This is a genomic window from Streptomyces sp. NPDC001549, assembly GCF_042894025.1.
GTDB lineage: Bacteria > Actinomycetota > Actinomycetes > Streptomycetales > Streptomycetaceae > Streptomyces > Streptomyces kutzneri.
The window spans coordinates 56,868-168,819 of the sequence record NZ_JBIAVJ010000011.1; the positions used below are offsets into that span (position 1 = coordinate 56,868).

General features: G+C 72.8%; 102 protein-coding genes, 1 tRNA gene and 3 pseudogenes (2 of these 106 only partly in view). 53 read left to right on the forward strand and 53 right to left on the reverse strand.

Annotated features, from left to right (window positions below; translation table 11 throughout):
• The 6 genes from ACFY04_RS19565 to ACFY04_RS19590 form a co-directional block, all read left to right on the forward strand.
• Positions 1 to 521, forward strand: the 3' end of a protein-coding gene (locus ACFY04_RS19565) for a DUF5954 family protein (protein ID WP_389118235.1). 568 nt of this gene lie to the left of the window's left edge; the window shows 521 of its 1,089 coding nt (coding positions 569-1,089); its start codon lies beyond the left edge, outside the window; the stop codon is at positions 519 to 521.
• Positions 522 to 661: 140 nt separating this feature from the next.
• The gene (locus tag ACFY04_RS19570; protein WP_389118236.1) at positions 662 to 1,093 is read left to right on the forward strand and encodes a VOC family protein; all 432 of its coding nucleotides are present in this window, start codon (positions 662 to 664) and stop codon (positions 1,091 to 1,093) included.
• A 152-nt stretch (positions 1,094 to 1,245) separates the two neighbouring features.
• The gene (locus ACFY04_RS19575) at positions 1,246 to 2,622 is read left to right on the forward strand and encodes an LCP family protein (protein ID WP_389118238.1); all 1,377 of its coding nucleotides are present in this window, start codon (positions 1,246 to 1,248) and stop codon (positions 2,620 to 2,622) included.
• 157 nt (positions 2,623 to 2,779) lie between these two features.
• Positions 2,780 to 4,867 carry a SpoIIE family protein phosphatase gene (locus tag ACFY04_RS19580; protein ID WP_389118240.1) on the forward strand — a complete coding sequence of 696 codons (2,088 nt, stop codon included), beginning with the start codon at positions 2,780 to 2,782 and terminating at the stop codon, positions 4,865 to 4,867.
• 116 nt (positions 4,868 to 4,983) lie between these two features.
• A complete protein-coding gene (locus ACFY04_RS19585) occupies positions 4,984 to 6,342 on the forward strand; it encodes a cytochrome P450 (RefSeq protein WP_389118501.1) in 1,359 nt (452 codons plus the stop codon).
• Positions 6,343 to 6,460: 118 nt separating this feature from the next.
• On the forward strand, positions 6,461 to 7,192 hold the full coding sequence (locus ACFY04_RS19590) for a hypothetical protein (protein WP_389118241.1): 732 nt from the start codon (positions 6,461 to 6,463) through the stop codon (positions 7,190 to 7,192).
• Between the two features lie 208 nt (positions 7,193 to 7,400).
• On the opposite strand, the gene ACFY04_RS19595 is transcribed toward ACFY04_RS19590, so the two are convergent.
• From ACFY04_RS19595 to ACFY04_RS19605, 3 genes are all read right to left on the reverse strand, one after another.
• Positions 7,401 to 8,768, reverse strand: coding sequence for a pyridoxal phosphate-dependent decarboxylase family protein (locus tag ACFY04_RS19595; RefSeq protein WP_389118242.1), 1,368 nt, complete (start codon positions 8,766 to 8,768; stop codon positions 7,401 to 7,403).
• A 75-nt stretch (positions 8,769 to 8,843) separates the two neighbouring features.
• On the reverse strand, positions 8,844 to 9,194 hold the full coding sequence (locus tag ACFY04_RS19600) for a hypothetical protein (protein WP_389118243.1): 351 nt from the start codon (positions 9,192 to 9,194) through the stop codon (positions 8,844 to 8,846).
• A gap of 179 nt (positions 9,195 to 9,373) precedes the next feature.
• On the reverse strand, positions 9,374 to 10,030 hold the full coding sequence (locus ACFY04_RS19605; protein ID WP_389118245.1) for a DUF4232 domain-containing protein: 657 nt from the start codon (positions 10,028 to 10,030) through the stop codon (positions 9,374 to 9,376).
• Between the two features lie 163 nt (positions 10,031 to 10,193).
• On the opposite strand from ACFY04_RS19605, the gene ACFY04_RS19610 reads away from it, so the two are divergent.
• Positions 10,194 to 11,039, forward strand: coding sequence for a hypothetical protein (locus tag ACFY04_RS19610; RefSeq protein ID WP_389118246.1), 846 nt, complete (start codon positions 10,194 to 10,196; stop codon positions 11,037 to 11,039).
• A 52-nt stretch (positions 11,040 to 11,091) separates the two neighbouring features.
• Here ACFY04_RS19610 and ACFY04_RS19615 read toward each other — a convergent pair whose 3' ends face one another.
• The 3 genes from ACFY04_RS19615 to ACFY04_RS19625 form a co-directional block, all read right to left on the reverse strand.
• A complete protein-coding gene (locus tag ACFY04_RS19615; RefSeq protein WP_389118247.1) occupies positions 11,092 to 11,331 on the reverse strand; it encodes a hypothetical protein in 240 nt (79 codons plus the stop codon).
• A 138-nt stretch (positions 11,332 to 11,469) separates the two neighbouring features.
• Positions 11,470 to 11,970: a hypothetical protein gene (locus tag ACFY04_RS19620; RefSeq protein WP_389118248.1), complete on the reverse strand. Its 501-nt coding sequence runs from the start codon at positions 11,968 to 11,970 to the stop codon at positions 11,470 to 11,472.
• 66 nt (positions 11,971 to 12,036) lie between these two features.
• A complete protein-coding gene (locus ACFY04_RS19625) occupies positions 12,037 to 13,038 on the reverse strand; it encodes an RNA ligase family protein (RefSeq protein ID WP_389118249.1) in 1,002 nt (333 codons plus the stop codon).
• Between the two features lie 126 nt (positions 13,039 to 13,164).
• Here ACFY04_RS19625 and ACFY04_RS19630 point away from each other — a divergent pair, with 126 nt between their 5' ends.
• Entirely contained in the window at positions 13,165 to 13,497 is a 333-nt protein-coding gene (locus ACFY04_RS19630; RefSeq protein ID WP_389118251.1) for an antibiotic biosynthesis monooxygenase family protein, read from the forward strand.
• Positions 13,498 to 13,546: 49 nt separating this feature from the next.
• Positions 13,547 to 14,434, forward strand: coding sequence for a S41 family peptidase (locus tag ACFY04_RS19635; protein WP_389118252.1), 888 nt, complete (start codon positions 13,547 to 13,549; stop codon positions 14,432 to 14,434).
• Between the two features lie 25 nt (positions 14,435 to 14,459).
• On the opposite strand, the gene ACFY04_RS19640 is transcribed toward ACFY04_RS19635, so the two are convergent.
• The 3 genes from ACFY04_RS19640 to ACFY04_RS19650 all read right to left on the reverse strand — a co-directional run bounded on the left by ACFY04_RS19640 (position 14,460) and on the right by ACFY04_RS19650 (position 19,646).
• Entirely contained in the window at positions 14,460 to 17,147 is a 2,688-nt protein-coding gene (locus ACFY04_RS19640; RefSeq protein ID WP_389118254.1) for a SpoIIE family protein phosphatase, read from the reverse strand.
• A gap of 122 nt (positions 17,148 to 17,269) precedes the next feature.
• Entirely contained in the window at positions 17,270 to 19,078 is a 1,809-nt protein-coding gene (locus ACFY04_RS19645; RefSeq protein WP_389118255.1) for a VanW family protein, read from the reverse strand.
• 226 nt (positions 19,079 to 19,304) lie between these two features.
• Positions 19,305 to 19,646 carry a hypothetical protein gene (locus ACFY04_RS19650; RefSeq protein ID WP_389118257.1) on the reverse strand — a complete coding sequence of 114 codons (342 nt, stop codon included), beginning with the start codon at positions 19,644 to 19,646 and terminating at the stop codon, positions 19,305 to 19,307.
• Between the two features lie 393 nt (positions 19,647 to 20,039).
• Here ACFY04_RS19650 and ACFY04_RS19655 point away from each other — a divergent pair, with 393 nt between their 5' ends.
• Entirely contained in the window at positions 20,040 to 21,926 is a 1,887-nt protein-coding gene (locus ACFY04_RS19655) for a protein kinase (RefSeq protein ID WP_389118258.1), read from the forward strand.
• On the opposite strand, the gene ACFY04_RS19660 is transcribed toward ACFY04_RS19655, so the two are convergent.
• A complete protein-coding gene (locus ACFY04_RS19660; protein ID WP_389118260.1) occupies positions 21,923 to 22,054 on the reverse strand; it encodes a hypothetical protein in 132 nt (43 codons plus the stop codon). The two genes, ACFY04_RS19655 and ACFY04_RS19660, sit on opposite strands and share 4 nt — an antisense overlap.
• Before the next feature lie 98 nt (positions 22,055 to 22,152).
• On the opposite strand from ACFY04_RS19660, the gene ACFY04_RS19665 reads away from it, so the two are divergent.
• Positions 22,153 to 22,698, forward strand: coding sequence for a hypothetical protein (locus ACFY04_RS19665; RefSeq protein ID WP_389118261.1), 546 nt, complete (start codon positions 22,153 to 22,155; stop codon positions 22,696 to 22,698).
• Between the two features lie 117 nt (positions 22,699 to 22,815).
• A complete protein-coding gene (locus ACFY04_RS19670; protein ID WP_389118263.1) occupies positions 22,816 to 23,199 on the forward strand; it encodes a VOC family protein in 384 nt (127 codons plus the stop codon).
• Between the two features lie 36 nt (positions 23,200 to 23,235).
• Here ACFY04_RS19670 and ACFY04_RS19675 read toward each other — a convergent pair whose 3' ends face one another.
• Positions 23,236 to 23,421, reverse strand: coding sequence for a hypothetical protein (locus ACFY04_RS19675; protein ID WP_389118264.1), 186 nt, complete (start codon positions 23,419 to 23,421; stop codon positions 23,236 to 23,238).
• Positions 23,422 to 23,564: 143 nt separating this feature from the next.
• Here ACFY04_RS19675 and ACFY04_RS19680 point away from each other — a divergent pair, with 143 nt between their 5' ends.
• On the forward strand, positions 23,565 to 24,752 hold the full coding sequence (locus ACFY04_RS19680) for a sensor histidine kinase (protein WP_389118265.1): 1,188 nt from the start codon (positions 23,565 to 23,567) through the stop codon (positions 24,750 to 24,752).
• Here the strand turns inward: ACFY04_RS19680 and ACFY04_RS19685 are convergent.
• The 3 genes from ACFY04_RS19685 to ACFY04_RS19695 form a co-directional block, all read right to left on the reverse strand.
• Positions 24,749 to 26,161, reverse strand: a complete 1,413-nt coding sequence (locus tag ACFY04_RS19685) for a M1 family metallopeptidase (RefSeq protein WP_389118266.1) — start codon at positions 26,159 to 26,161, stop codon at positions 24,749 to 24,751. The two genes, ACFY04_RS19680 and ACFY04_RS19685, sit on opposite strands and share 4 nt — an antisense overlap.
• A gap of 103 nt (positions 26,162 to 26,264) precedes the next feature.
• Complete coding sequence (locus ACFY04_RS19690) at positions 26,265 to 30,176, reverse strand: Pls/PosA family non-ribosomal peptide synthetase (RefSeq protein ID WP_389118267.1); 3,912 nt, start codon at positions 30,174 to 30,176, stop codon at positions 26,265 to 26,267.
• A gap of 459 nt (positions 30,177 to 30,635) precedes the next feature.
• On the reverse strand, positions 30,636 to 31,046 hold the full coding sequence (locus ACFY04_RS19695; protein ID WP_327739721.1) for a Fur family transcriptional regulator: 411 nt from the start codon (positions 31,044 to 31,046) through the stop codon (positions 30,636 to 30,638).
• A 394-nt stretch (positions 31,047 to 31,440) separates the two neighbouring features.
• Here ACFY04_RS19695 and katG point away from each other — a divergent pair, with 394 nt between their 5' ends.
• Entirely contained in the window at positions 31,441 to 33,672 is a 2,232-nt protein-coding gene (gene katG / locus ACFY04_RS19700) for a catalase/peroxidase HPI (RefSeq protein WP_389118268.1), read from the forward strand.
• A 78-nt stretch (positions 33,673 to 33,750) separates the two neighbouring features.
• Here the strand turns inward: katG and ACFY04_RS19705 are convergent, their stop codons facing one another.
• The 3 genes from ACFY04_RS19705 to ACFY04_RS19715 all read right to left on the reverse strand — a co-directional run bounded on the left by ACFY04_RS19705 (position 33,751) and on the right by ACFY04_RS19715 (position 35,762).
• Positions 33,751 to 34,713, reverse strand: coding sequence for an alpha/beta fold hydrolase (locus ACFY04_RS19705; protein WP_389118270.1), 963 nt, complete (start codon positions 34,711 to 34,713; stop codon positions 33,751 to 33,753).
• Positions 34,714 to 34,820: 107 nt separating this feature from the next.
• A complete protein-coding gene (locus ACFY04_RS19710; RefSeq protein ID WP_389118272.1) occupies positions 34,821 to 35,210 on the reverse strand; it encodes a hypothetical protein in 390 nt (129 codons plus the stop codon).
• A 126-nt stretch (positions 35,211 to 35,336) separates the two neighbouring features.
• The gene (locus ACFY04_RS19715; RefSeq protein WP_389118273.1) at positions 35,337 to 35,762 is read right to left on the reverse strand and encodes a YjbQ family protein; all 426 of its coding nucleotides are present in this window, start codon (positions 35,760 to 35,762) and stop codon (positions 35,337 to 35,339) included.
• Positions 35,763 to 35,942: 180 nt separating this feature from the next.
• Between ACFY04_RS19715 and ACFY04_RS19720 the strand changes: the two genes are divergently transcribed.
• Positions 35,943 to 36,857: a hypothetical protein gene (locus ACFY04_RS19720; protein ID WP_389118274.1), complete on the forward strand. Its 915-nt coding sequence runs from the start codon at positions 35,943 to 35,945 to the stop codon at positions 36,855 to 36,857.
• 21 nt (positions 36,858 to 36,878) lie between these two features.
• Here the strand turns inward: ACFY04_RS19720 and ACFY04_RS19725 are convergent, their stop codons facing one another.
• The 5 genes from ACFY04_RS19725 to ACFY04_RS19745 are packed head-to-tail and all read right to left on the reverse strand — an operon-like array spanning position 36,879 to position 41,358.
• Positions 36,879 to 37,589 carry an ABC transporter ATP-binding protein gene (locus ACFY04_RS19725; protein WP_389118276.1) on the reverse strand — a complete coding sequence of 237 codons (711 nt, stop codon included), beginning with the start codon at positions 37,587 to 37,589 and terminating at the stop codon, positions 36,879 to 36,881.
• Positions 37,586 to 38,347 carry an ABC transporter ATP-binding protein gene (locus tag ACFY04_RS19730; RefSeq protein WP_389118277.1) on the reverse strand — a complete coding sequence of 254 codons (762 nt, stop codon included), beginning with the start codon at positions 38,345 to 38,347 and terminating at the stop codon, positions 37,586 to 37,588. Before ACFY04_RS19730 ends, ACFY04_RS19725 begins: the two co-directional genes overlap by 4 nt.
• A complete protein-coding gene (locus ACFY04_RS19735) occupies positions 38,344 to 39,306 on the reverse strand; it encodes a branched-chain amino acid ABC transporter permease (RefSeq protein ID WP_389118279.1) in 963 nt (320 codons plus the stop codon). The genes ACFY04_RS19730 and ACFY04_RS19735 overlap by 4 nt, the downstream gene beginning before the upstream one ends.
• Positions 39,303 to 40,181 carry a branched-chain amino acid ABC transporter permease gene (locus ACFY04_RS19740; protein ID WP_314247133.1) on the reverse strand — a complete coding sequence of 293 codons (879 nt, stop codon included), beginning with the start codon at positions 40,179 to 40,181 and terminating at the stop codon, positions 39,303 to 39,305. The genes ACFY04_RS19735 and ACFY04_RS19740 overlap by 4 nt, the downstream gene beginning before the upstream one ends.
• Before the next feature lies 1 nt (position 40,182).
• Positions 40,183 to 41,358 (reverse strand): ABC transporter substrate-binding protein, encoded by a 1,176-nt coding sequence (locus tag ACFY04_RS19745; RefSeq protein ID WP_389118281.1) that lies wholly within the window; start codon positions 41,356 to 41,358, stop codon positions 40,183 to 40,185.
• A gap of 229 nt (positions 41,359 to 41,587) precedes the next feature.
• On the opposite strand from ACFY04_RS19745, the pseudogene ACFY04_RS19750 reads away from it, so the two are divergent.
• Positions 41,588 to 42,670, forward strand: a pseudogene (locus ACFY04_RS19750) (carboxylesterase family protein); the annotation flags it as partial.
• A 28-nt stretch (positions 42,671 to 42,698) separates the two neighbouring features.
• Positions 42,699 to 43,217, forward strand: a complete 519-nt coding sequence (locus ACFY04_RS19755; protein ID WP_389118282.1) for a carboxylesterase family protein — start codon at positions 42,699 to 42,701, stop codon at positions 43,215 to 43,217.
• Positions 43,218 to 43,257: 40 nt separating this feature from the next.
• Here the strand turns inward: ACFY04_RS19755 and ACFY04_RS19760 are convergent, their stop codons facing one another.
• Both ACFY04_RS19760 and ACFY04_RS19765 read right to left on the reverse strand, forming a co-directional pair.
• Positions 43,258 to 44,085, reverse strand: coding sequence for a PaaX family transcriptional regulator C-terminal domain-containing protein (locus ACFY04_RS19760; RefSeq protein ID WP_389118283.1), 828 nt, complete (start codon positions 44,083 to 44,085; stop codon positions 43,258 to 43,260).
• Between the two features lie 84 nt (positions 44,086 to 44,169).
• Complete coding sequence (locus ACFY04_RS19765) at positions 44,170 to 45,513, reverse strand: phytase (protein WP_389118285.1); 1,344 nt, start codon at positions 45,511 to 45,513, stop codon at positions 44,170 to 44,172.
• A 338-nt stretch (positions 45,514 to 45,851) separates the two neighbouring features.
• On the opposite strand from ACFY04_RS19765, the gene ACFY04_RS19770 reads away from it, so the two are divergent.
• The 3 genes from ACFY04_RS19770 to ACFY04_RS19780 all read left to right on the forward strand — a co-directional run bounded on the left by ACFY04_RS19770 (position 45,852) and on the right by ACFY04_RS19780 (position 49,525).
• The gene (locus ACFY04_RS19770; protein WP_389118503.1) at positions 45,852 to 47,228 is read left to right on the forward strand and encodes an MFS transporter; all 1,377 of its coding nucleotides are present in this window, start codon (positions 45,852 to 45,854) and stop codon (positions 47,226 to 47,228) included.
• Between the two features lie 147 nt (positions 47,229 to 47,375).
• Positions 47,376 to 48,089 (forward strand): response regulator transcription factor, encoded by a 714-nt coding sequence (locus ACFY04_RS19775; protein ID WP_389118287.1) that lies wholly within the window; start codon positions 47,376 to 47,378, stop codon positions 48,087 to 48,089.
• Complete coding sequence (locus ACFY04_RS19780) at positions 48,086 to 49,525, forward strand: ATP-binding protein (protein WP_389118289.1); 1,440 nt, start codon at positions 48,086 to 48,088, stop codon at positions 49,523 to 49,525. The genes ACFY04_RS19775 and ACFY04_RS19780 overlap by 4 nt, the downstream gene beginning before the upstream one ends.
• A 4-nt stretch (positions 49,526 to 49,529) precedes the next feature.
• On the opposite strand, the gene ACFY04_RS19785 is transcribed toward ACFY04_RS19780, so the two are convergent.
• Positions 49,530 to 50,531 carry a TAXI family TRAP transporter solute-binding subunit gene (locus tag ACFY04_RS19785; protein WP_389118290.1) on the reverse strand — a complete coding sequence of 334 codons (1,002 nt, stop codon included), beginning with the start codon at positions 50,529 to 50,531 and terminating at the stop codon, positions 49,530 to 49,532.
• A 110-nt stretch (positions 50,532 to 50,641) separates the two neighbouring features.
• On the opposite strand from ACFY04_RS19785, the gene ACFY04_RS19790 reads away from it, so the two are divergent.
• From ACFY04_RS19790 to ACFY04_RS19835, 10 genes are all read left to right on the forward strand, one after another.
• Positions 50,642 to 51,019: a hypothetical protein gene (locus ACFY04_RS19790; RefSeq protein ID WP_389118292.1), complete on the forward strand. Its 378-nt coding sequence runs from the start codon at positions 50,642 to 50,644 to the stop codon at positions 51,017 to 51,019.
• A complete protein-coding gene (locus tag ACFY04_RS19795) occupies positions 50,968 to 51,630 on the forward strand; it encodes a class I SAM-dependent methyltransferase (protein ID WP_389118294.1) in 663 nt (220 codons plus the stop codon). The genes ACFY04_RS19790 and ACFY04_RS19795 overlap by 52 nt, the downstream gene beginning before the upstream one ends.
• A gap of 227 nt (positions 51,631 to 51,857) precedes the next feature.
• Positions 51,858 to 52,592, forward strand: coding sequence for a hypothetical protein (locus tag ACFY04_RS19800; protein WP_389118295.1), 735 nt, complete (start codon positions 51,858 to 51,860; stop codon positions 52,590 to 52,592).
• A 51-nt stretch (positions 52,593 to 52,643) separates the two neighbouring features.
• On the forward strand, positions 52,644 to 53,516 hold the full coding sequence (locus ACFY04_RS19805) for a PhzF family phenazine biosynthesis protein (RefSeq protein WP_389118297.1): 873 nt from the start codon (positions 52,644 to 52,646) through the stop codon (positions 53,514 to 53,516).
• A 97-nt stretch (positions 53,517 to 53,613) separates the two neighbouring features.
• A complete protein-coding gene (locus ACFY04_RS19810; protein ID WP_389118298.1) occupies positions 53,614 to 54,882 on the forward strand; it encodes a serine hydrolase domain-containing protein in 1,269 nt (422 codons plus the stop codon).
• 113 nt (positions 54,883 to 54,995) lie between these two features.
• Positions 54,996 to 55,958: an endonuclease/exonuclease/phosphatase family protein gene (locus ACFY04_RS19815; protein WP_389118504.1), complete on the forward strand. Its 963-nt coding sequence runs from the start codon at positions 54,996 to 54,998 to the stop codon at positions 55,956 to 55,958.
• A 350-nt stretch (positions 55,959 to 56,308) separates the two neighbouring features.
• The gene (locus ACFY04_RS19820; RefSeq protein ID WP_389118300.1) at positions 56,309 to 57,049 is read left to right on the forward strand and encodes a tRNA-dependent cyclodipeptide synthase; all 741 of its coding nucleotides are present in this window, start codon (positions 56,309 to 56,311) and stop codon (positions 57,047 to 57,049) included.
• Complete coding sequence (locus ACFY04_RS19825) at positions 57,039 to 58,223, forward strand: cytochrome P450 (protein ID WP_389118302.1); 1,185 nt, start codon at positions 57,039 to 57,041, stop codon at positions 58,221 to 58,223. Before ACFY04_RS19820 ends, ACFY04_RS19825 begins: the two co-directional genes overlap by 11 nt.
• 234 nt (positions 58,224 to 58,457) lie before the next feature.
• On the forward strand, positions 58,458 to 58,769 hold the full coding sequence (locus ACFY04_RS19830) for a hypothetical protein (protein WP_389118304.1): 312 nt from the start codon (positions 58,458 to 58,460) through the stop codon (positions 58,767 to 58,769).
• A gap of 174 nt (positions 58,770 to 58,943) precedes the next feature.
• The gene (locus ACFY04_RS19835) at positions 58,944 to 59,480 is read left to right on the forward strand and encodes a hypothetical protein (RefSeq protein WP_389118505.1); all 537 of its coding nucleotides are present in this window, start codon (positions 58,944 to 58,946) and stop codon (positions 59,478 to 59,480) included.
• Positions 59,481 to 59,564: 84 nt separating this feature from the next.
• On the opposite strand, the gene ACFY04_RS19840 is transcribed toward ACFY04_RS19835, so the two are convergent.
• Positions 59,565 to 60,473 carry an aminoglycoside phosphotransferase family protein gene (locus ACFY04_RS19840; RefSeq protein ID WP_389118305.1) on the reverse strand — a complete coding sequence of 303 codons (909 nt, stop codon included), beginning with the start codon at positions 60,471 to 60,473 and terminating at the stop codon, positions 59,565 to 59,567.
• Between the two features lie 142 nt (positions 60,474 to 60,615).
• On the opposite strand from ACFY04_RS19840, the gene ACFY04_RS19845 reads away from it, so the two are divergent.
• Genes ACFY04_RS19845 through ACFY04_RS19855 form a run of 3 tightly spaced genes read left to right on the forward strand, consistent with a single transcriptional unit; the run spans position 60,616 to position 65,836 of the window.
• Positions 60,616 to 63,840, forward strand: a complete 3,225-nt coding sequence (locus tag ACFY04_RS19845) for an amidohydrolase family protein (RefSeq protein ID WP_389118307.1) — start codon at positions 60,616 to 60,618, stop codon at positions 63,838 to 63,840.
• A gap of 48 nt (positions 63,841 to 63,888) precedes the next feature.
• Positions 63,889 to 64,833 (forward strand): hypothetical protein, encoded by a 945-nt coding sequence (locus ACFY04_RS19850; RefSeq protein WP_389118308.1) that lies wholly within the window; start codon positions 63,889 to 63,891, stop codon positions 64,831 to 64,833.
• Positions 64,834 to 64,885: 52 nt separating this feature from the next.
• Entirely contained in the window at positions 64,886 to 65,836 is a 951-nt protein-coding gene (locus ACFY04_RS19855; protein ID WP_389118310.1) for a nucleotidyl transferase AbiEii/AbiGii toxin family protein, read from the forward strand.
• Between the two features lie 193 nt (positions 65,837 to 66,029).
• On the opposite strand, the gene ACFY04_RS19860 is transcribed toward ACFY04_RS19855, so the two are convergent.
• From ACFY04_RS19860 to ACFY04_RS19875, 4 genes are all read right to left on the reverse strand, one after another.
• Positions 66,030 to 66,434: a DUF4440 domain-containing protein gene (locus ACFY04_RS19860; RefSeq protein WP_389118311.1), complete on the reverse strand. Its 405-nt coding sequence runs from the start codon at positions 66,432 to 66,434 to the stop codon at positions 66,030 to 66,032.
• Between the two features lie 51 nt (positions 66,435 to 66,485).
• On the reverse strand, positions 66,486 to 67,277 hold the full coding sequence (locus ACFY04_RS19865; RefSeq protein WP_389118313.1) for a class I SAM-dependent methyltransferase: 792 nt from the start codon (positions 67,275 to 67,277) through the stop codon (positions 66,486 to 66,488).
• 191 nt (positions 67,278 to 67,468) lie between these two features.
• Entirely contained in the window at positions 67,469 to 67,993 is a 525-nt protein-coding gene (locus tag ACFY04_RS19870; protein ID WP_389118314.1) for a GNAT family N-acetyltransferase, read from the reverse strand.
• 68 nt (positions 67,994 to 68,061) lie between these two features.
• A complete protein-coding gene (locus tag ACFY04_RS19875; protein WP_389118316.1) occupies positions 68,062 to 70,161 on the reverse strand; it encodes a SpoIIE family protein phosphatase in 2,100 nt (699 codons plus the stop codon).
• 262 nt (positions 70,162 to 70,423) lie between these two features.
• Between ACFY04_RS19875 and ACFY04_RS19880 the strand changes: the two are divergent.
• Positions 70,424 to 71,008: pseudogene (locus ACFY04_RS19880) on the forward strand (phosphatase PAP2 family protein); the annotation flags it as partial.
• A 96-nt stretch (positions 71,009 to 71,104) separates the two neighbouring features.
• Here the strand turns inward: ACFY04_RS19880 and ACFY04_RS19885 are convergent.
• The 3 genes from ACFY04_RS19885 to ACFY04_RS19895 form a co-directional block, all read right to left on the reverse strand.
• Positions 71,105 to 71,803 (reverse strand): response regulator, encoded by a 699-nt coding sequence (locus ACFY04_RS19885; RefSeq protein ID WP_389118317.1) that lies wholly within the window; start codon positions 71,801 to 71,803, stop codon positions 71,105 to 71,107.
• Positions 71,800 to 73,374, reverse strand: a complete 1,575-nt coding sequence (locus ACFY04_RS19890) for a sensor histidine kinase (protein ID WP_389118319.1) — start codon at positions 73,372 to 73,374, stop codon at positions 71,800 to 71,802. The genes ACFY04_RS19885 and ACFY04_RS19890 overlap by 4 nt, the downstream gene beginning before the upstream one ends.
• A gap of 89 nt (positions 73,375 to 73,463) precedes the next feature.
• Complete coding sequence (locus ACFY04_RS19895) at positions 73,464 to 74,192, reverse strand: DUF2625 domain-containing protein (protein ID WP_389118321.1); 729 nt, start codon at positions 74,190 to 74,192, stop codon at positions 73,464 to 73,466.
• 136 nt (positions 74,193 to 74,328) lie between these two features.
• On the opposite strand from ACFY04_RS19895, the gene ACFY04_RS19900 reads away from it, so the two are divergent.
• Positions 74,329 to 74,949, forward strand: coding sequence for an L-threonylcarbamoyladenylate synthase (locus ACFY04_RS19900; protein ID WP_389118323.1), 621 nt, complete (start codon positions 74,329 to 74,331; stop codon positions 74,947 to 74,949).
• Positions 74,950 to 74,982: 33 nt separating this feature from the next.
• Here the strand turns inward: ACFY04_RS19900 and ACFY04_RS19905 are convergent, their stop codons facing one another.
• From ACFY04_RS19905 to ACFY04_RS19920, 4 genes are all read right to left on the reverse strand, one after another.
• Positions 74,983 to 77,136: a bifunctional serine/threonine-protein kinase/ABC transporter substrate-binding protein gene (locus ACFY04_RS19905; RefSeq protein WP_389118325.1), complete on the reverse strand. Its 2,154-nt coding sequence runs from the start codon at positions 77,134 to 77,136 to the stop codon at positions 74,983 to 74,985.
• Positions 77,137 to 77,142: 6 nt separating this feature from the next.
• Positions 77,143 to 79,305: a bifunctional serine/threonine-protein kinase/ABC transporter substrate-binding protein gene (locus ACFY04_RS19910; protein WP_389118327.1), complete on the reverse strand. Its 2,163-nt coding sequence runs from the start codon at positions 79,303 to 79,305 to the stop codon at positions 77,143 to 77,145.
• Positions 79,305 to 80,201, reverse strand: a complete 897-nt coding sequence (locus ACFY04_RS19915) for a hypothetical protein (RefSeq protein WP_389118329.1) — start codon at positions 80,199 to 80,201, stop codon at positions 79,305 to 79,307. The genes ACFY04_RS19910 and ACFY04_RS19915 overlap by 1 nt, the downstream gene beginning before the upstream one ends.
• A gap of 73 nt (positions 80,202 to 80,274) precedes the next feature.
• Positions 80,275 to 80,424 carry a hypothetical protein gene (locus ACFY04_RS19920; RefSeq protein ID WP_389118331.1) on the reverse strand — a complete coding sequence of 50 codons (150 nt, stop codon included), beginning with the start codon at positions 80,422 to 80,424 and terminating at the stop codon, positions 80,275 to 80,277.
• A gap of 104 nt (positions 80,425 to 80,528) precedes the next feature.
• Here ACFY04_RS19920 and ACFY04_RS19925 point away from each other — a divergent pair, with 104 nt between their 5' ends.
• Positions 80,529 to 81,209 carry a beta-glucanase gene (locus ACFY04_RS19925; protein ID WP_389118507.1) on the forward strand — a complete coding sequence of 227 codons (681 nt, stop codon included), beginning with the start codon at positions 80,529 to 80,531 and terminating at the stop codon, positions 81,207 to 81,209.
• On the opposite strand, the gene ACFY04_RS19930 is transcribed toward ACFY04_RS19925, so the two are convergent.
• The 4 genes from ACFY04_RS19930 to ACFY04_RS19945 form a co-directional block, all read right to left on the reverse strand.
• Positions 81,189 to 81,899 carry a ribonuclease H gene (locus tag ACFY04_RS19930; RefSeq protein ID WP_389118333.1) on the reverse strand — a complete coding sequence of 237 codons (711 nt, stop codon included), beginning with the start codon at positions 81,897 to 81,899 and terminating at the stop codon, positions 81,189 to 81,191. The genes ACFY04_RS19925 and ACFY04_RS19930 overlap by 21 nt on opposite strands.
• A 39-nt stretch (positions 81,900 to 81,938) precedes the next feature.
• Positions 81,939 to 83,528 (reverse strand): sensor histidine kinase, encoded by a 1,590-nt coding sequence (locus ACFY04_RS19935; protein ID WP_389118335.1) that lies wholly within the window; start codon positions 83,526 to 83,528, stop codon positions 81,939 to 81,941.
• 92 nt (positions 83,529 to 83,620) lie between these two features.
• Positions 83,621 to 84,463, reverse strand: a complete 843-nt coding sequence (locus tag ACFY04_RS19940; protein WP_389118337.1) for an ABC transporter permease — start codon at positions 84,461 to 84,463, stop codon at positions 83,621 to 83,623.
• A gap of 5 nt (positions 84,464 to 84,468) precedes the next feature.
• The gene (locus tag ACFY04_RS19945; protein WP_389118339.1) at positions 84,469 to 85,413 is read right to left on the reverse strand and encodes an ABC transporter ATP-binding protein; all 945 of its coding nucleotides are present in this window, start codon (positions 85,411 to 85,413) and stop codon (positions 84,469 to 84,471) included.
• A gap of 150 nt (positions 85,414 to 85,563) precedes the next feature.
• Between ACFY04_RS19945 and ACFY04_RS19950 the strand changes: the two genes are divergently transcribed.
• Positions 85,564 to 86,283: a response regulator gene (locus ACFY04_RS19950; RefSeq protein WP_389118341.1), complete on the forward strand. Its 720-nt coding sequence runs from the start codon at positions 85,564 to 85,566 to the stop codon at positions 86,281 to 86,283.
• Between the two features lie 31 nt (positions 86,284 to 86,314).
• Here ACFY04_RS19950 and ACFY04_RS19955 read toward each other — a convergent pair whose 3' ends face one another.
• Positions 86,315 to 86,707 carry a MerR family transcriptional regulator gene (locus ACFY04_RS19955; RefSeq protein ID WP_389118343.1) on the reverse strand — a complete coding sequence of 131 codons (393 nt, stop codon included), beginning with the start codon at positions 86,705 to 86,707 and terminating at the stop codon, positions 86,315 to 86,317.
• A gap of 50 nt (positions 86,708 to 86,757) precedes the next feature.
• Here ACFY04_RS19955 and ACFY04_RS19960 point away from each other — a divergent pair, with 50 nt between their 5' ends.
• Complete coding sequence (locus ACFY04_RS19960) at positions 86,758 to 88,050, forward strand: MFS transporter (protein ID WP_389118345.1); 1,293 nt, start codon at positions 86,758 to 86,760, stop codon at positions 88,048 to 88,050.
• On the opposite strand, the gene ACFY04_RS19965 is transcribed toward ACFY04_RS19960, so the two are convergent.
• Positions 88,028 to 89,155, reverse strand: a complete 1,128-nt coding sequence (locus ACFY04_RS19965) for a serine hydrolase domain-containing protein (protein ID WP_389118347.1) — start codon at positions 89,153 to 89,155, stop codon at positions 88,028 to 88,030. The genes ACFY04_RS19960 and ACFY04_RS19965 overlap by 23 nt on opposite strands.
• A 170-nt stretch (positions 89,156 to 89,325) precedes the next feature.
• Positions 89,326 to 89,529, reverse strand: coding sequence for a cold-shock protein (locus ACFY04_RS19970; protein ID WP_030384970.1), 204 nt, complete (start codon positions 89,527 to 89,529; stop codon positions 89,326 to 89,328).
• Between the two features lie 288 nt (positions 89,530 to 89,817).
• Between ACFY04_RS19970 and ACFY04_RS19975 the strand changes: the two genes are divergently transcribed.
• The 5 genes from ACFY04_RS19975 to ACFY04_RS19995 all read left to right on the forward strand — a co-directional run bounded on the left by ACFY04_RS19975 (position 89,818) and on the right by ACFY04_RS19995 (position 93,898).
• Positions 89,818 to 89,891 (forward strand) — tRNA-Met (locus tag ACFY04_RS19975).
• A 330-nt stretch (positions 89,892 to 90,221) separates the two neighbouring features.
• Positions 90,222 to 90,719 carry a SigE family RNA polymerase sigma factor gene (locus tag ACFY04_RS19980; protein WP_389118349.1) on the forward strand — a complete coding sequence of 166 codons (498 nt, stop codon included), beginning with the start codon at positions 90,222 to 90,224 and terminating at the stop codon, positions 90,717 to 90,719.
• Entirely contained in the window at positions 90,712 to 91,155 is a 444-nt protein-coding gene (locus tag ACFY04_RS19985; protein WP_389118351.1) for a hypothetical protein, read from the forward strand. The genes ACFY04_RS19980 and ACFY04_RS19985 overlap by 8 nt, the downstream gene beginning before the upstream one ends.
• Positions 91,156 to 91,290: 135 nt before the next feature.
• On the forward strand, positions 91,291 to 92,529 hold the full coding sequence (locus ACFY04_RS19990) for a mannosyltransferase family protein (RefSeq protein ID WP_389118353.1): 1,239 nt from the start codon (positions 91,291 to 91,293) through the stop codon (positions 92,527 to 92,529).
• A gap of 139 nt (positions 92,530 to 92,668) precedes the next feature.
• On the forward strand, positions 92,669 to 93,898 hold the full coding sequence (locus tag ACFY04_RS19995; RefSeq protein ID WP_389118355.1) for a serine hydrolase domain-containing protein: 1,230 nt from the start codon (positions 92,669 to 92,671) through the stop codon (positions 93,896 to 93,898).
• 58 nt (positions 93,899 to 93,956) lie between these two features.
• Here ACFY04_RS19995 and ACFY04_RS20000 read toward each other — a convergent pair whose 3' ends face one another.
• Positions 93,957 to 94,424, reverse strand: a complete 468-nt coding sequence (locus ACFY04_RS20000; RefSeq protein WP_389118357.1) for a barstar family protein — start codon at positions 94,422 to 94,424, stop codon at positions 93,957 to 93,959.
• Positions 94,425 to 94,651: 227 nt separating this feature from the next.
• Here ACFY04_RS20000 and ACFY04_RS20005 point away from each other — a divergent pair.
• Positions 94,652 to 95,314, forward strand: a pseudogene (locus tag ACFY04_RS20005) (transposase); the annotation flags it as partial.
• A gap of 86 nt (positions 95,315 to 95,400) precedes the next feature.
• Here the strand turns inward: ACFY04_RS20005 and ACFY04_RS20010 are convergent.
• Positions 95,401 to 95,928, reverse strand: a complete 528-nt coding sequence (locus ACFY04_RS20010) for a hypothetical protein (protein WP_389118359.1) — start codon at positions 95,926 to 95,928, stop codon at positions 95,401 to 95,403.
• Between the two features lie 239 nt (positions 95,929 to 96,167).
• Here ACFY04_RS20010 and ACFY04_RS20015 point away from each other — a divergent pair, with 239 nt between their 5' ends.
• From ACFY04_RS20015 to ACFY04_RS20030, 4 genes are all read left to right on the forward strand, one after another.
• Positions 96,168 to 96,887, forward strand: a complete 720-nt coding sequence (locus tag ACFY04_RS20015; protein WP_389118361.1) for a hypothetical protein — start codon at positions 96,168 to 96,170, stop codon at positions 96,885 to 96,887.
• A gap of 277 nt (positions 96,888 to 97,164) precedes the next feature.
• Positions 97,165 to 97,620 (forward strand): hypothetical protein, encoded by a 456-nt coding sequence (locus ACFY04_RS20020; RefSeq protein WP_389118362.1) that lies wholly within the window; start codon positions 97,165 to 97,167, stop codon positions 97,618 to 97,620.
• Between the two features lie 418 nt (positions 97,621 to 98,038).
• Entirely contained in the window at positions 98,039 to 98,269 is a 231-nt protein-coding gene (locus ACFY04_RS20025; protein ID WP_389118364.1) for an antitoxin MazE7, read from the forward strand.
• Positions 98,270 to 98,379: 110 nt separating this feature from the next.
• Positions 98,380 to 99,210, forward strand: coding sequence for a class I SAM-dependent methyltransferase (locus ACFY04_RS20030; RefSeq protein WP_389118365.1), 831 nt, complete (start codon positions 98,380 to 98,382; stop codon positions 99,208 to 99,210).
• Between the two features lie 84 nt (positions 99,211 to 99,294).
• Here ACFY04_RS20030 and ACFY04_RS20035 read toward each other — a convergent pair whose 3' ends face one another.
• Complete coding sequence (locus ACFY04_RS20035; protein ID WP_389118367.1) at positions 99,295 to 100,254, reverse strand: LysR family transcriptional regulator; 960 nt, start codon at positions 100,252 to 100,254, stop codon at positions 99,295 to 99,297.
• A gap of 177 nt (positions 100,255 to 100,431) precedes the next feature.
• Here ACFY04_RS20035 and ACFY04_RS20040 point away from each other — a divergent pair, with 177 nt between their 5' ends.
• Positions 100,432 to 103,905 (forward strand): M28 family peptidase, encoded by a 3,474-nt coding sequence (locus ACFY04_RS20040; RefSeq protein WP_389118509.1) that lies wholly within the window; start codon positions 100,432 to 100,434, stop codon positions 103,903 to 103,905.
• A 78-nt stretch (positions 103,906 to 103,983) separates the two neighbouring features.
• Here ACFY04_RS20040 and ACFY04_RS20045 read toward each other — a convergent pair whose 3' ends face one another.
• The 3 genes from ACFY04_RS20045 to ACFY04_RS20055 form a co-directional block, all read right to left on the reverse strand.
• Positions 103,984 to 104,466, reverse strand: coding sequence for a hypothetical protein (locus ACFY04_RS20045; RefSeq protein WP_389118369.1), 483 nt, complete (start codon positions 104,464 to 104,466; stop codon positions 103,984 to 103,986).
• A 79-nt stretch (positions 104,467 to 104,545) separates the two neighbouring features.
• The gene (locus ACFY04_RS20050; RefSeq protein WP_389118371.1) at positions 104,546 to 106,087 is read right to left on the reverse strand and encodes an aldehyde dehydrogenase family protein; all 1,542 of its coding nucleotides are present in this window, start codon (positions 106,085 to 106,087) and stop codon (positions 104,546 to 104,548) included.
• Between the two features lie 206 nt (positions 106,088 to 106,293).
• The gene (locus ACFY04_RS20055) at positions 106,294 to 106,572 is read right to left on the reverse strand and encodes a hypothetical protein (protein ID WP_389118373.1); all 279 of its coding nucleotides are present in this window, start codon (positions 106,570 to 106,572) and stop codon (positions 106,294 to 106,296) included.
• Positions 106,573 to 106,671: 99 nt separating this feature from the next.
• On the opposite strand from ACFY04_RS20055, the gene ACFY04_RS20060 reads away from it, so the two are divergent.
• Positions 106,672 to 107,061 carry a PleD family two-component system response regulator gene (locus ACFY04_RS20060; RefSeq protein WP_389118375.1) on the forward strand — a complete coding sequence of 130 codons (390 nt, stop codon included), beginning with the start codon at positions 106,672 to 106,674 and terminating at the stop codon, positions 107,059 to 107,061.
• 303 nt (positions 107,062 to 107,364) lie between these two features.
• On the forward strand, positions 107,365 to 108,015 hold the full coding sequence (locus tag ACFY04_RS20065) for a DUF4360 domain-containing protein (RefSeq protein WP_373045202.1): 651 nt from the start codon (positions 107,365 to 107,367) through the stop codon (positions 108,013 to 108,015).
• On the opposite strand, the gene cynR is transcribed toward ACFY04_RS20065, so the two are convergent.
• Positions 107,982 to 108,950 carry a transcriptional regulator CynR gene (cynR, locus tag ACFY04_RS20070; protein WP_389118377.1) on the reverse strand — a complete coding sequence of 323 codons (969 nt, stop codon included), beginning with the start codon at positions 108,948 to 108,950 and terminating at the stop codon, positions 107,982 to 107,984. The genes ACFY04_RS20065 and cynR overlap by 34 nt on opposite strands.
• A 124-nt stretch (positions 108,951 to 109,074) precedes the next feature.
• Between cynR and ACFY04_RS20075 the strand changes: the two genes are divergently transcribed.
• Positions 109,075 to 109,689: a carbonic anhydrase gene (locus tag ACFY04_RS20075; RefSeq protein WP_389118379.1), complete on the forward strand. Its 615-nt coding sequence runs from the start codon at positions 109,075 to 109,077 to the stop codon at positions 109,687 to 109,689.
• A 65-nt stretch (positions 109,690 to 109,754) separates the two neighbouring features.
• Positions 109,755 to 110,225: a cyanase gene (cynS, locus tag ACFY04_RS20080; RefSeq protein WP_389118381.1), complete on the forward strand. Its 471-nt coding sequence runs from the start codon at positions 109,755 to 109,757 to the stop codon at positions 110,223 to 110,225.
• Positions 110,226 to 110,232: 7 nt separating this feature from the next.
• Here the strand turns inward: cynS and ACFY04_RS20085 are convergent, their stop codons facing one another.
• Together ACFY04_RS20085 and ACFY04_RS20090 are read right to left on the reverse strand one after the other, a co-directional pair.
• Positions 110,233 to 111,531 (reverse strand): tryptophan 2,3-dioxygenase family protein, encoded by a 1,299-nt coding sequence (locus tag ACFY04_RS20085; protein WP_389118383.1) that lies wholly within the window; start codon positions 111,529 to 111,531, stop codon positions 110,233 to 110,235.
• Between the two features lie 323 nt (positions 111,532 to 111,854).
• On the reverse strand, positions 111,855 to 111,952 hold the 3' portion of the coding sequence (locus tag ACFY04_RS20090; RefSeq protein ID WP_389118385.1) for a rodlin. It continues 313 nt past the right edge of the window; the window shows 98 of its 411 coding nt (coding positions 314-411); the start codon falls outside the window, past its right edge; it ends in the stop codon at positions 111,855 to 111,857.

Here is a 111,952-nt window from a genome sequence, read left to right on the forward strand (position 1 = left end):
ACACGGGCGAGCGGTTCCCCGAGGAGGTGCGCGCCGACTCGCGGCGGGCCCTGGACACCCACCCGGACGTTCTGCTGATGCCGCCGACCTTCAGCGTCGTGGAGCGGACCACGGACGGCTGGCGGCCGGTCAGCGGCCCGCACGCGACTCCGCACGCCGCCCGCAAGTCGCTGGACTTCGCGCTGACGTGGATGTGGCCGCGGATGCGCGGTCACATCCCCCACGACGCCGACCCGCGTACGGACGCCCGTACGTGTACGGCCGCGGGCGGCGGGGAGTCCGCGGACCTGCGGGCCGCGAAGCTGGCGGCGTACGCAGGCGCCGCCGACACGCTCCGGGCCGGACGCGTCGACCGGCTCGAATTCCAGGGCGCCGTGTACCAGATCGTCCGTACCCGCCGGCTGCTGCGCTGGGGGCCCGACGGGCCGGAGGGCCCGCGGCCGTCCGACGTCAACAGCCAGGAGCCCGCACGGATCCACCTCTCGCTCGACGAGGACGGCCGCGTCCTGCCCGACGACTGACCCGCGGCACACGTCCGCCCCGCCCTTCCCGCAGAAGTCGGCGCCCGCCGGGCGTTTCGACGTGCGCCACCGGACCTCATGGGGAACGGTGGACCCGCCCGCCCCGCTGTACGACCCGCCGATGCCCCGAGGGAGACACCATGAACTGGACGCTCGAAGTCGTCCCCGTCCCTGTCACCGACATGGATCGCGCGAAGAGTTTCTACGCCGACCAGGTCGGCTTCGGCGTCGACCTCGACGACGAGGTCGCCCCGGGGGTGCGCATCATCCAGATGACCCCGCCCGGTTCCCGGTGCTCCATCGCCATGCTCCAGGGGATGCCCGGGGCGCCCGGCGGCCGGACCATGGCGCCCGGCACCCTGCACGGTCTTCAGCTGTGCGTCACGGACATCGAAGCCGCCCGCGAGGAGCTGGTGGCCCGGGGCGTGGACGTCTCGCCCGTGCGGAACCTCGGCGCATCGGGCTGGGAGGAGGGCAAGGGCGGCGTCTGGAACTCCTTCATGACCTTCGACGACCCCGACGGGAACAGCTGGGTGGTCCAGGAAGCCCCCTCGGAGCTGTCCGAGCGCTGACCGGGCTGGCGCCGGCTTCGCCGCGACGGCGGGCAGATGTACCAAGCCCGCCCCCTGCGGGGAGGAATCCCGGCGCGTCCAGCCCGGCCGCTCGCCCGTAGGACCAGTACATTCCCGATTTCAGCCGGTCCGTTCTATTTCGGGGATGTGCCTTGCGTCGTATCGCTGTCGCCCTGACCCTGCTGACCGCCCTCTCCTGCGGTTCGTTCGCGGGTTCCCAGGCCGTCTCGGCCGCGAGTGAATCGGCGGGCGGTGGCGGTGGCGGCGGCCGGGGCACCAACATCCTGGTCTTCGGCATCGACAGCCGCGCCGGGCTCTCCGCGGCCGAGAAGCGGCGCCTGCACGTGGGCGGCAAGGGGTGCAACTGCACCGACGTGATGATGCTCGTCCACCTGTCCCGGAACCGGCGGCGCGCGAGCATCGTCTCCATCCCGCGCGACTCCTACGTCGAGTACGCGGGCGCCACCGCCACCGCCCCGGCCCGCAGCGGGAAGATCAACGGTGCGTACGCGCTCGGCGGCGGCCCGCTCACCGTGGCCACCGTCGAGAAGGCCACCGGTCTCCACATCGACCACTACCTGGAGACCGGTTTCACGGGCTTCGAGCAGACGGTGGACAACCTCGGCGGCGCCACCGTGTGCACGGACAGGCCGCTCAAGGACGAGAACTCCGGACTCGACATCGGCGCCGGCCGCCACCTCGCCGACGGGAACCGAGCACTGCGCTACGTCCGGGCCCGGCACGTCGACCTCCGGCCCGGCGACCTCGGCCGGGTCCGCCGCCAGCAGCGCGTGGTCAACGACCTGCTGGCCCGGCTCACCGCGGAGGGCGCCCTGGCCGGCCCCATCAGCACGGCGCGGACCGTGCGCACCCTGCTGAAGACCGTACGCACCGACGAAGGGACGGGCCTGGACGACCTGGTGCGCATCGGCTGGGCGCTCGGTCGCCTCCGGGCGGACCGGACGGAGTTCGCGACCGTCCCCATCCGGCTCTTCGACCACCGCGTACCCGGAGTGGGTTCCACCCTGGTGTGGGACGAGGCCCGCTCCGCCGCACTCTGGGCCGCGCTCGGCGCGGACCGCCCGATCACGGGCGACACCCGGATCCAGCCCGTCGCGGAGAACCCGGCCCCGGCCGACCCCGCCCGGATCGCCGTCCGCGTGGACGACGCCGAGGTCGCCGCCGCCCTGCGCGGCAACGGGTTCGTCGTCACCGACACCTCGGCGAACGCACCGGCGGTACGCCCGTCCGGACCCCCGCTCATCCGGTACGCCACCGGCCAGGAGGACAACGCGGCGACCGTGGCGGCCGCCCTGCCCGGCTCCCGCCTGCAGGCGGACCCGGATCTCGACGCGGTCGTCGAAGTCACCGTCGGCGCACGGCCCGTCCAGGTCAAGAGCGTCACCTACGACCGCAACGTCGCCGACGGCGCCCCCGTGACCGCCGACCGCCTCCGCTGCGCCGAAGCACATGCGGCGGCCGGGGCCGCGCGGCCGGGGAGCGCCGTGGAGCCATCCGGGCGACGATGAGAGATGTGGACCACGCGCAGTCGCAGGTTGCACCAGGTGAGTGGCCGCAGGAGCGGACCGTGGCGCGGCCGCGGCGCCGGGTCGGCGGTGGCGCACGCCGCCCCGGTGGGGCCGCCGCAGCGCGAGGCCGGGGCCGCCCCGGAGGAGCGGGTGCAGGATGCATGAGGAGATGCCGCTCGACGACCTGATCAGCAGCGCCGCCCAGGATGCCGGAGGATGGCTGGGCACCCTGCCGGTCGCGCTCGTGGCCACCAGCAACGAGGGAATGATCGTGCGCTGGAACCACGGCGCCCAGCAGCTCCTCGGCTACGCCCCGCCCGAGGTACTGGGGCGGCACATCTCCGATCTCCTCCACCCGGGAGCCGATCGCAGCCTGGGCCGGTCCTTGTGGGAGACGGCCGCCACCGGGCGCGGGGTCATGGGTACGGTCACCGCCTGGCACCGCAAGGGTCACCCGCTGGAGCTGGAGATCTGGGCCTGCCCGGTCCCGGACCGCCATCACGGAGCCTCGGCCGTGCTGGTCTTCGCCGCGGACGCCCACGCGGCCCGCCGTATCCGCGGGTCCTCGGCCGTCTGGGACGGGCTGTTCGCCCGCTCGCCGGTCGGGATCGGGGTCCTCGACACGCAGCTGCGGTTCCTCCAGGTCAACCCGGCCCTCGAAGCGATGAACGGCCTCGCGGAGTCCGCCCATGTGGGGCGGCGGCTGGCCGAGTTGCTGCCCGAGGTGAACGCCGCCGAGATGGAGGAGGCGATGCGCGAGGTCCTGGACACGGGAGAGCCGGTCCTCGACCGGCGCCGTACCGGCCGGACCCCCGCCGACCCGGACCACGACCACGTGTGGTCGTGCTCGTACGTGCGCGTCGAGGATCCCGGCGGCCGGCCGATCGGCGTGATCGCCTCGCTCCTCGACATCACCCTGCAGCAGCGTGACCACACCGAGGTCGAGGCGGGCCGCCGCCGCCTCGCCCTGCTCAGCGAGGCGAGTTCCCGTATCGGCGCCAGCCTCGACCTGGAGCGCACGGCGCAGGAGCTCGCCGACCTCGCCGTCCCGCACCTCGCGAGCGCCGTCACGGTCGATGTCCTGGATTCCCTCGCCCGCGGTGTCGAGCCCGGCACGGGGCTGGCCGGGGGCGTCGCCCTGCGCCGTCTGGGCAAGGCGCCGCTGACCGGTTCCGCCGTCACGCAGACCCTGGCGCCCCTGGGCCGGACCCTCATCTTCCCCGCGACCGCCCCCTACACCCAGGCACTCGCGGCCCGTCAGCCGTTCCTGATCGCCCAGCTCGACGACCGGACCGTCGCCTCCGCGGCCCGGCACTCCACCAAGCCTGCCCAACTCCTGGAGCTGGGCGTGCACTCGTTCATGATGACCCCGCTCATCGCCCGCGACATGGTCCTCGGCGTCGCCACCTTCTACCGCACCGGTCACACCGGCCCCTTCGGGTCCGACGACGTCACCCTCGCCGGTGAGCTGTCGGCCCGCGCCGCCATCAGCATCGACAACGCGCGCCTCTACCACCACGAGCACGAGACCGCGGTCGTCCTCCAGCGCAGCATGCTCCCCCAGCACGTCACCCCGCCGGCCGGTATCGAGATCGCCCACCGCTACCTGCCGGCCAGCGACGTCAACGAGGTGGGCGGTGACTGGTACGACGTCCTGCCCCTCAGCGGAGGCCGGGCCGCGCTCCTCATCGGCGACGTCATGGGCCATGGCATCGCGGCCGCCGCCGTGATGGGACGGCTCTCCGCGACCGTCCGCGCCCTCGGCCGTCTCGACATGCCTCCCACAGCCCTGCTGCACCAGCTCGAAGCCACCCTCGCCGACCTGTCCGACCCGATGCTCGCGACCTTCCTCTACGTGGTCTGCGACCCCACCACGGGCCATTGCACGGTCACGCGCGCCGGACATCCGCCGCCGGCCGTGGTCCAGCCCGACGGCACCGTCTACCTCGTCAAGACCCCGCCGGGCGTCCCGCTGGGAGTCGGCGGCATCTCCTTCACCACCACCGACATCGCCCTTGCGCCCGGCAGCACCCTGGTCCTCTACACCGACGGCCTCATCGAGGCGCGCAGCCGTGACATCGACGAACGCCTGGCCGAGCTCACCGGTCTGCTCGCCGCGCCCGAGCAGTCGCTCGACCACCTCTGCGACTCCCTCATCGCCCACCTGGTGCCCGCCTCCGCCGACGACGACATCGCCCTCCTCGCGGCCCGCATCGGCGTGCCCGCCCACCCACCACCCGTGTGAATCGGGCCATCGGCCCTCCGCCACTGTCACCGCACGCGCCTCTCCCCGTACAGTCCGTGATGCCGACGTACCCTCGGGCACCGTCCCGACAGCCGGACAGGAGAAGAGCCGTGGCCATCGACTCCAGGGGCGGGCCGCCCGCCGCGCAGCGGTCCGGGACGGGGCGACCGCTCCCCGAGGCAGACGCCGGCCGTGTGGAGCGGTGGCGCGCCCACCAGGGCGAACTGGTCGACCTGTTGGCGCAGGTACGGGAACGGCTCGGCGGTGTCGCCGCGTTCCGTCTGGGGCCGCGGCCCACCGTCCTGGTCACCGGGCCCGAGGCCGTGCAGCACGTGCTCGCCCTGCACCCCGACCTGTACGTCAAGCGCTCCCACCGTGCCCGCCTGCTCATCGGCGACGGGGTGCTCGCGGCGACCGGCGAGGCCTGGAAGCGCCAACGGAAGCTGCTGCAGGCGCAGTTCACCGGGAAGGGGATGCGCCGCTACGAGGAGCGGATCGCCGGGGCGGCCCGGGCCACGGCCGGACGGTGGGCCGGCCACGCGCGCACCGGGCGGACCTTCGACCTCGGCGAGGAAATGCGCCGCTTCGCCCTGGACACCATCTGGCGGGCGCTCACCGGGCACCCGCTCGACGACACGACGGCGCACGAACTGACCGCCGTGGCCACCGTGGTGGCCGCGCTGCCGAGCCTGCCCGCCGACCAGATGGACGCCCGGGACGCCGTCGCCGGCGACCTGGCCAGGATCGACGAGGTCGCCCGGCGGGCGGTGGCCGCGGCCCGGGACGGCGCCCCGGGACCCGACGGTCCGGGGCTGCTCCAGGTGCTGGTCGACGCCTCGGCGGAGCGCCCCGAATACACCGACCGGCTGGTGCGGGACGAGCTCGTGACCCTGCTGGTGGCCGGGCACGAGACCACCGCGACCACGCTGACCTGGCTGTACCTGCTCCTCGACCGCCACCCCGCGGCCCGTGGGCAGGCCCTCGCGGCCGGTCGCGAGGGCTCGGCGGAGCGGCGCGAGGCCATCCAGGCACTGGTCAGCGAGACGCTCCGGCTCTACCCCTCCGCGTGGATCCTGCCCCGGCACGCCGCCGAGGACGACGTCCTGGCGGGCTACCGCGTCGAGGCGGGCACGGATGTGCTGGTCTGTCCCTACCTCACCCACCGGGATCCGGGACTGTGGCCGGAGCCGGAGCACTTCGACCCCCGGCGCTTCACCGTTCCCGGCGGCCGTCCCACCCGGCCCGGCGCCTACCTGCCGTTCGGCATCGGCCCCCGTGCCTGCCTGGGCCAGCAGTTCGCCCTGCGGGAGTCGGTCGCCCTCCTCGAACTCCTGCTGCCCGCCCACGTCCCGGACTTCCAGTCCGTCCCCACCGGGGCGGCGTACAGCATCACCGTCCGCCCCGACGGCCCGACGCCCGTCACCCTCACCGGCGGCGGGACCGAACGGCGTGTCACCCAAGATCCGCGCGGATAGGGTGGGGGCGGCTCCTGCCTTTTCCGGCAGGGCAGTTGGACGTACTGGGAAGCGGGGGCCGCTGGCCGTCGTCGATGCCGAGGACGGCACGGTACGTGCGTACTGCGCGGGCGGCCGCGTGCTGCACTCCCCCGCGACGACGCTCGACGAACTCCTGGAATGGACGCTGACCCGGGCGGGGCTCGGCGCGCCGCGGCTGAACCGCCACGGCAGGGATGCCGAACCGCTGCTCGCCCTCACCCCGGCCGCCGCCGAACGGTTCGGCCTCCCGCGGAGTCCGGGCGGCGGCTCCCGGTGGTCCCTTCCGGACGGTCACGAGGTCCTCGTACGGCTCCGGCGGGCGGGCTGGCAGCCGACCCGGCTCGGATTCGGTCCCTGGGCCCGGCTGTACCGCCCCGCCACGGGCGGCCGACGGCAGTGCGTCCAGCTGTGCGTACTGCCCTGGGGCGCGCTCGACCCCCGCCACTGGGGCGCGACCGCGCAGCTCCCGCCCGCCGAAGCCGCCCGCGTGCTCGGCACCTACGCCGAGCGCGTCATCACCCCCCACGGCTCTCCGGGAGCCACGGGGCTGTCGCTGATGACCGCGCTGCGCCCGCCGACGCGTGCGGTGAGGGACAAGCGGACCGGGGCCTGGGTGTCCGCCCCCAATCCCGCGGCGCTCACTGATGCGGTGGACTGCGCGCCGTGCGAGGCCCCGGACGGGCACCCCGTGCTCGCGGGCCTCCACCCGCCTTCCCACCGGCGCACTCCGGACCAGGTGCTGATGGAGGAGCCGCACTCCTGGTCGCGGTCGCCGAGCGACGCCGAACGCCGCGCGTCCCACGTGGTCGGCATCAGGGTGAACCTCTGACGGCCCATCGCTGCTGGACCTCCTCCCCCGCACACCGGAGGGCGAACCGCTCCTCGGGGGCTTCCGGCTGGGTGTCTCGCCGGGGATGGTCACGTACGCGGGTGCACGCACCACGAAGTGGTACGAGGGCATGCGCGCGGAGCACGGCCCGGACTTCAACGTCGCACACGACATCGCGACCGGCGGCGGCGAGGAGCTTGACTTGTCCTCATGTGCCGTCGGAGGCGCGGCGGATCGCGTCGAGGGTGCGTGAGACGTCCTCGTCGGTCGTCGACCAGTTGCTCACCGAGATGCGCATGACGCGGCGGCCGTGCCAGGTGGAGCCGCTGATCCAGGCCTCGCCCTCGTCGAGGAGGCGGGCCAGTACCCGGTCGGTGCGTTCGTCGTCGCCGAACTCGGCGCAGACCTGGGTGAAGACCACGTCGTTGAGGACGGTCGCGCCGTCGATGGCGGCGATACCGGTGGCGAAGGCGCGGGCGTGCCGGCACAGCCGGTCGACGAGGTCGGCCACCCCCTGGCGGCCGAGGGATCTGAGGACGGCCCATACGGTGAAGGCGCGTCCGCGGCGGGAGAGTTCGGGGACCTTGTCGACGGGGTCGCCGTGTTCGTGCTGGATGAGGTAGTCGCCGCGCTGGCCCATCGCCGACCGGAGGGCGGAGGGGTCGCGGACGATGGCGAGGCCGCAGTCGTAGGGGACGTTCAGGGTCTTGTGGGCGTCCGTGGCCCAGGAGTCCGCCTGCGCGCAGCCGTCGGTGAGGTGGGCGTGGGCCGGGGAGACGGCCGCCCACAGGCCGAAGGCGCCGTCCACGTGCACCCATGCGTCGGCCTCGCGCGCGGCACGGACCGCCTCCGCGAAGGGGTCGAAGGCGCCGGAGTGGATGTCGCCGGCCTGGAGGACCACGAGGGTGGGGCCGGGACCGCGGGCCGCGAGGGTGCGGCGCAGGGCCCCGGGGTCGATGCGTCCTTGCTCGTCCGCGTCGACGAGCTCGGGCCGGCCGAGGCCGAGGTAGCGCAGGGCCAGGTCGATGGCCATGTGGCGGTCCCGGCCCGCGACCACGCGTACGGGCGGCCCGCCGGCGAGTCCGTCGTGGGCCACGTTCCAGCCGGTGCGCCGCAGCACCGCGTCGCGTCCGGCGGCGAGGCAGGTGAAGTTCGCCATGGTGGCGCCGGTGGTGAAGCCGACGGCGCTGTCGGGCGGGAGGCCGAGCAGGTCGAGCAGCCAGGCGCCGGCGATCTCCTCCGCCGCCGTGTACGCGGGCGAGACCGCGCGCATCACGCAGTTCTGGTCCCAGGCGCTGACCAGCCAGTCCGCCGCGAGCGCGGCCGGCTCGGTGCCGCCGACCACGAACCCGTAGAAGCGGCCGCTGGGGAAGGCGGTGAGCCCCGGCTCGCAGGCCGTGGCGAGCAGGTCGACGACATCTGCGGGCGTGCTCGGCGCGTCGGGCAGCTCGGCGCCGAGCGCGCGCACGATCTCGTCGACCGTGGCGCGGGCGGGAACCGGGCGGTCGGACAGGCTGGCCAGCCAGCGGACGGCATGACCGTGCGCCTGTCGGAGCGCCGCCTCGCGCTCGTCCATACCTCGGACTATGGGGCAGGCCCCGCCTGCCCGCAAGCGGCGGGCCGACGGGCAGGTGGGCAGGAGGGCGCGGGGTCAGTGGATGACGCTGAAGCTGCGCCAGGGCAGGCTCACGGGGGCCGTGACGTTCGAGAGGGTGGTGGCCACGTAGATCCCGTCGGCCTTGTCGGTCTGCTGGCAGTCCGGCGTCCGGTACAGGACGATGTCGACGAGGGTGTTGTTCTCGACGTGCGTGGCCCCCTTCGGGATGCCGATCTTGTGGCAGCCGACGACCAGCGTGTTGGAGTAGCTCAGCTCGACCGGCGAGTCGTGTCCGCGGAAGGTCAGCATGCCGACGGTGCTCCGGCCCAGGCCCGAGCAGGCGCTGGCCGTCAGCAGCAGTGCTGCGACGCCCACGATGGTGCTGATACGTCGGCTGTGGGACATGGGCTCGGTCCTCGTCTGTGCGGTGGTGACGGTCCTTGTCCACAGCCTGACCCGGCGGGGCGCGACCGGCCTCCGCTGCTCGGCCGACCGGATGAACGCGAACGTGCCGGGACCGTCACCCCGGACCCGGGAGCCGGCCAAGAGCCCGCCAGCCCCGTCACCAACCTGTCCGGACAGCACTAGAGGCTCAGGGCGTCCTCCGCGTTGTTCATCCAGGCGGTCACGGAGTTCTTGTCGGGCGAGACGTACAGGCCGGGGGTCGACGCCTTCAGCGGTGTCTGCTTCAGGTCGGACTCGGTGTTCATGGTCAGCGCGATCGAGTTGACGGTCTTGCCCTTGCCGTCGTTGGCGCCGCCCATGAGCCCGGCGTAGGCCGACTGGCCCGGTTCCAGCCGGAGCGCGTCCTCGATGCCGGGGGCCGCGCCCCGCTCCGTGGCCTGGCCGTCCAGGTCGCCGAAGGTGACGATCGGGTGCCCGAGCGCCCTGCACGCCTTGGTGCCCTTGTTGGTGATCTTCAGCAGGTAGCTGCTGGTCGTGGGCTCGGCCAGGGTCGCGGTGAAGGTCACGTCGAACGTGCTGCACGGGAACACGTCGAAGTCGGGGTCGGTCGAGCCCGGCTTCGGGGGCTTCGACGGGGTCGCGGTCGTCTTCGGCGCCGCGGACTTCGACGGAGTCGCGCTCGGTCCGGCGGTCCCGCCCCCGCTGGGGCTCGCGGTCGGGCTCGCGCTCGGCGTCCCGGACCCGCCCGCCGCCCCGTCCTCGGTGGGTCCACAGGCCGTCAGGGCCAGTGCGGATACGGCGGCGAGGGCGATGGCGGCCTTGCGTACGGTGCTCATGATGGTGGTCCCCCCTGGGGAATGCGCGGAACGCGCCGGGCTGGGCCGTGCTGGGAGCACCAGCGTCCCGCAGAAGCTTCACAGCTTGGTGACGGTGTGTCGTCGGATCGACCACGGTTGCGGAGGGCGGGTCCGGTCCGCGCAGCCCCTAGCATCGGGCTCCATGGGGATATCGGAGAACGGCCGGGCCGGCACGTGGCGGGTCACGGTGCGGGGGCGCAAGGCCGGTCTGCCGCCGGGCGGTCCGTCCCGTCCCGAGGGCCGGCCGCTCGCCCGGCGGCAGGATCTGCGGATCCACGGGACCGCCGGGAAGATCAGCTGCGTCGACGACTCGGGCCGTACCCGCTGGACGGCGCTCTGTTCCGGCATCCCCAACGCCGCCCACATCTCGGGCGGGCGGGTCCTGGTCACGACGGACTCCCTCGCGTACACGCCGTGGGGCAACCGCGGCCCGGCCCTGCTGCTCGACCTGGCGGACGGCAGCCGGATCGCCGAACTGCGCGGCGCGCGCGGCGCGGCCCTGGGCGGCGGCCGGTTCGTACTCGGCCTGGAGGGCTACGACGCCTTCGACACCTGGGCGTACGACCGTGACGGCACCCTGTACGACTCCTGGCGCAGCTACGGCCACTACGTCGTCGGAACCGGCATCCGCGTCGTCGAGACCGACCGCAACATCCCCACCAGCAGCCGGGTGGTCCGGCTGCTGCCCGGTGGCACCGTCGAACGCGGACCGTCGCTCACCGACCCCCAGGCCCCGGAGCCGCTGGTCCTCCCGGACGGCACCCTCCTGGTGCTCGACGCCGGAGTGCTGCGCGCCGTCGGCCGCCGGCTGGAGGACACGGTCCTCGCCGAGCTGCAGGCCATCGACCCCGGGGAGGCGTGGCGTCACCACGGCGCGCTCCACCGCACCGGGGACGAAGTCACCGTGACCATCACCGAACAACAACCCGACCGGCCCGGCAAGCACACCTACCGGACCTGGACGCTCACCCTCCACCAGGGCGGATGAGCGCGCGCGGACCCTGGCACCGCGGGGCAGACCGGGCGGGCCGGGCAGGCCGTCAGTTCGCCACGACGGTCAGGACGGCCGAGACGACGGTGACCGCGGACGCGGCCACCATCCAGTTCCGGGCCCGGCCCGACAGCACCGGGATCCCGTCGTCATCGGCTTCGTCGTCGGCATCGGCGTCCTCCGATTCCTCTCCCGGCCCCCGCAGGCGCGGACACGACCGGCAGGCCGGATCGTGGACCAGCGTGTCGAGCCAGACGACACCGTCGAGCGGCGCCCGAGCGAACAGCATCCCGTCAGATTCCATAACCGGACAACGCCATGATCCGCATCAGGCCACTGCCGGCGGCCGGACCGAGGCCCAACCGTTGCCGACCAGCCGATCACACAATGAGGTGAACGCACCGGACGGCCGCGGTGCGTGCCGCGGTCAGCGGCCGCGGCGGTTGTCGTAGATGGTGAGGCAGAGCGCCTTCATCGCGGTCTCCGCCCTTCCCGGGTCCGCGCCGTGGTCGATGGCTTCGAGGGCGGCGGCCGCCGAGGTCCGTACCGGGTACGGCAGGCCCTCGTAGGCGGAGATGCGGTAGGCCATCGTGCGGCGGGCCTGCCGCTCGGCCTCGCTCACCCCGTCGGGGGTGAGCGGAAAGACGGCGGCCTGGTAGGTCGCGATGCAGACGAGTGCGGCGTCGGCGAGGCCCTCGGCGTAGCCGTCGGCCGGGACGGCCTCGTGGTCGGGCTCGAAGAGGGCGAGGACCTGCCGGCGGGAGAAGAACGATCCCAGCCCGGCGCCGAGACCGGCCACGGCCGCGAAGACCACGGCCATCAGCCGCCCGGACAGGAGCAGACCGAGGCAGGCTCCGGCGACCGCACCGCACGTCACCAGGACGAAGGTGATCATCAAGTGGATGCGCGCGCCGGTCGGGGACTTCATGGCAGCAGTATGCACAGTGCCGTTGGCGCCGGAGGAATCCGGCGGGCCGCCCCCGCGCCGGTGGTGTCAGGCGCGGCGGTCGGCGGCGTCGAAGCGGGCCAGGGTCAGGGCTCCGGCGTGCAGGCATTCCTCCAGTGCGCGGTACGTCGTCCCGTCCAGGCCGCCCAGCGCCTGCGCCACCTCCTCGGTGGCGTCGCGGGCGATCTCGGTGGCCAGGTCTGCCGGCGGGGTACGGGGTCCGAGCTTGCTGACGGCCGACGCGGCCCTGGCCGGGGTGAGCAGGCAGGTGCCGTGGGCGAGCAGCCAGCCGGGGACTCCTGCCGCGCCTTCGGCCGGCGCCTGGTAGGGGCGCGAGCCGTCGAACCGCTCGTCCTCGGCGAAGGCGGGCTGCTTGAACTTGGCCATGGGGCGGCCGGGTTCGCGGGATCCGTCGGCGGGTTTGACGACGAGGCCCTCGGCGAGGTTGTCGGGCAGCGCGGGCAGGCCCAGCAGTCCGGGCAGCCGGGTGGGGAAGACCGCCGGCAGTTCCTGGAGGCGCCCGAGCGGGCCTTCGGCGAGCAGCGGGACGCAGATCAGCCCGGCCCCGGCGGCCGCCGCGCGCAGCGTCCGGTCCCCGACCCAGCGCGGGCCGTCGTCGTCGGTGACTGTGGCGTCGAAGGGGAGCCAGAGGAGTTCGGGCGCGTACCAGACGCCGGTCTGGACGGGCTCCGCCCCCGGCGTGGCGGGTACGTCGGGGTGGGGGTAGCGGCCGCCGGCGAGTTCGCCGTAGACGGTGACGACCGCGGAGGCCGGGGCTCCGCTGTCCTCGCGCAGGCTCTGCGCGCAGCGGGTCGCGGCGACCGCCAGCGCGGGCCAGATCCGGCCGACGCCGAAGAAGTCGTCCAGCCCGCCGTCCGCGAGCAGTTCGCGCCGCTTGGCGGGGTGCGCGCCCGACGCGTCGCACACGACGGCGAAGTTGGCGCCGTGGATCTTCTCGTGGGCGACCCAGTTCCGCCCGCGGGCCTCTCCCAGCCGGGTGTTGGCGGGGATCTTCGGATAGGGGGTCCAGGGGCGGGGTTCGGGGTGCACCGGACGATGGTAGCGGGGGCGTCCGCGAAGATCCCGGGTTTGTTCTCCGCCTGCCCGGCGGGCTCCACGGGACAGCCCTTAGGGTGGCCATGAAGATCCACATCCTGATTCGGGAGGAAACCAGTCGTGTTCGCCGTGATCTACCGGTGGCGGCTCCGGCCGGGCATGGAGCAGCAGTTCACCGACGGCTGGCACCGGGTGACGGCCGCCATCCACGCGCGGTGCGGCAGCTACGGGTCCCGGCTGCACCGGGCGGACGACGGTACGTGGGTGGCGTATGCCCGCTGGCCCGACGAGGCGACGCGGGAACGCTGTTCGGCGGCCGACCCGCAGGGGGTCGCGTTGATGGTGGAGGCGATCGCGGAGCGGCTGCCGGAGATCCGGATGCAGATCGTCGACGACATGCTCGCGGAACCCGCCGGTGGCGTGGGCCCGGCGCCCGAACCGCGCGCCGACTGAGGCGAAAGCCTTTGGTCGCCGGGGTGTTGGCGCTCTAGCATGACGCCTCATGCCTATGAACGAAGAGATCGTCGAACGTGCCCTGGACCGGATCGGTGCGGGTTATGTGTTCCCTGACAAGGCCGTTGTCATCGAGGCCGCGATACGGGGCCGTCTCGCGGCGGGCGCGTACGAGGGCCTGGACGGGCCGGCGCTCTGCGAGGCGGTGACGGCAGACCTCCAGGAGGTCTGCCCGGACAAGCACCTGCGTCTGCTGTGGACGGACGAGCCGCAGTCGCTGGACCCGGTGGACGAGGACGGCGGGGAGGCCGCGTTCCTGGCGCTGCTCCGGGCGGAGAACCAGGGGATCCAGCGCGTCGAGCGGCTGGAGGGGAACATCGGGCTCATCGAGATCCGGTGGATCGCGAGCGCCACCGAGGGCGCGAGCGCGATCGGCGCGGCCATGCAGCTGGTCGCGCACAGCTCCGCCCTCGTGCTGGACCTGCGCGGCTGCCGCGGCGGGGCCCCGGAAGGTGCCGCGATGTGGTGCAGCTACTTCTTCCCCGACGACCAGGTGCACCTGAACGACATCTACGACCGGACCTCGGACACGACCCGCCAGTACTGGACGGTCGGGCATCTTCCGGCTCCGCGTTATCCGGACCGGCCGGTCCACGTCCTCACGAGCGAGTTCACCTTCTCCGGCGGCGAGGACGTGGCGTACACCCTGCAGGCGCGGGGGCGGGCCGTTCTGGTCGGTGCCACGACCCGGGGCGGCGCCCATCCGACGGCCCGGCACGCGGTCGCCGAGCACGTGCTCGTGACGGTGCCGACCGCGCGGACGATCAACACCGTCACGGGCGGCAACTGGGAGGGCGTGGGAGTCGTTCCCGACGTCCGGGTTCCGGCGGAGCAGGCGCTCGAGACGGCACTGAAGGCCCTTCGGCCGGCCGTCTGACCCGGGCCGTCCCCGGCGGGGCCCGTCAGATCGGGTCCACGTCCAGGAAGGCCGCAAGGGCGGCCTCGGTGCCGCCCGCGGCGCCGGGCAGGGCCAGCTCCGCCCAGATGACCTTGCCCTCGGGCGTGTACCGGGTGCCCCAGTGCTCGCTGAGCTGCGCGACCAGGAACAGGCCGCGTCCGCCCTCGTCCGTGGTGGCGGCGTAGCGCAGGTGGGGGGCGGTACTGCTGCCGTCCCACACCTCGCAGGTCAGGTTGTGGTCGTGCAGCAGGCGCACCCGTACGGGCCCGCTGCCGTGCCGCAGGGCGTTGGTGATCAGCTCGCTGAGGATCAGTTCCGTGGCGAAGCCGAGGTCCGTCAGGCCCCACTCGTCGAGCTTCTTCGCGGCGGCGTTGCGCATGGCGCCCACCGCGCTCGGCTGGAACGGCACCTCCCACTGGGCGACCCGGTCCGGGCCGAGCGTCCGGGTCCGTGCGATGAGCAGGGCCACGTCGTCGGTGGGCCGGGGCGGCAGCAGCATGTCGAGCACGGCCCGGCAGCTCTCGTGCGGGTCCCGGTCGGGGTGGCTGAGGGCCGCCCGCAGCAGTTCCAGCCCCTCGCTGATGTCCCTGGTCCGCTCCTCGATCAGCCCGTCCGTGTAGAGGACGAGCTGGCTGCCTTCCGCGAGGTCCAGCTCCGCCGTCTCGAAGGGCATGCCGCCCAGCCCCAGCGGGGGTCCGGCCGGCAGCTCCACGATCTCCGTCGTGCCGTCGGGGGCGACCACCAGGGGTGGCAGGTGGCCGGCCCGCGCCATCGTGCAGCGCTGGGACACGGGGTCGTAGACGGCGTACAGGCAGGTCGCGCCCAGTACGCCGCCGTTCACGTCGTCGCCCTCCCCGTCGTGGTCGATGCGCTGTACGAGGTCGTCCAGGCGGGCCAGGATCTCGTCGGGCGGCAGGTCGAGGGAGGAGAAGTTGTGCACGGCCGTACGCAGCCGCCCCATGGTGGCGGCTGCGTGCAGGCCGTGCCCGACGACGTCTCCGACGACCAGCGCGACGCGGCAGCCCGCCAGCGGGATCACGTCGAACCAGTCCCCGCCGACCCCGGACTGCGCGGGCAGGTAGAAGTGCGCCACGTCCATGGCGCTCTGCTCGGGCAGGGCGCGCGGCAGCAGGCTGCGCTGGAGGGTCACGGCGAGGGCGTGTTCCCGGGTGTAGCGGCGGGCGTTGTCCATGCTGACGGCCGCGCGGGCGACGAGTTCCTCGGCCAGGGACAGCTCGTCCTCGTCGAAGGGCTCCTGCTTCTCCGACCGCCAGAAGTTGACCACGCCGAGTACGACGCCCCGGGCCATGAGCGGGGCCGCGATGAGCGAGTGGATGCCGTAGTCCACGATGGCCTCGGCGCGCGGCGGGTCCTGGGCCTGCCAGCCCGGCGCGTCGGCCAGGTGGGGCACCAGCTCGGCCCGGCCGGTGCCGTAACCGCGCGCCTGGGGGGTGGAGGGCAGGAAGTCGATCAGCCGGCCGACGGGGTAGAGGGGATGGTCGGTGCGGATGCCGCTGACCGCGGTGCGCCGCATGTCGGAGCCCGCGCGGGGCTCCTCGCCGTCGATGACCTGGTCCGCCAGGTCGACGGTGACGAAGTCCGCGAAGCGGGGGACGGCCACGGCGGCGAGCTCTTCGGCCGTCCGCACCACGTCGAGGCTGGTCCCGATGTCGCCGCCCGCGTCGTACAGCAGTTTGAGGCGCCTGCGGGCCGTCTCCGCCCGGCTGGTCAGGACCTGCATCTCGGTGGAGTCGCGGATGGTGATGGCGGCGCCTTCCGGCCGGCCGCGGGGGTGGGTGGGCCGCTGGTTGACGACGAGCAGCCGGTCCCCGCTCTCCAGGACCTCGTCGGTGGTCTCGCGGCCGGAGAGCAGCAGGTCCGCCATCCGGCGGTCCAGGCCCGGTACGTCGGCGATGTGCCGCCCGTCGGCGTCCTCCGGGAGCCCGAGCAGGCGTTTGGCCTCGTCGTTCGCCAGCAGCAGCCGGCCTTCGCCGTCGGTGATCAGCACCCCTTCGCGGACGGCGTGGAGCACCGCGTCGTGGTGCTCGTACATGCGGGTCATCTCCTGCGTGCCGAGCCCGTGGGTCTGGCGGCGCAGGCGTCTGCTGATGAGCGCGGTCCCCACGGTGGCCAGGGCCAGGCCGGTGGCGATGGCCAGGAGGATGACCGGGAGCTGGCGGTCGACGACGCCGGTGACGTTCTTGACCGTGAGGCCTGCCGAGACCAGCCCGACGACCTTGCCGTCGGGCGCGGTGACCGGCACCACCGCCTGGATCTCCTTGCCGAGCGGGCCGTCGACGCTCTCGGTGTGGACCTGGCCGTTCAGCGAGGGCTCGATGGTGCCGACGAATCGTTTCCCGATGCGGTCCGGCTGGGGGTGGCTGTACCGGATGCCCTTGGTGTCCATCACCACGATGAAGTCCACCCCGGCGGCCTTGCGCGTGGTCTCGGCGAGGGGTTGGAGCGTCGCGGACGGGTCGGTCGTCTTCAGGGTGTCCTGGAGGCCCAGGGAGTGGGCGAAGGTCTGGGCCACGGACACCGACCGGTTGCGTGCCTCGCGTTCGGTGTCGTGCTTCGACTGGAGGACCAGGGCCAGCAGGGCCCCGGCCGCGAGCAACACCACGATCGCCACCTGGAGGACGAATACCTGTCCGGCGACGCTCTTCTTCCGGTTGCCTAGAGGTGACCGCACCGACGTGCCCGGCACGGGTGGCGAGGAATGGTCACGAACCCAGTTGTAGCACTTCCGGGCGTCCGCGGCCCCCGACATGCACGTTAAGCGCCCGGATTGTCACACCTGGTCCCCCGGTGACGTCAGTCGGCGTGGCGCTCGGCCACCGTCCGGGCGCCGTCCGCGGGGGCGGCGGACGGGGTCTGCGAGGGCCCCGGCGCCTCGGGGGTGGCGCCCGGGGTGGCGCCCGGGGTGGCCCCCGGAGAGGCCTCCGGCGCGCCCTCCGGGGTGCAGGTGACCTCGTCGCGCGGCGTGTAGTGCGTCTTGAAGTCCTCGTGCTTGACTTCCTTGCCGCCCTGGACGAAGGTCCGGCCGACGGTGACGTCGAAGCCTTCCAGGGGCGTCTGGACCTCGCAGGTCTCGCCGCTGCCGGTCCGCTTCCCGGGCGGCGTGATGTTGGTGCGCGGGCCCTTGGTCGCGCGTATCTCGTCGTACTTCTTCGTCCCGAGGAAGGAGATCGTCAGCGACGTGTCGGTGGACCGGGCCTGGATGTACAGCGGGTGGCCCGAGTCGTTGATCCAGCGCAGGTCGAGGGTGCCCCAGGCGACGGTGGCCTCCCGGCCCTCGGGGTAGCGCTCGATGTAGAAGGAGTGCGCGCCGTGCTCGACGGGCTTGACGCCCGCGAAGAACGCGGCGTTGTACATGGTGGTGGCGACCGCCGAGACGCCGCCGCCGGGCGATTTCACGTACTGGCCGTCGTTGATCATGATCCCGTCGACGAAGCCGTTCCCGGGGGTGCGCTCACCGACCGTGCGGTTGAAGCTCCACTCCTGCCCCGGCATGACGACGGAGCCGTTGATGAGCTCCACGGCGCGGCCGATGTTGGTGGTGCGGTACGGGGCGGCCGGGAATTCCACGGTGAAGGAGGAGACCTTCTCCTTGATGCCGAGCCGCCGCGCCTCGTCGGCGGAGAGGTCCGGCTGGACCGCGACGGTGGCCACCTCGCCGCTGCGGGCCGCACCCGAGCGGGTCAGCAGCGGCAGCACGGCCCGGCCGAGCGCCTCCTGGGTGACCTGTCGTCCCGCACGGCCCCGGTCGGCGATCACCACGCGGCCGTCGGCGGCGAGGCCGGGCACGGCGTTGCGCGGCGTACGGGTCACCTCGTCGATCGTGGGCGCGACGGCGGGGTCCGCGAGCAGGCTCTTGGAGTCGAGTGCGGGCACGAGGCGGCCCTGTCCGTCGGCCCGCATCTTCAGGTGCTCGCCGAGGACGGCGGGGGTTATGAACATGCGCCGGCCGGCGACGGTGAGCGTGACGGGCCCGGACATCGCGGGCTGGGCGAACTGCCGCATGGCCCGTCCGGTCTCCTCGGCGCCGACGCGCGGCTCGGTGCGCGTGACCGGCAGGACGACGGGGCCGGTGGCCGGCCGCAGGTAGGCGTCGCGGAGGGTGCCGAGGGCCTTGTCCTCGGCGAGGGAGACACCGGGGAGCGGGGCGACGGCCTTCGCCGTGCCCTGCTCGAACGCGATCGCCCCGTCGCGCACGTGCTGCTCGGTGGTCACACCGAGGCGGTCCACGGCGGCGCGGGCGGTCTGCTCGTTCATGCTGATCACGGGCGCCACGTCGTGGCTGCCGGAGGCGAAGAGGCTGCCGACGACGGCGCCCGGACCGGCTCCGCTCCGGGCGGCGCGGTCGACGGTCGCGTCGGTGTCGAGGGAGAGCCCCAGCGCGGCGGGATCGGCCCTCTCCACCCGGTCGCCGATCTTCACCGTGATCGGCGCCGCGGCGGCGGGCCCGAGCTCGCGGGTCAGCGCCTGGCGCGCCTCGGCCCGGCTCATGCCGCCGAGGTCCACCCCCAGGACCCTGGTGCCCTGGTCGATGTCGCCTCCGACCGCGAGGGCGGTTCCGTAGAGGCCGCCCAGTCCGAGGACAACGGCTCCTCCCACTGCCACCGGCAGAGAGATCCGTCGGTTGACCGTCCAGCTGCGCACGCGTCCCATATCTCTCCCGTGGCGCCGACCGGTCCCTCAGGCGGCGCGGGCCGCAATGGCAGCCATATACGACAATTACGGGAAATAATGATCCCTGCTGGGCTCTCGATTTGGGGATGAATGTAATCGTTGTCACGATTCTCGCCCCGGCGGAGGCTCCTGCGGAGCGGAGGCTCTCGGGCCTCCGTCACGGGTGCCCGTCCGTAGCGTCCGCGGCGTCCCTGCCGTCCGGTCCGGCGACGACGAAGACGTCGGACAGCGGGGCCGTGTCGGCGCCGGCGCTGATCAGCAGGTCGTACGTGCCTGCGGGCAGCACGCCGATGTCGACCCGCTGCCGCCGCCGCGCGACCGTGAGGTCGCGGGCGGCCACCGCCCGGCCGGTGGTCCGGGCGGTCACCGAGAGTCGCGCCGGCACCTCGGGCAGTTCGCGCTCGCTCAGCGCGCTGATGGCGCCGACCTCGCAGACCACGGGTTCGTCGGCGAGGCAGAGGCCGTCGCCGAGGTGGCTGCACCAGGAGTGTCTCCCCAACTGGATTATCCCACTGTTGCCGGGGGCGGCCAGTGGGGCCGGCGGGCGGCCGGAGCCGGGTCGGCAGGGCGATCGCGCGGGCCGGTTCGGGGCCGGGACCGGGCTGTCACAGCACGTCCGCAGCAGAGGGGTGGCCTGCGCCGTCCGCTTACGGTCAGGGCCCGCGGCACTCGGCCGGGCACCGGCCGCGGCGATGCAGGCGGATCGTCCCGGCAAGGGCCCCGGCCGCCGCGTCGCGCTCGGGCCGAGATCGGCCGGCTGACCGCCGAGGAGCGAAGGCGGGGTTCCCGGGGGCGAAATCAGGATCAACTCGGCTTTCAGAAGCCCGCGTTGCCGTCTCGGGATCATCAGGGTTAGATTCCTGGAAACTTCTCCAATTCGAGCGGGGCTGACGTGTTAGAGCTGACGGGCAGCGGGGCCGAGCCTCTGGAGGCGGGGGATCCGCGCCGTATCGGGTCGATCCCGCTGGCGGGCCGGCTCGGGGCCGGCGGCATGGGGCGCGTCTACCTCGGCATCCGCGAGGGCCGGTACGTGGCCGTCAAGCAGCTGCTGTCCTCCGTCGTCGGGGAGGACCAGGACTTCCTGCGCCGTTTCGGGCACGAGCTGGACAACCTCGCCCGGCTGCCCGCGGACGCCACCGCGCCGCTGCTCGACAGCGACCGCACCGCCACTCCCCCGTGGTTCGCCACCGCGTACATCCCCGGGCTCACCCTGCGGGAGGCCATCGCGCTGCACGGCGGCCCGCTGCCCGCGCGGGCGCTGTGGCTGCTGCTGCGGGAAGCCGCGGCGGGGCTCGCGGCGGTGCACGCACTGGACATGGTGCACCGGGACCTCAAACCGTCCAACGTCATGCTGACCCTCGACGGTCTCACCCTCATCGACTTCGGCGTGGCCCGGGCCGCCGAGCAGAGCCAGCTGACCCGGACCGGCATGGTCGTGGGTACGCCCGCCTACATGGCGCCCGAACAGGCTTCGGGCCGACGGCGGTTGAGCGGCGCCACCGATGTGTTCGCGCTGGGCTCCGTACTCGCGTACGCGGCGTGCGGTCAGCCGCCGTTCGGCGACGATTCGGGGCACGGGGTGCTGTACCGCATCGTCCACGAAGAGCCCGACCTGGAGCCGCTGCGGGAACTGGAGCCGGACCTCGCCGACCTCGTCGCGGCCTGCCTCGACAAGGACCCCGAGGGACGTCCCACCGCCGCCGAACTCCTCGAACGGGCCTCCGGGCACGGCCCGTTCACCGCCCCGCTGTGGCCGGAGGCCGTCACCGGGCGCCTGACCGAGCGGGCCGCCTTCGCCGCGAACGTGCAGGAGGCCGACGTACCGACCATCCCGCTCACCGGTGAGCAGCCGGAACCGGAGCCCGAACCGCAGCCTGAGCCGGAGAAGGCCCCGGTTCCGGTCCCGGCGGCGCCCGCCGCTCCCCCGGTCACGGCCCGTCCGGAACGGGCCGCGCGCCGCCGCACCCGCGTCCTCCTCGCCGTCGTGCCCGTCGTCGTGGTCGCGGGCGGCACGACGCTCGCCATCCAGCACCTGCCGTACGCCTCCGCGCCGCAGGCCGGGGCCGGGAACTCCCCCTCCGCCCCGGTCACGGCGCCGGCCGACCCGGCGGCATCGGCGGCCGCACCGGGTACAGCGGGTCCGGCGGGCGGCAGCCCGTCGGGTACGGCGTCACCCGCGCAGCCGCCCGCACAGGACCCGGGACAGGCCGCGGCCGCCGGGGGCGCGGGCGGAACCGGCCCCGGCACCGGGCCCGGCACCGGCACCCTCCCCGGCGGCGGCGCACAGCCCGGCTCGGGCTCGGGCAGCGCCGGGAACTCCGGCAACCCCACGAACGCGGGCGGCTCCGGCAGTACACGTCCCTCCGGCGGCGGAACGTCCACGGCGGCCACGACCCCGGCGCCCCCGGCACCTCCCGCGTCCGGCACCTACCGCTTCCGCAACGGCAACAACAGCAAGTGCATCACGCAGGTCTTCGGGGCTTCGGACTACGGCGACTGCGCGGACGCGAGCGCCCGGTGGACCGTCCAGAGCAGGCCGGACGGCAGCTTCAAGCTCGTCAACCAGCAGGGCGGCGGCTGCCTGTACGCCAACATGCTCGGCCAGGCCGTCTTCGTCGGCAACTGCTCCCAGGACACCGCCAGGCTGTGGCGTACGGGGTCGGGCGGCAGCCTCCGCAACGACTTCAGCGGGGGCTGTCTCGACCTGGGCATGAGCAGCGGCCTGGTGACGAAGACGTGCGGCGGGGAGGCGTCGCAGCGCTGGACGAAACAGAGCTAGTGCTGTGCGGCGAGGCAGACAGCGGCAGTCCTCTCGTAGCGGGTCGCCAGGCCGCGCCACTGCTTGAGGCGGTTGGTGCACCGCTCGACCGTGCAGGCGCCCTTCAACGAGCCGTACTTCTCCGGCAAGTGCACCCATTGCGAGCCGGTCTGAGCTGCGCATCAGTCAACGGCACAACGAGACCGACGATCGGGTGGTCCGAAAGAAGCGGGCCTAGCATCCCCTCATGAACACAGTGATCTTGACCGTCAGTCTGGCCTTCGCCGGCTACCTGGCGACGTACCTCAATGGGCTGAGGCTCGCGCAGCGACAGGCCCGGCTCGCCCGAGTGAACCAGCAGCTGAGCGACTTCTACGGCCCACTCTTCGCACTCATGGAGGCTAACAGCCGTACCTACGAGGCGTTCTGCGAGAGATACGTCCGCCCTGACGGGGTCCACCCCTTCGACCACGACATACCCCCCACCGAGGAGGAGATCGCCGAGTGGCGCACCTGGGCCACGACCGTCTTCCTGCCCAACATCCAGAAGATGCGCGACGTGGTCGTCACCAAGGCCGACCTCCTCATCGAGGAGGAGGTGCCGCCGGTCCTGCTCGACCTGTGCGCCCACGTATCCGGCTACGAGATCACCGCAGCGCGCTGGGCGTGTGGCGAGTTCGGCGCATACAAGTCCGTCATCCAGTTCCCGGGACCGGAGCTGAAGGAGTACACCACGATGCGCTTCGCGCGACTCAAGAAGGAGCAAGCTGCCCTTCTCGGCCGACGCCGGTGAAGCCCTCACGAGGACTGGCCGGGCGTACCTGCCCGACCAGCGATCGAATGATCCGGAAGAGACGGCCCAGGGCTATATCGGTGGCGGACGGCGCGGTGCTCGGGCAGGCTGGGGCGCATGGTTTCGGTGGTGCAGAATGTGGCGATCGACTGTTCGGACGCGTATGAACTGGCTCGGTTCTGGGGTGAAGTGACCGGTAGTCCGCTGCATCCGGACGCCGAACGCGGCGACCGGGAGATCCCGGTGATGCTTCCGGGGGGCCCGCTCCTGTACTTCAACCAGGTGCCGGAACCGAAGACGATCAAGAATCGGATCCACCTGTGCCTGCGTCCGACGACCTCGCGCGAGGAGGAGGTCGAGCGGCTGCTGCATCTCGGAGCCGCCCTGGTCGCTGATCGCCGGCAGCCCGACGGTACGGGCTGGGCGGTCCTCGCCGATCCTGAAGGCAATGAATTCTGCGTCCTGCGCGGCGAGTCCGATCACGCCGCGATGCCTTCCTGAGGCTCCGGCGCCCGGACCGAGAGCGTCCGGGCAGTGTCATCGTTCGTCCCTGCCCAGCCATTCTGCGAGGGTGTCGTGCAGGCGCTCGACCTGGGCTCGGTCGAGGACCACGGTCGCCTGACCGGGCCGGCCACCTGGATCGGTCCCGGCGGACTGGGCGACCGACACGCGCAGGTACTCCCCCGGCAAGCCCTCCGCCGCCACCGGGGCGTCAGCGGCCATGTCCTGATTCCGGGCGCCGGGATGACAGTGATTCGGTATTGCGGCAGCTCTCGGTTCGCAACCGTCGCAGGCTGCGTCAATCCCAGCCACCGGCCTCGTGGGTGCCGAGGGACCGGGCAGGCGGATGATCTAATCTGCGCGCTATGTGGTCTCCTTTCCTCCGCTTCCTCGCCGTTCCCGGCAGGGCGGCGGTCCTGCTGCGGTCTCTCGCAGCCTGTGTGCTCGCGGCCGCGGCCTGGGTGGACGTACGGGCCGGGACGTTCGCCGGACCGGCGTCGCAGGTCCGGCTCGCGCTGTCGGCCGCCGTCGTGGGCGCCGGCCTCGTCGCCCTGCCCCTGCTCAAGGAGGCACGGTCGTACGCGTACGCCGGGGGCGCCGCCGCCACCGCCTCGCTGCTCTGCTCCGTGGCCGTGCTGCTGAGCCACCCCGCCGTCGGCGCCTCGTCCGCGTACGGGGCCTACGGGGCGTTCGAGCCGGTCGCCCTCCTGCTGGTACTGGCCTTCGTCGCCCGGCGGGGGCCGGCGGCCTCCACCGCGCCGATCGCCCTGCTGCTGGCGGCGGCCGTCGTCCTGCGCCCCCTGTCCGTCGGCGTGCAGGAGGGCAGCCTGGCCGTCGCGTTCGGCCTCACCCTGGTCACCGTCCTGGTGGCGGGGGCGAGTGTGACCGCGCGGATGGTGGAGGCGGACCGGCGCCAGCGCGCCCACCGCGTCCGGCTCGAGCAGCGGATCGAGCTGGCGAGGGATCTGCACGCCCACCTCGCCCACCACGTGACCGGCATCGTGGTGCAGGCACAGGGCGCCCGGGCGGTCGCCGCCAGACGGCCCGACATGGTCCTGCCGGCTCTGCAGCGCATCGAGGAGACCGGAGCGGAGGCGCTCGCTTCCATGCGGCAGATGGTCGCCGGGCTCAGGGCCGGCGAGAGCGACGCACCGCCGGCCGCGCCCGCCGGCATGGACGACCTGCGGGCCCTGGTGCGGGGATTCGCCCTGAACGGGGTACCGGCGTACCTCACCGAGGAAGGCCCGACGGACACCGTGCCGCCCGAGGTGGCCGCCACCCTGCACCGGGTGACGATGGAGTCCCTCACCAACATCCGCACGCACGCCCGCCACTGCCGCCACGTCAGCGTCCATGTGCTCGTCCGTCCCCACGAGGCCGCCGTGCGGATAACCAACGACGGGACGGCCCGCCCGACCTCCCGCCCGGGCTACGGGCTGAAGGTCCTGCGCGAACGCGTCACCCTGGCCGGCGGCACCTTCCGGGCCGAGGCCACCGCCGAGGGCGACTGGCAGGTGCGGGCCCGGATGCCGCTCACCACCGACAGGAGTTAGGCCGAGGCCTTGCCCCGGCCGCCCTTGGGCCCGCGCCCGCCGTTCGTCGGCGGGTATCCGGGCCTCGCCGGTATCGGGGGCCGGGCCGGGGCGGGCAGTGGCGGGAGGGCCGGATCGTGCAGCCAGGCGGTGAACAGGTCGTCCAGCGGCTCGGCCGCGTAGCGGGCCACGTGGTGGGTGAGGGCCACGGTGGACACCACCCCGTGGCGGTGCACCGTGGCCCAGTCGCGCAGCATGCGGAAGAAGGCGCTGTCGCCCAGCGCGCAGCGGATCGCGTGCAGGGTGAGGCCGCCGCGCTGGTACAGGCGGTCGTCGAACATCAGCTTGCGGCCGGGGTCGGCCAGTCGCAGGTCCCGTGGCTGCGAGGCCAGCAGCCGGTGTGCGGCGATCGCCAGCTCGTGCGCGGTGCGGCCGCCGGAGCGTTCCGACCAGAGCCATTCGGCGTACTTCGCGAAGCCCTCGTTCAGCCAGATGTGCCGCCAGTCGGCGATGGTCACGCTGTTGCCGAACCACTGGTGCGCGAGTTCGTGGGCGATGAGGCGTTCCGAGCCGCGGACGCCGTCCACGTGGTTGGCGCCGAAGGTGGACAGGCCCTGTGCCTCCACGGGGACGTCCAGTTCCTCGTCGGCGACGACCACCACGTACTCGCCGAAGGGGTAGGGCCCGAAGAGTTCCTCGAACAAGGCCATCATGGCGGGCTGCCGGGCGAAGTCGCGGGAGAAGCGCGGCAGCAGGTGCGCCGGCACATGCGCGCTCTGCGGTACGCCCCCGAGGCCGGGGTCGCCGAGGAGCACCGTCTGGTACATGCCGATGGACAGGCTGACCAGGTAGCTGGAGGTCGGCGCCGACTGCTCGTAGACCCAGGTGGTCGTGCTGGCCTTCGTCGTGCGCGTGAGCAGCCGGCCACCGGCCACGACCGTGTACGGGGACGGCGTGTTGACCGAGATGTGGTACGAGGCCTTGTCGGCGGGCCGGTCGTTGCACGGGTACCAGGAGGGCGCGCCGACGGGCTGGCTGGCCACCAGCGCGCCGTCGGTCAGTTCCTCCCAGCCGAGGCCGCCCCAAGGGCTGCGCACCGGCTTGGGGTTGCCCGCCCAGTGCACCTCCACGGTGAAGGCGGATCCGGCGGGCAGGGGCTTGGCCGGGCGGATGCGGAGTTTGCCGCCGCGGTGGGTGTAGTGCGGCACCCGGCCGTTCACCAGGACGCGGCCTATTCTGAATTCGGCCAGGTTCAGATGGAACTCGGTGAGCGGCGCCCGCCCGGCGATCGCGCTCAGCCGGGCCGTGCCGGCGAGCCGGTTGGGACCGGGACGGTACTCCAGAGCGAGTTCGTACCGGTGCACTCGGTAACGGGAGTCGCCGTTGGCCGGGAAGTACGGGTCCGATGGCTCTGTTCTCTGGCCGCTCACTGCCGCTTCCGCTCCCTGCGCTGTGCTCGTACGACGTGCTGGTGTGCCGGTGTACCGGGGTGCCGGTGCCGCCCTGCTGCCTGCCGCGGCGCGGACGGCCCGGTCAGGACCGCCACGCCTCGATCGGATTGCCCAGCCAGCGGGTGTCGGCGGGGACGGATTCCCCGGCCATCACGAGGGATGCGGGGCCCAGTGTGCTGCGGGCCCCTACCGTGCTCCCGGGCAGGACGATTCCGCCCGGGCCCAGGGTGGCGCCCTCGCGGAGCACCACAGTATCCGTCCTCAAGATCCGGTCGTGGAAGAGGTGTGTCTGCAACACACAGCCGCGGTTCACGCTGACCCCGTCGCCGAGCACGACCAGGTCCGTCTCGGGCAGCCAGTAGCTCTCGCACCACACGCCCCGGCCGATCCGGCCGCCGAGCGCGCGCAGCCACAGGGCCAGCACCGGCGTGCCGGGCACCGATCCGGCCAGCCACGGCACGGCCAGTACCTCCACGAAGGTGTCGGCCAGCTCGTTGCGCCACACGAAGCCGCTCCACAGCGGGTGCTCCCCCGTCCGGTGCCGGCCCACCAGCAGCCATTTGGCGGTCACCGCGACCGCGCAGGCGGCCGCTCCGGCGGTGAGCAGGACCGCTCCGGAGAGCAGCGCGGCTCCCCAGATCCCCGGACCGCTCCGGGTGATCAGCGCGCAGAGCGCCGCCGCGGTCAGCACGGCCAGGGCGGCCGAGCAGAACACCGGGACGAGTCGGCACAACTCCACCAGGCCGCGCGCCCACAGGAGCCGCGCGGGCGGCTCGTACGTCCGGCTCTGGTCGGCGTCCGCGGTGGACCGGGGCAGCCGGACGGGCGGGAGCCCCAGGTAGGAGCTGCCCTTCTTGGCCTTCTTCGGGGTGGCGGACAGGACGCCGACCAGCCCGTCGTCCGGCACGCTGCGGCCCGGGGCGGTCATGCCGGAGTTCCCGAGGAAGGCGCGGCGGCCGATCTCGGAGTGTCCGATGCGCATCCAGCCGCCGCCGAGCTCGTAGGGGGCGGTCAGGGTGTCGTCGGCGAGGAAGGCGCCCTCGCCGACGGTGGTGAGGCTGGGCAGGGCGAGCACGGTGGACACCTCGGCACCCCGGCCGATCTTCATGCCGAGCAGCCGCAGCCACACCGGGGTGATCAGCCCGGCGTACAGCGGGAAGAGCGTCTCGCGGGACAGGTCCATCAGCTGGGTGACCGTCCAGGCCTGCCAGCCGACCCTGCTGTGCGTCGGGTGGGTTCCGGTCCGCAGGCCGAGGCTGAGCAGGCGTACGGAGACCAGCAGCAGGGCCGCGTAGGCGAACCCGAAGGCGAGCGCCCCGGGCACCACGGCGAGCAGTGCTCCGCGCAGTGCTTCGGTGAGCCCGGCGTCGGCGGGCACGAAGCGGCCGGCCACGAGCAGGGCGGGCAGGGCGGCGAGCACCGGCAGGGCGGTGAGGCCGAAGCCGGCCGCCCCGTAGGCGGCCCGCCAGGGGAGTCCGCGCGGCGGGCGTTCCTTGGGCCAGTTGTGCTTGGCCTTGCCGAGCTTTCCGGCGGGTGCGCCGGCCCAGCGCTGGCCGGTCGGGATCTGTCCGACGACGGCGGAGCCGGGGGCCACCTCGGCGCGCTTTCCGACCCGCGCGCCGGGGAAGAGGATGCTCCGGGTGCCGACCACCGCGCCCGCGCCGACCTTGATCGCGCCGATCTCCAGGTGGTCCCCGTCCAGCCAGTGGCCGCAGAGGTCCACCTCGGACTCCACGGCGCAGCCGCGGCCGAGTTTGAGCATGCCCGTGACCGGGGGCAGGGAGTGCAGGTCCACCTCGGGGCCGATCTTGGCGCCGAGGGCCCGGCCGTAGCGTTCCAGCCAGGAACCGGTGAGGGACGTGGCGCCGGCGCATTCGGCCAGCCGCTCGGCCGTCCACAGCCGCAGGTGCACGCTGCCGCCGCGCGGGTGGCGTCCGGCCTGCACGCCGCGCAGCAGGAGGCGGGCGCCGCCGGCCGCGATCGCGAGGCGGCCCGGCGGGCTGTACAGCAGCAGCGCGCCGGCGGCGACGAGCCACCAGGAGGCGGTCGGGGCCCACGGGAAGGTCCCGAAGCCGTGCAGGACGTTGCCCAGGGCCAGCAGGGCGACCGTCCAGCGCAGGCCCACCAGGGTGAACAGCGGGAGCAGCAGGAGCGACTGCGCCACCTGGGAGCGCAGCGGGACCGGTGCGACGGTGCGGGCCGCTCCGTCGCCCTGGGCGGACTTCTCCAGGTGCCGGGCCAGCTTGCGCAGGGTGGGCTGCTGATAGATGTCGAGGACGGCCGCGCTCGGGTAGCGGGTGCGCAGCCGGGTGGTGAGCTGGGCGGCGGCGAGGCTGCTGCCGCCGATCGCGAAGAAGTCGTCGGCGGCGCCGGTGACGGTCACACCGAGGGTCTCGCTCCACTGTTCGGCGAGCCAGGCCTCGGTCCCGTAGAGCTGCTCGGTGGGGCCGGAGGTCTCCAGGTCGGGCAGCGGCCAGGGCAGCGCGTCGCGGTCGACCTTGCCGGAGGTGCGGGTGGGCAGCTCGGCGACGGGTGCGAGCAGCGGTACGAGGGCGGCGGGCAGCTCGGCGCGCAGCCGGGTGACCGCTGCCGCGTGGTCCCAGCCGTCCTGGGTGACGAGGTAGCCGACGAGCAGCTGGTTGCCGCTGCGCGCGGTGCGGACGGCGGCGGCCGCGCCCGCGACGCCGGGCAGGGCCTGGAGCGCGGCATCCACCTCGCCGAGCTCGATCCGGCGGCCGCCGAGCTTGATCTGCTCGTCGGCGCGGCCGAGGAAGACCAGGCCTTCCGGTTCGGCGCGTACGAGGTCGCCGCTGCGGTAGGCGCGCTGCCAGCCGAGGGATTCGAGCGGGGCGTACTTCTCGGTGTCCTTGCCGGGGTCGAGGTAGCGGGCGAGGCCGACGCCGCCGATCACGAGCTGGCCGCTGCCGCCCATGGGTACGGGTTCACCCGACTCGTCGACGACGGCCAGTTCCCAGCCGTTCAGCGGGAGGCCGATACGGATCGGCTCCTCGCCGGTCAGGAGGGCTGCGCAGGCGACGACGGTGGCCTCGGTGGGGCCGTAGGTGTTCCAGACCTCGCGGCCTTCGGTGACCAGGCGCTGGGTGAGCTCGGGCGGGCAGGCCTCGCCGCCGAAGATCAGCAGCCGGACCTCGTTGAGCGCCTCGGGCTCCCACAGCGCGGCCAGGGTCGGCACGGTGGAGACCACGGTGATCTCCTGGTCCACGAGCCAGGGGCCGAGGTCGGCGCCGCTGCGCACCTGGGAGCGGGGTACGGGCACGAGGCAGGCGCCGTAGCGCCAGGCCAGCCACATCTCCTCGCAGGAGGCGTCGAAGGCGACGGACAGTCCGGCCATGACGCGGTCGCCGGGGCCGATCGGTTCTTCGGCGAGGAACAGGGCGGCCTCGGCGTCGACGAAGGCGGCGGCGCTGCGGTGGCTGACGGCGACGCCCTTGGGCTTGCCGGTGGAGCCGGAGGTGAAGATGATCCACGCGTCGTGCTCGGGGCCGGGGCGGGAGGCGGCGGCGCGGGGGCCGGGCTCCGCGGGCCGGCCGGAATGGACGCGCTGTCCGCCGCCGAGCACCGCCCGGACTCCGGCCTCGCCGAAGACCAGGTCGGCGCGCTCGTCCGGGTCCTCGGCGTCGACGGGTACGTAGGCGGCGCCTGCGGCGAGGACGGCGAGGACGGCCACGTACAGCTCGTTGGTCCCCGACGGTACGCGGACGCCGACCCGGTCGCCGAGTCCCACTCCGGCGGCCGCGAGGGCCCGGCGCCGGCGCTCGACCTCGACGGCGAGCGCCCGGTAGGTCAATCGGGTGGTTCCGTCGTCGAGGGCGAGCTCGTCGGGGTACGCCCGTACGGTGGCCTCGAAGACGTCGACGAGGGTGCGGGTGGGGGCGGCGGGCCCGGCGGTGAAGCGGGCGGACTTGCCGTACTCCTCCAGCGTCTCCCCGTCGTCGAGCAGAGTGAGTTCACCGCGCTCAGGTGTGACTGCCATCGGCCCTCGCGTCTCGTTCCCGGCATCATCCGGGTCGCCGGCGGAGCCCGGGTCTGCCCAGGTTGTTCCGGCCCAGCGCCAAACAACCCACCAGTCTAGTGCGGTATCAAGGATTTTCTTGTTGAAGCCTTGCGCGTGGCCGGTATGAGACGGTATTGCGGCCGCGGAATGCGGGGTGCTCGCGCTTTCCGGGGCTGCGCGCACAGCAGTCGAGGACTCGAATATCGTCGGCCGATATGACCGATCGTGTTGCGCCCATGCAGCGCTTTCCCGTACCCCAGGACTACGGCATGGGCGGATCGTGGTGGTGGGTCCACGCCAGCTCGGTGCGCGAGGTGCGTGAGACGTTCGCGGGACCGGACGCCCTACCTGATGGAGGTCGGGGCCGACGGTCGCAGGCTGCGCCAGGTCGAGTTGACCCCGGACGGCCCCGGCGTGCGCGGCGGGGGCGCCTGCGTGCTACGCGCAGTCCGGGCACAGGCCGCGGTAGGTGACCTCGACCCCGGAGACCGTGAAGCCGAAGCGCTCGTCCGCCGGGAGACCGGCCAGGGGGTCGTCCGTCGGGTGGACGTCGCGGATGAGGCCGCAGGCGGAGCAGACCAGGTGCTGGTGCGGGTGGTGCGCGTTGGGGTCGTAGCGCTTCGCCCGGCCGTCGGTGGTGACCTCCACGACCTCGCCGAGGGCGACCAGCTCGCCCAGGGCGTTGTAGACCGTTGCCCGGGAGATCTCCGGCAGCCGCCGGGCCGCGCGCGCGTGCACCTCGTCCGCCGTGAGGTGCACGTGGTCGCCGTCGAGAACCTCCGCGACCACGCGCCGCTGGGACGTCATCCGCCAGCCACGCCCGCGCAAACGCTCCAGCAGGTCACTCATATCGGCCCACCTATTCAGGTTCGACGGGGTGCCCCGAAGTTTATCGGCGGACATCCGGGATCCGATCGAATGTGGACCTGGTGTCCTTCTTGACTTGGATTCTGTCCATCGTAGGATCGGTTTCGTAGATGGCCAAGAGACAGGAAGACTCCAGAGCGGCAGGTGACAAAGACGTGACGGATCACCGCCGAGGAGCTGCCCGGTGCCGACACGTGTGCACCGGCCGCCGGCGTCCCACTGCGCGCAACCGTCCGGGACGGTGACCCCTCGGCGTCGAGGCGATCGACGGGCGCCGAGCCCATTCATCTTGGGGCCCTGCGCCCCGGCTGTTCCATCGCATTCAGTCGCATTCAGTTCCTGAACACCGTGATCCGCCTGGTACGGAAGGATTCCCATGTCTGAGAACCATGATGCAATCGTCACAGATACCAAGTCGGAGGGTGGGGACGGCTGTCCGGTAGCCCACGGGCGGGCCCCGCACCCGACCCAGGGCGGCGGAAACCGCCAGTGGTGGCCAGAACGGCTCAACCTGAAGATCCTCGCCAAGAACCCTGCCGTCGCGAACCCGCTCGGCGAGGAGTTCGACTACGCCGCGGCGTTCAAGACCCTCGATCTCCCCGCCGTCAAGCGGGACATCGCGGACGTGCTGACCACCTCCCAGGACTGGTGGCCCGCCGACTTCGGCCACTACGGCCCGTTCATGATCCGTATGGCCTGGCACAGCGCCGGCACCTACCGGATCAGCGACGGCCGCGGCGGCGCCGGGGCCGGCCAGCAGCGTTTCGCCCCCCTCAACAGCTGGCCGGACAACGGCAACCTCGACAAGGCCCGCCGTCTGCTGTGGCCGGTCAAGCAGAAGTACGGCCAGAGCCTCTCGTGGGCCGACCTCATGATCCTCACCGGCAACGTGGCCCTGGAGTCGATGGGCTTCGAGACCTTCGGGTTCGGCGGCGGCCGCCCGGACGTCTGGGAGCCCGACGAGGACGTCTACTGGGGCCCCGAGACCACCTGGCTCGACGACGAGCGCTACACCGGCGACCGCGAGCTGGAGAACCCCCTCGGCGCGGTCCAGATGGGCCTCATCTACGTCAATCCGGAGGGCCCGAACGGCAACCCCGACCCGATCGCCGCGGCGCGCGACATCCGTGAGACCTTCCGCCGGATGGCGATGAACGACGAGGAGACGGTGGCCCTGATCGCGGGCGGCCACACCTTCGGCAAGACCCACGGCGCGGGCCCGGCGGAGAGCGTCGGCGCCGACCCCGAGGCCGCCCCGATGGAGGCGCAGGGGCTGGGCTGGAGCAATTCTTTCGGTACCGGCAAGGGCGGCGACGCGATCACCAGCGGCCTTGAGGGCATCTGGACCAACACCCCGATCACCTGGGACAACACCTTCTTCGAGATCCTTTTCGGCTATGAGTGGGAGCTGTTCAAGAGCCCGGCCGGGGCGTACCAGTGGCGGCCGAAGGACGGCGCCGGGGCGGGCACCGTGCCCGATGCCCACGATCTGTCCAGGACCCACGCCCCGACGATGCTGACGACCGACCTGTCGCTGCGGGTCGACCCGGCCTACGAGCAGATCTCGCGGCGCTTCCTCGCGAACCCCGCCGAGTTCGCCGACGCGTTCGCGCGCGCGTGGTTCAAGCTGACCCACCGCGACATGGGCCCGGTCGTGCGCTACCTCGGCCCGGAGGTCCCGGCCGAGACGCTGCTGTGGCAGGACCCGCTCCCCGCGGTGACGCACGAGCTCGTCGACGCCGCCGATGTCGCCGTGCTCAAGCGGCAGGTCCTCGCCTCGGACCTGTCGGTGTCCCAGCTCGTCTCCGTCGCGTGGGCCTCGGCCTCGTCCTTCCGCGGCAGCGACAAGCGCGGCGGCGCCAACGGCGGCCGGATCCGCCTCCAGCCGCAGAGCGGGTGGGAGGTCAACGACCCGGACCAGCTGGCCGGGGTGCTGCGTACCCTGACCGGGATCCAGGAGTCCTTCAACTCCGCCCAGAGCGGCGGCAAGCGGATCTCGCTCGCGGACCTGATCGTGCTGGCCGGCGCGGCCGCCGTCGAACAGGCCGCCCAGGACGGCGGGTTCGCCGTGCAGGTCCCCTTCACCCCGGGCCGCGCGGACGCGACGCAGGAGCAGACGGACGTGGAGTCGTTCGCCGCGCTGGAGCCGGCCGCCGACGGGTTCCGCAACTACCTCGGGAAGGGCAACCGGCTGCCGGCCGAGTACCTGCTGCTCGACCGGGCGAACCTGCTGACCCTCAGCGCCCCCGAGATGACGGTCCTGGTCGGCGGTCTGCGCGTGCTCGGCGCGAACCACCAGCAGGCGCCGCACGGTGTCTTCACCACGACCCCCGGGTCCCTCACCAACGACTTCTTCGTCAACCTGCTCGACCTGGGCACCACGTGGTCGGCGACGTCCGAGGACGCGAACGCCTTCGAGGGCCGCGACTCCGCCACGGGCCGGGTCAAGTGGACCGGCACCCGCGCCGACCTCGTCTTCGGGTCGAACTCGGAGCTGCGCGCCCTCGCGGAGGTCTACGCGAGCGACGACGCGAAGGCGAAGTTCGTGAAGGACTTCGTCGCGGCGTGGACCAAGGTGATGAACCTCGACCGGTTCGATCTCGCCTGATCGTGACGTCCGGGCCGGCCCCGCCGGCCGGTCCGGACGCCCGGCGCCCGTTGGCCGGTGACCGGTGCCGGTGCCGGACTACGGCTCCGCGTGGACGCGGCCCACGACGAGCCGGACGGCGCTGATCGTCAGGTCGGGATCGTGCACCTGGACGTAGTGGTCGCTCCCGGTGGCCAGGAACTGCGGGGTCTGGGACCCCAGCTCCACCAGCTTCTGCTGGACCTGGGGCCAGGCCCGCTCAAGGGTGTCCAGGAGTTCCTTCGGGGCCCCGGGCGGGGCGGCGAACGGTTCCGTCTTGCTGAGGACGGCCATGGGCACCGCGGGCAGGGGGTGCGCGGCGGTGACGGAATCGATCGCGCCGTCGATGTCCACCCGCTCGAATGCGGGTTGCGCGTCGAGGGGCGTGCCGGGGCGGTCGAGCAGCTTGCGGTACGCGGCCCACCGCGCGCCGAAGAGGGCGCGGATGTCCGTACCGAAGGCGTCGACGAAGACCAGGCCTGCCGTCCTCCCGGGATGCCGCTGGGCGTACAACCGGATGATCATTCCGCCGAATGAGTGGCCGACCAGCACGTAGGGGCCCGGCAGGCGTGCGGATGTCAGCAGCCTGTCCAGATCGTCGGCCATCGCGGTGAGGGAGCGGATGCCGTCGACCCGTGTGCTGCGGGTGGTGAGCGCCAACGGGTCGGCGTACCGGACGGTGCCGGGCCGGTCGTAGACGCAGACCCGGGTGAACTCCGCGACGCCGGGAAACACCGCCGGGGATTTCGGCACGGGCGGCCGGGTGTCGGTGAAGGTCCACGTGTCGGAGGAGTCGTGCAGCCCGGACTCCAGCAGGACGACGGGGCCGCCGCTGCCCTTGCAGCTCAGATAGATCTTCCGGCCGCCCCCCACCTCGACCTGGCCGGAGAAGTCGCCGGCGGCCGGTACGGAGGAGACCGCGGGAGGTGAGCCGCGCAGCGCCGAGGGGCCGCCGCACCCCGCAACGGCGGCCAGTACCGCCGCGGCCACCACGGCGGGCAGGAGCGGAATTCGGTGTCGCATCGGCTCTCCGGGTCCCTCGTCGGCGCCCCTCCCCCGATCATCCGGTACGAGGGGCCGCGCACCCGGCATTGCCGAACGGGGAGTCGCGGCCCCTCGATTCCGGGCTGCTACGCGCCGCCGCCCGAGGCCACCAGGACCATCTCCCGCTCCACGGCGACGAGTTCCTCCTTCCGGTCCATGAGCACCAGCTGCTCCCGGTAGCGGTCCAGCGCCTTGATGAGCAGGAGATCCCTGGCCGGCTCCATGGCGTACATGCGGCGCGCGGCGGCGACGGCCTCGGCCCGCAGGGCCAGGGCGGTCTCGGGCAGATGCGCGAAGTCCTGGCGGCTGTATTCGTACAACGCCTCGGCAAGCAGCGGCAGATACGCCGGCGGACTCACCTGGACGAGCACGCGGTAGGCGGCGACCTCCTGCCGGGCCGGCAGGGTCTGTGATCCCAGGAGGGCAACTCGGGCTCGGAGTACCGCGTCGTGACTGGCGTGCGCTGAGTAAGTCATGACGGTGATTCTGAAAGCCGCACAGGGGTCCGAACAAGGGCAATTCACTGTGCCCTTGGTCCTACGAAAACGGCCTCTGACCTGTCATGATTGATACGTGTTCACCCCTGTGACCCGCAGGGCGGGTCAGCAGCCGAAGAAGGACAGGCGGACCTGACGCCGGGGGTTGTCCCGGTTGGTGTCCACGAGGGTGACGGACTGCCAGGTTCCGAGCTCCAGCAATCCGTCGATCACGGGCAGCGTCGCGTGGGGCGGGACGATCGCGGGCAGCACGTGGTCCCGGCCGTGGCCGGTGGAACCGTGCCGGTGCCGCCAGCGGTCATCGGCCGGCAGCAGGAAAGCCAGGGCCTTCAGGAGGTCGTCGTCGCTGCCCGCTCCCGTCTCGATGACGGCGAGTCCGGCGGTCGCGTGCGGCGTGAAGATGTTGAGCAGTCCGCTCCGGCCCCGCGCCACCTCCCCGAGGAACGACGCGCAGGCGTCGGTCAGGTCATGGACGGTCTCCCGGTCGCCGGTCGTCACGTCGATGGTGCGTGAGGAAAAGATGTCGGCCATGACTTCATCCTTGCGCCCGGCCATCCCGCCGGCCCGCAACCTCGGCCGGTGTCGGCCTACCCGGCCGGGCTTACGATGATCACAGGGGGCTCGATCCGTCCCCGCTCACGCTCCGGGGGGATCCGTGACCGAGATGACCGACCGGCCCGTACGCCGTTTACCGCTCGTCCAGGACGAGGGATGACGGAGGGGGAGATCAGGGCCTTGGCGCAGGAGCTCGTCGCGCTCGACGTGGCGGCCGGGGCGCGGTGGGCGGTGGGTACGGCGCTGGGGGCCGTATGTGCGGTCGGCCGGAGCCGGCCGCTGCCGCAGGACGGCGCGGAGCGGGCGGCGCGTGCCGAGCTGTACCAGGTCGCGGCGTGGATCGCCTTCGACGCCGAACGGCACGGCGTCTCGCGGCGGCTCCACCTGCGGGCCCTGGAGCTGGCCCGGAGCGGCCGGGCGGAACGACCGGACGCCGCCGTGGAGCCGCTGATCCTCGCGGTGCTGGCGATGCAGGAGGAGCACCTGGGGCGGCCCGGGAGCTCCTTGCGGATCGCCTCGTCCGTGCTGGCCCGCGAGGGGCTTCCCGGCCGGGTCGCGGCGATCTTCCACGTACGGGCGGCGCGCGCGCTGGCCCGCATGGGGAACGGGCCGCGGGCCCGACGGTCCCTGGGGACCGCCGCCGAGCTGCTCGCCGACCGGCCCACGGACCGGGATCCGGCCTGGGCCTGGTGGTTCGACCGGCACGAGCTGGACGGCCACCACGGCCTGGCGCGGGCCGCGCTCGGGGACCTGGACGCGGCGGCCGCCCTCCTCCACGACGCGGCGCACGCCGGCGGTGACGGCGGCCCCGCCTACCGGGTGCTGTTCGCCGCGGAACTCGCCCGGGTGCAGGCCCGGGCGGGTGACTGGCGCGAGGCCGACACGGCCATGGCCACCCTGATGGACGGGGTGCCCGCCGTCGGGTCCGTGCGCGCGCTGCGGGTCATGGGCCGGGCCGCCCGGCTCGTCGAGGACGGCCGTCGCGTCCCGCGCCGTACCCGCGACACGGCCCGCCACCTCGCCCTGGCCCTGCGCGCCACCGCCACCGCCACCGCCACCGGCGCCGGATGAGCAGGTCATCGGATGAGCAGGTCAGTCGACACCCAGCAGACGTCGGCGGTCGTCGGGACTCGATGCGAACTCGGCGCAGGCTGCCCGGTGGGCGATGCTCCCCTTCTGCATGACGGCGACGTGCTCGGCGACGGAGAGGGCGAGCCCCAGGTTCTGTTCGACCAGGACGACCGTCATGCCCTCGGCGCTCACCTCCCGGATCACCTCCCCCACCTGGGAGACGATCGCGGGCGCCAGGCCGTCGGACGGTTCGTCGAGGAGCAGCAGGCGCGGGTTGCCCAGCAGGGCCCGGGCGATCGCGAGCATCTGCTGTTCGCCTCCGGAGAGTTCGTCGCCCCGGTGTCCGAGCCGCTCCCCCAGTCGCGGCAGCAGGTCGAGGATCCGCGCCCGGGTCCACGGCCCGCGCGCGGGACGGCGCCGTGCGGCGATCGCGAGGTGCTCCGCCACGGTCAGCGGGGCGAACACCCGGCGTCCCTGGGGTACGACGCCCACTCCGGCCCGGGCGATGACGTCGACGCGGGCCCCGGCGATCTCCCGGCCGTCGAGGGTGACGCTGCCTTCGCAGGGCCGGACGAATCCCATGACGGTCGAGATGAGGGTGGTCTTCCCGACCCCGTTGCGCCCGAGCACGGCGACGATCCCGCCCTCCTCGGCTTCGAGGTCGACGCCGCTGAGGACCACGCCCCCGGCGTAGCCGGAGCGCAGGCCGCGTACGCGGAGGAACGGCTTCACGAGGCGGCCTCCGTGGTGCCCAGGTAGGCCCGCTGGACCTCGGCGGAGGCCCGCACGTGATCCGGTGTGCCGGTGGTGAGGTGTCGGCCGAGGTGCATGACGGTGACGGTGTCGGCGAGCTCGAAGACCATGTCGAGGTCGTGTTCGATGAGCAGGACGGTCACCTCTTCGGGCAGCGCGGCGATCAGGTCGGTGAGCCGCTCGGTCTCCGCCGGCGACATGCCGGCGGCCGGTTCGTCCAGGAGCAGCAGCCGGGGTTCGGTGGCCAGGGCGACGGCGACCTCCAGTTGCCGCCGTTCGCCGTGCGAGAGGGCGCCCACCGCGAGGTCGTGCCGGTCGGGCAGGCCCACGCGGTCCAGCAGCGTGCGCGCGCGGGCGAGCTCCGTGGCCCTGGCACTCACCTTCCGCCATCCGCCGAGCCCTTTCCCGGTGCGGAGCAGGGCGGCGAGGAGGACGTTCTCCAGCACGGTCTCCCGCATGAAGAGGCTGGAATGCTGGAAGGTCGCGGCCGTGCCGAGTCCGACCCGGCGGTGGACGGGCAGCCGGGTCACGTCCCGCCCGTCCAGGAGGATGGTTCCGGTGCCGGCCGCCAGGGTTCCGGAGATGAGGCCGAACAGGGTTGATTTTCCGGCCCCGTTGGGTCCGATGATCGCGTGCCGCGCACCGGGGCGGACGGTGAGGGACACCTCGTCGACGGCGGTGAAGGACCCGAAGTGCTTGGACACCCCGCGCAGTTCCAGTAGGTCGAGATCGCTCACGCCGTCCTCTTCCGGCTCGGCTGGTGCGGGAGCCGTACGCCGGCCAGTCCGCGGGGCAGTGTGTACACGGCGGTGACGAAGAGCAGGCCGAGCAGCAAGGGGCCGCGTCCGGCGACGGCTTCGAGGTTGCCGAGGTAGTCGCGGGTCAGCCAGATGAGCGCGGCCGCGGCGCAGGCTCCCCACGTCGAGCCCGTGCCGCCGATGACGACGGCCAGCAGCGCGAGGGCGGCGATCTCGAAGCCGGCGTCGCCGGGCGAGACGAACCGCTGTACCGAGACCCACAGCGAACCGGCGGCCCCGGCCAGCGCCGCGGCGCCGCAGTAGACGGTGAGGGCGTACCGCCGGGTGGGGTAGCCGATCGCCTTCATGCGGGGCTCGTTGTCGCGGATCCCGCGCAGGGCGAGGGCGAAGGGGGTCGCGCCCAGGCGGGTGACGGCCGCGAGCAGGAGCAGGAAGACGGCCAGCACGTAGAAGTAGACCAGCCCGTCGAGCTCCAGCGCGGGGGTGCCCGGCAGTGGCACCACGGGCGGTACACCGGATATCCCGTCGGTGCCGCCCGTCACCGGCTTCCAGTTGACGGCGGCGCTGTAGACGATCTCGCCGATGGCCAGCGTCAGCATGAGGAACACCACGCCGCGGGCCCGGACGGCGAGCCACCCGGTGGGCACGGCCACCAGCGCGGAGACGGCCGCCGCGATCAGGAGTTGGAGCGGGCCGATGTCCGTGAGGTTCTTCGCGACGACGGCCGCGGTGTAGGCGCCGACGCCGAAGTACGCGGACTGGCCGAGGGTCGGCAGCCCGGTCAGCCCGGTGAGCAGGTTCACGCTCAGTGCGAGCAGCGCGAACACCAGGATCCGCGACAGGGTGGCGACGGCGTACGGGCCGAGCAGGAAGGGGGCCAGGGTGAGGCCGAGGAGTACGGCGGTGCCGATCGCCCGGGACGTCATGGGCGTGCTCATGTGCGTACCGCCGAGGGGACCAGGCCGTGCGGGCGGACCACGAGCACCGCCAGCATGGTGCCGAAGAGGAGGAAGGGCGCGTACTGCGGGAGGAGTGCCACCCCGAGCGTCTGGACCTGGCCGATGAGCAGTGCCCCGGCGAGGGCGCCGCGTACGGATCCGAGGCCGCCGACGACCACGACGACGAGCGAGAGGACGAGCACGCTCTCGTCGACGCCCGGCCCGGGGCCCAGGATCGGCGCGCCGAGGACGCCGCCGACCGCTGCCAGGGCGGCGCCGAGCGCGAAGACCCCGTAGAGCACCTTGCGGATGTCGACGCCCTGGGCGCGGACCATGTCCCGGTCGGCGACGGTGGCCCGGACGAGGGCTCCGAGCGAGCTGCGCTCGAAGACCAGGTGGACGAGGACGGCGAGGCAGGCCGCGACGGCGATGAACACCAGCCGGTACACCGGATAGGTGTGGCCGAGCAGGTCCACCGTCCCGCGCAGCGGTGCCGGCGGGTCCGTGGGCAGCACCTCCCCGCCGAAGGCCGCCGCGAGGAGGTCGGCGACGATGAAGGTGATGCCCAGGGTGAGCACGGCCTGGTCCAGGTGGCCGCGCCGGGCCAGCGGCTGGGTGAGCAGGGTCAGTGCCGCTCCCCCGAGGGCGCCCACGAGCGCGCCGGCCGTGAGGGCGAGGAGCAGGCCCGGAAGGGTTCCGTCGGAGAGTGCGTAGGCGGTGTAGGCCCCGCCGAGGTAGAGCGTGCCGTGCGCCAGGTTGAGGACGTCCATCATGCCGAAGACCAGGGAGAGGCCGACCGCGATGGTGAACAGCAGCAGTCCGAAGGCGATCCCGTCGACGACGCTGACGAGGTTGCCGTCCAGCCATCCGGCCATGTCAGCCGCCCAGCCGGCCGAGGTCGCCGGCGACGGTGTTGGCGCCCAGCTTCACCTCGCGCAGGTACCAGGGCTGGATCGGCGTGCCGCCGCTGTTGAACCGCCAGGTGCCCCGCGGGCTGTCGATGTCCCCCACCGTGGAGATGGCGGCGTTGACCGTCTCCGGGGTCACGGTTCCACCGGCTGCCGCGATCGCCTTGTCGAGCACCTGCGCCGCGTCCCATGAGGCCATCGCGTAGGTGGTCGGGTCCGTGCCGTGGGCGGCCCGGTAGGCCGGTGCGAACTGCCGGTTGGCGGCGTTGTCCAGGTCGGCGCTGTAGTTGAGGGCCGTGAGGATGCCGTCGGCCGCGTCCCCCTGTCCCTTGAGCACGCCGCCCTCGGTGAGGAAGCCCGGTGCGTAGAGCGGGATCTTTCCGGACAGTCCGAAGTCGCGGTACTGCTTCACGAAGTCGACGGCCGCGCCGCCGGCGTAGAAGCAGAAGACCGCCTTCGCCCCGGAGTTCTCGATCTGGGAGAGGTAGGGCTGGAAGTTCTTGGTCCCCGGGAACGGCGTGTACACCTCCTCCCCCGCGATCTTGCCGCCGGCGGGCAGGAAGGTGGACTTGAAGCCCTCGATCTCGTCCTTGCCGGCCTGGTAGCCCGCGGCGACGAGGAAGACCGGGCCCCCGGCCCGCTCGGCGACGTGTTTGCCGAGCGCCTTGCCCGGCTCGTCGTTGACGTACGAGGTGCGCCAGATGTATTTGGTGCCGGTCAGGGTCGTGGGCGAGGCGTTCGAGCCGACGAGCGGGATCCGGCTGGTCTCGAACAGGTCCTTGACCCCGTTGACGGTGGCCGAGCTCACCACTCCGCTGACCGCCAGGACCCGGTCCTGCTTGACGAGCTTCTCCGCCGCCGCCTTGCCCGAGTCGGCCGTCTCCCCCTCGTCCGCGATCACGATCTGCACCTCGCGGCCGCCGAGCCTGCCGCCGTGCTGTCGGACGTAGAGCTCGAAGCCCTGCTTCATGTCGTCGCCGAGTGCCTTGTAGGTCCCGGACTGCGGGACGAGGAGCCCGATCTTCACGGGCCCGCTCTGCTTCTTGTCGTCACCCGTGCCCAGGCTCGCACCGCCGCATCCCGTGGCCAGCAAGAGGCCTGTGGTGACGGTGATCAGAACCAGGGGGCGAAACCGACCTGCCATGGAGACTCCGTACGTTGTCAACCGGTCTTCGCGGACCGGATGGTGCTCCTGAGGTGACACGTGTCTATCGCGTAATTGCGACGCTCGTCAAGACTTCGCAAGATAACTGCCGGAGAGTGGCCGCGCCCCTTGACCCACGCCTCGCGTATGCCGTAGCACTAGCCATCGTCAATTTCACGCCATATCGCTTGGGTGGGCGAATCCACGATCCGTCAGGGAGTGAAGCACCATGACCGACGATCCATCACGGCGCAGAATCCTCCGGAACACCGGGGTGCTGACCGGCGCCGCACTGCTCACCGGCATCCCCGGCGGACCGGCCGGCACGGCACAGGCCGCACCGCCGGCGGGCGGGTCCTCGCCCGTCGTCGAACTGCCCGTGGGCCGGCTGCGCGGAGCCGTCGAGGGCGGCCTCACCGTGTTCAAGGGCGTGCCCTACGCGGCGCCCCCGGTCGGAGCCCTGCGGTGGCGCCCCGCCCAGCCCCATCCCGGCTGGGCGGGAACGCGTGACGCGACCGCCTTCGGGCCGAGCGCCCCGCAGCTCTACCGGGAGGGCGGGGACGCGGTGCTCGGCACCCACGGCGCTCCTCCCTTCAGCGAGGACTGCCTGACGCTCAACGTATGGACGCCCGGAGCCGATGACGCCCGGCGGCCGGTGATGGTCTGGATCCACGGTGGCGGCTTCATCTCCGGATCGGGCTCCCTGCCCAACTACTCCGGCGAGACCTTCGCCCGCAACGGCGACCTCGTCGTCGTGACCCTCAACTACCGGCTCGGACCGCTGGGATACCTCTACTTCGGTGAGGACGGCGCCGGCGGGAACTTCTGGTTCACCGACCAGCTCGCCGCACTGCGCTGGGTACGGGACAACATCGCCGCGTTCGGCGGCGACCCGGACAACATCACCCTCGCCGGACAGTCCGGCGGAGCCCTGTCGGTCGCGGCGCTCGCCGGGGCCCGGCCCGCCGGCCGCCCGCTGTTCCAGCGCGCCATCCTGCAGAGCCCGCCGCTCGGCCTGCAGATCCCCACCCGCGCGGAGTCACTCCAGCGCACCGCCATCTACCTCGACGTCCTCGGCGCCAAGAGCGTGGCGGAGCTACGGGCGCTCCCCTGGCCCCAGCTGATCGGGGCCACGATCGAGATGTTCCGGAGGACCGGACGCTGGGGGTACTGGTCGACGCCCTTCCTGCCGGTGCTCGACGAGGTGACGCTGACCCGCGGCCCGGCCGATCTGCTGCTCGGCGGCCCCGGGGCGGACATCGACCTCCTGATCGGGTGGACCAGGGAAGAGGCCGCCTTCGCCTTCGCGCTGAGCGTACGCCGCCGCCACCAGGGAGCAGGTGCTCGCCCGAGCGCGGGACACCTTCGGGGCCCGGGCGGCGGAGGCCTACACCGCGTACGAGGAGGCCCGGCCGGGGGCCCGCCCGGTCGACGTGCTCATGGACCTGATCGGCGACGATCTGTTCCGCATGCCCGGCATCGACCTGGCCGAGCGGCGGGCGGCCCGCGGCCGGCCGGTCTGGGCCTACCAGTTCGACCTCCCGACGCCCGCGCACGGCGGCCGACTGGGCGCGGCGCACTGCCTGGAGCTGCCGTTCGTGTTCGACAACTTCGACAAGTGGTCGCAGGCGCCGTTCCTGGCGGGGCTCGATCCCCGGATCCGTGACGGACTCGCCGGGGCCGTGCACGCGTCGTGGATCTCCTTCATCCGGACCGGCGATCCCAACCACCGCCCCATGCCGGACTGGCCGCGCTACGAACGCGGTTCCCGGACGACGATGAGCCTGGACTCGGTCACCGGCACCGTCGACGACCTCGCCGGGTACTGGCGGCGCCTGCACCGTCCGACGGCGCGGTAGACCGCTTCTTCCGGATCCTGCCGGGCCCGGCCTCGTCCGATCAGGCCTCGGCCAGGCCGGTGATCTCCTGCACGTGGCGCAGGCTGGGCGGGGCGAGCACCTCGTTCAGCTGCTGGAAGATCTGCCGCGCGGCGACCGCGTTCCAGTCCGCGGGGAGCAGCTCGGCGGGCAGTCCCGGGTCGAGGTAGGGCAGGCGGCGCCACTGGGTGAGCATCGGGACGTAGTGGCGGAAGGCCTCGGCTCCGTCGATGGCGGGCCGCTCGGCCAGTCCCTCGGCGACGGGGCCGTAGGCCCCGGTGAATCCGGCGTACTGCTCCTCGATCGCCGGGAAGTCCCACCACGAGCTGACCGTCCCGGGCAGGTCGCTGAAAGCCGCGTATTCGGCGGCGAACAGGTGGACGTACTCGCTGAGCCCGAGCCGGACGAGCATGTCGCGGGCGTCGCCGAGGAGGCGGCCGGGCGCCAGCCACACGCCCGGGGCGATGTTCCCGAAGCCCAGCCAGGTCAGGCGGGTGCGCAGTTGGTAGCGGTAGGAGCGCTCGGACTCCGGTACGGAGAAGACGGCCATGGCCCAGCCGTCGCTCAGCTTCGCCGGTTCCAGGCTGCCGAAGATGCGCCGGTCGCCCTCGTCGAAGACGGGCTGCGCGCCCGGGCTGAGCCGGTACCCGGTGGCGCCCCGGCGCTCCGGTTCGAGGACGCCCTTCTTCTTGAGCCGGGAGATCGCCGAGCGTGCCGCCGGGCCGTCCACGTCCAGCTCGGACATCAGGGTGATCAGGTCGGCGACGGAGATCCAGCCGCCGAGGCGTCGCAGGAACGCCCCGTAGACCGTGTTGATCAACGAGCTGGGCCTGAGGGGACTGTCCGCCATGATCGCCTTCCGTCGTATGCGGTGGTGATCCTATCGACCTGGGCGAACGCGGCGCCGCCCAGGTCACGGTCCCCGGCGGCGGGGTCAGAGGCGGGCGGCCCGCTTCAGCCGGCCCAGGTCCACGAACTTGAAGTCGGTGTCGGTACGGGCCTCCCCGTCGGGTCCCGCGGTGGCGGGGGTGTTGTGGCCGTCCTGGACGACCAGCAGGCCGTTCGGGAACCTCTTGCCCAGCGGTGCGCTGGTGACGGCGGCGCCGTCGCACTCCTGCGAACCGTCCGGCGAGCCGGGCGTCGCACCGTCGCCGATGCGGAAGCCGCGGACGTACGCGTTGCCGTGCTCGCGGTCGAAGACGGCGAAGGTGTCGTCGCCCTGGCTGGACGCGAGCAGGTAGCCGCCGTGGCCGGGGTGCTTCGGGTCGCGCCAGATGGTCAGGCCCTCCACGTCGGCGGAGACGTGCCGGCCGCCGAAGCCGGAGTCCGCGCCCGCGTCGCACTCCTCCGTCCCGGGGTTCCAGGTGCCGGGTACGCCGAAGGAGCGGACCTTCTCGATGAGGCGGGCGGGCGAGCGCAGGTCGGCGTCGAGCTTCCAGATGCCGACGTCCTCCTGACCGGCGTAGAGGTCACCGGTGTCGGGATCGACGACCATGCCCTCGACCTGGGGCCGCTCGCCCGGTTCGCCGCACGGCGTCCAGCTCTTCCCGTTCGGCAGGGTGAAGGAGGCGGGCAGCGAGGTGGTGCGGACGGTGCGGTAGCCGACCTTGCCCTGGGCGTTCGGCAGCAGTTCGGCCAGTGCGAGGTCGGTGGCGTGGCGCCGGCTGGTGACCGCGTACGAGCGGCCGCTGCGGCGGTCGGTGTAGGCGGCCAGGCCGTAGGCGGTCCGCTGGTCGTTGACCTCGTCCTGACCGGTGGAGAAGACCTGCGGGGCGGCGGCCTCGTCGGTGACGTCGACCAGCGGGGCGGCGGGCCGCTTCGGGTCGATCCGGTAGACGCGGAGCTGGTCGCGGCCGCGGTCGGAGACGACGGCCACGTCGTGGCGGCCGTCCGGGAAGCGGAGTCCGGTGATCAGGTCGACGTTGTTGAAGCGTCCGGGCTTGTCGCCGTCCCTCGGCGGCGGGGGCGCGGGCAGGGCCTGCACCTGGCGTCCGTCCAGGTCGTAGACGCGCAGGCCGCCCTCCTTTGCGGTGGCGATGACCAGGCTGGCGTCCGGGTTCCCGGCGTTGCGCCAGATCGCGGGGTCGTCGGCGTTCGCGTTGCCGCCGGCCTCGTCGTCGAAGAGGGAGGGCGTCTCGGCGGAGGCCGCCACCCGGGGCAGCGACGGTGACGTGCCGCCCTGGGCCGCCTCGGCGTGCGCCGGTCCGGCGATCACGCCCAGGGCCACCATGGCCGCCGCGGCCACGGCCGGGGTCCGCCTGCTCGGGATCACGCGCATCTTGCCTCCTGTCGGGGGGTACGGGGTGGGGCCGGCCACGTGGTGGCCGGGGTCTTCCGGCGTTCCGCGGCGGGCCGCCCCCACCGTGGGCCACGTTCGGGTGACGACCATGGAGCGGGCATGACGTGCGCATGACTTAACGGTGAAATCCGGCGGCCCCGGGGCGGCCCCGGGGGTTTCCCAGGAGCTTTCTTAGCGGAATGTTAGATCTCCGTGGCGGACCTTGTCCGGGTACGGCGACCCCCGCATGCTCTGGACACTCCCCCACCGCCGGGGCAGTTCTGCCGTCCCCCATCAGGGAACTTCCGTCTGGAGCCGCCATGTCCCCGTCCGTCGTCATGCCCGCGTCGCCGCCCGGGGACGAGCGCAGGAAGCGCCGTCTCGCCCTGATCGGCGGCTCGCTCGGAAATCTCGTCGAGTGGTACGACTGGTTCGTCTACGCCAGCTTCGCGATCTACTTCGCCGATTCCTTCTTCCCCGGCGACAACCCGACCACCCAGCTGATGAACACGGCGGGGATCTTCGCCGTCGGCTTCCTGATGCGTCCCGTCGGCGGGTGGATCCTGGGCCGTGCCGCCGACCGGCACGGGCGCAAGAGCGCGCTCACCCTCACCGTCACCATGATGTCGGTGGCCGCCCTGCTGATCGCCGTCGCCCCGACCTACGGCCAGGCCGGGTACTTCGGCGCCCTGGTGCTGCTGCTCGCCCGGCTGCTCCAGGGCATGAGCATCGGCGGCGAGTACGCGGCCAGTGCCACGTACCTGACCGAGGCCTCGGCCCGGAACCGGCGCGGGCTGGGCTCGTCCTTCCAGTACGTGTCCATGACCTGCGGCCAGCTGCTCGGACTGGGCATTCTGATCACCCTTCAGCACACCCTGACCACGGCCCAGTTGGAGAGCTGGGGATGGCGGATCCCGTTCCTCATCGGGGCGTTGTTCGCGGTGGTCGTCTTCTGGCTGCGGCGCCGGCTGCAGGAGACCGACGCGTTCAAGGAGGAATCATCGGCGCCGGGCGAGGACGCCCACGACGACAGCACGCGCGGCACGCTGAAGGCCCTGTGGCAGTACCGGCGGCAGGCGGGGCTGGTCATGGCGCTCACCCTCGGCGGCACCGTGGCCTACTACACCTACACCACCTACCTCACCAAGTACCTGGTCGGCAGCGCGGGCATGGAGAAGACCACCGCCACGCTCGTCAGCTTCACCGCGCTGACCCTCTTCGCCGTGCTGCAGCCCTTCGCCGGGATGCTGTCCGACCGGATCGGCCGCCGGCCCCTGCTGATCACCTTCGCGGTGGGCTGCACCGTCGGCACGTACCCGATCATGACCGCGCTCGGATCGGCGTCCTCGTACTGGTCCGCGCTCGGGCTGTCCCTGCTCGCGCTGGTCATCATCACCGGCTATACGTCGATCAACGCGGCCGTCAAGGCCGAGCTGTTCCCGACCCGGGTACGCGCGCTGGGGGTGGCGCTGCCGTACGCGATCGCCAACGCGCTGTTCGGCGGCACGGCGGAGTACGTGGCCCTGTGGTTCAAGAACAGCGGGCACGAGAAGATGTTCTTCTGGTACGTCTCCGGGTGCGCGCTGATCTCCCTCGTCACCTATGTGCTCATGCCGGACACCCGCAATGCCGCGCTGAGTCGTGCCGAGGCCGAGGCCGACGGGGAGACCGGGCCGGAGCGGCCGGCGGCGGCTCCCGCCGAGGCGGCCCGCTGATCCGACCCGGTGGCCCGGCGCGCCGGCTCCCGTAAGCTGCTGCGCCGGGTCACGGGGATCCGGACACGGAGACTCCGGTACGCCGGGGCTCCGGACATCGGGGCTCCGGTCATCAGGGCTCCGGTCACAGGTCGCGAGGGACTGTCTATGCACGCGCTTCTCGTCGAGGACGACGATCGCATGGCCCAGGCCCTGGGCACGGCCCTCGCTCAGCGCGGGCACACCGTCCGCCGGGTGGGGCGCGCCCTGGACGCATTGCGGCACGTCCGCGAGGCCGAGTTCGTCCTGCTCGACCTGGGACTTCCCGACCTCGACGGGCTAGAGCTGCTGCGGCGGCTGCGCACCGTCTGCGACGCGCCGCTGATCGTGGTGACCGCGCGCTGCGAGGAGCGCGACATCGTCCAGGGGCTGCGGGCGGGGGCCGACGACTACGTGGTCAAGCCGTTCCGGATGGCCGAGCTGATGGCCCGCATCGACTCCGTACGGCGCCGGACGGACCCGCACCCGGGCCGTCCGGACCCCGCCCCGGCCGGGTCCCGGCCCGTGCGCGCCGGCGATGTCGAGGTGGACCTCGCGGGTCGCACCGTCACGGTGGCGGGCGCCGGAGTACGACTCACCCGACGCGAGTTCGACGTGCTCGCCTTCCTGGCCGCCCGCCCGGACGAGGTGCATTCCCGCGAGGTGATCCTGGACCGGATCTGGGGTGACGCCTTCCTCGCGGCCTCCCGCTCCCTGGACGTGCACGTGGCGGGCATCCGCGCCAAGACCGGCCGCTCCGGCCTGGTGCGGACGGTCCGGGGGTTCGGTTACCAGCTCGGTTTCCCGGCCCCTGCCCCGGACGTACGGGGCGGCGAGCGGTGAGGCGCAGGCTGCTGGCGGTGCTGATGGTGCTCATGGGGGCGGCGGCGCTGCTGCTCTGCATCCCCCTTGCCGATGCCTACGCACGCGGGCGCACCGAGCACCTGCTCCTGCAACGGCGCTCGGAAGCCGTACGGTTCGCCGACCTCGCCGACCGGATGCGTACCGCCGCCGACCGGGCGGAGCTCTCGGCCGAGATCGGCCGCTACGCCCAGCTGTACGGAGCCGGGGTGGTCGTGGTCGACTCCGCGGGGGCGACGGTGGCCCGGGCCGGGACCGGACCGGCGGCGGCCGCCGCCACGGACGCGGCCACCGACGCCGGTCCCGCCGCGGGCTTCCGCCCCTCCGAAGGGGCGGAAGCCCGTCGCCGTGCCCTCACCGGCCGCTCGACCGACCGGCTGCCCACCCTGCGCCCCTGGGGACCGCGCACCGTCGTGCTGGCCGAACCGGTGGGCCGGGACGAGCGGGTGAGCGGGGCGGTCCTGATGGCCGTGTCCACCGAGGCCGCCCGCCGGGACGTGACCGTCCGCTGGTCGCTCATCGCGGCCGGTGCGTTCGGCGCCTTCGCGGCAGCCGCCCTGGTCGCGGCCGGGATCACGCGCTGGCTGATGCGCCCGGTACTGGACCTGGACCGGGCGGTCGGGCGACTGACCGCCGGCAGCCTGCAGGCCCGGGCCGTGTCCGACACCGGTCCCCCGGAACTGCGCCGTCTGCGGCAGCACTTCAACACCATGGCGGAGGCGATGGCCGACTCCATCGGCCGCCAGCGCGACTTCGTCGCCGATGCCTCCCACCAGCTGCGCAATCCGCTGGCCACGCTGGTGCTGCAGCTGGAGAACGTCGAGCCGCACATCGCACCCGGGCCGGGCCTGTCCGAGCACGGCCGCGCGCTGGACGAGGCGGAGCGCCTGGAGGAGCTGCTCGACGGCCTCCTGGCACTGGCCCGGGTGGAGTCGGGCACGGCGGAGCTGGGCGACGAGGACGTGTCGCGGGCGGTACGGGACCGGGTGACGGCCTGGAACCCGGTCTTCCGGGCCGCGGGGGTGGAACTCGTGGCCACCGGCCTCGCGGAGGGCCTGCGGGCGCGCGCCCTGCCCGACGCGGCGGGCCGGATCCTCGACGCGCTCCTCGACAACGCCGTGAAGTTCGTCCCGCGGGGCGGCCGCGTCGAGGTCCGCGCCACGCACGCGGCCGACGGAAGCGCCGTCGCCGTCGTACGGGTCGCGGACGACGGACCGGGCGTGCAGGAGGAGCAACTGCCGTTGCTCCTACGCCGTTTCGCGCGCTCCCCGGAGCACCAGAACGTGCCCGGCAGCGGCCTGGGGCTGGCCATCGCCGACGAGATCGCCCGGATCAGCGGCGGCCGGCTCGGCGTCCGCGGCAATGAACCGCACGGCCTGGTCGTGGAGCTCCGGCTGCCGTCCCCTCCTCCTGAGTGAGGTCTCAGCCGTACACCGACCGGTAGTGGGCGACCGCGCCCGGGTGGAGCGGCACCTCGCCGGTCGAGATGGCGAAGCGGGGCTCCAGCCGGGCCCCCGCCGTCACCTCCCGCAGCAGGTCGCGCCACCGCTCGAACACCACCTGCAGCAGGTCACGTACCGCGCCCTGCGGTACGTCGGCCCGCGCCAGGAGGTAGTTGCCGACCCCGATGGTTCCCACCGGCTCCGTCAGTCCGTACACCCCGGCCGGCAGCGTGACCGCCGTGTAGACGGGGCCGTAGCGCTCCCGCAGCGCGCCGACGTGGGCGTCGAGCGGCAGGAAACGAAGCGGCATCTCGCGCGCCAGGGCCGCCAGGGCCGGGGTGGGCACCCCTCCGGACCAGAACAGCGCGTCGACCGAGCCCTCGCGCAGGGCGCTCACCGAGGCGGCGAGGCCGAGCTGCCGCTCGTCCGCCGCCGCCGCCGCCGGCGGTGCGGGTGAGGGTACGGGTACGGGTGCGCCGCTCAGCCCGGCCGCCCGCAGGACCCGTTCCGCCACCACCTGTACCCCCGAGCCCGCGGCGCCCGCCGCGACCGGACGCCCGGCGAGATCCCGCACCGAGCGCACCGGCCCGTCCGCCGGGACGAGCAGGTGCGTGTAGTTCACGTAGACCCTGGCCAGGGCCGTCGCGGCGGCCGGCCGGGGGAACGGCTCCCGCCCCAGCACCGCGTCCTCGGCCACGTCCGCCATGGCCAGGGCCAGCTCGACGGAGCCGTCGTCCAGCTTCCGCAGGTTGTCCACGCTGGCCGCGGTGCTCACCGGGACGATCTCGATCCGGCGGCCGCTCGCGGCGACGGCCTGCGCGAGGGCCTGCCCGAACGCGTTGTACGGCCCGCCCTCGGGGCCCGTGGCGAGCCGCAGCCGCCGTACCGGTCCGGAATCCCCCGAGCAGCCGGCCGGCACCCCCGCCAGAACACCGAGGCCGAAACCCATCACCCGCCGCCGGGTCACTTCTGCGCTGGTCACGGCGGAAGCCTAGGCCAGATGTCAAGCCACGGGATTTCGGGTCATGCCGCGTCCTTTCCTGTCCATTTCCCTGGAGGGGGGAATTCCTCCACATCGAACGGGAGCAATTCATGCGCATCGCGACGATCATTGCCGCCGCTGCCATCGCGGCATTCACCAGCATCATTTACATCCGGCACCTCTCGAAAGCCGGCCGAGATCGATACATAGTCCCGATATTCCTCAACCACGGAATCATTACGTTCTGGATGGAGATGGCCTACGGGTTCGTGTTGGGCGTGAGCCTGGTACTGCTCAACCATGTGCTGCCGCTCTGGGCGAGTCTCGCCGTCTTCTTGGCAGCGGTAGTGCCCTCAGCGGAAGTGGTACGCCGCCGCCACAACCGCCGTGTCGGAAACCTCACCATTTCGGCCAGCGATTCCGACGCCCGCTCGACGTGGGGACCGGTACGGGGACCGCCGCCGCGGCCGCGTGCGGGCGGGGAGTGAAGGTGGCGGCGGTGGACGCCGAACCGAGCATGGTGGCCGTTGCCACCCGGAATGCGCCGTCAGCCGCTGTACGCCTTGCCGTTCTCCCGGAACTGCCCTTCGCCGACGACGAGTTCGACGCGGTGATCGGCAATTTCGTCCTGAACCACGTCGGACAGCCCCGTTCAGCCCTGGCGGAGTTGCGCCGGGTGACGCGGCCGGGCGGCCGGATAGCCGTCACCATCTGGGCAGCCCCTGCGGCCGCCGGCCAGACCTTGCTGGGGCGAGCGGTCCAGGCGGCGGGTGTCGGCCGCCCCGCCCACCTGCCCTCGCTGGCTCCCGGCGATGATTTTCCTCGTGACGAGCAGGGCTTCGCCGCGCTGCTGGCCGGAGCCGGCTTGCTGGAGGCCGGCTGCGAGACCCTGATGTGGGACCACCGGACGACTCCCGAGGAGTGGTGGAGCGGCCCCGCCGCCGGCATCGCCACGATCGGACAGATCGTGCGGAGCCAGCCGCCCGAGGTCACCGAGACCATCAAGGCGCACTTCGAAGCGCTGTGCGCGGAGTTCACCGACCGTGACGGTGTACTCGTGCTGCCGCACGCCGCCCTGCTGGCGCACGGCCGCGCATAGAACAGGACGGCCCGCTCCGACCCCCGTCACCCCGACTGCGACCCGATAAGGTGTCCGACGTTCGTGGCGGTGCGCATGTGCCCCACGGAGCGTACGGAGCACACGCGTTACCGGGGGAGCAACAACAAGTGAGCGGGACCGGAGCGGTATTCGGGAACCGGACGGAGTCCGGCGGCGCGGTGAAGGCGTTCTTCCGGTCCTGGACGGTGGAATTCGAATATTCCCCCATGGCCGAGCACGTGGAGGACAGGCTCATCGCCTGGACGCAGCGCGGGCGGACCGTCCTCGGCCTCGCCGCCGCCGTCTGGCTGGTCGTGGCGTACCCGCTGAGCAGCGGCGGCGAGGAATTCGTCCTCGGTAAGCTCGTCGAACTCGCCCTCGCCTGCGGCGTCCTGGCGGTCGGAAGCCTCATCGGCATCACCGTCTTCCTCGTCGCGAGCACCCCCGCCAGGCGCCGTGACTTCGCCGAGCGTCTGCGCAGGCCGCTGAGCGCGGCCCTGCTGCTCGTCAGTGGTCCTCTCGTCATGTGGCTGTCCTTCACGACCCTCAAGGGTGACCTGATCAGCGGTGGGGACCTGAAGGGCTTCTTCTCGGCGATCACGGGCCCCGGATTCATCTCCTCCGCCCTGGCCTTCATCGTCCTGGCCGTCGGCTGGATCGCCGCCGTCATCGTGCTGATCTGCTCCGTTCCCTACACGCTCGTCTCCTGCTACGCCTGCGTCTTCACCTGCCTCCGGGTCGCCGACGTGCACCAGCTGCTGCCGGCGCTGCTCTCGCCGCTGCTGGTCTGGTCGCTCTTCGCCTTCCAGGTCTTCAACGGCTCCGACATCGCCGCGCCTCCGGAGGTGCTCTACACCTTCATGCTCGGCGGCCCGCTGTCGGTGACCGCGCTCTCGGTCTGGGAGGTACGGCGCCTGCGCAGCCACCACGGGATCACCCTGCGCTCCGCGCTGGGCCGGTGACCGCCCCGCGCGGACACGGCCTGCCGGGCGGCGCCCGGTAGCGTCGCCGCCATGCGCTACCACCACGTCGACGTCTTCACCGACCGCCCCTACAGCGGCAACAGCCTCGCTGTGTTCCCCGACGCCGATCCGCTCACCGGCGCCCAGATGCGGACGATCACCCAGGAACTGCGGCACTTCGAGTCCGTCTTCCTCATGCGCGACGGCTCACCCGGGCGGCCGGGCACGTGGCGGGCGCGCGTCTTCGACCTCACGGGCGAGCTGGACTTCGCCGGGCACCCCCTCATCGGCGCGGCCGCGGTACTGCACGCCCTCCACGGCGCGGCGGACCACGAGGCCTGGACCCTGCGCCTGCCCGACCGCCCGGTGGAGGTCACCACCGAACGCCGGGGCCCGGGCCGGTACGCGAGCCTCCTCGACCAGGGCGCAGCCACCTTCCTCGACCGCCGCGACCCGGAAGGCCTGGCCGCCCTCTTCGCCCTCGACCCCGGTGACCTGGACCCCGGCCTGCCCCCGGAGGTGGTCTCCACGGGCCTGCGCTACCTGGTGCTCCCCGTACGGGGCGACGCGCTCGCCCGTGCCCGCGTCACGGAACCGCTCGATGCGCCCCTGGGCCGCCTCGGCGCCGAATTCGCCTACCTGCTGGACGCCGCGGCCATGGAGGGGAGGCACTGGAACAACGACGGGATCCTGGAGGACGTCGCCACCGGCAGCGGTGCGGGGTGCGCCGCCGCCTATCTGCGCAGCCACGGCCGGATCGGCGCCTGCGAACCGACCCTACTGCGCCAGGGCCGCTTCACCGGGCGCCCCAGCACGATGACCGTCAGCGCCGACGGCCACGGCCGGGACGTCCGCTCGGTGCGCGTCGGCGGCGGTGTCGCCCTCGTCGGGGAGGGACACCTGCGCGAGCTCCCGCCCTCCTGAAGCTCTCCGGAGGCGGACGGCTCACCTCGCGACCGGGGGCGCGGGGACCTAGCCTGATGGTGTTGCCCGGGGCCCTCGGACGGCAGGAGACCATGCCGTGAAGCCAACCCATCTCCGGCTGCGCCGGGCCTGCGCGGCCGCCGCCGCAACAGGAGTGCTCATCGCCCCGGCCGCCGCGGGCTCCGCATCCGGGGCATCCGTTCCCGGGCGGTCCACTCCCGCCGCCGCGGCCGCCGCCACCCCGACCCCTTCCTCTTCCCCTTCCCCTTCCCCGGACGCCGACACGGGCTTCACGCCCCTCACACCGGCCGTCGCGGCGCAACTGGACGCGGCCGTGCTCCGGGTCATGCGCGAGGCGCAGGTGCCGGGCGTGACGGTCGGACTGTGGGCCCCCGGCAAGGGGAGCTACGTACGGTCCTTCGGCGTGGCGGACAAGGCGACCGGCGCGCCCATGGCTCCAGGCCTCCACGTGCGCATCGGCAGTGAGACCAAGACGTTCACCGTCACCGCCCTCCTCCAGCTGGTCGACCAGGGGAAGGCGGGCCTGGACGACCGCATCGGCGCCTACGTCACAGGGGTTCCGAACGGTGACCGCATCACCCTGCGGGAACTGGCGGGCATGCGCAGCGGACTCTTCAACTACAGCATGGACGGGGACTTCATCACGCAGCTCCAGGCCGATCCGGAAAAGTACGTCTCACCGCGGCAGTTGCTCGACTACTCCTTCAAGCACCCCGTGCAGTTCGAGCCGGGCGCGGAGTTCGACTACAGCAATACCAACCTGATCCTGCTCGGCCTGGTGGTGGAGAAGATCACCGGCCGGCCGCTCCACGAGGTCATCACCAAGGACATCCTGGGACCGGCCGGGCTCCGCAGCACGGTCTTCCCGACGAGCCCGGCCCTGCCGGTGCCCTATGCGCACGGGTACACCGACCAGACGGCCTCGGGCAAGGTCGCGGACGCGACCCGCTGGAATCCCTCCTGGGCCTGGGCCGCCGGAGAGATGGTCTCCGACCTCCAGGACCTGCGCAGCTGGGCCCGCACTCTCGCCACCGGCACGCTGCTGAAGCCGGCGACCCAGGCCGAGCGTCTGAAGACCACCCCGATGGACATTCCGGGTGCCGGCTACGGACTGGGCATCTTCGACGTCCAGGGCTGGATCGGCCACAACGGCTCGATCCCCGGCTACGAGGTCCTGCCCGTCTACCTGCCGTCGGCACAGGCGACCATGGTCATCCTCCTGAACACCGACAGCCAGTACAAGGGCCAGGAGCCCAGCACGCTCTTCGGCGAGGCGGTCACGAGCATCGTCACCCCCGATCACGTGTATCCCGGCCACAAACCGGTCGCGCCCAAGACCGGCTGACGGCCGCCGCCGCCAACGGCCCACGGTCTACGGTCCACGGAGACCTGACGACGGCCGACGGACGACGACTGGCGACGACTGGCGACGACCTGAGGACAGGAGCAGCCGTGAGCGTGGTCATCGGTACGTGGAACCTGGAGAACCTCTGCCGCCCCCTGCCCCCGGGCGGCCCGCCCTCGAACCGCTGCGCCGCCCAGGACGAGGCCACCTACCAGGCGAAGCTGGAGGGCCTCGCGGCCACCATCGACCATCTCGCGCCCGATCTCCTCGGCGTCCAGGAGGTGGGCAGCCACGAGGCGCTGACCGATCTGGCCGACCGGCTCGACGGCGACTGGCACATCGCCCTGTCGACGCATCCCGACCGCCGCGGCATCCGGACGGGCTTCCTCAGCCGCCGGCCGCTCACCGTGGTCGAGGACCGCACGGCCTTCCCGGACCACCTCCCGCCCGTCCGGGTCGAGGACGACGGGACCATGATCAAGAGAATGGGCCGCGGCGGCCTGGTCGTGCGCTGGAGTCCCGTGCCCGGCCACACCGTCGGGGTGGCCGTCTGCCACCTCAAGTCGAAGCTGCTGACCTTCCCCGGCAACCGTCACAGCACGGACGACGAACAACTGCGCGCCCGCTACGCCGCGTACGCCCTGTACCGCCGCGCCGCCGAGGCCGTCACCATGCGTTTCGTGGCCGACCAGCTCCTGCAGGGCGACGGCCGCACGCACGAGGTGATCGTGATGGGCGACCTCAACGACGAGTTCAAGGCGGCCACCACGCAGATCCTGTACGGCCCGCCGGGCTCGCAGATCGGTACCGGGGGCTTCCAGGACACCGACCTCGGCGACCCGAGGCGGCTCTGGAACCTCGCCCCGCGCATCCTCGAACAGGGCGGTTTCTCCCGCGTCTTCGAAGGCCAGAGGGAGCTCATCGATCACATCCTGGTGAGCCAGGCCCTGTTGCCCCGGCTGGAGCGGGTCTTCACCGGCCCGGAGACGCTGCCGACGGTGGACGGCGCGCAGCCGGCCGCGCCGCACGACAGCCCCTCCGACCATGCGCCGGTCCTCGCCGTACTCGACTACTGACCGGCCTCACTTTCCTCGCGGTTCGCCGCCGGCCAGCCCGCCGGGCGAGCCGACCGGAAAAGCCCGTAGCGGAAGCGGGGCTTGATGGTCCATCACCGTCGCTTCTTGGCCGGAATAGGCCGGGAGGAATTCCGGTCGGCCGACCGATTTCCCGCTGGCGGCCGTTCCGGAAACACCCGGTAAAACGCGGCCGGCAGGCCGCTGCCAGGGCCTGATCGGCCGCGTTCGAAAGGTGCCTCGGTCAACTGTGTTGTCCGACAGATGAGTTACTACCCAGAAGACATGGAACGTCGCTCACAGTTCGGGTAGCTTTCCTTCACGTCGCCGCCACACCCGGGGCACAGGGCCCCATGGGACTAGCGGCACAAAGGACCCGACCCCTGTTGACGACAGCAACCGAAGTCTTCACAGTCCGGCCGTACACCCCGCATTGCCAGGTGATCAGCACCGAAGGCGATCATGCCGTTATAGGTATTTCCCCGGGGAACAGTTACTTCTCGGCCCAACGTGTCAATGACCTTGCCCACTGGGGCCTGCGCAACTTCGAGCAGGTCGACCTCATCTACACCGACATGCACGTCGCCGAGATGTACGAGGCTCTCGGCTACGGCGAGGACGAAGCGCGCCGGAAGGCGGTGAAGAACCTGCGCGGCGTCCGCGCCAAGGTGAACAACGCCGCCGCGGAGGCCGATCCCACCGGCATCCGCCTCCGCGCCCGCCCGATGTCTTCCCTCACCGACATCCCGGCCTACCAGGCGCTCCACCGTCACCTGACCACCCTGCTGGACACCGACCCGGAGTTCCGCAAGACCAGCAACTCGCTGGTCGACGCGTTCCTCTCGTCCAAGGTCCTGAACGGGAAGGCCGCCACCACGCGGCAGCGCGACGTGTGCCTGGAGTACGTCTGCGCCGAAATGCCTCTCTTCCTCGACACGCCGGCCATCCTCGGCGTGCCGTCCTCCCTCAATTGCTACCACCAGCTCCTGCCCATGGCGGAACTGCTCTACTCACGCGGCTCGGGCCTGCGCGCCTCGCGCAACCAGGGTCACGCCATCATCACCCCCGCCGAAGGAGTTCCCGATGTCCACTGAGACCCTGCTCGACTTCCCCTTCTCCGCGCGCGGCGACCAGCTCCCGCCCGAGATCGAGGAGCTGCGCGCCGAACCGGTGAAGCGGGTCCGCACGATAGCCGGGGACGAAGCCTGGCTCGTCTCCTCCTATCCGCTGGCCAAGCAGGTCCTGGAGGATCCCCGGTTCAGCCTGAAGGACACCTCGGCCCCAGGTGTGCCCCGCCAGTACGCGCTGACGATCCCGCCCGAGGTCGTGAACAACATGGGCAACATCACCGGAGCGGGACTGCGCAAGGCCGTCCTCAAGGCGATCAACCCCAAGACCGACGGGCTCACCGACTGGATGCGCGCCCAGGCCACCGGCCTGGTCGACAGCCTCCTGAGCCACGGGGCGCCGGCCGACCTGCGCGGCCAGTTCGCCAACCCGTACGCCGAGAACCTGCACTGCCGCATCCTCGGCATTGCCGAGTCCGACGCGCCGCGCCTGGCGGCCAGCCTCGACATCGCGTTCATGAACTCGGCCTGCCCGGTCACCGGCGCCAAGCTCAACTGGGACCGCGACATCGCCTACATGGTGGAGCGCCTCGACGACCCCACCACCACCGGGCTGATCGCCGAGCTCGCCGCCTTGCGCAACGACCCCGACTACGACCACCTGACGGACGAGATGCTCGCCACCGTGGGCGTCACGCTGTTCGGCGCCGGGGTCATCTCCACCATGGGCTTCCTGACCATGGCGATCTTCTCCCTCCTCCAGAACCCCGAGATGTGGGAGCGGCTGCGCAAGGAGCCGGAGAAGATCCCGGCGGCGGTGGACGAACTCCTGCGCATCAACCTGTCGATCGCCGACGGCCTGCCCCGGCTCGCGCTGGAGGACGTCACCCTCGGCGACGTCGAGGTGAAGAAGGGCGAGCTGATGCTCGTCCTGGTCGAGGCCGCCAACACCGACCCGGACGTGTACCCCGACCCGCACGTCGCGGACATCGACCGGCCGGACGCCGGTACGCACCTCTCCTTCGGCGGCGGACAGCACTACTGCCCGGCCACCGCGCTCGGCAAGCGGCACACCGAGATCGCCATCGAGGTGCTCCTGGAGAAGATGCCCCACCTCGCTCTCGCCGTGCCGGTCGACCAGCTCGTGTGGCGCACCCGCTTCATGAAGCGCATCCCCGAGCGCCTGCCCGTGCTCTGGTGATCGCGTAGGCGCGCGGGACGACGCGCCTGCCCGATGATGGCCCCGGCCGGGGGGAATCCGGCCGGGGCCATCGCCCTGCCCGCACCGCCCCGCGCCCGGGCGGGCGCCCTGGCCTCGTAGGGGCCGCTACGCCAGGAACGCCGCGGTGGTCGCCACGAACCGGTCGGCGTCGTCGAGCCAGGGGTAGTGGCCCCCTTCCGCAGCCGTGCGAGCTCCCGCCGGCTCTCCCCGGTGATGACCACGCCGACCTTCGACGCCGCGCGCTGCACCCGCTGCGTCGACGCACTCGCCCGGGGCCGGAAGCGCTTCACGCCCCGGACCGTCGACGAGCTGCGGCGCCTCCTCGAGGACGACCTGACGGTCCATCGCGCGGAACTGCCTGCGGGCTTCCGGGCCGCCTACGACGAGATCAGCCGCGGTCTCGACGTCCCGCCGCAGGCGGCGGCCGGCACGCCGGTGACGGTTTCGGCCTCGGTACGCCGCACCCTCGCCCACCAGTTGCAGCGCGACCGGCTCCAGGACGAGCGGCTCCCGGGCGGGCACTGATCCCTCCACCTGCGCCACTCGAACGATCCGCTCGGCGCGGCCCGGCGCGGGCACCACGCCCTGCGGGAGCGGCCGACTGCCCCGTACCGGACAGATGTTCCCTCCGGCCTGCGCAGGCCCGACCCCCGCTGCTGAAGTGTGTGTGGTCAGCACTCCGATCCGGAGAAGGGGAAGATCCTCATGCGCAGTCGAGTCCGCGGCACCCTCGCCACCGGCTTCGTCGGCACCACGGCGGCCCTCGTCGCCCTGCTCGTTCCCGGCACCGCCCACGCCGTCCCGGCAAAGCTCAGCCATGCGTCGGCCGTGAGCAAGCTGAACGCGACGGGCGGCATCGGCCTGTCCTCCAGCGGTGGTTGCAGCAACCGGAACAACGCCACCTGCACCTCGCTGGAGCAGGTCAACGCCGCCACCATCAGCGACGTCAGCACCCTGCGCAACGCGAGCCACTGCGCCCTCACCATCACGGGCGGCACCGAGGTGGGACACGCCTCGGGCACCTACAGCCACTGGAACGGCTACAAGATCGACTTCAGTCCGACCAGCTGTGTCGGCAACTACGTCACCGGCAGCTTCACCCGGATCGCCGACCGCGGCGACGGCGCCGCCCGCTACCGGTCCGCCGCGGGCAACGTCTACGCCCGGGAGGGCAACCACTGGGACGTCACCTTCTGCGGCGGCAGCGCGGCCTGCACCTCCGCGGCCAGTTCCTGAGCGCACCCGGCCGCCGTGCGCCGGGCCCGGGCCCGGCGCACTCCCCGGCCGGGCCCGGCACACCTCCGCCGGGCCGGCCGGGCCTCACCGCCGGCCCTCTCCCAGCACCTCCCGGATCACGTGCCGGGCGTTGGCCGCCATCACCCGGTTCGTCGTGCGGTAGTAGGGCAGCGCGTTCAGCGCCTGCGAGAGCGTCCGCCCCCGGCCGCGGCGCCAGGTCGCGTCGTCCACGCCGAGCTCCTCGCGGAAGACCGCCCTCGCACCGGCCGGCAGCAGATTCCACGCCGGGAACAGATCGCAGGCGGGATCTCCCACCCCCATGCACCCGAAGTCGATGACCGAGGCCAGTCTGCCCCCGTCCACCAGCAGGTTGCCCGGCGTCAGATCGGAGTGCAGCCACACCGGCGGCCCGTCCCACTCCGGGGCCCGCAGCGCGTCCTCCCATACGGCCGCCACGGCATCGCAGTCGACACCCTCCTCAGGTATCCCTCGCAGCTGATCGATCGCTGCCCGGGTCGGCGCGTCGAGCAAGGCGAGCGGCCCCCCGCGGTAGGCCTTCGGCGCCCCCCGCAGGGTGATGCCCCGCATCGCCGCCACGAAGGCGGCCAGGTCACGGGCCAGCGCCACGGGCTCGTGCAGCGCCCCGGCCTCCGGGTTCTCCCCCGCCAGCCACCGGTACACCGACCACGACCACGGATACCCCTGCGCGGGCTCCCCGGCCCCGAGGACCTCGGGGACGGCCGTGGGCAGCCGGCGTGCGAGGCGCGGCAGCCACTCCCGCTCCATCGCCACGTCCTCGGCCCCGCCCGCCAGCATCGGCAGCCGTACGACCATCCCGTCGCCCAGCCGGTACATCTCGTTGACCGTGCCGCCCGACGGCAGCCGCTCCACGGCCAGCCCGGCCCACCGGGGGAACTGCCCGGCGATCAGACGGCGTACGAGGTCCTCGTCGATGGGGTGCGCGCCTGGATGCATCATCTGTGCAGTGCTCATGGACCGCCATCCGATCGCCGACCGCCCACGAGGTCAAACCCTTTTCCCACCACACCCGCGCGCGGCCCCGTTGCCCGACCGGGGTCGTGATCGTTTGCGTGGCTGACGGGACATCCGGGGCAGTCATCGACGGACAGGGCGAGTGGTCGGGTTGCGAGTTGCGCGAAGGACCGTTCTGCAGGCGGCTTCGGCGGGCGCCCTGACGGCGCTGCTCGGCCGCGCGTCCGCGGCGGCGGCCGTCCCGGGCGGCGCCCCGGGGGACCTGGTCAGGCTGCGCTTCACCCGAGCGACCAACGGAGCGGCCACCGCCACCGCCACCGGGGACCGGGTCGTCGCCGAGGTCCAGGGCGTTCTCTGGTCGCTGCCTCCGGACGGTTCGCCCGCGACGCCGCTGACCCCGCCCGACCTCGAACCCGGCCGCCCGGTGTTCTCCCCCGACGGCCGCCAGGTGGCGATGAGCGCCTACCGCGGCGGCGCCTTCCACCTCTGGGTGATGAACGCGGACGGCTCGGGCCTGCGCCCGCTCACCGACGGCCCGTTCGACCACCGCGCGCCCGCCTGGTCGCCCGACGGCCGCACCCTCGCCTTCTGTTCCGAGCGCGGTGGTGATCCGGTGGCCGGGAGCCCGTACCGGATCTGGACCGTCACCGTGACCGGCGGCCGCCCGCGCCGGCTGACGGGGCTGCCCGGGCAGGACGGCCCCGGCCAGGACGGGGAGTGGGAGGACTTCGACCCGGTCTGGTCGCCGGACGGCTCGCGCGTCCTGTTCGTACGCGGCACGCCCACCGGCGAAACCCTGACCGCCCGGACCATCGCCTCCGTGGCCGCGGACCCCGGTGCCGGGGGCCCGGTCCGGGTCGAGCACACCGTCACCGACGGCAGGCTGCTGGCTCCCGCGCTCTCCCCGGCCGGACGCACCGCCTGGCTGTCCGCGGCTCCCGGACCCCGCAAGGCCGAGAACCTCTCCCTCTTCACCGACGGCCGTCCGGTCCCCCTCGACGGTGATCTCGCCCCCGCTCCCCCGCGCTGGATCGGCGACGACAGGCTGCTGATCACCCTCGACGGCCGGTTCCGGGTGATCCGCCCCCACCGGGACGACGGTGCCGCCGGCCGCGAGATCCCCCTCGACGCCACCCTCGAAGTACCCCGGCCCCGCTACCGGGTCAAGGAGTACGTCCTGGAGGCCGAACGGAGCCTTCCGGTCCGGGGCATCCACCTGCCGGCCCTCTCCCCCGACGGCCGCCGCGTCGCCTTCGCCGCACTGAACGCGCTGTGGGTCGCACCCGTCACCGGCGGCGCGCCCCGCAAGATCGTCCAGGCCCCGGTCACGGCGTACGTCCAGGGTCCGGTGTGGAGCCCGGACGGCCGCGCGCTGGTCTACACCGACGACCGCGACGGCCTGAACACCGTGCGCCGCCGGGAGCTCGACAGCGGCCGGGAGAGCGTCCTCGCCCCGGGCGGCCGCGTCTACGGGGTGCTGTCGCCGGACGGCACAAGGCTCGCCGCCCTCGACCTCGCCGGGCGGCTCCTCGTCCGCGACCTCGCGACCGGGACCGAGATCCCGCTGGTCGCGGCCCTCGGCGGCGGCGGTCTGCCCGGCCCGCCCAGCTGGTCGCCCGACGGCCGCCACCTCGCCCTCTGCGACCGCAACCGGCTCAGCCGGCGCTTCCGCGAGGGCTACAACCTCATCCGGATCGTCGACACCGCCACCGGCGCCGCCCGCCTGCAGGCGCTCGCCCCGCACGCCTCGCTCGCGGACCGCTACGCCTCCGGTCCGGTCTGGTCCCCCGACGGCCGCTTCCTGGCCTGCGTCGGCGAGTCGGCCCTCTGGCTGCTTCCCGTAGGCCCCGACGGTACCCCGGCCGGACCGGCCCGCCGCGTGACCGACGAGCCCGCCGACCACCCCTCGTGGTCCGCCGATTCCCGTACCCTGCTCTACCAGTCCTGTGCCCGGCTGCGCCTGCTCGCCCTCGACGGTGCCGGCGCACCGGCCGGAGCGCCCCGGACCGTACCCGTCTCCCTGAACTACCGGCGTCCCGCACCCGTCGACACCGTCGTGCACGCGGGACTGCTGTGGGACGCCACCGGCTCCGCGCCCCGCGCCGACGTCGACGTCCTGATCGGCGGAGGCCGGATCACCGCCGTCGAGCCGCACCGGCCGGGCCGCCGCGCCGCCCGCACCGTGGACTGCTCCGACGGCACGGTTCTGCCCGGCCTGTGGGACGCGCACGTCCATCCGTACCCGTACACCTACGGGGCGCGCCAGGGTGCGCTGCACCTCGCGTACGGGGTCACGACCGTGGTCTCGCTCGGCGGTTCCGCCTATGAACAGGCCCGGCTGCGCGAGGACATCCGGGCCGGGCTGCTCGCCGCTCCCCGTCTGCTGGCGGGCGGGGAGCTCCTCGACGGCTCGCGGGTCGCCTACACCATGGGGCGCGCCCATCGCACGCGAGCCGGGTTCGCCCGCTCGCTGGCCCGGGCCGCGGCGCTGGACTGGGACTTCGTCAAGACGTACGTACGAGCCCCCTACGAGCAGATGGCCGAGGCGGCCCGCTTCGCGCACGAGCGGCTCGGCGTCCTGGCCGGCTCCCACCTGTGCGCCCCCGGCATCCGCTCCGGCCAGGACCTGACCACGCACCTGGTGGCGACCGAGCGTGCCGAGCACGGGCACGGTGCGACCCCGCGCGGGCACACGTACCAGGACACCCTGGAGGTCTACACGCACGGCGGTTTCGCTCTGATCGCCACCCCTTTCACGGCCCTCCCGCTGATCGGCGCCGATCCGGCGCTCGCCGACGATCCGCGAGTGACGTCCCTGATGCCGCCGTGGGACGTGGCGGCCGTCCGGGCCGCGGCCGCCGCGCCTCCGAGCGCGGAGCAGAGCGCGGCGCTGGAGCGGGAGGTCGGCGTCTACCGCCGTGTCATCGAAGGGGGCGGGCGCCTCGCGCTGGGCACCGACGCACCGCTCACCCCGGTCGGTCTCCATCTCCACCTCGCCCTGCGGGCCCTGCACCGGTACGGCCTGACGCCGGCGGAGGCCCTGACGACGGTGACCCTGACGCCGGCCCGGATGTTCGGTGTCGCGGACCGGCTCGGCACGGTCGAGCCCGGCCGGATCGCCGACCTCACCCTGGTCGACGGTGATCCCTTCACCGACTTCGACGACCTGGTCCGCGTACGGGCGACCGTCCGCGGCGGGAGCCTGCGTGAACGCCCCGCCCTGGAACGTGCCTTCACCCCGTCCGCCGAACCACCGGCCTCGGAGTCGGCCCCGGACCCGGACTCGGCCCCGGACCCGGACCCGGCCGACTGGCGCGCGGTACTGGACCAGATGCTGCGCGACGGCTGCTGCACCCCGCACGTCTAGGCGTTTCGCACAGGCCCGTTGTCAGAGGTTGCTGGCAGCATCGACCTCATGGACGTCACCCTTACCACCCCACGGCGGCCCGTCGAGGTCACCGCGCTCTTTCCTCAACTGGCCCCGCTGGCACGCCCGGCCATCCGGTTGCACCCCCGCCCCGGTTCTCCGTCGGCGCACGACAGTTCGGTCGGCGGGCCGCTGCTGTGGCCCGCCGACGAACCGTGGCCGTACTGTCACGAGTCGCACGAACAGGCGGACCAGCTGTACGAGGCGTACGAGGTGCACGCCAGTCCGGACGTCGAATGGCGCCCGGGTCCGAACCCCATGGTGCCCGTGGCCCAGCTGTACGTGCGCGACATACCCCTGCTGCGGCCTCCGGGGCAGGCCGACCTGCTCCAGGTGCTGTGGTGTCCCTTCGAGCACGAGCCGGATATCAAACCTCCGACCGCACTGTTCTGGCGGTCCTCGGTCGAGGTCACCGACATCCTCGCCGTGCCGCCCGGGCCGTTCGCAGTGGAGTACGACGGCTACGTGCCGCGTCCGTGCGTGCTCGCGCCGGAGCGGATCACCGAGTACCCCGACTCCTTGGAAGTGAGCAAGGAGTTGCAAGAGCAGCTGCGGGACTGGAGCCGGTGGCAGGCAGCCGGATCCGGTGTGGACAGCTCCTACGCTCCCTACCCGCAGGCGTTCTACGACAGCCACCTGTCCCTCGCCCCCGGCTGGAAGGTCGGCGGCTGGGCCCCGTGGGGCCTCACCGATCCCATCGCCCGGTTCTGCGCCGCCTGTGGCGCCGGCATGGTTCCGCTGCTGACCATCTGCTCGGACGAATGGGACCGCAGCACCCGCAATTGGATCCCGTACGAGGACCAGTCCGTCGCCCAGCAGGGCGGCGACATCGAGTCGAACCCGCCCGGGGTGCAGGTCTCCAAGGGTAACCACCTGCAGCTCTACGTCTGCCCGGAGTCGCCGGAGCACCCGCACACCAGCCTGATCCAATGAGCCGTTGCCGGGCCAGGCCGGCCCTGTCAGTGGCCGCGCCTACAGTCGCCGCATGACGGTGAACGACCGGACGGCGGCGGCAGGGCCCGGCCGCGCCGCCCTCGACCATCTCCTGAGGCTGATCTCGGAGTCCGCGTGGGGCGACGACCTGGTCCTGCGCGGCAGCATGGTCATGCCCGCGTGGGTCGGCGGCCGGGCCCGGCCGCCGGGTGACCTCGACTTCGTCGTGCCGCCGCCGTCGCCGGTCCCCGTCGACCGGCGGTACCCCCACCCGTACGTCCCGGCGTACGACACCGTGCAGCAGTGGCCGGAGGCCGCCGACGGTGCGGCCCGCTACGAGATCTGGGCCGACGGGGAGGAGGAGTTCGAGACGCGGGGGCTGCGCGCGAACGTCCCGCCGGAGGGCCTGGTCTGGCAACCGGAGCCGGAACCGGCGGACTTCCCGCCGTACGAGGACCTGCTGGAACGGATCCGTGCCCGCCCGCGGGCCGCCGCGGACGTCCTGCTGGACGCGGACGGGGCGCGCCGGGACGGTACGTGGGCCTACGCGTACACGGACGGCGAGGACGGGCCCGCCGGGATCAGGATCCTGATCCCGTGGCGGGCGGACTCCGGCCCGGAGGGGGTGGCGCAGCTGGACTTCTCCCGTGACGAGCGGCTGCCCGAGCCCCCCGTCTGGACGGCCGTGCCGCGCGGCGACGGCGGGGTCACGGTGGTCCGCACGGCGAGCCGCCGGCTGTCGCTGGCCTGGAAGCTGCGGTGGCTGGTGGCGGACGCCGCGGCCGAGGACGGCCCGCGGTGCAAGGACCTGTACGACGCCGTGCTGCTGGCGGAGGCCTGCCGCGAGCGGCCCCTCCCGGATCCGCCGCGCCTGGCCGGCGTGCGGGTGGACGAGCGGGCGTGGCAGCGCTTCTGCGCGGCCCACCCCGGGGTGCGGGGCTCGGCCGCCGACTGGCTCGCCCGACTCCGCACCGCGCTGGCCCCGGCCCCGGCGGCCGGCTGAGCGGCGGCGGTGCAAGGCCTTCGCGAGGTGGCGAAGCGGGTCGGCAGCGCGGTCTTGCCCGGGCAGGCCGGCGCGCGCCGGCCTGCTCCAGTACGTCCAGCTCGCGCTCGCGCCCCACGAACGGCTGCGGGGAACGCATGTGGGCCGGCCGGCCGTCCGGGTCGTGGGCCTGGGCGGAGGCGGGCCTCCGTGATCAGGGCCGGTCGTACCAGGCGAAGGCCGCGATCCGCCAGCCGTCCGCGGTGCGGACGAACTGGATGGTCTTGGTCCCGGCCCCCTCGAACGGCTTGCCGTCCAGGAGCCCGGACTTGCGGTACTCGCCGAACCGCGACGCGATGTCGCCCGCGATCTCGGTCCGTTCGGAGGTTTCCCACTCGGAGAACTCGGCCAGGCGCCCGCCGGGGGCCAGCAACAGGCGGCGCGGCTCGATGAACTCGTCCACGTTCCAGACCGTGAACTGGGGGCCGGTCATGGTGATCACGCCGCCCGGCAGGACCAGTCGCCGGATCCGGTCCAGATCGGCGGCCTTGCCGCCCCGGTTGTCGAAGGCGCCGAAGAACTCGGCGGTCACCACGTCTATTTCGGTCTTGGACGACATGGCGCGACATTAACACCGAGGACCTGTCCAGGGTTCGGCCGGTACGTCAGCTCAGGCCGCGAGCGCTGTCGTGATCACCAGGGGCGGTCCCCCGCGCTCCGCCGACCACGCGCGGCCGGCCGCGAAGTCCGCGTCGGCCACGGTCAGTGCCTCGTCGACGGTGGGCCGGTGCTGGACGACGTCCCGGAATCCCGCACGCTCCAGCAGGGCCGGGAGGACTCCGACGGGCCACGCGTGGTTCCGCACCTCCTGCCAGGATCCGTCCGTGCGCCGGAGCCGTACGGTCAGTTCGTCGCCCGGCCCGTACACCTCGCCCGGGTCGCCGATCCGCAGCGAGGCGTACTCCGTGCCGCTGCACGCGGGATCGGTGGCCAGCAGCACGAACGGGGCGCCCGGCCGCAGGAGCCGGCGGATCTCGGTGAACACGCCGAGCACGGCCTCCTCGGTCGGCAGGGACGCCAGTACGTGGTTGCACATCACCGCGTCGGCGCAGCCGTCCGGCAGGCCGGTCACACGTCCGTCCTCGACCAGGTGGTACCCGGCCACCGCGGTCGCCGAGCCGCGGGCCAGCGCCAGCATCTCCGGGGAGGTGTCCACCCCCAGCACCCGCGCCCCCAGCCGCCGGGCCGCCTCGTCGGCCACCTTGCCCGGCCCGCATCCGTAGTCCACCAGGACCTCGCCGGCGTGGATCCGGCGAGCCAGGGCCCGGAAGACGAACGGATACCCGAGCAGCCAGTCCGTGGCCGCCTCCACCGCCGCGAATGCGCGCGCCCCTTCACGTCCGGACCAGGCGGTGCCGTCTTCGGCACCGCCGGGCCCGGGTCCCTCCGGCCTGTCGCTCACCCTCCCACTATCGACCCACCGCGGCCGTACGGCCGCGGAACGACACGGGGCTCCGCCAGAGCCCCTCCGCTGCTTCGTCCGCCCGCTCGTTGGTGAGCGCCTGAAGAGCCCTCGTGACGACTTCGGCCGGGTTCGTCATGACCCTGCCGCCTCTCGTCCCCGGCAGCCGGACCTGTCGGCCGGGGCCGGTGTCAGAGGTCGATCCAGTAGCGGCGCTTGGGGCCGATCAGGGTTTCGCGGATGTCCTCCAGGGCCCCGCCGTTGCCCTCGATCGTGCGGATGGACGCCTCGTTGTCCGGGTCGCAGGTCAGCAGGACCCGGTCCATCCCCAGGACGCGCGCCTCGTGCAGGACGGCCCCCAGGGCCCAGGTGGCCAGGCCTCGGCGACGTGCCGAGGGCCTGACGCTGTAGCCGATGTGGCCGCCCGCGTCGAGGAGGAAGCCGTTCAGGTAGTGCCGCAGGTCGATCGCGCCCAGATAGGTGTCGCCCTCGGCGATCCACCAGTACGTCGCGTGGACCCGGCCGTGGTCGACCGGCTGGGTGCGGTCCGCGTACCGGCGCAGCCGCTCCACCCAGGCCGCGAAGCCCTCCGGGGTGTCCACTTCGTCGTCGGAGCCGAGCCCGCCGCCGTCGATGTGGGCGTCCGGTCCCCCTTCACGCTGCGCGGCGAGCCAGGAAGCGTGCAGGTCGGGGGTCGGGGTTATGAGCTCAGGCATACCTCGGACGATAACAGTCGGCCGGCCGGGCTCCTGCGGCACGATCCGGCCTGATCGGCAGGACGCCCCTAGGCGGAGCCCGTCGGCAGGGACCGTGCTCGGGCGATGACCAGGGCGACGTCGTCGTGGTCGTCCGTGCGGCGCAGGGAGTCCAGGAGGCGGTCGCAGGTCTCCTCCAGTGGACGTCCGGTGTCGGCGAGCAGGGTCAGCAGGAGGTCCAGGCGTTCATCGATGGGCTGGTCGCGGGTTTCGACCAGGCCGTCGGTGTAGAGGACGAGCTGGTCGCCGGGGTCCATGGCGATGGTGGTGGACTCGAAGGGGATGCCGCCCACGCCGAGCGGGGCGCCGGTGGGCAGGTCGAGGAGTCGGGGCTGCCGGCCGGAGCGGATGAGGACCGGGGGCAGGTGTCCGGCGAGGGCGACCCGGCACTGGGCGGCGTGCGGGTCGTAGACGACGTAGACGCACGTGGCGATGGTCTCCTCCAGTGCGGCGGTGGTGTGGTCCAGCTGGTGGAGCACCTGGGGCGGGTCGAGGGCGAGTTCGGCGAGGGTGCGGGTCGCCGTACGCAGCTGTCCCATGCTGGCGGCGGCGTTGATGCCGCTGCCCATGACGTCCCCGACGACGAGGACGGTGGTGTCGTCCGGTCCGGCGATGGCGTCGAACCAGTCGCCGCCGATCTCGCTGCTGGCCGCGGCGGGCCGGTAGCGGTAGGCGACTTCCAGGCCGGGTGTGGGCGGCGGGTGGTGCGGCAGGAGGTGGTGCTGGAGGGCGAGGGCGGTGTGGTGCGCGTTGCGGTACCAGCGGGCGTTGTCGATGCACACGGCGGCGCGGGCGGCGAGTTCGCCGGCCAGCACGATGTCGTCGTCGTTGAACGGCAGCGGGTTGCGGGTGCGTTTGAGGTCGAGGGCGCCGAGGACCTCGCCGCGGGCGATGAGCGGCACGGCCAGGTAGGAGCGCAGCCCGGCGCGGCTCAGGAGGTCGGCGGCGGTGCTGTCGCGGGCGATGCGCGAGATGTCCTGGGCCTGTACGTGGGCGACGAGGACCGGGTGGCCGGTCGTCACGGACTGGGTGACCAGCCGGTCCGCGGCGTAGCGGGCGATGTCGCCGGGCGGGTCGGCGGCGCGGACGGCGTCGCTGGGGTAGGCGGCGGCGAGGGCGAGCGCCCGGAACACCGCGGGCTCGTGGGCGGAGGACCGCAGGGTCGGCCGGCCTTCGAGGACGGAGTCGAGGATGTCGACGGCGGCGATGTCCGCGAGCTCGGGCACGACGACGTCGGCGAGCTCGCGGGCGGTCTGGTCGAGGTCGAGGGTGGTGCCGATACGGACGGTGGCGTCCGCGATGAGCGCGAGGCGGCGGCGGCTGCGGGCGATCTCGATGGCCGCCCGGTGACTCTGGGTGACGTCCACCACGGAGGTGGCAAGGCCCAGTACCCGGCCGGTGGCGTCCTCCAGCCGGTAGTACGACACCGACCAGGCGTGTTCGGTGCGGTCCCCGCCGTGGGTGCGGCCGGCCGTGAACTGTTCGAGCAGCGGCGTTCCGGTGGCCAGGACCTGGCGCATCGCCGACTCGGCGGCCTCCGCGTCGTCGAGGAAGGCCAGGGCCTCGCGGACGCCCCGGCCGATGTGGTCTTCGGCGGGCAGCCCGTTGATCCGCTCCAGCGTCGGGTTGACGAGCACGTACCGCAGCTCGGTGTCCAGGACCGCGAGGCCGATCGGGGACTGGGCCACCAGGCGCGCGGACAGGGCGAGGTCCCGCTCCAGCTGGCGCAGCCGGGTGCGGTCGGTCGCGATGCCCAGGGCGTACATCTCGCCGTGCTCGTCGAGCAGCCGCATGTTGCGGAACTCCACCAGGCGCGTGGTGCCGTCCCTGCGCCGCACCGGGAAGGCCCCCGCCCAGTCCCCCGCGCCGCCCATGACGCGCGCGAACAGCTCCGTGACCAGGCCTACGTGCTCCTTGGCGGCCAGCAGCCGGGCGGCGGGGCGGCCGAGTGCCTCCGCCGCCGTCCAGCCGAACAGCTGCTCGGCCTGCGGGCTCCACAGCGCGACCCGTCCTTCGGAGTCGAGGACGACCGCCGCGACGTTCAGGACGTCGAGCAAACCGCTCGGCGGGGAGATCCCGGCCATGCCGGGTCCGATCCCACCGGTCCCCGACCCGTCGATCGCACCCATCGGCGACGCTCCTTCCGGCATCGTCGGCCCGGCGCCGCCCGCCGCCACCCGCCCTGGGGCGGTCCGAGGCGCACGGCTTCCTCTCATCGTGCCCCCGAACCTGTCCGGCAGCGTCCGGAGCGTCCCCGCCAGGACCGCCACGCACCCGGCGGACGCTCGCCAGGCACGGAACGGCGGACGTCGCAACCCTGACCTTCGTCGGGGTCCGGGCCGGCCGTTCGGCCGGGGCGGACGGGCCCCGGCGTTCCTACGGTCGGACCCCATGGAATCGAACACCCGATACGGATGGGCCCGACGGCTGCCGATCGCCGGCGCGACGGCCGGGGCGGGCACCGCGGCCGTCGTCTGGGCGGCGCCCGGCGGCGCGCTGGGCACGAACGAGCCGGTACACATCACGCAGGGCGTCTCGGCGACGGCCTACCGGTCACTCGCCCGGAGCGTGGCGGGCGACTGGCCGGCCTGGGCCGGGACCGCGCTGGAGGCGGCGAGCGAGGGCACGCTGCTGCTCCTGGCCCTGCTGCTGCTCTCGGCGGGCCTGTGCTCCCTGCGGCGCCGTGACGTGCCCGGCCTGGCCGGGGTGGCCCTGGCGGCCGCCGGGACCGTGGCCGCCTACGCGCTCAGCGAGGGGCTGAAACTCCTGGTCGACGAGGAGCGGCCGTGCCGGGCCGTGGCAGGGGCCCTGACGGTCGCGCCGTGTCCCGCGCCGGGCGACTGGTCGTTCCCGAGCAATCACGCCACCCTCGCCGCCGCGCTGGCGGTCGGGGTGGTGCTCGTACGTCCCCGGCTCGCGGCCCTGGCCCTGCCCGTGGCCGCGGCCGCCGCCCTGCTGCGGGTCCTGGTCGGCGTGCACTATCCGCACGACGTCCTGGCGGGCGCGGCGCTCGGGGCGAGCGCCGTGCTGACCGTACGGATCCTGCTCCTGCCCGCCGCCGGGCACGCGGCGTCAGCGCTCCTCGGGCGCCGCCCCGCCTCCGGGCGGCGCCGGGACCGCTCCGGCCTCGTGGGCGACCACCGCCGCCGCGGCCCGGTTGCCGACTCCGAGGCGGGCGAGGATCGAGCTGACGTGGGCCTTCACCGTCCCTTCGGCCAGGTGCAGGCGGCGCGCGATCTGCCCGTTGGACAGTCCGCCGCCGAGGAGGCCCAGCACGTCCCGTTCGCGGGCGGTCAGGGCGTCGACGCGGGCGCGGGCCGCGGCGCGGCGGCCCGCCCTGGCGCCCGCGCCGTCGGCCGCGAGATGGGCGACGACCCGGGCCGCGACCTTCGGTGACAGGTAGGCGGCGCCGTCGGCGACCGCCCGCACACCGGCCTGCAGCTCCTCCGGATCGCCGGACTTGATCAGGAAGCCGGTGGCGCCCTCGCCGAGGGCGCGCAGGATGTAGTCGTCCTCCCCGAAGGTCGTCAGCATCACGACTCCCGTCGCCGGTACGGTCCTTCGTATCTCGGCGGCGGCCGCGATACCGTCCGTGCCCGGCATCCGGATGTCCAGTACGGCCACGTCGGGGCGGTGGTGCTGCACGAGCCGCACCGCCTCGTGGCCGTCGGCGGCCTCGGCGACGACGGTGATGCCGGGATCGGTGGCGAGGACGGCGCGGACACCCGCGCGGACCATCGGCTCGTCGTCGGCGATCAGGATCCGGATCATCGGACTTCCCTCCCGGTGAAGGTGTCGGTGGAGACGAGCAGGCCGGCCCGGAAGCAGAGCCGGTGGATGTCCCCCGAGCGGTCGTCGAAGGGGTCGGCGGTCAGTACGTAGAACTCGCAGGCCGCACCGTCGGGTTCAGGAACGGGGGCGGCCGGCCGGCGGGTCGTCTGCCGTCGCGGCAGGTACGGCGCCACCTCCGCGCGGGTCTGCCCGACGCTCAGCCGGGCGTGGTCCTGCGGAGCGAGGACCGACTGCCGGGCCGTCACGGTGTCCCAGGCCCGCACCCCGAGGATGAGCACGGCCGCGGTGCACAGCGGTACCAGCACGGCCGCGACGGCGGTACGCCGCAGCCGGCGGCGGGCGCTGTGGTGCTCGAGGGGCAGGACGCCGCCCGGGCGGGCCGGATCGGCTGGGGGCGGCGGGGCCTCGCCGGGCCGGTGCGGAAGCAGGGCGCGGACGGCGAAGCCGTCGCCCTCGGGGCCCGCGGTGAGGGAGCCGCCGGCCAGCCGGACCCGTTCGTCCAGGCCGACGAGTCCGAGTCGGTGGGTCTTGCCGGGGGCGCCCGGGACCTGGGAGGCGGGCTCCGGGCCGCGGACCGGCCCGTTCGTCACGACGACCTCGGTCCGGCCGCCGCCCGTATCCGCCGTGCGCGCCGTCTCCGCCGTGTCCGCCATGGCCGCCATCCCCGCCGTGTCCGCCATCCCCGCCATGGCCGCCGTCTCCGCCGTGTCCGCCGTGTGCCGGACGACGACGGTGGCCCGGGAGGCGGGCGCGTGCTTGGCGACGTTCGTCAGCGCCTCCTGGACGACGCGGTACGCGGCCCGGTCGACGGCCCGCGGCGGCACGGCGGCCGCCGGTTCCCCCTCCACCCGCAGCCGGACGTCGAGTCCCGCCTCGGCGGCCCGGTCCACCAGGCCCCCGATCCCGGCGAGCCCGTTCGCCGGTCCGCTCTCCGGCCCGGGCTCCGGGTCCGAGGGTTCGCGCAGGACGCCGATCACCTCGCCGAGCCGGTCCACGGCGGCTCCCGCCCTGGACCGGATGTCCCGCGCGGCGGTGCGGTGGGCCTCGGGAAGGCCGGGGGCCAGCTGCAGCGCTCCCGCCGACAGGGCGACGAGGCTGAGTTCGTGGCCGAGGAGGTCGTGCATGTCCTGCGCGATCCTGGTCCGTTCGCGCAGTCGGGCCCGTTCTGCGAGCAGGCGCTGTTCCCGCTCCAGCTGCGCGGCCCGCTCCCACCCGGCGTGCACCAGTTCGCGGTACTGGCGCAGGAACCGGCCGGCGAACCACGGAAGCACCGCCGCGGCGAGCAGTGTCAGTACGAACCGGGTCGCCCACGCGAGCCACTCGGGTACCAGGATCACGACAGGCACGGCCGCCACGAGCACCACGGCCAGGGCCACTGCCGCGCTCCGCCCCGGCCCCGGTCCGCGGCCGGCGACGTACGCGCCGACCGCCGCCGGTATCCCCCACCACGGGTCGGCCACGCTCGCGCCGACGGCGGCGGCCGCCGTGATGAACAGCCCTGCGGATAAGACCGGCTGCGGGACCCGGGGCTCGATGATCACTGATCTCACGCACCCGACCCTACGGAACTCCCCCGGGCCGGCGGCACTGCCGAAAGTCCGCCTTCGGCCCCCTCGCCCCCTTCGGGCCCCCGGACCCGTCAGACCGTGCCCGTGAATCCCGGGTCGACCCCGTCGAACTGCCGCCCGGTTTCCCGGCCGAAGCCCAGCAGTTCCCCCATCGGGACGGCGCGACGGCTGGTCGCCGCCAGGTCGCCGCGGCTCTCGGCGGACCACAGGGGAGGGTACAGCGTCAGTCCCCGGCCGCCGTTCAGTTCCGCGACCTCCGCCCGCCACCCGGGCCAGCGCAGGTCGGCGTAGAACTGGTCGAGGGCTCCGGACAGCAGCCAGGACAGCCAGGCCGCGTACCCGGCCCCGATGGCCTCCCAGCGCAGATCATCGGGGGCGAAGTAGACGATCTCGCCCGGTCCTCCGGGCCGGCCGCTGTCGGCGGGGCGCGCGCCGTTCAGGGCGAAGACCCCGCCCAGCACGTCGTACGCCACGACCAGCCCGGCATCCGGGCACCAGCCGGGGTCGAACACCGAGGGGAAGGCATTGGCCCGTGCGAGTCCGGGCAGTCCCCGGGAGCCGTCGGCGGCGGGGCTGCCGAGGACGCGCAGCCAGCCGTCGTCCAGGAACAGGCCGCCGCAGTGCAGTACCACCGCGCCCAGGTACGACCGCGCCGTGACCTGCAGCTGGAGGAGCGACGCCCGGGCGAGGGCGGGATCGGCCGGCAGGACCTCCACCGGAACGGCTCCCGCGCCGAGTTCCGCGCTCAGTTCGGGCCAGGCGGGACCGTCGACGTCGATCAGTTCGTTCAGCGTGCGCATCCGCGCATCGTCGCACCCGTCCCCCGCGTCCCGGAGGGCAGGTCCACCGGCGCCCGGCGGGCGGCTCGGCGGGCAGCCCGGCGGGCGGGGGCCCGGCCGTACCGGCGCCGGGGTCCCGACCGCGTACGCTCGGCGGATGGCGAAATACTTCGACGTACACCCCGAGAATCCCCAGCGGCGCACCATCGACAGCGTGGTCGACATGATCCGCGGCGGGAAGCTCGTCGCATACCCGACCGACTCCTGTTTCGCGCTGGGCTGCCAGCTGGGCAACCGCGAGGGCATCAGCCGGATCCGGTCGATCCGGAACCTGGACGACCGTCACCACTTCACCCTCGTGTGCCAGAACTTCGCGCAGCTGGGCCGGTTCGTACAGATCGACAACGACGTGTTCCGCGCCATCAAGGCGGCGACCCCCGGCAGCTACACCTTCATCCTCCCCGCGACCTCGGAGGTGCCGCGCCAGCTGCTGCACCCGAAGAAGAAGACGGTCGGGGTCCGGATTCCCGACCACGTCGTCACGCAGGCCCTGCTCGCCGAGCTCGGCGAGCCGCTGCTCTCCAGCACCCTGCTGCTGCCCGACGAGCCCGAGCCGATGACTCAGGGCTGGGAGATCAAGGAGCGGCTCGACCACGAGGTGGACGCCGTACTGGACTCGGGTGACTGCGGTACCGAACCGACCACCGTCATCGACTTCTCCGGTGGTGAGGTCGAGATCGTACGCCGGGGCGCGGGCGACACCACCCGGTTCGAGTAGCCGTACCGGAGCCTCCGGCCCCTTGGCCCGCGTTCACCGCCCGGACCCGGGGCTCACGTCCGAGTAGATGCCCAGGTACCGGTATACGCCGGATTCGACCTGGTAGAGGTGGGCGGTACGGGCTCGGGTCAGCACGTGCGTGTTGGAGTCGAAGGACAGCGGCTTGGCCAGGCCCTCGTGGGCCGTCCGGAAGATCCGGCGGGTCACGCCCGCCCGGTCCCGCCCCTCCTCCGCCAGGCCGGTCAGGGTCGCGGCGAGCAGCCCCACGGCGTCGTACGCCTCGGTGGCCCAGCGGGCGGGCGCGGTCCCGTACGCGGCGCGGTGGGCGGCGACGAACTCGGCGGCGGCGGGGACGGCCAGCGGGTCGGTGAAGAGGGAGGCGAACAGCCAGCCGTCGGCGGCCGGACCGGCGGCCGCGAGGAAGGCCGGTTCCATGGCGTGCTGGAGGCCCATCCGCCGGCCCTGGAATCCGCCTTCGGTCAGGGCGCGGGCCAGCTGGGCCGCGCGCTGCGGTGAGGTGCCGGCGTAGACGACGGCCTCGGCCCCGGCTTCGGTCAGCGCGCCTACGGCGCCGGCGAAGTCGGAGCTGCCCGCGGGGATCCGGTGGACGCTGAGCGTGCCCTGCGAGGGCGGTGACTGCTGCAGGTGCTGGACGACCGGGAAGGCGGGCTCGCCGCCTTCGACGTCCTCCACGAGGCCCGTGCGGTGGACGGGCCGGATCCGGCTGAAGTAGTCGATCACCGGGAGGGCGAGCTGGTCTCCGGCCGGGCGGGTGGCGATCACATTGCGCCACTCCGGCCGCGAGAGGGCGTTCTCGGGGCTGTCGGCGGAAACGAGCAGCAGGGCGAGATCGGCCGCTTGGCAGGCAGCGGCCATCTGGGGCACGACCGCGTCCCAGGTGGGGCCGGTGAGTGCGACCACCGCGGGGTCGGCGGCCAGCTCCTTGACCACCTGGGCGGCGCGCGTGGCGTCCCCGCCGTCGTCGACGACGCGCAGGGCCAGCCGGAACGCGGCGTCCGGCCGGCTGTTGTGCCGGTCCACGGCCAGTTTCATGCCGCGCTCGTGGGCCTGGCCGATCTCCTTGCCGGGCCCGGTCAGGTCGGCCTGGAGGGCGAGGGTGCGGGTGGCGAGTTCGCGGGCGGGCGGCGGTGTCGTACCGCGGGCCCGGCTGCGGGTGGTGAACCAGGCGACCGGGGCGCCGATGACGGCCAGGCCCGCGCCGGCCCCGAGCAGCCGTCTGCGCGTGAGGCCCCGGACGGCCCCCTCCGGTGCGTCGATCCGGGTCGGTTCCGGGGCGGGCAGGTCCAGGGCCCTGGTGGAACGCTCGGCGATGAGGCGGGGCAGCGGGGGCGGCAGCCAGTCCTCGCCGTCCGGGCCGGGGAGGTCGTCCCCGAGTACGGCGCCCAGCTGGTCCGGGGTCGGCCGGGCCGCCGGGTCCTTCGCCAGACAGGCCAGCACGGTGTCGAGCAACTCCACGGGCAGTCCAGAGAGTTCGGGCTCGTCGTGCACCGTACGGTAGACCACCGCGGCGGCGTGCCCGCCGCCGAAGGGACCGTGCCCGGTCGCCGCGTACGCCAGGACGCAGCCGAGGGAGAACACATCGCTCGGGGCGCCCGCCACGGCGCCGTCCGTGCGGGCCTGCTCCGGTGCCAGGTATCCCGGGGTGCCGAGGACTGCGTCCACCGCGGTCAGCGTGACCGCGCCCTCGGCCCGCGCGATCCCGAAGTCGATCAGCCGGGGTCCGTCCGGGGCGAGCAGGATGTTGCCCGGTTTGACGTCGCGGTGGACCAGCCCGGCGGCGTGCACCTGCGCCAGCGCCTCGGCGAGCCGCGCGCCCAGGGTCCGTACCGCCCGGACGGGCAGCGGACCGTACCCTGCCACGGCCTCGGCCAGGGAGGGCCCGGGGACGTAGGGGGTGGCCAGCCAGGGCTCGCGCGCCTGCGGGTCGGCGGCGACGACCGGGACCACCCAGCGCCCGGTCAGCTGCCCGGCGGCCTCCACCTCGCGCCGGAACCTGGCGCGGAAATCCGGGTCCGCGGCGTGGTCGGCGCGGATGACCTTGACCGCGACCAGGGTGCCGGCGGCGGAGCGGGCGAGGTACACGGTGCCCATGCCGCCCGAACCGAGGCGTCCCAGCAGCCGGTTGCCGCCGATCGCGGCCGGATCGGCAGGGGTGAGGGGGCGCATCCGGGACTACCCCGCCGCGGGCTGGACGGCCGGGCCGGCGTAGCGCATCCGGCCCCCCTCCACCTTGTGCATGAAGTAGATGTTGCCCTTGACCTGCTGCCGGTCGTCGAAGGTGTATTCCTTGGTCAGCCCGCGGAAGGTGCCCTGGGTGAGCGCGGTCAGCAGTCCGGCACGGGTCGGGCGCCGACCGCCCGCCGCGGTGGTGACCAGCCGGTCGATGATCAGGCGCGTGGCGTCGAAGGCCTCCGCGGTCCAGATGTCGGGGGCCGATCCGTACGCCGCCCGGTGCGCACGGGTCATCTCCGCGACCTCGGGGGCCTCCGGGCCCGTGTACGGCGTGAAGAACTGCCAGCCTTCGGCCGCCTGGCCGGCCGCGCCGAGGAACTCGGGTCCGGCGATGGTGTAGTCGGCTGCCCGGGGGCCTTGGAAACCGGCGGCGGCCAGCAGTCCGGCGGTCTTGGCCCCGCCGGCCGGGGTGCCGGTGTAGAAGAAGCCGTCGATGCCGTGCGCGAGCAGGTCGGTGATCACCGGTGCCAGGTCGGTGACTCCGCGCGGGACGACACGCCCGTAGTAGGTGGCCTCGGGCGCGAAGTAGCCGATGGTGCGGCCCATGAGCTGGGCCGCCTGCCAGGTGTCCGTGTCCCCGCCGCGGTCGCTGAGGATGCCCAGCCGCCGGACGCCCTGCTTCCCGGCGAGTTGCAGGTTGACGGCGGCGGCCTGGGCCGAGGAGACCGGGCAGCTCTGGAAGAAGCTGCGCCGGTCGGTGATGCTGAAGGTCGTCGCCAGGGCGGACACGGTCACCAGGGGGACGGAGCTCTCGCCGTAGAGTTCCAGGCAAGGGATCACGGAGTCGTTGCCGGTGGGGCCGACCACGGCGAACAGGTCGCGATGGGCGATGAGTCCGGTGGCGGCGGCCGCCGAGCGGTCCGCCTTCCCGGCGTCGTCGGCGGTGGCGACGGTGAGCGTGAAGGGCTTGTCCTTGCGGGAGTTGAAGGCGTCGACGGCGAGGCGCACCCCGCGCTCCTGGGCCTGTCCGGCGGCCTTCTGGGGGCCGGAGAGGTCGGCGTGCACACCGATCACCCATTGCCGTGGGGCGTCCGCGGCAGGGTTCTCGGGCTTGTCCTGGTCGCGCAGCGCCAGCCAGGCGGCCAGGCCGCCGCCGGCCGCAAGGACGGCGCCGCCGGAGGCGAGGGCGAGGAACCGCCTGCGGGAGGGCGTCGGCGCGGCCGTGCCGGGCGCGGGGGCGGCGTCCGGGTCGGCGACGGTCTCGTCGATGCCGGGCAGGGCGAGCAGCGCGGCGGCGCGTGCGGCGATGGTGGAGACGACGGGGTCGGGCAGCCAGTCGGTGCCCTCCCCCGGGGTGTCCTCGGTCAGTGCCGCGTCCAGCTCGCGCGCGCCGGGGCGGATGTCGGGGTGTTTGGCGACGCAGGTGCGCAGCAGCGCGGTGAGTTCGGGGTCGGCGAGGATCTCGGGGCCGAATTCGGGCTCGTCGTGGACCGTGCGGTAGAGCACCGCGTCCACGGTGCCGGTGCCGAAGGGCAGCCGTCCGGTGGCGGCGTACGCGAGGAGGCAGCCGAGCGAGAAGACATCGCCGGCCGGTTCGGCGGGACGGCCCTCGGCCTGCTCGGGCGGGAGGAATCCGGGGGTGCCGAGTACGGCGTCGGCTGAGGTCAGGACGGTGTGCTCACCGCCGCGGGCGATCCCGAAGTCGATCAGCCGGGGCCGGTCCATGCCGAGGAGGACGTTCCCGGGCTTCACGTCGCGGTGTACGAGGCCCTGCTCGTGCATCACCCCGAGGGCCTGGGCCAGGGCCTTGCCGAGGATGCGTACGGCGCGCAGCGGGAGCGGGCCGTGGGCCGCGACGGCCTCGGCGAGGGAGGGTCCGGCGACGAAGGAGGTGGCGAGCCACGGTTCGGCGGCGTCCGGGTCGGCGCCGGTGACGCGGACGGCCCAGGGGCTGTCCACCTCGGCGGCGATCTCGGCCTCGCGGCGGAAGCGGGCCCGGAAGTCGGCCTCTTCGGCGTACTCCGCGCGGATCACCTTGACCGCGGCGAGCGCGCCGTCGTCGGTCCGGCCGAGGTAGACGACGCCCATGCCGCCGGCGCCGAGGCGTCCGAGGAGCCGGTGTCCGCCGATCCGGGAGGGGTCAGAGGGGTGGAGCGGCTCCATCAGCCCGCCGCCTTTCCGAGCTCCTGCTTGGCCTGGATCATCATCTGGCTGGTGCCCTTGGCCACGTAGGCGTTCAGATCGCCGATGGTGACGCCCTGCGCGCCCTTGGCGGCGATGGCCACGGTGACGGGTCCGAACTGGGCCTGGGACCAGGTGTAGTCGTAGGGCCCGCCGTCCTGTGCGCTGACGTACTTGCCGGATTCGGTGAAGGCGTCCTCGGTCCATCCGTTCAACTGCTCGCCGAGGTAGAAGGCGCCGCCCCACAGGCTCTTGAGGTCCTCGCCCTCACGCAGCTTCTGGTCCGGGCACCGCAGGACCTCTTCCATGGCGCGGGCGGTCTCCCAGCCGGACTCCTCGCGGGTGTGGTGGACGGTGACCGTGGCGTTGATCCGCACGCGGCCGCGGCCGTCCTTGGCCGGGATGTGGAAGTGGCGGGTGCTCGTGGCGAGCACGTCGTCCGGCAGGCCCTCGGTCTGCCAGACGCAGCCCTCGTCGAGCACGGGCCAGCGGCCGGGATCGCTCTCGAACGGGGTGTTGCGCACAACCTCGGGCCCGAGGTCGTGCTCGGCGATGATGATCCGGCCGAGCAGGGCGCGGGCCTCGTCGGCCGTCTTCGGCTGCTTGGACTCGTCGACCGGTGGCATCGGGATCGAGGCGGAACTGCCGGGCGGGGCGGCCGGGGTGCTGCTCGCGCCGGTGCTGCCCGGACCCGAACCTCCCGTGCCCGGATCGCCCGTGCCCGACGGCGTGGCCGACGTGCCCGGGGTACCGCTCGCCGCGCCGCCCTTCGGCGTGCCGTCGGCCGTGCACCCGGCGATCAGGAACAGACCCGCCACCGCGCAGCCGCAGGCGCGCAGGACGGCCTTCCCTCTGCTCTGCCCTACCAGTCCCCCCACGGCACGGATCGTACCCAGCCGTGGACGCGCTTAACTGGCTTACGGAAAAAGGATGTTGAGGTCCATCGTCCTCTTACTGCAGACGGTCCAGGGTCCAGGCGCACTCGTGGCGGGTGAAGCCGACGTGCGGGTAGTAGTCGACCGCGGCCGGCGCGGCGAGCAGGATCAGCTTCGCCTGATGATGAGAGTCAAAGACAAACCGGTCCACCGGTATGTATTGCATCGCGGCCGGGCATGCTGCAGGAGCGTCCATTCATGGGGAAGGAGCCGCTCGTGCTCACTCAGGTTCTCACTTGGCTCCGACGGCTCAAGGGACGCTTCACCGGTATCCCCGACAGTGGGGCCGCACCGCTGAGCGACCGCGCCCCGGTCTTCACCGCGGACTTCGGATCAACCTCCCAGTGGGTCGCCGGCCGGTCCTGGGCCTACCCGAACGGCGGGCCCACCAACACCGGTGACAACAAGCTCGACTACCTGGTGGCCGACCCCTCCTACAGCCGCACCGGCACCTTCCGGGCCACCCGCCGCCCGGACGGCAAGTGGAACGCGGGCCTGCTGACCACCGAGGGCAGCGGCGAGGGGTTCATGGTGCGGACCGGTGACGTACTGGAGTCCCGGGTGCGGCTGCCCTCCGAGATCGGCGCCTGGCCGGCGATCTGGACCTGGCGGGACGGCGGCAACGAGATCGACGTCTTCGAGTACCACCCCGACAACCCCGACCTGCTCGAACTCTCCAACCACGTCAAGGGCGGCTCGCGTTACCACCGGGACTCCTCCATCGCCCCCGGCGGCTGGGTGGACCTCAAAGTCGAGTTCGGATCGCGCTCGGTCGTGTGGTGGGTCAACGGCACCCGGGTCTTCGCCGACCGCCGGGGCGTCGGGCGCAACTGGCGGGCGTACCTCATCGTCAACCTGTCCGTGTGCGCCGGGCGCTACCACCCGGCGCCCGAGCCGGGCGTCTCGCAGATGTCCTACGCGGTGGAGTACCTACGCGTCCACCGACCCTAGGGAACCGCAGGCCTGGTGCCCCCACCGGCTGCCGTTCTTGGTGATCAGGTCACCGGCCGCGTAGGGCTTTCCGCAGGCGCAACTGCCGGGGAACTTCGCCTTGATGGCCCGGGATCCACCGCCGCCGGCCGCGGTGCCCGCGGACGTGCGCTTCCCCGGCGCGGCCGCCTTGCGGCGCGCGGGGGAAGCCGCGGCCGGAGCCGGAACCGGCATCTCCGTGCTGCCGAGGGCCGTACCGGCGGCCTCCTGCCTGATCGCCGCGTCGCTGGCGGCCTGGTCGGCGATCGCGTTCAGATGGTCGCCGTCCTCGCGGTGCGCCGGAACGTACTGGAAGGTGACGTCCCGGTCCGCCAGCAGCCGGTCGATCGCCTCGACGAGTTCGCGGTTGGCGACCGGCTGGCCGGAGGCGGTCTTCCACCCGTTGCGCTTCCAGCCCGGCAGCCACTGGGTCACGGCCTTCATCGCGTACTGGGAGTCCATCCGCACCTCGACGGGCGTCCGCGGGTCCACCGCCTCCAGCAGCCGCTGGAGGGCGGTCAGCTCCCCGATGTTGTTGGTGGCCCGCCCCAGCGGACCGGCCTCCCAGCGCTCGGGGCGTCCCTGGGAGTCGGCGATGACCCAACCCCAGCCGGCGGGCCCGGGATTACCTTTGGCCGCTCCGTCACAGGCGGCGATGATGCGATCAGACATCCCCCGATCATGCCTCATCCCGCGGGACTCCCCGCTCGCTCACCCCGGCAGCACGTCCTTGGCCACCAGGCGGGAGCCCGCGTAACAGAGCCGGTAGACGTCGACCTGGTCCAGGAGGTTGCCGTTCGAGCGGTAGTACGCACACTCGGTGCCAGGGGGTACGGGCAGCGCCCGGACGGCGTCCGGGACGTACCGGAACTGCTGCTCCGGAAGAAACCGGACCACTTCGCCGAGGTCCTGGCCGACCCGGACCGCGGCGAAGTCCGCGGGACGCAGGACACATGTGGTCAGCTGGTGGGCCAGATACGCGCAGGAGGCGAGTGTCACGAGGCCGAACCCGGCGGGGGCGGCGAACGCGGCGACGAACCGGCGCCGGGCTCCGCGCCGGACGACTGCGAGCCGCTGCGCCGAATCCGAGCCGGTCCGCTCCCGGGGCTCCCCGGTGCTTCTCGCGCGGTCCGGGTTCACCTGGTCGGGCAGGGTGGCGAGGACCTCGAAGCCGCCCTCCCGGGGCGCGGCGTGCAGCGTTCCGCCGATGAGCAGGACCCGTTCGCGCAGGCCGGTCAGCCCGCGGTGTCCCGGGGCCGGCCCTGCGGCGGGCCGCGGGCCGGCGGCCGGTGAGCCGGTCCGCGGCGCGGAGTTGGCCACCCGTACCTCGGTGCGGTCCGCCTGCCGGGCGATGCTGACGTGGACCGTGCTGCCGGGTGCGTGCTTGATCGCATTGGTCAGCGACTCCTGGACCACGCGGTACGCGCTGCGGTCGACCAGCGGCGGCAGAGCGCGGGCCGGCCCTTCGCGTCGCAGGTGCACCGTCACCCCGGACTCCCTTGTCCGGGCGACGAGTTCCTCCACCGGTTCCACGGACGAGCCTGTCGGTTCCTCCCCGTCGGAGCCGTCGCGCAGAACGCCGATGGTGTCCCTGAGATGACCCACGGCGTCGGAGACGGCCGCGCGCAGCACGGCCAGGTCCGCCCGGTCCTGGCCGGTCAGCGTGGGCGAGAGTTCCAGGGCCCCGGCGCGCAGGGCGATGAGGCTCAGTTCGTGGCCCAGCGAGTCGTGCATGTCGGAGGCGATCCGGGTCCGTTCCCTCAGCCGGGCCTGCTCGGCCACGGACCGCTGCCGCTGTTCGAGACTGCGCGCCCGCTGCCAGCCCTCGTGCACCAGGGCCAGCCTGGCCTGCCGGTAGCGACCGGCCAGCCAGGGGAGGAGGAGGGCCGCGGGGATGTACGACATCGCGTAGAACCAGTACACGGCGCCGACGCCGAGGACGGCGCACAGCGCGAGGTCGATGGCCGTGCAGGCTCCGAACAGCACCAGCGCCGGCCCCGTACGGTCCGCCCGCAGGCCGAGCAGGTAGGTCAGTACGGCCAGCGCCACCAGGTACGGGCTCGCCGTCGGGGTCGGGTCGGCCAGACCCGCGGCGACCAGCGCGTTGGCGAGGAACACGGCCGCCCCCGGCCGGGTCCGGCCGGTGGTCACCGCAGCCGCCAGGACCAGGAGCGGCAGGACCAGACCGAAGGCCGGTGAGGGATGGGCCGCTTCCCGGTGGGCGAGGACCGCGGCGCCCGCCATGGCCGCCCACAGCGCCGCGTCCCGTACGGCCTGACCCCGCCCCGCGGCCGTCGGCACGGCGCCCCGCATCCTCACACCCACCCCCGCCACTCCCTCTCTTCGGTCCCGCTGCTCCGGTCCGCCCGTGTCACCGGACGGGGCCAAGCCTGTCACCCGTCGCGCCGCCGCAGTACGAACCGGCCGGTCAGGTGAGCGGCGGCCGTCCAGGCCAGCACTATCAGGATGGCGACCGCGGGCGGGTAGGGGGCATCGCCGTCCGCGAGCATGACGTGGCCGCCCGCGGTCTGCGGGAGGAAGTCGTTCACCGCCAGGAGGGCGGAGCCACCCAGTCCGGTACAGATGGTGGGGAGGGCGGAGACGAGGCCGAAGACCGCCGACAGCGTGCCGACCGCGGTCCGCAGGGCGAAAGCGACCCCCACCGTGAGCACGGCGACCAGGGCGCAGTACAGGCCCATCGCCAGGGTCTGGGCGACCGCCTTGCCCGGGTCGAAGGACGCGTGACCGCGGAAGGGCGCCCGGGCCACGGCCATGCCGAGGACGGCGAACAGGCATCCGGCGGTGAAGGACACCGCCGCCGCGACGACCGCCTTGGCCAGTTGCAGGCGATGCCTGACCGGCACCCACTGGAGCGAGGTGCGGGCACTGCCCGTCGCGTACTCACTGGTGACCACTGTCATCGCGAGCACGACGATGACGAACTGGCCGAGGATGACGGAGGAGACCGGGGCGTTGCCGAGCGGCTGGACGGGCTTGTCGTTGATCCGGGCGATCGAGCCGTAGTAGAAGGTGAAGACTCCCGTCAGCAGGACGCCGACGAGCAGGCAGGCGTACGGAGTACGGATGGACCACAGTTTGGTCCACTCGGCGCCGACCGCACCGGCGAAACCGCCGCCCGCGGGAGCCGGGGCGGCGTGGCGCGCCGGGTCCGTCCCGGGGTCGGGGCGAGGGCCGGGATCGGGGCGGAGGCCGGGTTCGGTCCGGGTGTCGGTCATCTGGGTCACACCTTCGCCGTTCGGGTCGCGTACTCGACGCTGTGCTCGGTCAGTTCCATGTAGGCCTGTTCCAACGACGCCGATGCGCTGTGCAGTTGGTGGAGGCGCATGCCGAGGTGGTGGGCGAGGTCGCCGATCTGCCCGGCGGTCCTGCCCCTGACGACGATCTCGTTCCGCTCGCCGCCGCAGTGTGACGGGGCGGGCTCGACGGACACCCCGTCGTGGGCGAGCAGGTGGCCGGTCAGGGCGCGCAGGTCGTCGGGGCCGGCGGTGCGCACCCGTACCGAGGCCGAGGCACTCGCGGCGAGCAGCTCCGCCATGGGGGTGTCGGCCAGCAGCCGGCCCCGGCCGATGACGACGAGCCGGTCGGCCGTCAGCTGCATCTCGCTCATCAGGTGGCTGGAGAGGAAGACCGTACGGCCCTGCGCGGCCTGGGCACGGACGAGTTCACGCACCCAGCGCACGCCGTCCGGGTCGAGGCCGTTGACCGGCTCGTCGAGGATCAGCACCTTCGGGTCCCCGAGGAGGGCGCCCGCCATGCCGAGCCGCTGGTACATGCCCAGGGAGAACGCCCCGGCCCGTCGGCGCGCCACCTTGGCCAGGCCCACCGTCTCCAGAACCTCGTCGACGCGGCGCACGGGGATGCCGTTGCTGCGGGCCTGTGCGATCAGGTGGCTGCGCGCCGGGCGGCCCGGGTGCAGGGCCTTCGCGTCCAGGAGGGATCCGACCTCGCGGACCGGGTGGCGCATCGACGCGTAGGGCTTCCCGTCGATGAGCGCCCGCCCGGCGGTGGGCCGGTCCAGGCCGAGGATCATCCGCATCGTGGTCGATTTCCCGGCGCCGTTGGGGCCGAGGAAGCCGGTCACCTGTCCCTCCTCGATGTCCAGGGTCAGTCCGTCCACGGCGACGGTGGCGCCATGGCGTTTGGTCAGGCCTCGCAGGGTGATCACGGTGTTCCTCCGGTGTCGTCGGTGCTGTGACGACCGTAGGAACCGGCAGCGCCGACGGGCATCGCTCGCAGGTCGGCGATCGGATACCCTACTTTCGTCGGGGGTCCCCCGACGAACGGCGCGACCGCAGCCCGCCGTTAGACTGCGCCGGTGGTTCAGGTGCTGCTGGCAGACGACGAGGCGATGGTCCGGGCCGGTGTGCGCGCCATCCTGGCGCGGGATCCGGAGATCGAGGTCGTCGCCGAGGCGGCCGACGGGTACGAGGCCCTCGACGCCGTACGCGGGCTCCGGCCCGCCGTCGCCCTGCTCGACATCCAGATGCCCCGGCTCGACGGGATCGCGGCGGCCGCACGGATCCACCAGGAGCTGCCCGGCACTGCGGTGATCATGCTGACCACCTTCGGCGAGGACGAGTTCATCGGCCGCGCCCTGCGTGAGGGTGCCAGCGGGTTCCTGCTCAAGGCGGACGATCCCCGGGAACTGCTGGCGGGCGTGCACGCGGTGGCCGCGGGCGGCGCGTACCTCTCGCCGAAGGTCGCCGCCCGGGTCGTCGCCGGACTGCGCAGCGGGCGGATGGCGGGCGGAGTGCCCGCGCGGAACGCCCTGGTGGGACTGACGGAACGGGAGAACGACGTCCTGGCGCTGCTCGGCGCCGGTCTGTCCAACGCCGAGATCGCCGCTCGCCTCCTCCTGGTCGAGGGCACGGTGAAGGCCCATGTGAGCGCGATCCTGGGCAAGCTCGGCGTACGGAACCGGGTGGAGGCGGCGATCGCCGCGTACGAGGCCGGGCTGGCCGAACGGGACCGCCGAACGGGTCCTTGCGCAGGGCCTTGCGCAGGGCCTTGCGCAGGGCCTTGCGCAGGGCCTTGAGCAGGGCCTTGAGCAGGGCCGGCTGCACCGGTCAGGAGCCGGGTCCGCCGGCGGCGAGCAGTGCGCACTTCTCGAAGTTCATGCATCCGCAGGCCAGGCAGTCGGCGACGGCGTCCCGCAGGATCTGCGTCTGCTCGATGAACCGGTCCAGTTCGGGGAGCTTGCTCTCGGCGAGGGCGCGCCACTGCCGGGTGGCGCCGCGCTCGGCGTCGCCGTCGAGCAGGCCGCGGATCTCGGCGAGGGTGAATCCGGCCCGCTGGGCCATCTTGATCAGCGCGAGCCGCCGCACGGTGCCGGCCGGGTACACCCGCCGGCCCGCGGCCCGTTCGGCGGGTGGCAGCAGGCCGACGCTCTCGTAGTAGCGCAGCGCCGAGGGTTGCATCCCCACCTGCCGAGCGAGTTCACCGATCCCGAGCTGTCGCACCCGTCACTCCCCCTTGACCTCAAGTGCGCTTGAACCATGAGTCTGACCTGGTGACTCCCGTACAGACAACTCGCCTCCTCCCCCGCACCTATCGGCCGTTGTTCGCCCATGCCGACTTCCGGCGGCTGCTGCCCGCGCTGGCGGCCTCAGATCTCGGTGACGGGATGAGCGTGGTCGCCGTCGCGTGGCTGGCCATCGAGATCGCTCCCCCGGGGCGGTCCGGCCTGCTCCTGGGTGCCGCGCTCGCCGCGTACGCGCTTCCGGGGGCCGCCGGAGCACTGCTCTTCGGGCGGTGGCTGCGCCGGCTTCCGGCCGGGCGGCTGCTGGCGGCCGACAGCCGGATCCGCGCGGTGCTCCTCGGCTGTGTCCCGCTGGCCTGGGCCGCGGGGGTGCTGCACCCGGTGCTGTACGTGGCCCTGCTCGCGGGCTCGTCCGTCCTGCATGCCTGGGGGAACGCGGGCAGGTACTCCCTGCTCGCGCAGATACTTCCGCCCGACCAGCGGCTGGCCGCCAACGCGCTGGTCAGTTCCAGTGGCTCGGCCTCCATCGTCGTCGGCCCGGCGCTCGCCGGGTTCCTGACCGCGGTGATCAGTCCCGCCTGGCTCATCGGGCTCGACGCGTTGTCCTTCGCCGTGCTCGCCGCCCAGGTCGGTCGGCTGCGGGGCGCGGCGGCCGGACAGGACGGGAAGGATGGGAAGGACGGGAAGGGGGCGACGGCCGCGCCGGTCGACGCCGACCGGTCGGCGGCCGGCCTGCGCCTGCTGCGCAAGCAGCCCGAGCTCCTCGGCGTCCTGGCCCTGACCTGGTTCTTCAACTTCCTCTACGGGCCGGCGGAGGTAGCGCTCCCGTTGCACGTCACCGACGACCTGCACGCCGGGGCGGGCCTGCTCGGGCTGTACTGGACGCTGTTCGGAGCGGGCGCCGTGCTGGGCGGCCTGGCCGCGGGCGCCCTGCGGCGGTTCCCGCTGTGGCCGGTCACGCTGGGGATCGTGGCGGGCTGGGGGCTGGCGCTCGTACCCTTCGGCCTCGGCGCGCCCGCGGCCGTCACCCTGGCCTGCTTCACCCTCGGCGGCCTGATCTACGGACCGTTCACGGCGCTGTCCTACACCCTCTTCCAGGAACGCACCCCGGCCGCCTCGCTGACGACGGTCCTCGCCGCCCGCAGCGCCGCCCTCCTGACCGCCGGGCCGGTGGGCACCGCGCTCGGCGGCCCGCTGATCGCGCTCCTCGGGCCCCGGCAGGTGCTGGCCGCGTCGGGGATCGCGACCGTCGCACTCGCCGTGATCGGGGCCGCCATCCGGGTCCGGGGGCTGCGGCGCGTCAGGACTCCTGCGCCCCTGTGACCGCCGACCTGATCTCGTCCGCCAGCGTCCGGGCGGCCGTGTCGGCCGCGCCGCCCACCAGGCGGGTCCGGGTGAGGCTGAAGGACAGGCCGCGGGCGCGGTCGGCGAAAGCGATGCTGCCGCCGCTTCCGTGGTGGCCGAAGGCCGTGCGTTCGCCTGCCATCTGGGGCAGGCCGACGAAGTAGCCGAGCCCCTTGGCGTACCTGCCGAGGAGCATCAGGTCCTTGCCTTCGACAGCCACCTCCGCCGCCAGGGCCACCCGTTGCGGGGACATCAGCCGCACGCCCTCGACCTCACCGGACAGGGCGGCGTACAGCCGGGCGGCGGCCCGCGCGGTCGTGGTGCCGCACGCGGGCAGGTCGGCCAGCAGGTACGCGCGGCGGTTGGCGAGTTCGGCGACGGTCCACACGGTGCGGTTCGGGGCGACGTACCGGCGGAAGGGCGCGGAGGGAGGAAGGGCTTCCAGCCCGGCCGCCCAGTTGCCCTCCACCAGCGGCGCCGTACGGGCGAGCTCGCTCTCGGGCAGGCCGAAGTAGAGCTCGTCGGCCACCCCGAGCGGCTCGCTCACGTACGTGCGCAGGGCCTCGGCCGGGGTCAGGCCGGTGATGCGGCGCACGGTCTCACCGAGGATCCAGCCGAAGGTCCAGCCGTGGTACCCGCTGGCGGAGCCCGGCTCCCACAGCGGCTCCGCCGCCGCGACGGTCGCGCACATGGTGTCCCAGTCGCACAGCTCCTCCGGCGTGAGGGCGGAGGGGAGCTGCGGTACTCCGACGGAGTGCGTCAGGGCGTGCCGTACGGTGGCCCGCTCCTTGCCGTGCGCCCCGAACTCGGGCCAGTAGTGGGCGATGGGCGTGTCGTAGTCGACCAGTCCGCGCTCGGCGAGCACGTGCACCAGGGTCGCGGTGAAGCCCTTGCCTGTCGAGAAGCTGTGGATCAGCGTGTCGGAACGGACCGGGCGGCCGCCGGGCCGGTCGATCCAGCCCGCGTGGGCGTCGACGATCGGCTCGCCGTCCAGATAGGCCGCCACCTGGAGGCCGCTCTCCTGACCGGAGTCGACGAGCTCCTGGAGGACCCCGCCGACCCGCGCCTGCGCATCCGTGCTCACCCTGTGATCCACCGGGGCATCATGGCACCGCGCGGAGCCGGGGAGACGGATCAGGGCCGTGCGGCGAGGCCGCACGGCCCTGTTCTTTCCCCGCGGCCCGTTCAGCGAAGGGGCGGGACGGGGAAACGGTTCTCCGGAGCCCGGCGGTCAGACCGGGCCGTCGTCCGGGATCAGGCGGGGGTGATGTTCTCCGCCTGCGGGCCCTTCTGGCCCTGCGTGATGTCGAAGGTCACGGCCTGACCCTCCTGGAGCTCACGGTAGCCAGAGGCGTTGATCGCCGAGTAGTGGGCGAAGACGTCCGGGCCGCCGCCGTCCTGGGCGATGAAGCCGAAGCCCTTTTCCGAGTTGAACCACTTCACAGTTCCCGTAGCCATGTTCATGCCTTCCCGTTGACGTACGTCTTCCACACGGCGTGGAAGACGGAGGTGATCGCCCTGGTCCTACGGCACAACACAGCAAAACTGCCCACACCAAAGGGCACGGGCAAGGCACTTGGAACCACGACAGCTACCCGTGAAGGTACACGCCTGCACGCACTGTCACCAGGGGGAATGATCTCGCCTTCGGGGCGAGATTCAGCCCTTTCGCCCACACTCCGGGCACGGCCGCCCGTAAATGCGTCGAGCACCGCCTCCGGGATGCCGTAGTGTGAGGTCTACCGACGCGGGGTGGAGCAGCTCGGTAGCTCGCTGGGCTCATAACCCAGAGGTCGCAGGTTCAAATCCTGTCCCCGCTACTGCTCGGAAGGGCCCGGATCCTCATGGATCCGGGCCCTTCTGCTGTGCCGGGCCCTTCTCCCCCGCGCGGCGCGGCCCGCCCGCGGATCCCGACCGTGCGGATCCGGACCGCGCGGATCCGGACCCGGGGGGCCGGGGTCCGGGGCCGGGCCGCATCACCCGGTGGCCCGTGGCGCCGCCACTCCGCCTCGCCGTGGCCGCCGCGACGATGAGCACCCCACCCACCATGTGACGGCACTCACACAACGATCTGTCGTCCGGTGTCGACCGGATGGGGTGCGGCGGGCGTATGCCCGGTGAGAGGGACACATGGATTCGGGAGCGATTTTTTGACCATCGAGGAGTTCGAGGAGTTCTACGCGCAAGCGGCAGGACGGCTCACAGGACAGCTCTACGTGATGCTCGGCGACCACCACGAGGCACAGGACGTGGTGCAGGAGGCCTTCGTCAGGGGGTGGGGCCGCAGGCATCAGCTGGACCGTGACGGCCGGCCCGAGGCGTGGATCCGCACCGTCGCGTGGCGGCTCGCCGTCAGCCGCTGGCGCGGGCGGCGGCGCACCGCCGACGCCTGGCAGCGCACCGCCCCCGCCGGACACGTGGAGGGGCCGGGGCCGGAGGCGGTGGCACTGGTCGAAGCGCTGCGGCAACTGCCCCTGAAACAGCGCCGGACCATGGCGCTGCACTACGTGTGCGATCTGACCGTCGAGCAGATCGCCGCCGAGACCTCGCTGTCCGCGAGCACGGTCAAGACCCACCTGTCCCGGGGCAGGGCCACGCTCTCCCGCCATCTGCAGGACCCCCGCATTGAGGAGGCTCCCGATGCCTGACTCCCACGACCCGCTGCGGTCCCTGTTCCGGGAAGCGGCCTCCGCCGGACAGTCCGCGAGCACGGCCCCGCCCGTCGCCGTCATCGAGCGGCGCGGCGAACGGCACCGCCGGCGCCGGATCGTCGGTATCGCCGCCGCCTGCTTCCTCGTCCTCGCCGGATCCGGCGCGGCCCTGTCCGCGTTCCTCCCGGGGGACCCGGGCCCGACCCTCCCCGCAACCACTCCCTCGCCCGCGGCCCCGTCCCCGACTTCCGCACCGCCCCCGCCGCCCAACTCCACGGCGCCGACGCTCAACTCCATGACGCCGCCGCGCAACACGACGCCTCCGCCGCCGCTCAACACCACGATGCCGCCGCGCAGCACGACGACGACGCTCGATCCCACCGGGACCGTCACCGCGAGCATGTCGCCCACGCCGCCCCAGCCGCTCCGGTAGCCCCTCCCCCTTCCCCCTCTCCCCCTCTCCCCCTCTCCCCCTCTCCCCCTCTCCCCGCAGCACACCGCCCGCGGACACCGGCCTGAGCCAGGGCTGGTGACTCCGCACGCCTTCAGACGGTCAGGAGATCCCGATATGCCCGTTTCAACCCCCCGCCGGCCGGTCGAGCTTCCCGGCTCGCCCACCGCCTGGCCGCCGGTGCGCGAGAACGCTCGCCGCCCCCGCCGCGCCCGTCTGGCGTTCCTGCGGCTCGGCCCGGGCGAGCGTGAGGTGATGTGGCTGTACCTGCTGACCCGCGTCGGTATCTGGGCCACCGCGGGCGCTGTCAGCTGGCTGTTCCCCGCCGACGGCGAGGCCCGCCGGCCCGCCTCGCTGCTTTCGCCCTGGCAGCAATGGGACTGGTGGCACTACCTCCACATAGCCCAGGACGGCTACTTCCCCGCCCAGGCCGGACCCTGGACGGCCGGCTGGGACAACCGGGAGGCGTTTCTGCCCGGCTTCCCCCTCGCTCTGCGCGCCGTCCACACCGTGGTCCCCGACTGGGCCGCGGCCGGAGCGCTGATCTCGTTCCTCTCGGGCGGCGTCGCCGTCCTGGCTCTCGCCCGGATCGCCCGCCATCACCTGGCCGACCTCGAAACGGGCCGCCGCGCGGTGGTGTTCCTGCTGCTCTCGCCGTGCGCCGTGTTCCTCGCCGCGGGCTACACCGAGGCGCTCTTCCTCGCCCTGGCCCTGCCCGCCTGGCTGGCGGCGCAGCGCCAGAACTGGCCGGCGGCCACGGTACTGGCCTGCCTCGCCTGCTCGGTCCGCATCACAGGTCTCTTCCTCGCGGCCGCCCTCGCACTCCACTTCGTCCTGACCGCCCGCGGCCGCACCGCCTGGCGCTCGGCCCCGTGGCTCTTCCTCCCGGCCCTCGCGCCGGCTCTCTACAGCTGGTACCTGCAGACCTGGACCGGGGACTGGATGGCCTGGAAGCACGCCCAGGAACGCGGCTGGTACCGGGACTTCCACGCACCGTGGGAAGCCTGGGCGAACACCTGGGAAGCCGCCTTCCACCACACCCACCCCACCGGGTACGCACTGATGTGGCAGGCCGAACTCCTGGCCATGGTGGTCGGCGTCGTACTCCTGGTCCTGCTGCTACGGGGCCGCCGCTGGCCCGAAGCCCTGTACATCGGCCTCACCCTGTGGGCCCTGGGCACCTCCTACTGGTACACGTCCGTGCCCCGCTCCACCCTCCTGTGGTGGCCGCTGTGGATCGGCCTGGCCTCCTGGAGCCTGAAGCGCCCCCGGATCCAGACCGCCTACCTCTACGTCGTGGCTCCCCTGTCCACCGCGGTCGCCATCACCTTCCTCTCGGGCCGCTGGGCCGGATAGACCGTCTCGTCCGGATCTCGGCCGGACTCCGCCGGGCCGGCCGTCACCGGCGTTGCGCCGACTGGCCCATCTCGCACGGTGGGCGTTCCATCGAAGGGTGGGCCTTGTCCCCAGGGACTCTTCGCGGCAGGAGATCGCCATGACCGGAGTGAGGACCTCGCACCCGGGCCGCGCCCGGACGGCGCTGCTGTGCGCCACCGCGCTGCTCGGCACGGTCCTGCCGGCCGGCGGCGCGTGGGCGGCGACCGGGGCGGGGTCCGCGCCGGCGTCGTGCGTGGCGTCCCCCGAGCCCTCGGGCGGCGAGGCGAAGCAGATTCTGGACATCGCCAAGGCGGCGCAGAAGGAGCTGGACCTGAACGCCGTCGTACTGCGGGTCACGCGCGACGGGCAAGAGGTGGTCACCGGCGCACTCGGCGAGTCGATGACGGGGGTCCCGGCCACGGCGGACATGCATTTCCGGGCCGGTTCGGTGGCCATCGTCTACATGGGCATCGCCATGCTGCAACTCGTCGAGGACGGCAAGGCAGGCCTGGACGATCCGATCTCGCGCTGGCTCCCCGACGCGCCGCACGCCGACGAGATCACCCTGCGCATGCTCGGCGCCTCCACCTCGGGCCTGCGCGACTACGTGCCCGACCCGAAGTTCCTCGCGGCCCTGTACGCCGACCCGTTCCGCCAGTGGACCCCCGCCGAGCTCGTGGGCATCTCCGCCGCCCACCCCCTGCTGTACGAGCCGGGGACGAGCTGGAGCTACTCCCACGCGAACTTCGTGCTCCTCGGGCAGGCCCTGGAGAAGATCTCCGGCATGCCGCTGGCCAAGGTGATGGAGCGGCAGATCACGGGGCCCGCCGGGCTGGACAACACCCTCAACAGCTTCACGCCCCAGATCGAGGAGCCCGTCCTGCACTCCTTCGACGCGGAGCGCGGCAAGTACGAGGAGTCCACCTACTGGAACCCCTCCTGGACCACCGCCCCCGGCGCGGTCCTGAACACCCACATCTGCGACCTGGCCCGCTCGGCCGAGGTCGTGGGTACGGGTGAGCTCCTCTCGCCGCAGAGTTTCAAGGTCCAGCTCGACCCGGGCACGGTGGGACTCGGCGGCAACACCCCCGGCTGTGCGCCCAAGGACTGCTTCCGCCAGCTTCCGGCGCGGCACTTCGGCTACGGCGTGATCGTCCAGAACGGCTGGATCCAGTCGAACCCGTCCTTCGCGGGCTACGCGGCCATCCAGGCGTACCTCCCGAGCGAGCACCTGGCCATCGCGGTGTCCACCACGGTCGGCTCCAAGGGCCCGGAGAACAACACGGCGCAGACCATCGCCGCCCGGATCGCCGCAGTCCTGGCTCCCGGGAACTCCCTGGCGGGATGACGGTACCCACGGCTACCCGTCGGGCCCGGACACACGCGCCCGCCGGGCCGGTCCGGTCCTATGACGAGACCGTCTCGTCCCAGCACAGGCGCAGTTGTTCCCGCAGGTCCGGAACGGATGCTGCCGCGCAGGACATGACGATCACGAGCCTGCTCAGGTCGAGGCCGTCGGACCGACGTGTCCAGGCCCATCGCCGGCCTGCCCGCAGAAGGGTCCTGAAGAGCAGTCGCCGCGTGTCGGCATCATCCGCCAGCACCTCGTCCGCAGCCTCGACGACGAGTACGTAGCGGTCCGCGGGCCGCAGCCAGTTGAGATCGCGCAGGCAGTCGAGGAGGGCGTTCCAGTTCCACCCGAAGTAGTCCGGCAGCTTCAGCCGGTCGTAGAACTGCAGGAAGACCGCGTCCGTGTCCCGCATCTCACGGCCGTCGAGGCGCACTGCGTACGTCCTGCCGGTGTCGGGTAGCAACAGATCGACAGGCAGGGCGCCTTGCTCCGGAACGACGTGCACCCAGGGCACGGTGTGCACACCGCCCACCTCCCTCCGCCGGTTCAGACCTCCACCGCCGTCAGAGCCGGAGACGGCGGCGAGCCGCCCAGTCTAGATCCAAAAGCGAAACGGCCTTGCGGCCTCAAGCAGAAGCCCCCCGGGATCCGGCGCACCTGGGAGTGGGTGCTCACCACATGGAATCCCCTAGATGATCGATTCCAAGGGATCGGCTGCGCGCATGAGGCGGGGGAGCCCAACGTCAGGTTGTGAAGACAGAGCCGGACTCCCTCGCGACCGCACTTTACGTGAAGACCGACGACCTGCTGAAGGCGTCGCCGCATCTCGCACCCTGGCGTCCGGCCGTCGGGATTGCTCCGCGGCTGACCGATGCCGAGCTAGTCACGCTTGCGATGATGCAGGCCCTACTCGGCGTCACCTCCGAGGCCAGGTGGCTCCGCCACGCCCACGCTCACCTGCGGCATCTCTTCCCGTACCTGCCGAAGCAGCCCGGCTACAACAAGCGACTACGCAAGGCCGCCGAGCTGCTTCGCCGGGTCACCCGGACCCTCGCCACCTACACCTCCGTATGGAGCGACGACGTGTGGATCGTGGACTCCACACCCGTGGACTGCAGCCGCTCCCGGGAGACCGTCAAACCCTCCGACCTGGCCGGATGGGCCCAGTACGGGTACTGCGCGAGCCACAGCCGCTTCTTCCGGGGCCTTCGGCTGCACCTGGTCTGCACCCTCCAGGGCCTGCCGGTCGCCTTCGCCCTCACCGGAGCGAAGGCAGACGAACGCGAGACCCTGCTGGACCTGCTCGCGGCCGAACCGGACATCGTCGCCACCCGGCCCGGCCAGACGCTGATCGGCGACAAGAACTACTCCGGCCGCGATCTGGCACAACGGCCATACCGACCGGCCCAGCCCGTCCTGCGCTCCCTGACCGCCTACGACCACTGACGATGTCCGTTGCTGAATTACCGCTGCGCGGGCGCTCACTCAGCGATCTCTGCTCAGCAACGCGGGGTGCGATGGCGGCGGTGGTAGGAGATGGTGACGGCGGCGAGGAGCGGGCCCCAGAGGAACAGCGGCTGGTAAAGGATGCCGACGACGAGGTTTCCGGTGTGCGTCATGTCATCGTGAGGAAAGGTCCACCACCAGGGGACGAAGGCCCAGAGCAGGGTCAGGGCCACCGCGCCGACGGCGGCAGGGACCACGGCCGCCATGGGGCGGACTCTTCGCCCTCCGATCAGCGGTATCCAGTGGGGCACGACCTCGCCCCACGGCCGTACCAGACCGATCGTGAGGAACGCTGCGAGCTCGCAGAGCACGCTCAGTGTCAGCATCCATACCTTCGCGCCGATCGTCTGGAAGTCCTCGAAGTCAACGTCGGTGTATCCGGCCGGGTATCCGAGCACCAGGGCAATGCGCCACAGTCCGCTCGGCAGGACCGCCCATGTCGTCAGATGCGCAGCCCATACAGCCCAACGGGGCGGCGCCGCTGCGGAGATGACGGTCGAGTCGCTCGTTTGAATACTCATGCCACACATCGTCACGCGCCGCCAGACAGGCTTCATCAGCCTGCGCGACCGACCCATACGGCCCTGTGGAACGAGAGCGGCACGGTGGCCTCCCCCGCGTGGGGGAGGCCAGGGTTCCACGACAAACATGCTGGGTTCGTTGACAAGGGGCAGACCCCTTGGAATCGATCATCTAGTGGCGGCGGGCCGCGGGCCGGTAGCCTCCGCCTGATCACGCACATCGTTCCGGGGGACAGACCATGCCTGTACGCGTTGCCCTGCGGGCTTCCGGCCCGTCGGCCCTGATAGCCGTAGCCGCGCTGGCCGTCGTCGGCTGCGGGGCGGATCCCCGGGAGCCGGCGTCGGGGCCCGCGTCCCCTTCCGCCCCGGCTTCCATGAGCCGCCCGCTGACCGTCGAAGAGCTGGTGTCGGCCACGCTGCCGGGCAAGGAGAGCCCGGACGCGTACGCGCACCCCGTCATCGTCCGCGAGCCCCGGGCCCGCGACCGAAAGTCCGAGGTCTCCGACCCTGCATGCGGACGGCTGCTGGAAGCCGCCCATGGCCGGCGGCCTTCCCGCCCGGACCCGGCCGTCGTCGAGCAGATGTTCAACTGGAAGGACGACATCAACGGGGCCCACTCCACCCTCGCCTCCTATGGGAACTCCGGCGCAGTGGCGGCCTTCGCTCAGATCAGCGAGGGGCTGAGCACCTGCCGGTACTACGAAAGCCCGGGCCCGACCACGATCTACAAGGGCACGGTCACGGCCGGCCCCGCCCCGCGGCTCGGCGACGAAGCGGTGCGGTTCGAGATCACCGCCCCGAGCGAGATGGGCCCGCACGTCACCCAGTACACGGTGGTCCGCACCGGGAGCGTCATCGCCACGTTCACCAAACAGTCGGTCGGCGGCCACGACGTACGCGCCTTCCCGCCCGCCCTGATCGCCCAGCAGATCTCCCTCCTCCAGCGGGCGCAGAGCTGAGGCACGTAGCCATGGCAGAAGTCGCCGGATGGACCTGGGAGCGCAACGTGCCGTCGTTCCCGGAGTTGGTGTCGCACTGCGTCGGCTACGACTTCGACGGCACCTTGCTCTCCGTCTTCGCCGATGGCTGAGCCCGAGCGGGCGCGGGGCAGGACCCGACCCGGCAGCTCGCCGGCCACGGTCTTGGCCACCAGCGCAGCGTGATGCTGCCGTCGGCCTGGTGCTTGGCGCCCGCACCACGCCGCGAACCGCGGTGCGGTACGGCATGATCTGGATCATGACGCATCCCTCCCTGCCGACCACCGAGTCGGCCGTCGCGGCGATTCGGGCCATCGCGGCCGAGTACCGGCTGGCCATGTCCGTCACCGACGACATCGGCGCCGACCAGACGTCGAGGCGGACCTCCGCGGCCCTGTTCACCGTCGTCGACCCCGACGGGTCCCTGCCCCACGAGGCGTTCGTCGAACTGGGCGGCAGCCCGGCCGTCAGCGTGCGGATCTTCCCCGAGGACGACGCGAAGATCACCGTCGACGGGGTGGAGTTCGACGACGTCCCCCGGGACTCCGTCCCCGCTTTCCTGAGGTCCGTCTACAGCGGACTGGCCTTCGTGAAGGGGCGGTTCTTCCCGCCGGGCTACTGGCTCTCCGTCCCCCTGCCCGGCGACGAGACGTACCGGGAGAGCGTCGGGGGCCCCGCGCTCACGCCCTGGCTCTCCGGCCGCGTCCGCGCCTGAGGCCGTCCCCTCCGAGGCGGGTGGGCGGTCAGAAACGGCCGTGGTCGCGGGCGCAGATGGCGCCGTGCGTGCGGTCGCGCAGGCCGAGGCGCGACAGCACGCGGGAGAGCGTGACAGGCGTACGGCGGCGGCCAGTTCGGCCGAGGGCAGGTTCCTCAGGAGGTAGCCGGTGGCGCCCGCCCCCAGGGCCTGGCCGACGTACTCGTCGTCGTCGAGGGTCGCCGGCCTGATCACCTCGTCGTCCGCGACCAGCACCCGTACCGCGCCGGCCTGGTTCGCGCCCGCGTGGCGCCGTACGCCGGTGAGCCCCTCCTGCGCCGCCAGAACCTGGACGACCGTACCGGGGCCCGCTCCCCGCCGGCAGCACGCCTGCGCCGAACGGGCCCCCGCCCGGTCACCGGGCGCGCATACTCGGAGCATGGCCGACACCACCACCGTCGAGGTCGACACCGATGTGCACGACCGCCTCGCCGTGCTCGCCGCGGACCGCGGACTGAGCCTGCGCGCGTACCTCGCCGAACTCGCCACCGCCCAGGAGAACGAAGCCGCGCTCGCCCGGGCCGCGCTCGCCTTCGAGCGGGCTCTGGAGCGGCCCGGTTTTCGCGAGGGCTTCGGGCGCGACTTCGGCCGCCTGGCGTCGCGCGACTGAACCGGCGGGCGAGGGCTCACCAGCGCCCGTGGGGCCGCCGACGGGCCGGGTCCGCGAAACGTACCTATGCTCGGAGAAGGGGCTGCCCCGAGCCCTGGAGGACGGCTGTCATGACCGAGGCGAGCGATGCGGCCCAGGCGGACCGCACTCTGAAGGCCCGGCACCGCGCGATGTGGGCGCTGGGCGACTACCAGTCGGTGGCCTCCCACGTCATTCCGGAGCTGGGGGCCGTGCTCGTGAAGGAGTGCGGCGTCCAGCGCGGCGACCGGGTGCTCGACATCGCGGCGGGCTCGGGCAACGCCGCCATTCCGGCCGCCCTGGCCGGGGCCGACGTGGTGGCGTCCGACCTCACCCCCGAGCTGCTGGAGATCGGCCGGCACCTGGCCGCCGTACGCGGGGCCACTCTGGAGTGGCGGGAGGCGGACGCCGAGCACCTGCCCTTCGCCGACGGCGAGTTCGATGTCGTGATGTCCTGCGTCGGCATCATGTTCGCCCCGCACCACCGGCCCGCCGCCGAGGAGATGCTGCGCGTCTGCCGCGCCGGCGGCACGGTCGGGCTGATCAACTGGACCCCGCAGGGCTTCGTGGGCCGGATGTTCGCCACGATGAAGCCGTACGCTCCCCCGCCGCCGCCCGGGGTCCAGCCGCCCCCGCTGTGGGGGGACGAGGAACACGTGCACGAAATACTCGGCGACGCGGTCACCGACGTGGACTCGCGCCGCCGGACGGTTCGCGTGGACCGCTTCACGGGGCCCACGGACTTCCGGGAGTTCTTCAAGGCCTGCTACGGGCCCACCGTGGCCGTCTACCGCGCCGTCGCCGGCGATCCGGACCGGGTCGCCGAGCTGGACGCGGCGCTCGACGCCCTCGCCGCCGAGCACACGGTGGACGGGGTCATGGAGTGGGAGTACCTGCTGCTGACGGCCCACCGCCGGAGCTGACCCCGGCCCGGCCCCGCGGCACGCAGGCCTTCCCCCGGCACCGGACGACACCCCACGGCTCCCGCGCCCCCGCGACGCCCCCGGTCAGTCGAGGACCGGATGCACCTCCGGGTGGGCGTCCCACCACTCCTTGTGGAAGGGGTTGTTGTCCACATTGGCCAGGTAGGCGCGGGCCGCGGCCCGGTAGAGCAGTTCCGCCTGCCCGGCCGAGAGCGCCGCGCGGCTCCACGCGAGGCGGATGCGGCCGATGATGGGGGTGCCGACGAGCGGGCGCATCACCGTGCCCTCCCCGGACGGGGCCGTCGGCTGGCTGAGCGCGACCGCGCGTCCCGCGGCGATCAGGTCGTGCTGCATCTTGCGGTCGGTGATCCGGTAGCGCAGTGAGGGGCTGAATCCGGCCTTCGCGCAGGCGGTGACGAGTGCCTCCGGGCCGCCGTCGTCGTCCTCCACCAGGGTCATCCACGACTCCCCGGCCAGGTCGGCCAGTTCGATGCGGTCCAGACCCGCGAGAGGGTGCCCGGCGGACAGCCGGATGCAGAACGGCTCCTTCGGGATCAGCGTCCTGGCCAGGGTTCCCTCCGGCAGCGGCACCTCGTGGCCGTTGACCTCCCCGTACACGATGGCGTCGTAGCGTCCGGCGCCCAGCATCCGTGCCAGCACGGTGACCGAATCCTCCAGGTCCACGGCTATCTCCCGGCCTGACATGGACAGGTCGGTCTGGGCGAGGAGGCCGTCGAGCAGCACGAGCATGATGCAGCCCAGCCGCAACGGGCCGCCGGTCGACATGGCGCGTGCCTGCGCTCCCAGAGCGTCCATCTCGCTGAGTACGCGACGCGCCTTGGCCAGCACGAACTGGCCCAGTGCCGTGGGTTCCACCCCGCTGCGGCCCCGTACGAAGAGCTCGCCCCCGGTGACCCGTTCGATGCGGCGCAACTGGGCGGAAAGTGCGGGCTGGGACACTCCGAGCCGCCGCGCCGCGCCCCCCAGGCTGCCCGCCTCCGCGATCCGGCAGACGGCTTGCAGATGCCTCAACTCCAGCTGCATCCGGGCAGCGTACGAGCCGGGCCGCCACGGCACCATAACGCGGACCTTATGCCCCCCGAGATGTCCCAATCTCGTCATGTTCACGCTCATACTCGGCCGCGAACGACACTCATCCCCGACCCCCCACGATCGGAGTGGACGTTGCATCCCAGCAGATGGACGGCGGCCGTGGCAGCGATGGCGCTGACCGCGAGCCTTGCCAGCGCTCTGGCCGGGACGGCATCGGCGGCGCAGCAGGCGCAGCCCTCCCCGTCCCAGAAGGACACACCGGCCGCACGTGCGGTCGCGGCCGCCGACCAGGCCGTCGACAGCGGCCTGGACTCCCTGGTCAACTCCTCCCAGGAACAGTACGAACGACGTCTCGTCACCCCCTGGGTGAAGGACCTCTACTCCGTCTCGTACGAGCGCAGTTACCGCGGCCTGCCGGTCGTCGGCGGCGACGCGGTCGTGCTCGCGGACGGCACCGGCAAGGTGCGCGCCCTCCAGTCCGCCTCCTCCGTGCGCATCGACGTCTCCACCCAGGCGTCGGTCTCCGCGAAGGACGCCGAGTCCGCCTCACGGGCGAAGCTGGCCTCGGTCGACAAGGTCGAGAGCAGCCGGCTGGTCGTCCGCCTCAAGGACGACAAGCCGGTGCTGGCCTGGGAGACCGTGCTGGTCGGCCGGACGAAGACCGCACCCAGCAGGCTGCACGTCTTCGTGGACGCGCGGACCGGCGCCTTCGTCGACAGCTACGACGAGGTGGTCGCGGGCACCGGCAACAGCAAGTGGAACGGGCCGGGCCCGGTCACCATCGACACCACCAACTCGGGCTCCACGTACACGCTGCGCGACCCGATCCGGACCGGCCTGAGCTGTGCGGACTACAGCACCGGCACGGTCTTCTCGAAGTCCTCCGACTCCTGGGGCACCGGCAACCCCACGAGCAAGGAGACCGGCTGCGTCGACCTGATGTTCGCGGCGCAGAAGCAGTGGGACATGCTCTCCCAGTGGCTGGGCCGCAACGGCGTCAGCGGCAACGGCCGCAGCTTCCCCGCCAAGGTGGGTCTGAGCGACCTCAACGCCTACTGGGACGGCAGCTCGGTCACCATCGGGCGCAACAGCGCCAACGAGTGGATCGCCGGAATCGACGTGGTGGCCCACGAGTACGGGCACGCCATCGACTCCAACACCCCGGGCGGCACCAGCGGCCAGGAGTCCGGGCTCGGCGAGGCCACCGGCGACATCTTCGGCGCGCTGACCGAGGCCTTCGCCAACGAGCCGGCCCCGTACGACACCCCGGACTACACGGTCGGCGAGGTCATCAACCTCCAGGGCCGGGGTCCGATCCGGAACATGTACAACCCGCCGGCCGTCAACAACGACCCGGCCTGCTACAGCTCCGCGATACCCGGCACCGAGGTGCACGCGGCGGCCGGTCCCCTGAACCACTGGTTCTACCTGCTGGCCGAGGGCACCAGCCCCGGCGGCGGCAAGCCCAACAGCAGCACCTGCAACGGCACCACCCTGACGGGGGTGGGCGTGCAGAACGCCGGCAAGATCTTCTACGGCGGCATGCTGCTCAAGACCAGCAGCATGTCGTACAAGAAGTACCGGACGGCGACGCTGAGTTCCGCCAAGTCGCTCGACCCGACCTGTGACCTCTTCAACAAGACCAAGGGGGCCTGGGACGCGATCAGCGTGCCCGCCCAGACCGCCGACCCGACCTGTACCCCGAGCGGCCAGAACAACGACTTCTCCATGTCGCTGAGCCCCTCCTCGGGCACCGTCCAGCAGGGCGGCTCCGTCACCACCACGGTCGGCACCGCGGTCACCACGGGCAACGCCCAGTCGGTGACGCTGACCGCCTCCGGCCTGCCGGCCGGCGTGAGCGCCTCCTTCAACCCGGCCACCGTGCAGTCCGGCCAGTCCTCGGTGCTCACCCTGACGGCGACGGCCAACGCGGCTCCCGGCGCGTCCACGGTCGTCGTCAAGGGCCAGGGCTCGGCCCTCTCCCACACGGTCGACTACTCGCTCAACGTGGGCGGGACCCAGCCCGGCAACGACCCGCCGGACATCAACGTCGCCAACGTGCAGGCCCACCTGACCCAGTTCAACACCATCGCGAGCCAGAACGGCGGCCACCGCCGTGCGGGCAGCGCCGGCTACACCCAGTCGCTGGCGTACGTGAAGGGCAAGCTGCAGGCGGCCGGTTACACCGTCACCGAGCAGAACTGCACCTCCTGCACCTACCCGTCGAACAACCTGATCGCCGACTGGCCCGGCGGCCCCGCCGACCAGACCGTCATGTTCGGCGCGCACCTCGACGGCGTCTCGGCCGGCCCCGGCATCAACGACAACGGCTCGGGCTCCGCGACCCTGCTGGAGAACGCCCTCGTCCTCGCCCAGAAGAACCCGACGATGACCAAGCACGTGCGCTTCGCCTGGTGGACCGATGAGGAGCAGGGCCTCAACGGCTCCGAGTTCTACGTCAACCAGCTGAGCAGCGCCCAGCGCAGCGCCATCAAGGGCTACTACAACTTCGACATGGTCGGTTCCACCAACGGCGGCTACTTCATCAACAACGTCAACTCCACCACCGCCGCCCCGCTGAAGGCGTACTGGACCTCGCTGAACCTCGCGCCCGAGGAGAACACCGAGGGCCAGGGCCGCAGCGACGACTACTCCTTCCAGCAGGCCGGCATCCCCACCTCCGGCTACGCGGCCGGCGCCAGCGCCCGCAAGACCTCGGCGCAGGCCACGAAGTGGGGCGGCACGGCCAACGCCGCCTACGACCCGTGCTACCACAGCTTCTGCGACACCACGAACAACATCAACGCCACGGTGCTGAACCGCAGCGCCGACGGTGTCGCCTACACCGTCTGGAAGCAGGCGGTCGGCGGTGAGACGCCCGCTCAGGACTTCTCCATCGGCGTCAGCCCGTCCGCGGGCAGCGCGGCCCCCGGCGGTTCCGCTTCCGCCACCGTCAACACCGCCACCGTGAGCGGCGCCGCCCAGACCGTCGCGCTCTCCGTCTCCGGCGCGCCGGGGGGCGTGACCGCGACGCTGAGCCCGACGTCCGTCCAGTCCGGCAGCTCCTCGGCGCTGTCCGTCCAGGTCGGCGCGAGCACCGCGCCCGGCACCTACACCCTGACGATCACCGGCTCCGGCACCGTCAGCCACACCACCACCTATACGCTCACCGTCACCGGTGGCGGTACCTGCACACCGCGCCAGCTCGTGGCCAACGGCGGCTTCGAGAACGGCTCCAGCCCGTGGAGCGCGACCGCCGGTGTCATCACCAACCAGTCCGGCCAGACCCCGCACGGCGGCAGCTACAAGGCATGGCTGAACGGGTACGGGTCCACCCACACGGACAGCGCCGCCCAGACGCTGGCCATCCCGTCGGGCTGTTCCACGTACCGGCTCGGCTTCTTCCTCCACATCGACACGGACGAGGACGAGAACGTCGTCTACGACCGGTTCACCGTCTCGGTGGCCGGCCAGACCCTGGAGACCCTCTCCAACCTGAACGCGAACTCCGGCTACGTGGAGAAGTCCTACGACCTCTCGCAGTTCGCCGGCCAGACCGTCACCCTGAAGTTCAACGGCACGGAGGACCAGTCCCTCCAGACCTCCTTCGTCGTGGACGACGTCACCCTCCAGGTGAGCTGACGCCCACCTGAGCTCCCGACCGGAACGAGCCCGGCCCGGCCCCCGCACCACGGGGCCGGGCCGGGTCCGTCCGATGGGCTACCGCTCCCCGGCGGCCCGCGCGGCCCGCCTGCCCCGCGTGGCACCCGCTGCGGCCACGGACCAGCCCGCCACCCAGAGCGCGCCGACCGCCAGTGCCGCGACGGCCGTCGCCATGCGGGGAGGCGTGTCTCCCAGGCCCGGGGCCAGTCCGGCCGCCCGGGCGCCGAAGCCGATGACCCCGGCCCCGACCATCGCGACGCCCAGCCAGGAGACGCCGACCGCGGACCGCCGCAGCCAGTGGGCGGCCGGCGGGCGGACCAGCACCAGGGACACGACCGCCATGAGCAGGCCGAGGCCGGCATTGCCCAGCTGGGCGGCCGTGACGTCGGCGACCTGGGCGTAGGCCTCGGGCGGGGCGGGGAAGCCCGGCATGCCCAGCTCGCCGTCCCGCGCGAGGTCCACCTTGCTCACGGTGTAGGCGAGCGCTCCGGCACAGGCGGTGAGTGCGGAGACCAGCTGCTTTCTCGGTGATCGGGTCATGGCCTCATCCTGCTGGCCGGGACGCCGCCGCCTCCTCCCCGCGTACCGTCCGCCTCCCCCGCCCGGGGGAGCCGGGCTCCTACGGCATCAGCTGGTACTCGGGGAAGTTGCCCGGCAGCCGTTCGCCGTCCCGGCCGTCGGTGACGGCGTGCACGAGCAGTTCACCGCCGACGAACGCACCGCGCCAGGAGCCGCCGAACCCGCCGAAGAGCTCCTCGCGGTCGCCGCGCGAGCGGGGCTTGCCGTGGCCGAGTTTGAAGGCCCGGATCTGCGGGGCGAGCCGGGCGAAGGTGGCCGGATCGTCGGTGGACAGGGTCGCGACGAGGGCGCCGCCCGACGCGTTCATCGCGGCGAGCAGCTCCGCCTCGGTGTCGACGAGGACGATCGTGTCGACGGGCCCGAAGGGTTCGGCGTGGTAGAGCGGGGAGGAGGCCGGAGGGCTGAGCAGCGTGAGCGGGGCCATGTACGCGGCGGTGTCCTGGCCCTCCAGGAAGCGGGCCGGATCCAGCGTGCCGCGGTAGAGCGGTACAGCACCCCGCTCGATCGCCTCGGCGGCGTGGTCGGTGAGTTCCTTGGCCTTGGCCGCGTTGATGAGGGGGCCGAAGTCCAGCTCGGGCAGGGGGTCTTCGGGGTGCGCGACGGCGAGGGGGTGGCCGGTCCGGATGGCGGAGACGGCCGGCAGGTAGGCGGCGAGGAAGGCGTCGAAGGCGGTGCGCTGGACGACGAAGCGCGGGTAGGCGGTGCAGCGCTGCTTGCCGTAGTCGAAGAGTTTGGGGATGACCGCCGTCAGGGCGGACCAGTCGGTGTGCTCCCAGATGCCCCAGGTGTTGAGGCCCTCCTGCTCCAGGATGTGGCGCTTGCCGAGATCGGTGACGGCGGTGGCGATCCGTGCTCCGGTGTCGCGGCCGCCGACGAAGGAGACGCAGCCGATCTCCGGGGAGCGTACGAGGGCCTCGGACAGTTCGGCCCCGCTGCCGCTGACCAGGGTGACGGGGATGCCCTCGCGCCGGATCAGCGCGCCTGCGAGGGTGAGGCAGGCGAGCCCTCCGTCGGTGGGGGTCTTCGCGATGACCGCGTTGCCGGCGAGGGCCTGTACGAGCATGGCGTGGACCAGTACGGACATGGGGTAGTTCCAGCTCGCGATGTTGGAGACGGGCCCGGCGAGCGGGGTCCGGCCCTCGGCCATGGTCTCGATGTGCTCCACGTACCAGCGGACGCCGTCCACGGCCCGGTCCACATCGGCCATGGCGAGGTGCCAGGGCTTGCCGATCTCCCAGACGAGCAGGAGCGAGAGCAGTTCCCGGTGCTCGGTGAGGGCGTCGAGGGCGGCGGTGACCCGGGCCCGCCGCTCGGGCAGCGGAACGTGCCGCCAGGCGCGGTGCTCGTCGAGGCAGGCCCGTACGGCCGCACCGGCGGTCTCCGGGTCGAGCCGCGGCGGGCCCGCGACGGGGCTGCCGTCGACCGGACTGGTGGCGGGCAGGCTGCGGCCGTCGGGCTGCCAGGAGCCGGCCCAGAGGTTGAGGACGCGGTCGTCACGGAAGGCCTCGGGGGCGGCGGCCAGGGACCGCCGCCACGCGTCGGACCAGGCCGTACCGGGCTTGAGGGCGAGGGTGGGTGCCATCTGTGGTTCTCCGCTCAGAGGGTGGGCGGGGCAGGGAGGTGGCTCGTGCACGGCGGCCCTTCGCACGGGGGCGGCCGCACATCGAGGCTACGGGGGCAGCACCGCGACCGTACGTACCGTGGGTGCGAAATGGCCGGTGCCGGCTCGGAGCGGCGAGTCGCCCGGACACCCGCGCGAGGTCCGGATCCCGCGCCTCGGACACCTCTTCAGCGCTTGCCGCGGCCCCGCTCGGGAGCGATCATGGCGACCAGCCCGTAGTCCAGCTCCGCGCCGTCGACCAGCAGGGCCTCGACCGTGCGCGTGCTCGGGTCGATGTCGGCCTCCACGCCCTGCCCGCGGTAGCGGGGATAGCCCGAGGCACCCGTCTCACCGGTCGCCTCGACCGTGGCCGACCGCAAGGCCCGGTCCGCGGGGGACTCGCCGCGCAGGTTCTCGATGTGCTCGGGCACCAGCAGGATCTCGAAGGTCTGCGGCTCTGTGCTCATGGACCGAAGCTACCCGATGAGGTGCCCCGGAGCGGGTGTGCACACGCCCCGCCTCGTAGGCTCTGCGGGACCCCCCACACGCGGATGAAGAGGAACGACATGAGCGGCGACACCCCGAGCAGGATCCTCCTCGTGGCGAAGGAGACCACCCTCCGGGGCCTGCTGGAGCGCCTCCTCGTGGCCCGGGGGTTCACCGTGGTCGACGGCGGGACCGGGGTGGACACCGTCTCCCTGCTGGGCAGCGCGGGCCCGATCGACCTGGTGATCTGTGAGCGCACCGGGCCGGGCCTGGACGAGGTGGCGCTGTTCGAGGAGATCCGCCGGCACCCCGATCACGGGCAGGTGCCGATCCTCGCGCTGCCGCCCGCGGATCCGGAGTGCACGGTGCGCGCGCTGGAGGCCGGTGTGAGCGACTGTCTCGCGAAGCCGTTCCATCCCACGGAGTTCGTGGCCCGCGTCGAGCGGCTGGCCCGGCCGGCCGCGGCCTGATTCCGCTCTTCGGTCCCCGGCCGGTCGTCCGGATCCGGCCGGTCCCGGCCGCGCGGCGCGATTGGCCGGACATCGCCCTGGTCCGGGCCGCCCGGGGTTCCTACGATTCGGGCACCCGGTCTTCACCGACCGGACGCTGTCAGGGACATGCCCAGATTCCGTTCCTGGGCCTGCCCCGTTCCACCCTGCACACCGGTCTGTGACGACCCGGCCCCGCTCTGGCCGGCCGCACCCCCCACCCACCGGCACACAGGCATGCCCGCCTGCGCGCCGCCCGGTACCGAAGCAGTGGATCGGAGAAACATGTCCGGTGGATTCCTCGTGAGCGGCGCGATCGGCGCCCTGCTCACCGCCACCCTGCCCACGCACGCCACCCCCTCCACGATCGTGGACCCGCCGCCCGACCGCATCGTGATCGAAGTCGCCACGGTCAACGGATCCGGATGTCCCAAGGACACCGCGCAGGTCGCCGTGTCCCAGGACAACACCGCCTTCACGGTGACCTACAGCCAGTACCTGGCCCAGGTCGGCGGCGGCGCCCCGCCCACCGCGGCGCGCAAGAACTGCCAGCTCAGCCTGATCGTGCACGTGCCCCACGGCTTCACCTACGCGGTCGCCAGTGCCGACTACCGCGGCTACGCCTCGCTCGCGCCCGGCGCCAAGGCCACCGAGAAGGCCTCGTACTACTTCCAGGGCTCACCGGACACGGCCGCGCGCACCCATAACTTCAGCGGGCCGCAGGAGGACAACTGGCAGGCCACCGACGTGACCGACTGGGCCCAACTGGTGTGGGCGCCGTGCGGGGTGCAGCGGAACTTCAACATCAACACCGAGCTGCGCGTGACCAGAGGCACCTCGTCCCCCTCGTCGACCAGCTACATGACGATGGACTCCACCGACGGCAGCATCAACACCATCTATCACCTGGCCTGGAAGGAGTGCCCCGGCAAGTGATCCACCCCGCTCCCGGCCGCCTCCCGCTGCGCATGCGCGCGCAGCGGGAGGCGGTAGCCGCGTTCCCGGACCAGGCGCGAGGTGAGCTCGGTGAAGGCGCGGGCCGCGGCGCTCTCGTACGCGCTCTCCCGGCGCAGCAGGGTGACCGTTCGGGACGGCAGGGCGGGGTCGAGCGGTACGGGACGCAGGTACGGGTGGTCGTGGGTGACGGCGTCGGGCAGGACGGTGGCCAGCGTGGTGCGCCGGACGATCTCGGTGAGGGCCTGCACGGAGTTCGCCTCGACCGCGATGTGCGGCCGTACGCCATGGGCGGCGAGGTAGGCGTCGACGTGCTCGCGGGTGGCGAAGTCCCCGCTGAGCAGGGCCAGTCGGCGCGTCGCGAGGTCGCTCACGGGCAGCGGTCCGGGATCCTCGCCGACGGCGGTGACCAGTCCGAGGGTCTCCGTGAACAGCGGGGTCGCCGCGATCCCGGGCAGGTGCGGCCCCTCGAAGGCGAGGCCGAGCTCGTGCTCGTCGGCGAGCAGCCCGGCTTCGATCCGGTCCTGGGGCATTTCCCGGATCTCGAGGGTGATGCCGGGGTGCGCGGTGTGGAGTCCGGCGACGAGCGGGCCGACGAGGTACGCGGTGAAGGTGGGGGTCAGCGCGAGGCGCAGGTGGCCGCGGGAGAGGTCGGCCAGGTCCAGGACGGCGCGCTCGGCCGCGGCGAGGTCCCGTAGGGCGCCGCGCGCGTAGTGGACGTACGTCGCACCGGCGTCGGTGAGCCGCACGGCGCGCCCGGTGCGGTCCAACAGCTGGACGCCGACGGTGCGTTCGAGCTGCTTCACCTGCTGGGACAGGGTGGGCTGGGAGATCCGCAGCTCTTCGGCGGCGCGGGTGAAGCTGCCGTGTTCGGCGACGGCGATCAAGTAGCGCAGGTGGCGCAGTTCCAGAGCCATGGATCCGACTATAGACGGTATCGATGGCAGACATGGATATTGCGTCTTGGACACAATAGATGCAGCTCATGCATGGTGGAACACGTCAAGCCCCGTACGGGGCGCATCCCAGGAGGGAGTGACCATGCAGACCTTGCAGGCCATGCCCGGACCGCGTGATCTCGCGGACGGCGTCACACGTTTCCAGCGCGAGGTGTTTCCGGCCAAGGCGGACCTCTTCGCCCACCTGGCCGAGGTACACCGGCCGACGACCCTGTTCATCGGGTGTTCGGACGCCCGTGTGGTGCCGGAACTGATCACCCAGAGCGATCCCGGCGAGTTGTTCGTCGTCCGCACCGCCGGAAATCTCGTCCCCGCCCACGCACCGGGCGCGGACGGCGTGGCGGCCAGCATCGAGTACGCCGTCGCCGTCCTCGGGGTCACCGGCATCGTCGTGTGCGGGCACTCCGCCTGCGGGGCGATGACCGCCCTCGCCGAGGGCGCCGACCTGAGCGCCGCCGCGTCCGTCGCGGGGTGGCTGCGGCACGCGGACGCCTCGGTGGCCCGTACGGCGGGTGCCGCCGGCCCCGGCCGGCTGTCCGCCCTGGTCCGCGAGAACGTACGCGCCCAGCTCGCGAACCTGGCCACCCATCCCTCGGTCGCCCGCGCACGGGCCGCGGGGACCCTGACGCTGCACGGCTGGGTCTACGACATCCGCTCCGGCGGTGTCACCGACGTCGGCGCCGCAGCGGCCGGCTGACCCCTCGCCCCCCCCCTGCCACTCCACCCCCACCCGATCATCCCGCTTCTCCGGAGGACACCTTGATGCAGCACGCCCAGTTCGACCCCACCGCCCGCCAGGCCCTGGCCGTCACCGCCGTGGACGCCAAGGTCCGCAAGGACCTGTCCTGGCAGCAGCTCGCCGACGCGGCCGGCCTGTCGGTCGCCTTCGTCACCGCCGCCCTGCTGGGCCAGCACGCCCTGCCCGAGGCCGCCGCGAAGGCGGTCGCCGGCCTGCTGGACCTGGACCAGGACGCGGTGCGGCTCCTGCAGACGGTCCCGACCCGCGGCTCCCTCCCCGGCGGCATCCCGACCGATCCGACCATCTACCGCTTCCACGAGATGCTGGAGGTCTACGGGACCACGCTGAAGGCGCTGGTCCACGAGCAGTTCGGGGACGGCATCATCAGCGCGATCAACTTCAAGCTGGACGTCAGGAAGATCGCCGACCCCGAGGGCGGTGAGCGCGCCGTCATCACCCTGGACGGCAAGTACCTCCCGACGCGCCCCTTCTGACCGTCGCTCAGGCGCACTCGCCCGCGCCGCGCTGCTCACCGAGCTGCCAGAAGAGCCGGTTGTCCAGGCACTCGGCCAGGTAGGGGACACCCGCGGTGTAACCCGATCCGTGGGCCCCGCCGAGCATGCGCGCGGCGAGGCTCCGGTGGGTGGACTTCCAGCGCTGGTGCCGCTCTTCCAGCCCGCCGAGCGCGCTGCGGAAGCGGTTCCACTCGGCCTCGCCGAAACGGACCGAGCGGCGCAGGTCGAGATAGGCCCGGACCACCGTGTCGTGGGCGTCGCCCTCGGCCTCGGCCCGTACGGAGGGGACGTTGGTGAAGGCTTCCGACTCCAGCCGCGGCGCGGTCGGGAGGCCGCACAGGATCTCGAAGCGCTTGTACTGCTCGGACTGGATGGCGCTGGCGCCCTGGGTGAACCGCCGGAACGCGGAGAAGTGCCCTGGCCGCATCGTCGCCACCATCCGGAACAGCGCCGAGGCCCGGTCGAAGAGACCGGCCGCACGGTCCACGTGGTCGGCGGCCGCGTCCAGCCGGCCGGCGCGCAGCGCCCCGATCGCCGCCCGTACGTCCGCCGCGATCGCCGTGAAGATCATTTCGTGGGCCTGGAGGGCCCGGATGAAGAAGTACTCGTCGTGCAGCACGTACACGGGCTGGACCGTCACGTCGAACCAGCGGCCGGCCCCGGTGGCCGCGGGCCGGGGAAGGAGGTCGGCGAGGTCCGCCCAGCGGGACCACGGCACGTGGGCCGCCCGGGAGGTCAGGTCATCGGCATCCGGGACGCCGAGGTCGTGGGCCACGAATCGCAGTGCGTGGCGCAGCCGTTTGCGCAGGGTCACCGGGTCCGGCGGATCCCGGTCCACGGATTCCCGCGATGCCCGCAATTCCTGTGATTCCCGCGCCGGGGCCTCCGTCTGGATCTCGAAGCGTATGACGTCGGATATGAGCAGCGTGGCCATGCGGTTCGGGTCCGGCGCGTCATCCGTTTGGCCCTCGCCCAGGAGGAGCTCCAGCAGCGGCAGGGAGAGGTAGGTCCGGTTCCAGTAGCGCCCTTCGTGCTTGTCGAGCATGCAGTCGAGGAACGCCTGGAGATGGGGCCGGCGGTGCGCGGCGTGGTGGTTGTGGATCTCGCCGAGCCGAAGCAGGAGAGGCGGCGGCAGGAAATGCTTCCCGGTCCGGCGGACCTCTTGCGTAACGGTACGGGCCAGGTGGATTCCGTCCGGTTCTCCGTCGCCCCCGCCCCCGTCCCCGTCCGCGTCCACGTGACCGATGGCCGCCCAGCGGCCCGCCTCTGCGCATTCCGGATTCATCGCCAATCGCCTCCTGGACCTGGTGGGCCTCACGCCGTCCGGGTGAAGCAGGAGATTCCAGTGGGCATGATCGGAACGCTGCCCGTCATGTCTCGAACATTCGTGTCTTGACAAGGGCGGGAGGACACGCACAGAGCCTCCGGCCCGGTCGGGTAGGAGGCTCTGTGTCATACGGTTCGGTGCCCACCCCGGCGGCCGGGTCGGCCACCGCGCGCCGGTGGAGGAGACGGATCCGGGGAACCATGGATCCGGGTGGAACAAGCCGGGGCCCCGTGGGCACTCGCGCAGGCGTCGGAGGCCCCGGCTCGCACAAGGGGACTGCGTCAGCTGCCGGCCGAGACGTTGCCCGACAGGACCGGGATGTTGTCCAGGATGTGGGAGAGCGGCTCGTCGCCCTTGGCCTGGGTGGAGTTCTCGGTGC

What these genes read in the sequence shown, in the direction of transcription:
- ACFY04_RS19665 (WP_389118261.1), top strand. Translation starts at nt 22,153, where the DNA reads ATGAACACAGTGATCTTGACCGTCAGTCTGGCCTTCGCCGGCTACCTG.
- ACFY04_RS19825 (WP_389118302.1), top strand. Translation starts at nt 57,039, where the DNA reads ATGTCCACTGAGACCCTGCTCGACTTCCCCTTCTCCGCGCGCGGCGAC.
- ACFY04_RS19740 (WP_314247133.1), bottom strand. Translation starts at nt 40,181, where the DNA reads ATGGCCGGATGGCTGGACGGCAACCTCGTCAGCGTCGTCGACGGGATC.
- ACFY04_RS19675 (WP_389118264.1), bottom strand. Translation starts at nt 23,421, where the DNA reads ATGGCCGCTGACGCCCCGGTGGCGGCGGAGGGCTTGCCGGGGGAGTAC.
- ACFY04_RS19610 (WP_389118246.1), top strand. Translation starts at nt 10,194, where the DNA reads ATGGGGATATCGGAGAACGGCCGGGCCGGCACGTGGCGGGTCACGGTG.
- ACFY04_RS19855 (WP_389118310.1), top strand. Translation starts at nt 64,886, where the DNA reads ATGACGGTGAACGACCGGACGGCGGCGGCAGGGCCCGGCCGCGCCGCC.
- ACFY04_RS19680 (WP_389118265.1), top strand. Translation starts at nt 23,565, where the DNA reads ATGTGGTCTCCTTTCCTCCGCTTCCTCGCCGTTCCCGGCAGGGCGGCG.
- ACFY04_RS19735 (WP_389118279.1), bottom strand. Translation starts at nt 39,306, where the DNA reads ATGAGCACGCCCATGACGTCCCGGGCGATCGGCACCGCCGTACTCCTC.
- ACFY04_RS19895 (WP_389118321.1), bottom strand. Translation starts at nt 74,192, where the DNA reads ATGCGCACGCTGAACGAACTGATCGACGTCGACGGTCCCGCCTGGCCC.
- ACFY04_RS20015 (WP_389118361.1), top strand. Translation starts at nt 96,168, where the DNA reads ATGCCTGTACGCGTTGCCCTGCGGGCTTCCGGCCCGTCGGCCCTGATA.
- ACFY04_RS20010 (WP_389118359.1), bottom strand. Translation starts at nt 95,928, where the DNA reads ATGAGTATTCAAACGAGCGACTCGACCGTCATCTCCGCAGCGGCGCCG.
- ACFY04_RS19600 (WP_389118243.1), bottom strand. Translation starts at nt 9,194, where the DNA reads ATGTCCCACAGCCGACGTATCAGCACCATCGTGGGCGTCGCAGCACTG.
- ACFY04_RS19570 (WP_389118236.1), top strand. Translation starts at nt 662, where the DNA reads ATGAACTGGACGCTCGAAGTCGTCCCCGTCCCTGTCACCGACATGGAT.
- ACFY04_RS19905 (WP_389118325.1), bottom strand. Translation starts at nt 77,136, where the DNA reads ATGCGCCCCCTCACCCCTGCCGATCCGGCCGCGATCGGCGGCAACCGG.
- ACFY04_RS19885 (WP_389118317.1), bottom strand. Translation starts at nt 71,803, where the DNA reads ATGATCCGGATCCTGATCGCCGACGACGAGCCGATGGTCCGCGCGGGT.
- ACFY04_RS19930 (WP_389118333.1), bottom strand. Translation starts at nt 81,899, where the DNA reads ATGTCTGATCGCATCATCGCCGCCTGTGACGGAGCGGCCAAAGGTAAT.
- ACFY04_RS19990 (WP_389118353.1), top strand. Translation starts at nt 91,291, where the DNA reads ATGCCCGTTTCAACCCCCCGCCGGCCGGTCGAGCTTCCCGGCTCGCCC.
- ACFY04_RS19790 (WP_389118292.1), top strand. Translation starts at nt 50,642, where the DNA reads ATGCGCATCGCGACGATCATTGCCGCCGCTGCCATCGCGGCATTCACC.
- ACFY04_RS19875 (WP_389118316.1), bottom strand. Translation starts at nt 70,161, where the DNA reads ATGGGTGCGATCGACGGGTCGGGGACCGGTGGGATCGGACCCGGCATG.
- ACFY04_RS19705 (WP_389118270.1), bottom strand. Translation starts at nt 34,713, where the DNA reads ATGCGACACCGAATTCCGCTCCTGCCCGCCGTGGTGGCCGCGGCGGTA.
- ACFY04_RS19995 (WP_389118355.1), top strand. Translation starts at nt 92,669, where the DNA reads ATGACCGGAGTGAGGACCTCGCACCCGGGCCGCGCCCGGACGGCGCTG.
- ACFY04_RS20030 (WP_389118365.1), top strand. Translation starts at nt 98,380, where the DNA reads ATGACCGAGGCGAGCGATGCGGCCCAGGCGGACCGCACTCTGAAGGCC.
- ACFY04_RS19805 (WP_389118297.1), top strand. Translation starts at nt 52,644, where the DNA reads ATGCGCTACCACCACGTCGACGTCTTCACCGACCGCCCCTACAGCGGC.
- ACFY04_RS19720 (WP_389118274.1), top strand. Translation starts at nt 35,943, where the DNA reads ATGACGGAGGGGGAGATCAGGGCCTTGGCGCAGGAGCTCGTCGCGCTC.
- ACFY04_RS20085 (WP_389118383.1), bottom strand. Translation starts at nt 111,531, where the DNA reads ATGAATCCGGAATGCGCAGAGGCGGGCCGCTGGGCGGCCATCGGTCAC.
- ACFY04_RS20050 (WP_389118371.1), bottom strand. Translation starts at nt 106,087, where the DNA reads ATGGCACCCACCCTCGCCCTCAAGCCCGGTACGGCCTGGTCCGACGCG.
- ACFY04_RS20035 (WP_389118367.1), bottom strand. Translation starts at nt 100,254, where the DNA reads ATGCAGCTGGAGTTGAGGCATCTGCAAGCCGTCTGCCGGATCGCGGAG.
- ACFY04_RS20055 (WP_389118373.1), bottom strand. Translation starts at nt 106,572, where the DNA reads ATGAGCACAGAGCCGCAGACCTTCGAGATCCTGCTGGTGCCCGAGCAC.
- ACFY04_RS19910 (WP_389118327.1), bottom strand. Translation starts at nt 79,305, where the DNA reads ATGGAGCCGCTCCACCCCTCTGACCCCTCCCGGATCGGCGGACACCGG.
- ACFY04_RS19920 (WP_389118331.1), bottom strand. Translation starts at nt 80,424, where the DNA reads ATGCAATACATACCGGTGGACCGGTTTGTCTTTGACTCTCATCATCAG.
- cynR (WP_389118377.1), bottom strand. Translation starts at nt 108,950, where the DNA reads ATGGCTCTGGAACTGCGCCACCTGCGCTACTTGATCGCCGTCGCCGAA.
- ACFY04_RS19695 (WP_327739721.1), bottom strand. Translation starts at nt 31,046, where the DNA reads ATGAGTGACCTGCTGGAGCGTTTGCGCGGGCGTGGCTGGCGGATGACG.
- ACFY04_RS19770 (WP_389118503.1), top strand. Translation starts at nt 45,852, where the DNA reads ATGCCCGCGTCGCCGCCCGGGGACGAGCGCAGGAAGCGCCGTCTCGCC.
- ACFY04_RS19775 (WP_389118287.1), top strand. Translation starts at nt 47,376, where the DNA reads ATGCACGCGCTTCTCGTCGAGGACGACGATCGCATGGCCCAGGCCCTG.
- ACFY04_RS19670 (WP_389118263.1), top strand. Translation starts at nt 22,816, where the DNA reads ATGGTTTCGGTGGTGCAGAATGTGGCGATCGACTGTTCGGACGCGTAT.
- ACFY04_RS19605 (WP_389118245.1), bottom strand. Translation starts at nt 10,030, where the DNA reads ATGAGCACCGTACGCAAGGCCGCCATCGCCCTCGCCGCCGTATCCGCA.
- ACFY04_RS20075 (WP_389118379.1), top strand. Translation starts at nt 109,075, where the DNA reads ATGCAGACCTTGCAGGCCATGCCCGGACCGCGTGATCTCGCGGACGGC.
- cynS (WP_389118381.1), top strand. Translation starts at nt 109,755, where the DNA reads ATGCAGCACGCCCAGTTCGACCCCACCGCCCGCCAGGCCCTGGCCGTC.
- ACFY04_RS19850 (WP_389118308.1), top strand. Translation starts at nt 63,889, where the DNA reads ATGGACGTCACCCTTACCACCCCACGGCGGCCCGTCGAGGTCACCGCG.
- ACFY04_RS20040 (WP_389118509.1), top strand. Translation starts at nt 100,432, where the DNA reads ATGGCGCTGACCGCGAGCCTTGCCAGCGCTCTGGCCGGGACGGCATCG.
- ACFY04_RS19710 (WP_389118272.1), bottom strand. Translation starts at nt 35,210, where the DNA reads ATGACTTACTCAGCGCACGCCAGTCACGACGCGGTACTCCGAGCCCGA.
- ACFY04_RS19830 (WP_389118304.1), top strand. Translation starts at nt 58,458, where the DNA reads ATGACCACGCCGACCTTCGACGCCGCGCGCTGCACCCGCTGCGTCGAC.
- ACFY04_RS19615 (WP_389118247.1), bottom strand. Translation starts at nt 11,331, where the DNA reads ATGCTGTTCGCTCGGGCGCCGCTCGACGGTGTCGTCTGGCTCGACACG.
- ACFY04_RS19900 (WP_389118323.1), top strand. Translation starts at nt 74,329, where the DNA reads ATGGCGAAATACTTCGACGTACACCCCGAGAATCCCCAGCGGCGCACC.
- ACFY04_RS20065 (WP_373045202.1), top strand. Translation starts at nt 107,365, where the DNA reads ATGTCCGGTGGATTCCTCGTGAGCGGCGCGATCGGCGCCCTGCTCACC.
- ACFY04_RS19760 (WP_389118283.1), bottom strand. Translation starts at nt 44,085, where the DNA reads ATGGCGGACAGTCCCCTCAGGCCCAGCTCGTTGATCAACACGGTCTAC.
- ACFY04_RS19765 (WP_389118285.1), bottom strand. Translation starts at nt 45,513, where the DNA reads ATGCGCGTGATCCCGAGCAGGCGGACCCCGGCCGTGGCCGCGGCGGCC.
- ACFY04_RS19715 (WP_389118273.1), bottom strand. Translation starts at nt 35,762, where the DNA reads ATGGCCGACATCTTTTCCTCACGCACCATCGACGTGACGACCGGCGAC.
- katG (WP_389118268.1), top strand. Translation starts at nt 31,441, where the DNA reads ATGTCTGAGAACCATGATGCAATCGTCACAGATACCAAGTCGGAGGGT.
- ACFY04_RS19820 (WP_389118300.1), top strand. Translation starts at nt 56,309, where the DNA reads ATGGGACTAGCGGCACAAAGGACCCGACCCCTGTTGACGACAGCAACC.
- ACFY04_RS19620 (WP_389118248.1), bottom strand. Translation starts at nt 11,970, where the DNA reads ATGAAGTCCCCGACCGGCGCGCGCATCCACTTGATGATCACCTTCGTC.
- ACFY04_RS19745 (WP_389118281.1), bottom strand. Translation starts at nt 41,358, where the DNA reads ATGGCAGGTCGGTTTCGCCCCCTGGTTCTGATCACCGTCACCACAGGC.
- ACFY04_RS19840 (WP_389118305.1), bottom strand. Translation starts at nt 60,473, where the DNA reads ATGAGCACTGCACAGATGATGCATCCAGGCGCGCACCCCATCGACGAG.
- ACFY04_RS19690 (WP_389118267.1), bottom strand. Translation starts at nt 30,176, where the DNA reads ATGGCAGTCACACCTGAGCGCGGTGAACTCACTCTGCTCGACGACGGG.
- ACFY04_RS19870 (WP_389118314.1), bottom strand. Translation starts at nt 67,993, where the DNA reads ATGCCTGAGCTCATAACCCCGACCCCCGACCTGCACGCTTCCTGGCTC.
- ACFY04_RS20060 (WP_389118375.1), top strand. Translation starts at nt 106,672, where the DNA reads ATGAGCGGCGACACCCCGAGCAGGATCCTCCTCGTGGCGAAGGAGACC.
- ACFY04_RS20020 (WP_389118362.1), top strand. Translation starts at nt 97,165, where the DNA reads ATGACGCATCCCTCCCTGCCGACCACCGAGTCGGCCGTCGCGGCGATT.
- ACFY04_RS19800 (WP_389118295.1), top strand. Translation starts at nt 51,858, where the DNA reads ATGGCCGAGCACGTGGAGGACAGGCTCATCGCCTGGACGCAGCGCGGG.
- ACFY04_RS19580 (WP_389118240.1), top strand. Translation starts at nt 2,780, where the DNA reads ATGCATGAGGAGATGCCGCTCGACGACCTGATCAGCAGCGCCGCCCAG.
- ACFY04_RS19985 (WP_389118351.1), top strand. Translation starts at nt 90,712, where the DNA reads ATGCCTGACTCCCACGACCCGCTGCGGTCCCTGTTCCGGGAAGCGGCC.
- ACFY04_RS19595 (WP_389118242.1), bottom strand. Translation starts at nt 8,768, where the DNA reads ATGGACGAGCGCGAGGCGGCGCTCCGACAGGCGCACGGTCATGCCGTC.
- ACFY04_RS19940 (WP_389118337.1), bottom strand. Translation starts at nt 84,463, where the DNA reads ATGACCGACACCCGGACCGAACCCGGCCTCCGCCCCGATCCCGGCCCT.
- ACFY04_RS20025 (WP_389118364.1), top strand. Translation starts at nt 98,039, where the DNA reads ATGGCCGACACCACCACCGTCGAGGTCGACACCGATGTGCACGACCGC.
- ACFY04_RS19635 (WP_389118252.1), top strand. Translation starts at nt 13,547, where the DNA reads ATGCCTATGAACGAAGAGATCGTCGAACGTGCCCTGGACCGGATCGGT.
- ACFY04_RS20045 (WP_389118369.1), bottom strand. Translation starts at nt 104,466, where the DNA reads ATGACCCGATCACCGAGAAAGCAGCTGGTCTCCGCACTCACCGCCTGT.
- ACFY04_RS19860 (WP_389118311.1), bottom strand. Translation starts at nt 66,434, where the DNA reads ATGTCGTCCAAGACCGAAATAGACGTGGTGACCGCCGAGTTCTTCGGC.
- ACFY04_RS19970 (WP_030384970.1), bottom strand. Translation starts at nt 89,529, where the DNA reads ATGGCTACGGGAACTGTGAAGTGGTTCAACTCGGAAAAGGGCTTCGGC.